The organism is Roseomonas sp. WA12, assembly GCF_054165765.1.
Genome location: NZ_JBSTUI010000002.1, coordinates 452,491 through 565,072, shown reverse-complemented (window position 1 = coordinate 565,072; position 112,582 = coordinate 452,491). Strand labels below are relative to the sequence as shown.

Genomic DNA, 112,582 nt, shown 5'->3' with positions numbered 1-112,582 from the left:
GATGCGGACGCCCCGATCGCCTGAAGACGCGTCAGTTCCTGGCGCGCCTCCGCAACGGGCAGGTCGTGCAGCATCGGCTTGCCGGAGAGTATGCAGTCGTCCAGGAAGGCCTGCATCTCTGGGTCGAGGAATGTCCGCCGACGGGACAGCTTTAGGGTCGTCGATCGCCCGCGCAAGTTCTGCACACCTTTTACGAGAAGCATCCAGGCAGGTAGCGCTTTTAACGCGCGCAGAGGGTGTTAAGCAGTGTTAAGCGTTGTCTGGCCGGCGCAGGGCGTTCAACAATGCGGACGCCTCGGCCAGGTCTGGCCTGTCGAAGCCTTCAGTGAAGCGGTCCACTACTCGCTCCAGAAGGTCGGTGGCGTCTCGACCCTGCTGCTGGGTTTGCAACAGCCGCGCCATGCTAGTAGCTGCTCGCAACTCCCAGGCCAGAGCCCCCTGCTGCCGAGCAATGTCGAGCGCGTGGGTGAAATCTTTCCGTGCTAGGACCGATGCCTCCGCGGTGCCGACTGCCAGCGCAAGCTCACCACGCAAGCGATGCAGCTCAGGAAGGTTCCAAGCCTCCCCAGTGCGAGTGCAGTTTCTCAGCGCCTCTGCCAAGGCAGCAGCGGCCGCGGCATGTTGGTTAGCCCGGCACTCGCCTTGGGCCACAATCATCAGGAAAGAGGTGAGGTAATGCCCGAAGCCCGTGCGCCGCAAGGCGGCAACGGCCTTACGCAGCGACACGAGGCCCGTCGCCAAGTCCCCCCGCCGGATCATCAGATCGCAGTCGAAGCACACAGCGTAGGTGCGCCAGACATCCAGCGCCATAGCTTCCGTTCGCTGTCGCAGCAAGGCTACATACTGCTCCGCTTGGCTAATGTCGCCCACCGCCAAAGTCAGCGGGCATGCAGCCTGAGTCAGCACATTGCACAGCGTCAGCGTGTGGTCGATTGAAAGACCGTATGCGATGGTCTCGGCAGCTTCGGCCAGCGCCGCGTCCGGCCGACCCTTTAGCCAGAGCAGCCTGGCGCGGATTATCCGCGCCGAGGCCCGCTGGTCGAACAGGTAGCGAACGGTGTGCGAACGCTGGGCCGGTGCCACATAGCCGGCCAGCATGCGGTCAATGTTCGCTTCCGCTGCCACCTGGTGGCCCAGGAAGTGTTGCGCCGTGCCAACCATGCGCTCTGCGACGTGCTGATCCGCTCTAGCATCAGTGTCGGCGATCAGGTCACGAAAGCGCTCGGCATAATCCAGCGCACGAAGGAACTCTCCTTGGTTGATGCTCCCCGCCCAGAGGGCGCGAATGGCGCGAAGCTGGTAGTCCTCATCACCGATGTTCTCGGCGATCCTGAGCGCCTCCGACCAGGCGCCGCTGGCCTGCTGCATGCGGTTCGTCGCATACATCTGCAGCCCGCCGAGCGCGGCATGGAGCTGCATCTGCCACCTCTGGCTCTGCACCGGCAGCACGGAGGAGGCTGCCAAGGCCCGCTCGACCCAGCCCAGACACTCATCAACAATCGAGAGCTCGGCCCAGAGCGGCACAGCCGAAATAGTGATCCCGACACCCAGTTCCGCGTCGCCGTTCTCGCTAAAGGCCCAGCCCAGCGCGCTGCGCAGGTCATCGATCTGGGGCGCGTAGCGGACCAGCCAGACGTCAGAGGGTTGCTCCTCCCACTCACGCGCCGCTGTCTCGAAGACTTGCCTCATCCAGCGGGCATGGCGGCGGGCGTAGGTCGCCCCTTCCCCACTCTCGGCCAGCTTGGTCGCGCCATAGGCGCGCATAGTGTCCAGCATCCGGTAATGCACCTCTGCCCCGCCGACCTCCGCCACCAGCAACGATTTGGCGGCCAGGTCGCTCAGCGCGTCCTGCATGTCGGCGGCGGGTAGCGGGTCGTCGCCGCAGAGGTGACCGGCCGCGGCCAAACTGAAGCGCGCCTGAAAAACGGCGAGGCGCAGCATCAGCGTCTGCTCCGGCGCTGAAAGAAGGGCGAAGCTCCAGTCCAGCGTCGCCAGCATCGTTTGATGCCGCGGCAGCGCCGTGCGCCGACCACGGGTGAGGACGCGGAACCGGTCGTCCAGCTGTTCCGCCAAAGCCCTGGCGCCGATGCTATCCATGCGGCCCGCAGCGAGTTCGATGGCCAGCGGGATGCCATCCAGCCGACTGCAGATCTGCGCCACATAGGGCGCGTCGCCATCCGTCAGGCGGTAGTCGTCCTGGCCCTCGGAGGCGCGCTCCACAAAGAGCTGCACCGCTGGAAAGCGCAGCGCCTCGGCCGAGCCGGCCTCTGGCAGGTGCTGTGGCGATGGCAGCGGCGGCAGGCGGTGCACCCACTCCCCCTCCGCCCGCAGCGCCTCGCGGCTCGTCGCCAGGATATTGAGACCGTCCAACCGCCGCAGCAGTGCGGCGGCGAGAGAAGCGCCCTGCTCGACCACGCGCTCACAGCTGTCCATGACCAGCAGCATTCGCTTGCCGCGCAGGGCGGCCACTAGCGAACCGATGGGATCATCCATCTGTAACGCGATGCCCAGCGCCGATGCGAGGGCGTGAGGCACGAAGCTGGGATCGGCGATCGGCGCGAGGTCGAGGAACAATACGCCATCGTTGTACTGACCGGCTATCGCACGGGCGACCGCGACGGCGACTGTGGTCTTTCCGATGCCGCCCGGTCCCACGAGGGTGACGAGGCGGCGATGCGACTGCTGCTCCGCCAGCCGTCGCAGAATCTCCTCGCGACCGAAGATGCGGGTCAGGGAAAGTGGCAGCTCATGGAACGCGGCGCGGGGCGGACCGTCCGGTCGCGCCTGTTCCGGGGATGCCCGCGCAGCTTGCTCCGTCGTGACCGGCGCCACGAATGCGTAGCCGCGCCCCGGCACGTTGGAGATAAAACGTGCGCCAGCACCTTCACCGAGCGCCTTGCGGATGGCGGCGATGTGGACCCGCAGGCTAACGTCGGTGACATGCAGACCGGGCCAGACGCTGGCGATCAGCTCGTCCTTGCTCAGCGTCTCGCCGGCCCTCTCCAGCAGCAAGGCAAGCAGGTCCAACGCACGGCTGCCCAATGCCACAGAGACCTCGCCATCCAGCAAGAGCCGTTGCTGGGGGAGAAGTCGGAATCTACTGAATACAAATAGTCGCTGGGTCAAGTCGCCTGCCCCTGCGCTGGACCACGATGCTTTCCGTGGCTGGCCAGTTCTTGCCCCTCGGAGGCTTGCCTCTGCTTCGACATAGGTTCTTCCGTACCTCGCCCTGCAGATCCGAAGGCGAGTCCACCTCGCGGAATTGCATACTTTAAAAGCTTGTAAACCGTCTGAGTGGGCGGAGGAAGCCATCTGTCCAAGGTGGGGCGCAGCTAACTGTGCTCTCGCACACCGCAGAACCGGCGTGAAGGCCGCAATCAGGCGATACCCGTCGCAATGCGGCGACGGCCCGCCAGCTCGACCGCCGGCAAGGTGCCGAACAGCGCAATTCGGGAATGCTGTTATGGAAAAGCCGTCTGATCAAGAGCCGCCCTACAGCGTAGTCAGCGTGCCGAGCAACCTGTCGCGCCGTGAAGTGCTGCAGCTTGGGGCCGTCATGGCTGCAGGGTCCATGCCGACGGCGACGGCGACGGCGCTGACCCCACCCCTTAGCAGTGCCAACAGCTATCCTGTGCGCCTCAAAGTGAACGGTCAGGTCCACCAGCTGGACATCGACCCACGTGAGTCCGTGCTGGATGTACTGCGGGAGCGGCTGGACCTGACTGGCACTAAGAAGGGCTGCAACCAGGGCGCCTGTGGCGCCTGCACCGTGCTACTCGACGGCGCGCGGGTAAATGCGTGCCTCTGCCTGGCCGCCATGCAGGACGGTGCAAGCATCACTACTATTGAGGGGATCGCCAACTCGGAGGGGCTGCACCCACTGCAAGCCGCCTTTATTGAGCACGACGCCTTCCAGTGCGGTTATTGCACGCCCGGTCAGGTTCTTTCCGGGATCGGCTGCATGGCCGAGGGGCATGCCGGCTCGCCCGAAGAGATCCGCTTCTGGATGAGCGGCAACATCTGCCGTTGTGGCGCCTACCCCGGCATCTGCGCCGCCATTGCCGCCGCCAACGAGAGGAGCTGACCGTGCAGTCCTTCACCCTCAACAAGGCGCGCAGCCTGCCGGACGCTCTGGCCGCCGCGCAATCAGGTGGCCGCTATATCGCTGGCGGCACGACGCTGGTGGACCTTATGCGCGAGGAGGTCGAGCTGCCGGAGCGCCTGGTTGACATCAACGCTCTACCGCTGCGCTTCCTACGCAGCGGCGACGAAGCTGCGGTGATCGGCGCGCTGTGCCGCATGAGTGAGGTGGCAGCGCATCCAGGCATGCAGCGGGAGCAACCGCTGGTGGTGGAGGCCCTGATCCAGGGCGCCTCGCCACAGCTCCGCAACATGGCTTCGGTCGGCGGTAATCTTCTCCAGCGAGTGCGCTGCCCCTATTTTCGAATGCGCGACGCCTCCTGCAACAAGCGGGCTCCCGGCAGCGGCTGCGCTGCCCTGACTGGAACAAACAATGGCCACGCGCTGTTGGGAACCAGCCCGTCCTGCATCGCGACGCACCCGTCGGACCTCGCAGTGGCGCTGGTAGCGCTGGAGGCAAGTATTACGCTGACCAGCTCGGCGGGGGAGCGCAGCTTGCTGGTGGAGCAGCTCTACCGCTTGCCTGGAGACACGCCGCATTTGGAGCACTGGTTGCGACCCGGGGAAATAATCACTGCGATCCACGTTCCCGGTGGGCTGCTGGCGCGGCAGGGACGCTACCTCAAGGTGCGCGACCGCGCGTCTTACGAGTTCGCCGTGGTGTCGGTCGCCGCATCGCTTGTGGTGGAGGACGGCCTGATCCGAGCGGCGCGGGTGGCCGCAGGGGGAGTCGGCACAATCCCGTGGCGGCTTCGAGCTTGCGAAGACGCCCTAGTCGGGCAGCCGCAAGGCCGCGCCGCCTTCGAGACGGCGGCACGCCTCGCGATCGAAGGTGCGCGGCCGATGTCTGGCAATCACTTCAAGCTCGACCTATTGCCGCGGACGCTGGTTCGCGCATTGGAAATGACGGGAGGGACGACATGACCGCCACACCAGGCCTGATCGGCCGACCAATCACCCGGGTTGACGGTCGCGCCAAAGTCACTGGTGCCGCTCGCTACGCCGCCGAGTTCAACCAGCCTGGGCAGTGCCATGCAGTACTAGTGACCGCAACGATCGGCCTGGGCCGCGTGCTACGCGTCCATGAACGCCCGGTGCTGGCAATGCCCGGCGTGCTGGCAGTAATCAGCCACCGCAACGCACCGCGCTTGGCATATGCGCCGAACAAGTCGCCTATCGATCCGGGCATCGGCGAGCGACTGCACGTCCTGCAGGATGATGCGGTGCGCTTCCACGGCCAGCCAGTTGCCGTCGTGGTAGCTGAGACCATCGAGCAGGCGGAACACGCCGGGCATGCCCTACGCATCGAGTACGAGGCAGCGCCTCCTATAGTCGCCTTCGAAGATCTCGCTGTAAAAACCATAGTGCCGGAGGCGTCCCGCGGTGCGGGCGCTCGCGTCATCGGCGATAGGTTTCGCGGCAACGCAGATACGGCGATCGCCGCGTCGGCCTTCAGGGTCGATGCGGTCTATGACGTTGCACGGGAGATCCATTACCCGATGGAGCCCCACGCAACGGTGGCGGCTTGGCAGGGCGACCGACTGAAGCTGTGGAGTAAGAGTCAGTTCGTGGTGGCCGAGCAGGCTGAGATCGCCGCCATCTTCGGACTGGAGCGCGAGAAAGTGGAAGTGAGTTGCCCTTTCATTGGCGGTGCGTTCGGTACCAGCTTGCGTACTTGGCCGCACGTTACCCTGGCAGCTCTTGCAGCAAGGGAAGTGGGCAGGCCGGTTAAGCTGGTGCTGAATCGGCGCCAGATGGGCAGCATCACCGGTCACCGCCCGCGTACCCGGCAACGCGTGAGCCTCGGGTGCGATAGCGAAGGCCACCTCACCGGCATTGTTCACGAAGGCACTGGGGAGACTAGCCGCTACGAAGAATTCGTTGAGGCCCTGACAACAGTGACCGACTACATGTATGCCGCACCCAGCGTCCGGCAGCGGTACCGCCTGCTTCCGACGGATACGTCGACGCCGACCTTCATGCGCGGCCCCGGCGAGTCTACCGGCATGTTCGCGCTGGAAAGCGCGATGGACGAAATGGCGCACCAGCTGGGTATGGACCCGGTCGAACTGCGCCGGCGCAATGAGCCCACTATGGATCAGGGCACGGGCCTGCCGTTCTCCAGCCGATCTCTGCTACAATGCTACGCCCTCGGGGCATCTAAGTTTGGTTGGGCTCGGCGGACGTCGCTCCCGGGCAGCATGCGAGACGGGCGGCTGCAGGTCGGCTGGGGCATGGCGTCGGCAACCTACCCCGTGTTCCACAGCCCGGCCAGCGCCCGCGCGCGAATGCTGAGTGGCGGCCTGGTGGAGATTGAGGCCGCGGCCAGCGACATGGGGCCCGGAACCTACACATCGATGACGCAGGTCGCGGCGGAAACTCTCGGTACCTCGCCCGACCGGGTCCGGTTCCAGCTGGGTCAATCCAGGTTTCCGCCCACACCTTCACATGGTGGATCGCAAACCATGGCCTCGGTGGGGTCCGCGATCCGCGCGGCGTGCCTGTTGCTTCAAGAGGAGATTGCTCGGCGCGCCTGTGCCTCGCCGGCGTCACCGTTCTTCGGTCTAGATGTCGGGTCACTATCCTGGCGCGAGGGTCAGTTAATCTCGGGTACAGGCCGAGGTTTGGCGCTGACTGCTGAGCGAATTGTCAGTGACCTTGGCGGACAGCCGGTTGAGGCGCAGGCATCCGCAGCCAGGCCGGAGGGGCTCTCCGGACGCTTCTCAACCCACGCGTTCGGTGCCGTCTTCGTGGAGGTAGCCGTAGACCCGGATGTGGGCACCGTGCAGGTACGCCGGGTGGTGGGGGCCTACGCGGCCGGACGCATCGTGAACCCTCTTCTTGCCGCCAGTCAGTGCACTGGTGGCATGGTTGGGGGGATCGGCATGGCGCTGATGGAACAGGCCGTTCTCGATGCCGACGATGGCCGGCCGGTTAACGCCCACATGGCCGACTACCTCGTGCCGGTGAACCTTGACATTGGGCATCTGGAGGCGTGCTTCGTCGACGAAGTAGATCCTCATGTGAATGCGCTCGGCGTCAAGGGGTTAGGGGAGATTGCACTGATCGGTGTCGCGCCAGCCATTGCCAATGCCATCTTTCACGCGACCGGCCGGCGCATTCGGCAGCTTCCAATTCGCCTCGAGCACACCCTGGCGTCCGGCCGAGCAGAGTGATGTCCCATCACGGCCGTAAATACAGAACCTCGCTGCCCGTCTGTAGAAAGCGATCTCCTCATCCGGTCCGCAAGAACGTGACATTGGCCAAATTCGCTAGACGTTCGTGCGCCGTAGCTGCCTCTTAAAACAATCAACGAGCCGCGAGCGAGCCTACTGATCATCAAAAGGAAAATTCATAAATGCCAATGCCCACCATTTTTCCCCCGCCCGGACAGAGAGCCCCTTCACCGGCTGGAAGGGTGACCACGTCGGCATCCGTGTCCCGGACTATGATGCAGCGATCGCTTGGTATACCGAGATACTCGATTTTCGGGTCATGCACACCTGGCTCTACGGCGACATGAGGCTCGCCTATCTGTCGCCCGCAGTGGATGACAGCTTCCGCATCGAGGTCCTGGCTGGACCGGGCGCCAGCGAGCGCCCATTGTATCGGGAACTCGGCGACAGCCTGGCCCTATCGGGCTGGCACCATCTCTGCATTCGCGTCGACAGCGCCGACGACGCGGTGGCCGAGTTGAAGCGTCGTTCGGTGAAAATTGTCGCTGAACCCTTTGATCTGCCAGAGATCAGCCGCCGGCTCGCATTCTTCGCCGATCCGTGGGGAAACCTGTTCGAGCTGACTCAGCCGATCAACGCCTAACCACCTGTACAGGGGTAGGCAAATCCTGACCCTGCGCTGTTCCTTGATAGCGAGACAAACAATGCGAAAATCACTATTCATTGTCGGTGCCGGGCCTGGCATTGGTGCGGCAACAGCAGACAGATTCGGGCGCGAAGGCTGGACGATCATCGCTGGTGCGCGCAACTCGACTAGGCTCGAGGCCTTCGTCTCCGCAATCTCCGCCAACGGCATTATCGCCCACGGCGTCGAAGTGGATGCTCGCAATCCAACCACCTTGCGCGCTGCAATGATTGAGGCGGACCGGCTCGCCGGCGGACTGGGCGCAGTAATGTTCAACGCTGCCATCGTCCGCCAGCAGAACCTCCTTGATATGACGGATGATGAGATCGATAGCGACATCGCGACCAACGTTGCCGGCGGCCTACACACGATCCGTACCGCGGTCGAGCTGTTTGGCGCCCACGGCGGCACGATCTTGGTCACCGGCGGCGGCCTAGCCCTCACGCCTCACCCGTCCTACACGGTGCTCGGTGCAAGCAAGGCGGCGTTGCGGAACGCTGTCCAGGCGCTCTCGCAGGATCTGGCCGCTCGTAAGATTCACATTGCTATAGCCACGGTCGCTACGTCTGTCGCTCCGAATTCCCCGGAGGCGAGAGGGGTCGCGGAGACGTTCTGGACACTCGCCACCAATCCTTCCGCCGGTTGGGAAGCAAGGTTCCCTGCATAACCCCGTGTACGCTGCCGCATTCCAGGTTTGAAGCGCTGCCGACCTTGCGGCACCGACGTTATTGATCCTCTCCGAAGCCAGCAGCAGAGCTGCTTAGTTCTACTCTTTCACTGCGAGACACGGTTCGGCGCTTCTCTCGCGTGCTGCCTCCGAGCAAGGCGGCAGGGAGTTGGGGCCAACTGCGTTGAACACGGCTTCATCAAGAGCCAAACATCTTATCGCGTTAGCGAGGTGCGCGGCGCGGGTGTCTTCTATGGCAGCAGCATTCCACCTTGTTGTGTTGAGCAGCCTGGAGACACCGCAGGTGCCTTCATTCGCCATCCATCAAAACAGCCGAGCGGATTCAGGGGCGAGACCATCACGGTCAATGTTGGGCACGACCTTAAGTGATCCTTCGAACTGTAAGTTCCACAGGGAGCTTACTACCAAAACATGGAGCCTTATGATGCAAGCTTCACCCAAGACTTGGCTGATCACCGGCTGCTCCTCCGGCTTAGGTGCTGCCATTGCCGAGGCGGCTCTGCAACGGGGCGACCAGGTCATGCTGACGGCCCGGGACGTGACAAAGCTGACGCCAACGCTCGATCGTTATCCCAGCCGGGCACAGTGCTGCGCCCTAGATGTGACTGTAACCGCGAGCGTAGAGCGTGCTCTTGCAGAGGCGGAAAGCCGGTTCGGGAATGTCGATGTTTTCGTTAACAATGCGGGGTTCGGCGTAATCGGTGCGGTAGAGGAAGTCTCAGGTGAGGAGTACAGGCGAATGTTTGAGACCAATGTCTTCGGCCTGATCGAGAGCACTAGGGTAGCACTTCCTGCCTTGCGTCGCAGCCAGGGTACCTTCGTAAATCTATCGTCAGGCTCAGGCATTGCTACGCGTGCTGGATTTGGCCTCTACAGTGCTAGCAAATTCGCCGTAGAGGCGGTTTCCGAAGCCCTCGCGCAGGAAGTGCAGCCTTTCGGCATCAAGGTACTCATTGTGGAGCCGGGCGCATTTCGCACTGATTTCCTCGGCCGCTCCATGACCCTCGCCAGGAATCGCATGGCGATCTACGACGGAACTGCAGGAGGGATGCGCAATGTGAGCGCATCCATGTCGGGCCACCAGTCTGGTGATCCAGCAAAGGCCGCGGCGCTGATCCTAGCGGCAGTGGATGTACCGGGCGGGCGGCTACGTTTGGCTCTCGGCGCCGATGCACATCGCAGTATCAAAGCCAAGCTAGCTGCTGTTGCCGCAGACCTAGACATGTGGAGCGAGCGCACGACGGCTACCGGTTTTGATGATGGTCACCTTTCCGTACAGCCTGATAGCCGTAGCTGCGATTGACGCTGCTTTAGTCTTCGAAGAGAGCTTGGCGGCAATGCTGAGAGGACAGCAAGGCATGGACCCGGTATTGATCTTCGAGTTGATCGTTGGCATGTGCCTTGCGGTGTTGGTGCTGCAATACGTGGCGCCTCGGTTGAGGCTTCCGCCGGCAGTCGCACTTCTCGCCGGAGGTGGCGCCCTGGCGTTCGTCCCGGGTCTGCCGGTTGTCAGCCTCGATCCAGATCTGCTGCTGGTTATTTTCCTGCCGCCACTACTGATGGATGGTGCGTGGTTCACGGCGCTGACGTCATTCCGGCGCCACGTCGGCGGTATCAGCTCCCTTGCGGTCGGGGCCGTACTGTTCACGACAGCGGCCGTTGCGATCGTCGCGAAAATGGTTCTACCGGACCTGCCCTGGGCAGCCTGCGCAGCTCTGGGCGCCATCGTGTCGCCACCCGATGCGGTTTCAGCGCGCGCCGTCTTGCAGAGGGTGAGACTGCCACGCCGGTTGGCCACCCTGTTGGAAGGCGAAAGCCTCCTCAACGATGCGACGGGTCTGGTGCTGTTTCGCTTCGCTGTTGCCTCAGTCATCACCGGAACGTTCAGCCTCAGCGAGGCCGTCGGCAGCTTCGCTTTCCTTGTCGGAGGCGGGATCGTCGTCGGCGGCGCAATCGGGACGATCTGGGTACTGCTGCTGCGGCGCCTCGCCGATGAACACCTGATGGTCGCAGCCTCGGTGTTGGTTTGCTGGTTGAGTTACATCGCGGGCGAGATGCTACACGTGTCCGGGGTTATCTCGACAGTGACGGCTGGTCTCGTCTGCGGTTGGTATCAGCATGTCATTCTGACTGCGAGCGTGCGCATCCGTGCCCTCTCGTTCTGGCAGGTAATGATTTTCTTGTTTGAGGCGGCGGTGTTCATCTTGATCGGCCTGTCGTTGCGCGGGGTTATCGACCGCGTTGGCGGGATCGACGTCGTCGTGGAGGACATGGCCTGGTCGGTTGCCGCAATCATCGCAGCCGTCACCGTTGCACGCTTCGCCTGGATCTTCGGCACGGACGCGGTTCTCGGACTTCTGCATCGCGCGGGCTGGCGCACGGTGGAGCCACTCGGGCCACGGGCGGCAACGGTGATGAGCTGGGCAGGCATGAGGGGCGTCGTGACCCTCGCCGTCGCCCTCACACTTCCCGAGACAATGCCGGGACGTGACCTGATGCTGGTCACTGCCTTTGCTGTCATTCTTGTGACGGTTCTTGTTCAGGGAACGACACTCGGCCTAGTGATTCGCCTAGCCGGGCTGCGAGAGGACGAGCGCGGCACCGCGCCGCTCGACCTCTTCGCTGCGGAGATCGCCATGTTCAAGGCGCAGCTTGAGGAGGTAGAGAAACTGGCCTACTCGCCCGACGGCTCCCTTCTCCATCCGCGCCTGCTCGAAAGCTACCGGCGTCGGGCAACGATGTCGAAGGAGTTCTTCGGGAGAGAGGAGGAACGCGCCCAGGGTATCGAAGCCCATTTTGGTGTCATTCTCGCCGCCGTCGCCGCTGGACGAGCCGAGCTGGTCCGCCTGCATCGGACGCGCCAGATCGACGACCAAACGTTGCACAATCTCGAGCGTGATCTCGACCTTGAAGAACTTGTTGCTCTCGCCGCAAAAGGCTGACACCTCCAGCGGGCGCTGGTGCATCAATCAGCAATAATGTGATCCCATGGTTGAGGACCCGACAGGATCTGGCCGACGGCGGAAGCGATACCAAATGCGGAATTGCAGGATGTACGGTCGCACCCTGATCACGTGAGTTGACCCAACGGTGTCAATCTCGCCTGACTTTGCTTGGTAAACGGCCGAGGGCACGGGTCAGCCTCGGGTCTCTACGGAGGTGGCAATCAATGCATGCTGATCCTGAAGGTGCCGTATCCGCTGCCGCTGCCAGCAGCGCAGGGTACCCCATTCGTCGGGTACCGCGGTTGACGATCACACGGCGGCTAAGATTGGCATCGCCTATGGATTCCAGTTCCACGGCAGGATCTGGTCGAGCTTGGCTGCAAGGTAGTCAGCGATGCGGGCGAGGACACCAACGAGCCACAGCCTGGGGTCGACGTCGTTCACAAGCAGCATGCCACCCTCAGGGATAGATCCTCGCCGCCGTGCGATGCTGCATCTGGCGGGAACAGGGTTCGTTCACGTTCCGGCATAGCGGACTATGTGCAAAAGCCTGCCCGGCCCGACAACGCGCTTCCATCTAGGCCGCTTGACCCGCTGCCCGATAGCCTAACTCGCCTTTTAGGCGCGCAGCACCTCAATGACGGCGCGAAGGCCGGCCGAGAGATATTTCTTATCAGGATAGTAGAGGTACAGCCAGTCCTCCGGTTCGCACCACGATGCAAGGCACTCGATCAACTCCCCGGTCGCAAGGCAAGGACGTGCCCGGGCCTCCCAAACATAGGCGAGCGCCACGCCGGATTTGGCGGCCTCAACCATCAACTCATGATCGTCCAAAGAGAGCGGACCCGTAGGCTCGAAAACGGTGATCTTGCCGGCACGGCGGAACTCCCACGGATACGCCGCGCCGCTGGGATAGATGTTCCGGATGCAAGTGTGACCCTTTAGGTCGGCCGGGACCCTCGGCGCCAGATGCCGCTCGAAGTAGGCTGGCGATCCGACCACGGCGAAACGCAGCCGCGGCTTGATCCGCACCGCCGTCATGCCCTCTCGCAGGCTCTCACCGAGGCGGATGCCCGCATCGAAACCCTCCGCGACGATGTCGATGAGGCGGTCTGTCGCGACGATCTCCAGTTCGAGCTTCGGGTTCTTCGCGATTAGCGGCCCCATGACGGACGCGAATATGAAGGTGGCGACCGAGCTCGGAGCGTTGATTCGCACCTTGCCAAAGGGTGTCTCGCGGAAGCGATTCAGCGCGTCGAGCGCCGAGGCGATCTCGCCGAAGGCCGGGGACAGCTGCGCCAGCAGCATCGCGCCGGCATCGGTCAAGGAGACACTGCGTGTAGTGCGGTTCAGGAGGCGGATGCCAACCCTTGCCTCCAAACTCGACACGGCATGGCTGATCGCCGAGGCCGTGACTCCTCGCTCCTCGCTGGCCCGGCGAAAGCTGCGGTTCCGCGCTACCGCGTCGAAGGCCGCCAACTCCGATAAATCCGTGGTCTGCATTACTGAACTGGGCTCACGATGAACAAGCTGATTATACCTCTAATCGTCTCGCCCGGAAGCGTCGATATCTGCACCACGGGCAGCGTCCATGCCGCCCCGACCAGGAGACAGATAATGGCCGACTTCAAGCCGCCCGCACCCAAGGGCACCTCCCCCTTCGCTGACATGCGCGGCCACCACGTCGCTGTGCGCACCCCCGACCTCGAGACCGCGAAGCGCTGGTACGTCGAGAAGCTCGACTTTCGCGTCGTCGCCGAGTGGGACTATGCCGACGAGAAGCTCGCCTATCTCGCGCCCGCGACAGATGACCACTTCTTTATCGAAGTCCTCGGCGGCGGCGAGCCCGCCCCGCAGGAGGTCCGTCCCTACACCGACCTGGGCGACAGCCTGAAATACGCTGGCTACCACCACTTTTGCCTCAACGTCGTAAGCGTGGACCGAACCGTAGAAATACTGCGCGCGCGCGGCGTGACCATCGTGACCGAGCCTTTCGAGCTGCCCGCCATCAGTCGCCGCCTGGCCTTCTTCTCCGACCCGTTCGGCAATTTGATCGAGCTGGCCGAGGTGCTCCCCTGATCCATCCATGATTCAGCCGTCCTGCGGCCGGCCGCCCACTCCGAGGATGCTTCCTATGCCACAGACTATCATGATCATCGGTGCCGGTCCCGGCATCGGCCAAGCGACGGCCGACCGCTTCGGCAAGGCCGGCTGGAACGTCGTGCTGACGGGTCGAAATCCGACCCGCCTGTCCACCCTAAAGGAGACGCTGAGGGCGCAAGGGATTGCGGCGCACGCCGTTCCAGCCGATGCCACCGATCCCGCCGCGCTCAGCGACGCCATGGCCGAGGCCGAGCGCCTGACCGGCTACCTGGATGTGGTGCACTACAACGTCGCAGTCGTCCGGCAGCAGGACCTATTTAGCATGACCGATGACGAGATCGCGCAGGACCTGGCGATCAACGTCGCCGGCGGTCTGCATGCGATCCGCGCCGCTGTCACCGCATTCGGCGACCGCCGCGGCACGATCCTCGTTACCGGCGGCGGCCTCGCCGGCAGCCCACATGCCGACTATGCAAGCCTGGGGCTTGGCAAGGCTGCGCTGCGCAACGTGGTGCAGGGGCTCGCCGCACCGTTAGCGGCGCGCGGCATCCGGATCGCGATCGCCACGGTTGCGACGACGGTCAGCCCCGGGTCGTCCGAGGCGCGGGATGTGGCCGGTCTCCTCTGGAGCCTCGCGACGGACCCGGGCTCAACCTGGGAAGCTACCTATCCCGTCGACGCAGCACGCTGAACCAGGAGATCCCAGATGTCCGAGCACCTGACCCTGATCGCGACACTTACGGCGAAGCCGGACCAGTCCGAAGCCCTGGGCGAGGGCCTGCGTCAGCTCGTCGTACCGACCCTCGCGGAGGCCGGAGCGATCGAGTACCGGCTGCACCGCGACATTGACGATCCCTGCACCTGGATCCTCTACGAGACCTGGCGCTCCCGTGCCGACCTCGAAGCGCATTTCGCCCAGCCCCACACGCGCGCCCTCATGGCGCAGTTTCCCGAGTTGCTAGCGGGGGAGATGGGGCTGACCTTCTGCCGCGCGGTCACGTCGCGGTCCTGAGAGGCGCGCACGCGTCGATTCTCTCTCAATCCTCACACGATCCTGAAGGAACATCGTCTTGAAGACTTGGTTCATCACCGGCGCCTCGCGCGGCTTCGGCGCCCTAGTCACTGAGCGCGCCCTGGCCCAGGGTGACGCCGTCGTCGCCACCGCCCGCAACCCGGCGGTCGTCGCGAGCCGGTTCGGCAACCATCCTAACCTCCTCCCCGTCGCACTCGACGTGACTGACGAGGCTCAGGCCGCCGCTTCCGTTCGGGCCGCGATTGATCGCTTCGGGCAGATCGATATCCTGCTCAACAACGCCGGTTTCGGCCTCATGGGCGCGGTCGAGGAAGCCACAGCCGCCGAGATCGAGGCTGTGTACCGCACCAACGTCTTCGGACTGCTCAACGTCACCCGTGCCGTCCTACCGTCCATGCGCGCAGCGCGGTCGGGCCGCATCCTCAACATCTCCTCGATCGGAGGCTACCGCGGTGCGGCCGGCTTCGGTGTTTACAGCTCAACCAAGTTCGCCGTGGAGGGCCTGTCCGAAGCGCTGCACGCCGAACTGGCGCCGCTCGGTATCCACGTCACCGTCGTGGAGCCCGGCTACTTCCGGACCGACTTCCTGGACGTTTCGTCGCTGTCGGTGAGCCCAGCCCGGATCGCGGACTACGAAGCAACGGCAGGTCACGTTCGGAACGTCGCGTCCGGGCTGAGCCACAATCAACCAGGCGATCCCGCGCGCCTCGCGGATGTCCTGGTCACCTTCGCGGAAGCGCCCGACCCACCGGTGCGCCTGCCGCTCGGGAGCGACACGGTTGCCGCGATCGAGGCGAAGCATGCGGCGGATCGGGCGATCCTCGTGGAGTGGGGCTCAGTGGCGTCGTCGACCGATTTCGCCAAAGACTGAGATGCGTGGAGAGACGAGCACCGGTGGGGAGCCACGTTTGCTTGGCTGCCCCGAGGCATCCTGGATTTGCCCCTCACAAGGAGCCGTGTGCATCAGGTGAACGCAATCCCGCGCTGCCGATAATGGCCGCGGGATAGCAGCATGGGGCATCTCCGCACTGGCTGTCAGTTCCCTGGGAGCCCACCGGTGCGGAGAAAGCTCCCCTGCGCGGTAGCGAGCAGCGTGCCATCCTCTTCGATGACTTCGCCGGACGCAAAATAGATCCTGCGGCCCGATCGCGTAACGCGTCCCGTGGCGGTGACCCGGCCCGTCTGCACGGTCGCGAGATAGCTGACAGCAAGCATCACCGTTACGGCCTGTATCGGTGGTTCCCCCAGCGGACGCCAGAGTCCGGCGTAACCGCACGCAACGTCCAGCAGGGTAGCCAGGACTCCGCCTTGCAGCTTTCCCTGCCGGTTGAGATGCTGCGGGCCGACTGTCAGCCCGAAGGTCGCCTGCCCTGTCTCCCAAGCCTGCTGCCCGATGCCAAGAAAGGCGAGGAGTGGGTTCTCCGACGCCTCCATCACTCAATCCTGATGCCAGTAGCCTCGCCGAGCCGCTTCCAGCGTTCGAGATCCGCGGCAAGCACGGAGCCGAGCTGAGCCGCCGGCATGTAGGCCGGCTCGAAGCCACGGGCCCGCATCAGCTCGACAAATTCTGGCTCTCTCATCATCTCGGCGACAGCAACTTCGACGATGTCAATGCTGGCCGGGGCCATGCCGTTAGGCCCGAGAAGCGCGTACCAAAGGTCGCATTCGTAGCCGCTGAGGACCTCGCCGATCGTCGGCAGGGCGGGCCAAGCAGAGGCGCGCCGATGGGAGGTCACCGCCAGAGCCCTAAGCCGGCCTTCCCGGATGAAACCCTCCACCGCGCTGATGCTCGCGAACATGACTTGCACCTCGCCGCCGAGCAGGCCTGTGACGGACGGCGCGGTGCCCCGATAGGGCACGTGGGTGATGCGCGTGCCGGCCATGTGATCGAACAGCTCGGCGGCCAGGTGCTGCGGCGTGCCGGGCCCAGGTGTGCCATGGTTGAGATCACTGGGTCGCGCTTTGGCATAGGCGATGAACTCGGGAAGCGTCCTCACCGGCAAGTCTGCACGGACGACCAGCGCGACGGTAGTGGATGCGACGCCCGCGATGGGGGTCAGGTCCCGCTGCACGTCGAAGCCCGGATTGGCAGATAGGGCCGCGTTGATTACCATGGAGTTGGCGGCGAAGAGCAGGGTGTGACCGTCCTTTGGACCGGCTCCGACCGCCTGCGTGCCGATGTTGCCGCCCGCGCCACCTCGGTTTTCCACCATCACTGACTGACCGAGCGCAACGGAAAGCCGCCGAGCCGTCAGTCGCCCGGCGATATCCGTGCCGCCGCCGGGCGCGTAAGGGACCACAAGCCTGATGGGCCGGCTCGGGTAGGACTGGGCCCGGGCAACGCGCCCGAGAAGCGCAAGGCCGCACGCACCGACCAGGGTGCGCCGATTGATAAGCATTGGTTATGTTTCCTCCGTGGATGTCGCTGGCGTGTCAGGATGCTCGTGCCGCCTCGAATGCCGGCCGCCCGGCTTCTGCGATGTCGTCGGACGCCTCCCCCAGAAGGGCGTCGTGCTCGCCCAGGAGTGGCGCCGGCAGGCGGACGGGCATGGGACGGCCGCCGATGGCAAAGCCCGGCATGGCCACGCGGCCTGCCCGAGGGTGAGCGGCCTCGACGAGGAGGCCCGCTGCCTGAAGTTGCGGCGACGTGGCCAGGCGAGCGTAGTCCGAGACGGGCGCGCAGATAATGTCTGCCGCTTCCAGGATGGCGAGCCACTCGGTCGTTGGTCGGTGGCGGAACACGGCGTTCAGCGCGTCCGTCAGGGCGCCGCGATGAGCCATTCGCTGCGGGAGGCTGACGAAACGGGGCTCCGTCGCCAACTCAGGCGTGTCGATCGCGTCGCAAAGCCGGCGCCATCGCCCGTCCTGGTAGGCGGCGACAAGGATGTGCCCGTCCGCCGTCTCGTAGGCCTCGTTTGGGGTGGCATAGGGCGCGCCGCTACCGCAACGCTGCGGTGTCTCACCGGAGGCGAGGTAACCCGCTAGCGGCACCTGCTGCAGCATCAGCGAACTAGCGAAAAGGTTCACGTCCAAGTGGCCGACCCGTTCACCGGTCTCGCGACGGCGCAGCGCGGCGAGCACGGCGATGGTGGCCTGGTAGCCCGTCGTCATGTCGGTGACAGGCGCCTGCACCTTGGAGGGCGGCTCCCCCTCGCAGCCCGTGATGCTCATTAGGCCGGAAACGGCCTGCACCACGCCGTCCACGCCCGGCCGCCCGGCCCAAGGACCGTCCTGGCCATAGGCGGAGATGGAACAGTAAACGAGGCGTGGGTTGAGAGCGATCGCGGCCTCGTAGCCGATGCCCAGGCGAGCGACGACACCCGGGCGGAAGCTCTCCACCAGCACGTCCGCCCCGGCGATCAGCCGCTGAGCCTGGCGCAGCCCGGCCTTTGTCTTCAGGTCGATCACCACGCCGCGCTTGTTGCGGTTCAGCGACATGAAGGCGGTGCTCTCGCCAGCTAGGAAGGGCGGGCCGAGCATGCGGCCGACGTCGCCGCCTGGCGGCTCCACCTTTACCACGTCAGCGCCCATGTCGGCGAGCAGCATGGTGCAGAGCGGGCCCGCTGCAATCTGCGAAAAGTCAATCACGCGGACACCGGAGAGGGCGCCCTCAAGCGGGTGGCGGGCCGGGTCTTCCATGGACGCGCTCACCGGCCGACGAAGCGCGGAGTGCGCTTCTCCGCGAAGGCTCGCCGCCCTTCGGCCCGATCCTCCGTGTCCTTCAGCATGCCAAACACCATCTCCGTCAGGTCGAAAAGGCCAGCGCGGGGTAGGACCTCCGTCTCCCGCGCCAAGCGCTTGGTGGCGGCGACCGAGAGCGGCGCGTTCTCCGCGATGCTGCGGGCCAGGGCCTGCGTCCGTTCCCCCAGCTCGGCCGCCGACCAGACATCGCTGACAAGGCCGATCCGCAGCGCCTCCGCGGCGTCGATCCGTGCTCCGGTCATAAGCAGCTTCATGGCGTGCGCGGCGGGAATGGTGCGCATCAGGAGCGGCCCGCAGACGCCGGCGACGCTGCCCACCCGCACTTCAGGCAGGCCAAAGCTTGCCATTTCGGATGCGACGCGCAGGTCGCACTGCAGTGCCAGCTCCATCCCGCCGCCGAGGCAGTGGCCGTTCACCGAAGCGATGAGCGGCTTCCAAATGGACAGTCGCTCCAGGTTGAGGAAGCGGACATACGCCCCCCTCTGCATCGCGACCTCATCGCCGGCCGTCCAGGCGGCCGCGTAAGGATCGCTGCCGGGCGGCGTGCGCTTGAGATCGGCGCCGACGCAGAAGGCTCTTTGCCCGGCGCCGGTCAGCACAATGACGCGCACGGCGGAGTCGTCCCGTGCGGCGATCAGGTGCCGGCGCAGTTCAGACTGGCCCTCCGGGTCCATAGCGTTCAGCGCTTCAGGCCGGTCGAGCGTGATCGTGGCGACTGCGCCATCTTGGGCGGTGTGGATGGCCATGTTAGACGCTCGGGCTCGAGAGGCTACGGCCGCCGCAGACGTAGAGGAGCTGGCCGGTCACGTAGGCGCTGGCCCGCGCGGCGAAGAACAGCACGGCCTGCGCCACGTCATCCGGCGTGCCGATGCGCTGCATGGGAACGCTCTTCTTTAGCCGATCCTTCACCTCTGCCCTGAAGCCGAGGAACATCGGCGTCTCGATGATCCCGGGGGCGATGGCGTTCACCGTCACGCCCTGGGAGGCGAACTCAATCGCCAGGCTGCGCGTCAGGCTGACGACGCCGCCCTTGGCTGCCGAGTAGTTGGCCTGCCCGAAGCCTCCGAGCCAGGCGCGTGAGGAGATGTTCACTACCCGCCCGTGACCCCGCTCCACCATGCCGGGGATCGCCGCCTTGCAGGTCAGGAACTGGGAGCGGAGATTCGTCGCGATCACGGCATCCCAGTCCTCCTCTTCCATCTTCCCCAGTCGCTTGTCCCGCACGATGCCGGCGTTATTGACCAGCACGTCCAGCCGCCCTAGCTCGCGGCTCACGGTCGCCACCGCACTCTCCACCTGGGTACGGTCAGTCACGTTGACCGTCACTGGCAGCACGCGACGGCCGGGATGAGCCTCGCGCAGTCGCTGCGCCGCCGTTTCAAGCGCCGCGGGGTCGAGATCGAGCAGCGCCACGTCGTAGCCAGCCTCCGCTAGGGCGCCAGCGATGCCAAAACCGATGCCGCGAGCCCCGCCGGTCACGGCGGCGATGTCTTCCTGCGCCATGGTCAGGCCGCCAGCACGTGGACAGAGGAGGCGGCGTGGTCCACGCCCGCGATGCCACCGCCGGTGCACTGGGTCAGGCCGACCGTCGCACCCTCGACCTGACGGCCCTCTGCGCGACCCTGGAGCTGCCAGGTCACCTCCACCATCTGCGCGACGCCGGTGGCGCCCAGCGGGTGGCCCTTGGCCAGCAGCCCGCCGCTCGGGTTGACGGGCACGCGTCCCCCCAGCGCCGTGTCGCCGCGCCGCAGTAGGGCCGCGCCTTCGCCCTGGGGCGCCAAGCCCAGCGCCTCGTAGTAGAGCAACTCCGCGATCGTGAAGGCGTCGTGCAGCTCCACAACGTCCACGTCCTCGGGCCCCAGCCCGGCCTGCTCGTAGGCCAGCCGTGCCGTGCGGGCGGTGATCTCCGCATCCAGGATGTCGTCGCAGCCCTCCTCCAGCCGCCCGGATTGCACGGCGGATCCGAGCACGCGGACAGCAGGCCGCCCTGAAGCCGGACGCTTCGTGGTCAGCACTACCGCCGCGGCGCCGTCCACCATGGAGGGGCAGCACTGCAGCAGGGTCAGCGGCTCGGCGACGGGGCGGGAGGCGAGCACTTCCTCCAGCGTGACCGTCCTGCGCTGCTGCGCCAGCGGGTTCAGCGCGCCGTGGGCACGGTTCTTTACCGCCACCCGCGCCAGGATCTCCGGGCTCTCGTCCCGCTCGTACAGGTACCGCGTGGCGCGCATTGCGTAGACGGTCGGCAGCGTCATCCCTTGGCTGGCATAGAGTTCCGTCTTGTAGTCGTTGCGCTGCATCGGGATGGCGCCGCCGCCGAGCTTCGTCAGCATCTCCACGCCCCAGACGAGCACGGTGTCATGGACGCCGAGTTGCAGGGCCTGGGAGGCGAGATGCACTGCGGTCGCCCCGCTCGCGCAGGCATTCTCAACGTTGTAAAGAGCCGGCCCGCCCATCCCGAGGTCGCGCATCAAGACCTGCCCCAGGATCATGCCGCCGTAGACGTTAGCGTTGTACATGGCCTGGACCTGCCCGGCCTGGATGCCGGCATCTGCCAGCGCGCCTAGCACCGCCTCCTGCGTCAAATCCTGCATAGACCGGCCGTCATGGCGGGCGAAGGCGGTCATAGCCGCGCCTGCAATGTAAACCTGGGTGCTCATGACTGGCCCTCCGGGGCGGGGATGAAGGCGTAGCCGACTGTGGCGTCGGCTACCGGGCGCAGGGCCATGCCGATGCGCGGGCGCTGCCCCTCGGGCAAGCGCAAGCGGCCGAAGACGCGCGCCTTCTCTGGGAAGTCAGCGTAGACCAGCGCGAAGGGGACTTGGCCGGTCTTCGGGTTGGGATGGATGACCGTGAAGCTGTAGAGCGCCGCCCGATCCGAGAGCGTCAGAGCTTCGTAGCGGGAGGAGCTGGGAGAGGTCGCGGGGATGGCCGGGAAGACGCCTTCGCCCGTTCTAAGGTCTCGTGAGGCCTGAAGATGAACGGCGGGCTCGCCCGTCCCCGATGGCGAGCGGATTGTGTCGAGTACTACCGACGTATGCTCCATGACGTTCCTCCTTGCCGGGCGTCGTTACCCAGCCGTTCCTAGGCTTGGATTAGCGTTGCGGCTGGGCCGACGCAGGACGAGAAACTCGCCAGCACCTGTTGATCAAAGGTCAACACTCGGCCGATGCTGCGGGGATGGACACTCTCCCGCCTCTCAATCCGTTGCGGGCTTTTGAGGCAGCCGGACGGCTGGGCAGCGTCCGCAGGGCGGCGCTGGAACTTCGTGTCACGCCCGGAGCCGTGAGCCGGCAAGTACAGGTGCTCGAGACGCATCTTGGGTTGGCACTGTTCCGTCGCGCGCCGAGTGCTATGGCGCTGACGGCCGAAGGTGAGCAGTACCTCGCGGCGATCGCCCCGCATTTTGAAGGCTTGCGAGAGGCGAGCAGGCGACTCACCGGCCGGAAGGAGCCCGGTATCCTGAAACTACGTGCCTACACTACCTTCGCGATGAAATGGCTGATCCCTAGGCTCTCCCGTTTTCAGGTTGACAACCCCGGCGCAGAGGTGCGGCTCACCACTTCCCTAGAGTGGGTGGATTTTGGGCGGGAAGACGTCGACTGCGCCATTCGACTGGGTGAAGGTGGCTGGCCCGGCCTGGAAAGTGACCGGCTTTTGCCGAACGTCTTGATACCGGTTTGCAGCCACACCTATCAAAGGCAACGTGGACTTGAGGCGGCACTGGATCTTCGCGACGCGCTTCTGCTTCATACCCTTGCTCGGCCGGACGACTGGCGGTTCTGGCTAGAGGCAGCGAACCTCCGACACATCGACCCTTATGCCGGTCCGAAGTTCGCCAGCTCAGCCCTGGCGCTCCAGGCTGCGCAGGAGGGGCAGGGTGTCATGATCGCGCAGCGGGCTCTCGTTTCGGATGACCTGTCTGCCGGACGGTTGATGCAGCCGTTCGGGCCAAGCTTTGATCGTGGCGCATTTACATACTATCTCGTTTACCCCGCTGGCAGCATGCGAAAGCCAACTTTTCGACTATTCCGGACATGGTTACTGGGCGAAGTTGAGTAAAAGACGCCGTCGATCACCCCTGCAAGGTGCTAGGTCCAAGGCAGGGATCCAATCCGTCGTGAACCTCTCAGCAAAACGCTATTCTCCCGGGCAGGCGGCTCCCGTCGCAATCCAAGCCTCGATCAAACCGCCGAACACGGCCTGCGTTCCCGGTGCCGGGGTTCGTCCCCTCCCGGGATTCCAAGCCCAACCAACAAGCGTGTCGTCCGCCATGTGCTCTCGCAGCGACGCGAGCGTCCGGTTCCCATTTCGCGCAGGGTCCTTGATCTGAGCGCAGATGGCGGCGGCCGTCCTGCCCTGCCAAGCCATCTCCGCAGGCGCAAGATGCCAGTGCGGATGCCCTGGGATCGAGGCCAAGCTGTCCGCATGGGTGCTGACGTTCTGCGACTGGTGGCAGGCATGGCAGGAAAGCCCGGCAGGGCCCTGGCCGCTCGCCTGCGCGTCGATCGGGGGCACATGGGCGCGAAGGTCGTCTCCCTGCGTCGGGACGCGGTTCACCGGATGACAGTTCAGGCAGCGCGGGTGGGCGATCACCTTCATCGCCTCCCCGAACAGGGCGACCGAGCGCTGTGCTGGATCCGGGATATCGAAAAAGCTCTCGGCGCTCTGGAGAGTGGGAGTCGGCTGGGGTGATGACGGAGACGCCGCGAGGATCATCGCGACCACCGCCACGGAAGCGAACAACAGCACGGTGCGCAAAGGTTTCATAGTCGGGCTTCCCGCCGCAACTTGGGTTGGAGGGGCAGTGCTGTCGGACGCTCGCCAGTTGCACGGGCAACCGCATTGGCTACGGCCGCGATCGCGGCGGCCGTGCCTGGCTCTCCAACGCCGCCCGGGTCTTCCGAACTGCTCATCACATGGACGTCGATTCGGGGTGCCTCGTTCATGCGCATGACGCGGTAAGTGTCGAAGTTACCCTGCACGATCCGGCCATTCTCCACCGTGATCTGTCCCCACAGAGCGGCCGAGAGGCCGAAGACGACGCCGCCCTCGATCTGAGCGCGCACGATGTCCGGGTGGACCGCGATGCCCGTGTCAATGACGCACCACATATGGTGCACACGCACCTCGCCGGATGATGTAACGCTGACCTCCGCAATGACGGCTAGATGACTCGCGAAGTCACTCATGGTCGCAACGCCCAGGGTAGTACGCCCGTCCCCACGATGCGCCCGCCCCCAGTCAGCCATCCGCGCCGCTTCGTCTAGGCAAGCAACCAGGCGGGGCTCACTGAGCAGCGCGCGGCGGTAGTCCACCGGATCTTGGCCCGCCCTGTCCGCCAAAGCGTCGATGACGCTCTCCACAATCACGACATTGCGCGTCGCTCCGACACCTCGCCAATTGCCGGTCGAAAGTCCCGCCGGTGCCTCCTGCCTCACGTACTCCACACGAACATTGGGTATGCGATACGGCCCATTTGCGCCCCCAATGATGTCGAGATCGACGCCGTCCCGCGTGTAAGCCGGCAGAAACCGCGCCATCACACTGGGCCCGACCACCTGATGCCGCCAGCTTACTGGCATCCCGTCAGCCCCGATGCCGACCGTCACTCGGCTGTGATTCAGGTAGCGGAAATAGTCCTGCCGCGTGTCTTCCTCGCGGCTCCAGACCACCTTCACGGGTGCATCGACGTGGCGGGCGATCTGCGCGGCCTGCGCCACATAGTCCACCTCGAGCCGCCGGCCGAAGCCGCCGCCAAGGAGCTGGTTGTGCACAACCACGCGCTCCGCTGGGATGCCGATCGCTTCGGCCACTGCCCTCTGCGCCCGCCCGACGACTTGACTACCTACCCACACATCACAGCCGTCGTCTCGGACATGGACGGTGCAGTTCAGTGGCTCCATCGCGGCATGCGCCAGTATCGGATGCCTGAACTCGAATGACAGTTGTGCAGCCGCTGCGGCTTCAGCCTGCCCTACGTCGCCGGCCACCACGGCGGGGACTCCCTCCCGCCCCATGGCCGCGTCTAGTTCGGCCACGAGTTCGGCGGTGCTAAGCTTTGCGTTGGGCCCCTCGTCCCACCGAACGTCCAAAAGTTCCAGCCCTTTGAGCGCCGCGAATGTATTCGTGGCGACGATCGCGACGGCGTTGTCGAGCTGCACCACCTGGAGTGCGCCCGGCACCGCGAGGGCAGCGGTCGAATCGACGGAGACAAGGCGCCCGCCGAAGGTCGGAGCCGCGGCAACAGAGGCAAACCGCATTCTGGGAAGGCGCACGTCGATGCCGAAGATTGCAGCGCCCGTCGTTTTACTCGGCGTGTCCACACGTGGAATCGATCGGCCCACCACCCGGAAGTCGCGTGGGTCCGTCAGCGCTGGCGAAGCTGGAACCGGCAGTGCCGCCGCGGCCGCGGCGAGCGAGCCATAGGGAAGCATACGACCGCTCGGAATATGCCGCACTACCCCCTCGGATGGCCGGCATTCAACGGCCAGCGCGCTCCATTCCCGCGCCGCCGCCTCCACCAACATCTCGCGCGCAGCGGCCCCCGCCGTTCTCAGCGTCGCCCAGGCACCGCGCAGCGACAGGGAACCGCCCGTGATCTGTCCGCCGAGGAGAGGACTGCCATAGATCGCCTCGTCCGCCGGCGCGGCTTGAACCGTGACGACCGCCGGATCGACTCGCAACTCCTCGGCGAGAATCTGTAGCTGGGAGGTGTAGGCGCCCTGGCCCATCTCCACGTAGGGCGCAATCAGCGTGATGGCTCCATCCGGACGAATGCGCACGAAGGCATTCAGTGCTGGTGCCGCCGCTGGCTGGGCCAACGCTGGGGTGCGGAGCGGTATCCGGACAAGGAGTCCACCGCCAATGGCAAGGCCTGCGGCGATAGCGCTGCGGCGTGACGTCGCGCCGCTCATCCGCGACCCCGCTTAAGGCTGACCGCTACCTGTCGGATGCCGGCTCGGATCCGCCCATAGGTCCCGCAACGGCAAATGTTCCCGGCCATCACCAGCTCAATCTCCTCGTCGCTCGGATCCGGATTGGCGTGCAGCAGCGCCGCTGCTGACATGAGCTGGCCGGACTGGCAGTACCCGCACTGCGGCACATCCAGCTCGATCCATGCCTTCTGCAGTGCCTCCCCGATCGGATTCGTTGCCAACCCCTCAACCGTCCACACCTCGGTTTCTGAGAGTTCCGAAATTGGCGTCACGCAGGACCGCCGCGCCTCTCCGTCGACGTGGATCGTGCATGCCCCGCACATGGCGATACCGCAGCCGAACTTCGTGCCCGTGAGGCCGATAATGTCTCGAAGAACCCAGAGTGCCGGGGTTTCTGCTTCGACATCGACCTCGGTTCTAACCCCGTTAATCGTAAGTCTTATAGGCATATCTCGTTAACTCCGCGACTACCGTACCGGTTGAAGGATTCCGCTGTTTTCAAGAGTGGAGCTCAGCGCAATTTCTGTCGTTTTGCCGGGAGATCGGCGCAGAACTGCGCAAGCATGTTGTTTACTTCCGCGCTTGCCTCGATCTGGGCGAAGTGCCCAATGCCAGGTAACGTTCTCACCTCTGCGGTCGGTACGGTTCGCATCACTAGTTCGAGCCACTCCGTGGTTTCTTCGTGTTCTAGCGGGATCCGCTCGAGTTCGAGTGTCCGGCGTGTGCTCTGGACGGCTAGAAGGGGCACACGGACGGCCGACAACGCGTCCTCAAGCGCGGCTGCGTCCCATCGCGCCATACGGGGCCACAAGGCGACGGCGATGTCGTCCGGCATGCTCAAAGCACGCGACAAAATTTTCTGTTGATCCGTCCCTCTGGCGACGAACATCTGCGCGAACATCATCCTAACGAAAGACGCCGGACCAACACGTCCGATCATGGCGGCCACGTTCGCTTCCGCCACCGCGGGGTCGCCTACGGCGATGCGGCTCCCGTCAATGAGAACCAGCCCTCTCACCCGCCGACGCTCCCGGCGTGCCGCATCAAGCACAACTCGGCATCCGAGGCTATGTCCCACCAAAACCACATCAGACAGGTTGAGATCGACTAGGAGGGTGGAGACGTCGCCTCCGAAGCGCTCGACTGAGCAATCCTCGACCGTCCCGGGCGTCGCGCCGTGCGCGGGAAGATCGCAAGCAATGACATCGTGGTGCTCCTGCAATACTTCCCATTGCAACCGCCAGTCCTCGCTGCTGCACAGGACGCCATGGACGAAAACGAGCGACGTGCCGCCCTGTCCGAACCGGCGAAAATGCAAAACTCCACGTCGCATGCCTAGTTAGCTTTTATGTTTTGAGCCCTGACGAGGGCTGCCCAGCGGTCCACTTCGTGACGCACGTAGTCCGCTAGGTCGCGGGCAGAACTGGGCGCTGGTTCGGCGCCGATTTCTGAGAAGCGGGCGCGGATGTCGGGCCGGCTCAGCGCGTCAGCGATCTCCTCATTCAAAGTGTTGACGATCGCTCGCGGAGTCCTGGCCGGCAGGAACACAGCGAACCAGGGAGAAACGTCGTAGTTCGCGATGCCGCCTTCGGACATCGTGGGTACAGCCGGGAGGACCAATGAGCGGCGAGTGCTCGACACGCCCAGAGCGCGCACGGCGCCGATCTGTATCTGCGGCATGGCGGACGTGACCGAGTCGAACATCATGTCGACCTGCCCGGCCAGAAGGTCGTTCAGCGCAGGACCGCTACCCCGGTATGGCACGTCAAGAACGTCGATACCTGTCAGCGACTTCAAGACCTCCATACACAGGTGTCCCGATGATCCTGTACCGGTGGATGCATGCGACAGCCTGCCGGGATTCGCCTTCGCAAAAGCCAGCAGCTCTGTCAGAGACTGCGCTCTGACGCCTGAGTGGACGACAAGCACGTTCGGTACGTGGGCAACTAGGCTTACCGGCTCGAAATCCCTAATCGGATCGAAGGGCAATTCCGGGTAAAGTGACACGTTCACCGCATGTCCCATCCCCATGATCATCATGACTTGTCCGTCTGCGGCCGCCCTGGCCACGATCTCCGAGCCGACATTGCCGCCGGCGCCAGGTCTGTTTTCAATGACGACCGGCTGTCTCAGGCGTTCGGCAATGCGTGACGCCAGTAGACGCGCCATCACGTCCATGGCGCCACCGGGCGGAAACGGTACAATCCACCGGAGTGGTCGCGTCGGGTAGGTTTGTGCCACGGCACGTGTGCTGATCAGCACAGCCGCCGCGCTGCCAAGTTTCAACTGATGCCTGCGCGACGTAAGCACCTGTGCCTCACCTCGGACCCATACTGCCTGAGCAAGCGCCCCAGGCTTGATGCTAGGCGAGGGCCTCCTTTCGAGGAAGACGGCGCACCGCGATTTCAGCTTTGCGCCCGGCGCTATATCTGCGGATCGTTCGCCAGTAGCTCCCCGGCAATTGCTACAAGCATGACCGCGACTTCGCGAGTAGCGAGCGTTGAAGGACGCCTTTGACTTCTGACAAGGGTGAGCGTCCGTTCAATGCCAGGAGACACGATCCGTGCGGCCTGAAGTTGGTCGCGGCGCAGTCCCTCAGCGACTGCGTAGTAGGACGCCACTCCATAGGTGCGGTTCATCGGCTCAGCTACGATGGCCAGCTGTATAGGAACGGAGCTAGCTTCAATAGCAATCATGAGGTCAACGCTTGCCCCTGCCGCGAAGTGGTCCAGTGCAAGCCGCAGACCATTGGGTAGCCGCGGAACGACTAGTGGAATGCGTGATAGGCGAGAGAACGCTACTGTAGGTCCCGATGTCAGCGCGTCACCACGCGGCCCAACCAAGTAAGAATGCAGAACGGCGATCGGCTGGTCGCCCGCGATCTGCTCGACCGCGTAGCGGAAGAGCAGGGCCATATCCAACTGGCCGTCCGCCACGGCAGCGTTCAGTTGCCCGCTGAAACCGTCGACTATCTGAAGACGAACCTTCGGGAACTGGCGTTGGATTGCGTGGTGGAGCCGCGCCGCTATCGTGGGGCCGACGGTTGAAAGCATTCCAATCGTGACTTCCCCTGTTGGAATGCCTGCTTCGGAGCTTGCTTCGATGCTGATCTGCTCAATTTGAGCGAGAATCTCATGAACGCGGGAAGCGATTCGTTGTCCAAAATCGGTCAGTATCACGCCCCGCCCGTTGCGATGAAACAGTGCACCTCCCAGCTCAGCCTCCAGGCTAGCAATTTGGCGGCTGACCGATGACTGGGTCGTGTTAAGCGCTCTCGCCGTTTTTGTGATACTGCCGGAGTCCGCAACGTTCGCGAATACTCGCATTCTGAGCAGCTCCAAGGCATCTCTCCGTGAGAACTGAAACGTATGATATCGGTCTCGTTATCAGCGATAAAGACTCCGATGAGCGCCTGAGTTTTCCTTGAGTTTGATGATGGCACGCTGGACCGACTGAGCAGCGGCTAAAGGAGGACGTGCCAAGCCCACGACGATTTACGGCGGCCTTAATATTGGACACAGTGGTGAAGATAACGACCCACAGCTTACTCCATATGAATGCCGCCACGACTAATAAGATCCCGATCACGGACGAAGTCGCGCCGGAGCATTTCCAAGAAGCCATCGGCCGACGCCTGAACCACCTCGCCGCCCTGACTCTCTACGCTGTTGCGGAACGCCGCCGTGGTGGTGACTGCGTTCACGGCGGCGTTCAGCGTCTCGATGACCGCCGCCGGCGTGCCGCGCGGAGCCATAAGCCCAATCCATCCGGTGTAGTCGTAGCCGACAACTCCGGCCTCAACCATGGTCGGCAGACTTGGAGCGGAGGCCGAACGTGCCTGGTCCGTGACTGCAAGGCCGATGAGCTTGCCTTCGGCGATGAATGACAAAGCGGAGGACAGTGACCCAGCCGCTAGCTGCACCTGGCCCGTGACCGCGTCGGTCATTGCCGCCGCGGCGCCGCGATACGGCACATGTTGCAACTTGATGCCTGACTTGAGCCTGAACAGTTCCACTGCCAGGTGGCCCGGGCTTCCATTACCGCCCGTTCCGTAGGTGATCGTACCCGGCGCCGATCCCGTAAGGCGGAGTAGATCCGCAATGGTGGCTGCTCTGAGCCCCGGATTAGCGGCGAGTACCAGAGCAAAGTTCACCACGTGTGCGACTGGCACGAGATCTCGCTCGGCATTGTAGGGCAGCCGGCGATAGAGGAACGGGTTCGTCGTGTGATTGTTGGACGTGACGAGCAGCGTGTCGCCGTCGGGCGTGGACTTTGCCACGTAGTCCGTTGCGATGTTGCCCCCAGCGCCTGTTCTGTTCTCGACGACCACAGGACGCCCAAGCCGCAAGCGTAGCCCCTCCGCGATGAGCCGCGCCGACGTGTCGGTGATGGCGCCGGGCGGGGTGATCACGATCAGCCGCACGGGCTTCTCCGCTTGGCTATAGGCCAGCCTGGGGACGCCTGTTACTACGGCGCCGCTGAGACCCAACACGGCACGGCGGGAGAGCGAGACCTTATCCATTTTTTGTTTCCTCCTCAGTAGCGGCGGCCAGGTCAGGTCAGCACGCCTCGGGCCGCGATTGCATCTGCGAGATCGACGAGCACCTTTGCCTGCTTCCAGGTCGCATCGTCCTGCATGCGGCCATCGATCATCACCGCGCCTGAGCCATCCGGCAGGGCGGCAAGTATTCGGCGCGCCATCGAGACCTCGCCCTCATCGGGCGTGAACACGCGGCGAGCGATGTCGATCTGAGAAGGATGCAAGGTCCAAGCCCCCGCGCATCCCATGATGAAGGCGTTTCGGAACTGCACCTCGCATGCTGCCGGATCGGAAAAGTCGCCAAATGGGCCATAGAAAGCCTTGAGCCCATTTGCGGCACAGGCATCGATCATCCGAGCCAAGGTGTAGTGCCAGAGGTCCTGCTGGAAGCTGGGTCGCGGACTGCGGCCTTCGGCATCGGCATCGGCATCCGCAAGGACACGATAGTCGGGGTGCCCGCCGCCCACCCTCGTGGTTTTCATGCCGCGCGATGCGGCCAGATCGGCGGGCCCGATGCTCATGCCGTGCAGCCGCGGCGAGCAGGCCGCGATCGCCTCGAGTTGGCCAATCCCCTCAGCAGTCTCAAGGATCGCGTGCAGCAGGATGGGACGCCGGACGCCGTGCTTTGCCTCAAGCTGCGCTAAGAGTTGGTCCGCAAAGTGAATGTCCCACGGGCCGTTGACCTTCGGCAGCATCACCACATCGACGACGTCGCCTGCCGCTCCGATTGCAAGCAGGTCGTCGAGGCCCCAAGGACTGTCGAGGGTGTTCACGCGAGCCCAGAACGGCGTGTTGCCGAGCCGGCCGCTGCGTCCGAGTTCGACTAGCGCTTGGCGCGCCGCCACCTTCTCCTCGACAGGAACGGCATCCTCGAGGTTGCCGAGTAGGACGTCGACCCTGGCCAGCAACTCCGGCAGGCGCGCCAGGATTCGCTGATTGTGCGGGGGGATGAAGTGGATCATCCGCTCCAACTGCGCCGGGACGCTACGGTGTGGCACGGGAGCGCCGATTGCGAGCGCATCGTGAAAGCGGCGGGCAGGTCGCATCTTCTTCTCCTCACATCAGGCGCCGCGAAAGATTGGGGAACGCTTGGCTGCAAAGGCGGCACGGCCCTCCGCCCGGTCCTGGCTGTCGCGGATGGTGCCCCAGACAAGCTCGGTCAGTTGGTGCGCGTCGGCGTCGCTAAGATGCGAGGTCTGCCGTGCTAGGCGCTTGATGGCCTGCACCGCGAGCGGGCCGTTTCCGGCAATTTGCCCTGCGATCTCAAGAGCGCGGTCTAGCAGCGCCTCCGGCGCGGTTACCTCTGACACCAACCCCCAGTTCAGTGCATCCCGCGCCGAGAGTGGCCTGCCTGTGAGGGCCATCTGCATCGCCTGAGCGGCGGGGATGGCCCGCATCAGCCGATGGACGCCGGACACGCCGGGAATAGAGCCGACGATCGGCTCCGGCAGGCCGAATGTAGCGTTCTCTGCGGCCAGTCGCAGGTCGCATTGGAGCGCCAGCTCGAGCCCGCCACCCAGGCAGTAGCCGTTCACGGCGGCGATCAGCGGCTTCCAGATCTCTAGGTCGGCAAGCTCCATCAGCCGGGTGTATAGCCCCATGGTGGCCGCGGCCTCGCGTGAGCGCGGCAGGGCCTCGGCGAAGCTTGCGGCGGAGGTCGTGGTCTTCTTCAGGTCAGCGCCTGCGCAGAATGCCTTTGGCCCGCGCCCTGTGATGACCGCAACGAGCAGGTCGTCCCGGTCGCGGAAGTCGACCAAGAGGCTGCGCAACATACGTATCGTGTCGAGGTCTAGCGCATTCTGCGCTTCCGGTCGCTCGACGGTGAGCAGGGCGACCCTGCCGCGGATCTCAAGGGATATGGTCATGTTGCGACGCCCCCGGTCAGACGCTTGCACTGGCGAGACTGCGGCCGCCGCACACGTATAAGGTCTGACCCGTGATGTAGGCGGATGACGGGTCAAGGAAGAAACCGACCGCGGCGGCCACGTCCTCGACGGTGCCGATGCGGCCGGTGGGCACCGTGGTGGCCAGCCTCTCCTGCAGCTCGGGCTTGAAGTTGCGAAACAGGGGCGTATCGATGACACCAGGCGCGACAGCGTTGACGGTGATGCCTCGGCCGGCGAACTCAATGGCTAGGCTGCGCGTGAGGCTGACGGTCCCGCCTTTTGCGGCGGAGTAGGCAGCCTGACCGGCGGCGCCGAGCCAAGCGCGAGCCGACATGTTGACAATCCGTCCCGATCCTCGATCCGACATGCCCGCCAACACGGCGCGGCAGCAGAGGAACTGGCTCCGTAGGTTGGTGGCGAGCACAAAGTCCCAGTCTTCCTCCTCCATACGGAGGAAGCGCTTGTCCCTGACCGCCCCAGCGTTGTTGACCAGAGCGCCTATGGGGCCGGTATTGCGCTGGATCGCGGCGAAGGCGGCATCAACTGCGGCGCCCTGGGTGAGGTCGGCCACGGCGCCGTGGACGTCCAGTCCCTCAGCGCGCAGGGACTGCACCGTGAGGTCGAGAGGCTCGGCATCACGATCGATCATGCCAACGACAAATCCCCTACGGGCCAGGTGCGCCGCAACGCCGGAGCCGATCCCGCGGGCAGCCCCCGTGACCACGGCCACCTGCCGCCCCATGCTCATGACAGGCTTCCTCCCGCTACGGCGCCGTCCAGGCGCAGGCGATCGATCTCGGCAAAGGTCCAGCCGTGGTCGCGCAGAACTGCCTCCGTGTGCTCGCCCAGCTCCGGCGCCCCCGATGGTGGGCCAACCGGAGCTGCAGCAAAACGGATGGGCGCGTTTAGCCCGCGGTAGGACTGGCCGCTGGTGTGGTGCATCGTCGCCATCAGGTCGTTCGCGAGGACTTGGGGATCGTCGAACATATCTTCGATGCAGCGCACCGCGGCGGATGGAACATGGCCGCGCATCAGCGCCTCCCACTCTAGCGCCGGGCGTTGCGCGAGCGCTGCCCGCAGCTTCGGCACGATCTCCTCGGCCAGCTCCGTGCGCTTCCTCATGGAGTCGTAGCGCGGATCGGCGGCCAGCTCCGGAGCTCCGATGATGTTGGAGAGCGCCCCCCAGAACCGCTCCGTGTGGGCGGAGACGAAGAGGTGTCCTTCCTTCGTCGGATGCACGCTGGACAGTCGTCCGAGTTGGAGGTCGCGGTTGACCTCGCGGGGCTCGCCCTCCACCCAGACGAACCGGCCGGCCTGCAGCGCGAGGGCTGAGGCCAGCAGCGAGGTTTCGGCGAACTGGCCCTCGCCAGTACGGCTGCGATGCTGCAGGGCGGCGGTCACGCCCAACGCCGCCAGGGCCGCAGCGTAGTAATCTAGGATCGAGCCACATACAGTTGACGGCTGGGAGCCTGTGGCAGCGCCCTGAAAGGCGGCTATCCCGGTGTAGGTCTGGAGCACCGTGTCGAAGCCGGGATTGCTCTTGCCCGGCCCCGCACTGCCGTAGCCGCTGATGGCGAAGTAGATGAGATCGGGCTTCTCGCGCCGGAGCGCCTCGTAGTCCAATCCTAACCGGGCCATTACGCCGGGCCGGAAGTTCTCGACGAGCACATCGGTGTTGCGCACTAGGCGGCGCAATACCTTCTTGCCCTGCTCATGCTTTAGATTGACGGCGATACCCTTTTTGCGACGGTTCAGTCCCAGGAAGGAGCGGGCCTCCCCGGGAGCCGTCGAGGGCAAGCGGCGCTGCATGTCGCCTTCCAAGGCTTCGACTTTGATAACCTCGGCGCCCAGATCCGCTAGCAGTCCGCAGGCAAACGGGCCAGCGATGTAGGACGTCAGGTCTAGAACTTTGATGCCGTCCAGGGGCCCACTCACTGGCGTCTCTCCTCCACCTTGTAAGGTTGGGAGGGGAGTAAGGCCGGTCAGTCCACGTGCATAACAGTCCCTCGAACTACCGGCATAAGTAAATGATGTGGGGCGCTGCGAGGTCAGCCCGGCGGCCGGACCCCCCGGATGCGCCTGGACTTCAGTAGCTCGGCCACTTGATCGCGGATCTGGTGCGCCAGCAACTCGGCCGCGGCAGTGGGCGGTAGGCCCGACGGCGTGCACAGGGAAACCATCCGCTGCAGCCCAATAGCCTCGACCGCGAGCGCGCTCAGGCGCGATTCAGCCAACTCCTGGTGCACCGCCGCCCAGGGAAGGAAAGTGTATCCTAGCCCCGCCTCTACAGCGCGCTTCAAGGTAGCGATGGAGTCAATCTCTGCGGCAATCTTCGGGGTTAAGGCGTGGCGCGCCAGCACCGCGTCGAGCACCGTTCGCGCGCCATTGCCAGTCGCTGGCATGATCAGGGGCAGTGATGCCGCCATTTCCAGGGAAATTGGATCTGGAAGGCTGCAATTCGCCGGAGCGATCAGCAGCAGTTCTTCGCACCAAAGTTGCTCGATCGTTAGACCCGGTGTCGGCAACGCCTCGAACAGCAGGGCAACGTCGAGCCGTGCCCGAATCAGAAGCTCCCGCAAATGCCCACTGAGCCCTTCGGTGATCTGCAGCTGGATGTTGGGATACCTGGACCGCATGGTCTGTAGTAGTGGCATGGACAGCAGCATTGCGGTGCTGATCGGGAGGCCGACGGAAGCGGGGCCGGACGGCGTTGCGCTGGCGAGCTTGACTGCATCACGTGCCCGCTCGATGTGGCGCAATACGATCCGAGCTGTCTGGTAGAGGACTGTTCCGGCCGCCGTTGGCTCGACCCCCTGCGGAGTACGGTCGACGAGCTTGGTCTTGAACTCCGCCTCCAGAATGGCAAGTTGCTGGCTCAACGCGGGCTGAGCGATCCCGATCTGCGCGGCGGCCTTCGTTATACTCCCTACATCTACGATGAACACAAAGTATTCGAGGCGACGCGTCTCCATGGCGATCTCGTGCTGTGCAATGCCACAATGGACTCGTTGCTATGCAGCGTCGACTCGATCCGCCGAGGAAGGAGATGAGGCCTGCGACCTCTTCTGGATGTTCGGGCGGCAACGCGGTATTGTAAACCGCGACCTGGTTCGCGGTATCCGCGAAGCGGTCCGCATGAGCGGCGGCCTTCGCGGTCAGTGCGTCCCACCATCAACTGCGAGTAGGACTGGAATTCACGCTGGCGACAAGGACATTGTGCTGGCGCCCTCCTGCTATAAGCTTCTTCGAGAGATTGGTTTTCATTACTCCTGACTCGCGTCCTTCCTGAATTTTCAGCGTGCGCCCTTGTAATTCAAAGAAGCAACGAGCGGCGTCTTTTCTCGCCGGTAAAGCGTTCTTTCTCCAAAGCTGGGACTTGGAGGATTTGAGCTACAAGGTTAGGACTAAGTCATTGCTCGATCTTCTCCGACCGCTGTCGTCCGGAATTGGTGCTCTGTCTTTTGGGAAATGGCGTTTGTTCGCCAACTCGGCGCCGTTACACCCGAATGCACAAGTCACCGGCCGCCGCCGTTGCGCATAATTACGTCGTCCGCCTCGCCGCTTCGTTCATTCTTGTATGCATCGCGACGCGCTGTCATGGCTAAGCTCCCCCCTCCAGCCTGCTCGTCGCGCCGCATAGGGCGGCAAGGTCTCACCGGCAGCACGGCACACCCAAAAACACCCGCTCCGATAGGTCGGCAAAAGCAACCAGAGTGACGTTAGCAAGGCTACTCAGAGCGACCGGAGCCAGGGCGATCGCTGAGCTGATGCTGCTTCAGCGATCTCCGCCTTTATCGAAAAGGGCTTTATCCATCGCTAAACGCCGCAAGCAGATGATCTCCAAAGTGTTCGAGTTCGCGGGCCTCCAGTGAGGACCCGGTGCTCATGCGCTCGGTGACTACGCATAAAGCCCAGTATGGTGGGAGTAATCGGATAACCAAGGGCGTGACAGGTCTTCAAATCTTGTTCAGCGAGGAGACAGACATGGCCTTCAGGAGCGCCCGCTTGGAGGCGGAAGCGAATGAGCGGAAGTCGCAGCTCCCTAAGAGCTGGAGGCGCTGCTCACCGATGATGGCCGAGGTACGAGCTGCAAAGGCAGAGCACCTTAACACATGCTCAACTGCGCACGAACGCACTAGCGCTGGCTTGCTTTGTCATGAACGGTGGAGGCTATAAGTCTTTGTAGCCGACTGCGGGAATGGTAACTGTCTTCCCTCGAAAATAGAGATTTACCTGCAGTTCGGCATGTAGAGCGAATTTATCTGGCGGTGGCCCGGCTCCTTCGTAAAGGATACTAAACGAAAACAACCTCGCAGCAGCAGACAACTTTCGTCTCTCATCACCCGAAACTAGATCCTGCATGTGAGAGATGAATTCGGATTTTCTAATTACGCCGTCGCCTCGTCTCTGCATCCAGTCCAGAAGATTGTAGACGCCCTGAAATCCCTGCAGGATGGTTACCTTATCAGCGTCCAAAGGGATGACGATGAAGTGGTGGTCCGGGCTGATGTTGATGTAAACCAATTTGGGCTGGTCCAGGAGTCGACCGATGATGTTGACTTTGTCTTTCGAGGGATAAGAGCCGAAAGCTCGGGGCGCAGTCATGGCACTTGTAGAAACAGCATCTCCCAACACCTGAGCAGTATAGTTGCAGGAGGTTGCATTTCCGCCTTGGTGGATATTTGAGATAAGCCTTACCAAATCTCCAAGCGTCCCGACTTTGTTCTTGATCAGGCCAAGCGCACCTGACCCTTTGATAAGTATACGATCAGGCATAATAGGAACCTCCCAAATTTGAACACAAGCTTACAGCCGCTTCGAAATCCAATTTCGGGCTACATTCAAGACCTCCTCGGAGGGAGAGGTCTAGACGGCTTACCAAGTTGGTTTCGACACATTGTCGGAGACTAAGCACAGGTCTCAGCGATCGGCAGGGTGACGTCACTTAAGCTGTCCAGGTTTTTTGCCATGCCGCCGAACGCCTTCGGAACAAAGTGCATGAAGTGTTCACTCTCCAGCAGCGCCCAGCACACTGGATCATTGATCCGGCGAAGGCTTCTCGTCTCGTCCGTATGCGCTGCGATGTTTGGCGCCAAGGCTGTCACCGGGCAAGTGAACTCACTAGGCTTCAGATCCGGCGAGGCGTGGTCAAGAGATCCAGGCCGCGCTGCAACAATGTGGTCGGCCCCTGGAAAGCTGTCGGTACGCATTGGTCGAGATAGCTTCCGTGGCTGACTCAGCGGCGTGCAGCGGCACGGCCCTGGGCGCTCTTCAAGTGTTTCTGGGACGACATCAAGCGTGGGCATTCGTCGGACGGTAAGTCGGGCGGTACGATCGAGCAGGTCACTCCGGAGACCCAGCATGGGCTATCGGCCTCAAACGCCGACCAGCGCGACGTGATCCGATGGCCAAGGGTGGCCTGCGGCTCCGGCTAACAACGGTCGTTGGCTTTGGTCATCTCTGTCTTCTTTCATTGCCCGGAATGAGCGGAAGATCGCGTGGCTCTGCTACGGCGCTATTGCCACAGGCCCCTAAACCGTTACAGCGGTAGCTTAAGGCTCCAGAAATGCCCATATGCGAGGCCGGAAGCACTACCGCGTGCTAAATCCAAGTCGCTTCTAACGCTTCCTCGACGCAGCCGCGTAATTGAGATGTCGCACACCAGAGCCGTGCCGGAGCGAGGCATATCTCGGCCTGCACGTCAGCTGCCACGGCTTCCATGTCATTGGTAACAGTATGGCGAACTGCTGAAATCGAATTGAGGCGCGTTGCATGGTATCGCGGGCGCGGATGAGGCGAACTGTTGGCGTCCAGGAACTACCGTCAGTGCAAAGGCTTCGCCAGCTCACTCTCCCTCTACGCCGGCCACGCGAAAAGGGAGGCATCCGCTGTGTCTGTCATGGCGAATGTCTGCACCCCTTATCCACCAACACCGGCTGGCTCAAGATCGCTCGCGCGTTTCTCGGAAAATCGCAACAGGGCCTAGTTCTCAGCTTGACCCGCGACCGCCGGGTTTAGGGGACTCCAACCGTACTCCTGGGCCGGCCACAAAAGGCCCAGACTGGTCTTAGACACGCCACTAGAGTGTCCACCATTATACAACGTATGGGAGTTTCGCAGAGCGCGATGGAACCGATGACGAAAGCCGATCCACGCAGCGCGGGCTGCCAACCTGCGCTAGCACATGGCCCGATCGAGCGCCCCCACGTCCTGGTGGTGGATGACGACCCGGCGATGCGGCGCATGATCGACACCTACCTCGTCGAGCACAACTTCCGCACCAGCGTCGCGGCCGACCGCGCGGCCCTTTCGCGTATCGTCGGCTCCGATCCCCCGGACCTCGTGGTGCTGGACATCCATCTCGGCGCCGACGACGGGCTCGATCTGCTGCGGGAGCTCCGGCGCAACAGCGTGGTCCCGGTTATCGTCATAACCGGCCACCGGCGCGACGAGGTTGACCGCGTAGTCGGACTGGAACTCGGTGCGGACGACTACATGACGAAGCCTTTTGGCCTGCGCGAGCTCCTCGCCCGGATCCGGGCGACGCTGCGGCGGCGGCGAATGGACCGCCTGCAGCCCGAACGGCAGGACGAGCGGCGTTACCTGTTCGGCCGCTGGATACTCGATCAGCGGCGGCGCGTGTTGAATGACGTTGCGGGAGAGGTCACACCCCTAACAAAGGCCGAGTACGCGCTCCTTTGCGCCTTCGTGGGTGCTCCGGGGCGGCCCTTGACGCGGGAGTACCTGCTTCAAGCGACGCGAGTACACGAGGACGTCTTCGACCGCAGCATCGACGTGCAGATTCTCCGGCTTCGCCGCAAGCTGGAGGATGACCACCGAGCACCCCGGCTGATCCGCACGGAGCGCGGCGTCGGATACCGGTTCGACGCCGAGGTGCGAGAGGCATGAGGCCGCACGTTCGCGCTCTTGCCGTTGCGGCGGCGTTCTTCCTAGGCGGGGCAGGCGACTCAGCGCCTGAGGAATTCAACCGGAATGGCCCTATCCTCCCGGTGCCGGCTGCATCCGGCGGAAGCTCGCCAGTGGAGCTATTGGGGGAGGCCTTGTTCTCCGACCCGCGCCTATCGGGCACAGGACGTACCAGCTGCGCGACCTGCCATGACCCAGCGAGCAACGGTGCGAGCGCCCGCGCTCGGGACGTCAGCGATAGAGGTGGAGTTCAATCGTTCAACACGCCGACCGTCTTCAACGTCTCCTACAGCTTCCGGCTGAACTGGGAGGGCAGGATTTCTACCCTCCGCGCCCTCGTCGAAGGCACCCTACGGAATCCCGACCTCATGGGTGGCTCGGAGAGCATCGCCGTCGCACGGTTGAGGGAGGACGGTGCGACGGTCGCGCGATTCAGGGGGGTTTACGGCCGGCCGCCCGATGCGGCCGCCCTGGTGGACGCGCTAAGCGCCTATGTCGCAACTTTGGTCACCCCGGACAGTCCCTTCGATCGTTGGCTCAACGGCGACGTGGATGCGATCGGGGCGCAGGAGAAGCGGGGCTACGTGCTGTTCCGCTCGGTCGGCTGCACCGCTTGTCATCAAGGGGTGAATGTCGGTGCAAACCTGCAGCAGCGCTATGGCATCTTTCGCCCGCTCACTGAGTCGGGGCCTCCGATTCTCCGCGTGCCGAGCCTTCGCAATGTCGGGGTGACCGCACCCTACTTCCATGACGGCAGTGCCACCTCGCTCGCTTACGCGGTCCGCGCCATGGGGCTCGCGCAGTTGGACCTGATGCTTGAGACCGCCGAAGTATCAGATATTGTGGCCTTTCTCTGCTCCCTCACAGGTCGCTATCGAGGCGAGCCCCTCCGGTCGCCCGCGGGATCCGAGGACGGCTGCGCCGCTGAACCACGATGAGGCCGGAGTGGCTGCTGCGGGGTGCGCTGGTGCTGTCAATCCATCTCGCGGTTGGACTCGGCGCAGCACTTCAGCACCGCGATGCCGATCGAGAGTGGAGCGGTCGCGCGACGCGAGCCCTCGATGCACACGCCATCTCTCACCAGTCGCTGCTGCGGGAGGTGCTTAGCGCACGAGTCGGGCTCTCACGCCACTACGACGGAATAAACCGATCCATGACGGCGAGCGACGACGCCATTCGCGAGTTGGCGGTACTGTCCACTGATCGGGCGGACCTCGCGGCTGCTACCCAGGCCTTGGCGGACGGTGCCTGGGCCCGCCACGCAGCCGTTGAGCGTTTTAAAAGCGACAACGCTCTTCTTCAGAACGCGCTCGCCCGCTTCGCTCTGCTGAGCAACACGCCCGCCGACGCCGGCGCCGACCTACCTGCCTTCATTCTCCGGCTTACCCTTGACACGAGCCCGGACGTGACCAGGGCGGCGCGTGACGAGCTTCAACGCTTCGGACCGACCGGTCCGGCCGCCGCCGCTGCTACCGCGCAGGCCGGACTTCTCATCTTTCTGCTGCCGAGGGTGGACGACATCCTGCGGGCGCTGGATGAACCCGGCGTCGAGGCCAATGTCGAGCGTGTGCGGCAGTCAATCTCTCAAGCAGATCGAGAGAGCAGTGCGGTACGAAAGAAGCTTGCCTTTTCGCTATCCGCAAGCGTCCTGGCCTGCTTCATTTGCGGAGGCACGCTATCGCTGCTGGCCTACGAGCGCCATCGGCGCCTCCGCTGGCAGGGCGCGAACGAGCATCTGCGAGCAACCGTGGCGGAGCTCTTACTGGCCCCCGGCGAAGGGGATGCGGATGCCCGGATCGTCCGGGTTCTGAAGCACTTGGCTGGTCATAGGGACGTCACTCGCGCACTGGTCGCGCGCCCCGATCGGTCACCCATGCACATCCTTGCATGGCCGGTGCTGCAGGATGATCAGGGGCAGCGGATCAAAGCACGGATCGAGGGCGCCGACGCGATGCCTGGTTGGAGCGGAAACGTCCTTGCACTGCCGACGGGCGAGGATGCTGAGTCGGAAATCATTCTACTACGCGATGGCAAGCGCGGCGGGGTGATGCTCGGCATTGAAGCCGACCCAGAGCTGCGGGAGCGCCGCCCGGAGCTATTTGCCGGCCTTGGGATGGCACTCGTGGCAATCGGACAGGCCATTGAACGAGAGGCTGCGGACGCTGGTCGAATCGCGCTCGAACGCCGGCTCGCCGATGCGGAGCGACTGGAGGCGATTGGCACGATCGCGAGCGGCTTGGCCCATAACTTCAACAACATCCTGGGTGCCATCGGCGGCTTCGGCGAGATGGCGCAGGCCCGTGCTCGGCGGGGAAGCGCTATCGCCGGTTACCTCGACGAGATCGGCTCCGCAGTGGAGCGTGCCAGGGCGCTGATCGACGACATCCTCGGCTTCGCTCGTCGTCGTTCCGTCCCTAGCCGGCGCGTCCGTCTCGCGGCATTGCTCGAGGAGACAGTAGCGCTCTTGCGCGCCGCCCACCCCGGGGAGGGCCGTATCGTCGTCGATGCGGACAGGGCGGAGGAGGTCGTCGGAGACGCTGCTCGTCTGCAGCAGGTGTTCATGAACCTCTGCAATAACGCCCGCGCTGCCTCTCCAGAGAACGCCCAGATCACTATGATTGCGTCTGAACGAGCCGCCGCGCATGTGGCGTACCTCAGTCATGGCACTCTGGAAGCAGGCAACTATGTCGTGGTCGCCGTGTCGGACAAGGGCGCCGGCGTCCCCCGAACCATTATGCCGCGCCTCTTCGAGCCGTTCTTTACAACCCGTCCCGGAGGCACCGGGCTGGGCCTATCGACCGCCTGGCAGATCGTCCGCGATCACGGAGGGACGATCAACGTCGTCATGCTACCCGAGGGCGGTAGCTGCTTCGAGGTATGGCTGCCCCGGGCGCTCGCAATGGAACTGGTCGATGGGCGCTGGTTCGGAAGCGGGGAGCGCATCCTGTTGCTGACAGAGGAGGAGCGGGCCGCCGATGTGGAGACAATGCTCGCGGATCTCGGCTGCGAGCCCGTGTTCCTCTCTTTCGCCGCGCTGCGACGCGCGTCCAGTAATGCGGAAACCTTGCTCACCGAGGTGGACGCTGTGCTCGCAATCGATCCGCCCGCTCTGGCGCTCGCCTGGTTACGGCGGAAAGGATCTGCTCCGCCGCTGATCGTGGCAGCCGCGGGTAACGGTGCTGAACAAGGCACCCCGTCTGCTCAGCTTCAGTTGCCGCTGCAGGAGAATGCGCTGGCTGCCGCGCTCGGCGCGGTTCTGTCGCACCGGCCGGCATAAGGAAAGAATTCGATCTCCGCACTTGTGATGCCTGCTGCGATTTCCGAAATCTAACCGGCACCCCTCTGCTGCTCTGCAGGACGGTGTCCGGCCGCCGGGATCGGCTTTGACCGTAAGCTCAACCCGATGTAGGCGACACACGGCGTCGGTGCTCTCTGACAAGTCTTTCCGCCGCGCGCGACTGACCGTCTTGAAACGGGCGCGCCATCGCGGTACGCCTGCCCCGCCGACGAGATCGTCCATTGCGTCAAGGGCAAGGCGGGGTGTCGGTTTCCTCGACGAGGATATTTGCGCCGATAAGCTTCAGGCTTTTCCTTGGTTCTAAAAGTGGCGCCTCGCACCGGGTCGGCGGATAGGCGATGCGAAATACACTGACGCCCAGCACGGGTTCGACCAATTGAACGGATAGGTGCTCACGAGATGGCAGGTCCGCGTCGGCCAGAAAGGCCCTCCAACACGACTTCATCGATCCTACTCTAGTCGTCAGGCTACGCGAAACATCAGAGAGAGATTGTTGGCAGGCATCGAAACGATGTCGGCAGCGCCGAACCCGCTTTGCTGGCATGCCTTAACCACGTCCTCCACCGCACGCAGCCCCCACTCTTGGTCCCGCTGACGAAGAGTCCGATCGAATGCGGCATTGCTGGGCGCTGTTACGGCATCTGCTTGCGTGAATGGCCCGTAAATTATCAGTGGCTCGCCAGTCGCCAATATGCGGCGAGCGCCCGCAATAAGACCTAAAGTAGCACTCCAGGGCGCTATATGGGACATGTTGATGCACAGGACCGCATCCACGGCTTCGACGTCCCATGCCGCCGCGGCTGCATCGATGAATCGCGGCGCGAGGAGATTTGGCGCGTCGCTACCTCGGCGCCACGCCTCAATCGAGGCCAATGCGTGCGGGTCAGGATCGCTGGGCTGCCAACGCAAGTTCGGAAACAGGGTGGCAAAGTGAGCAATATGCTCGCCGCTCCCACTCGCTATCTCGAGCACCAGCCCTTGCGGAGGCAGCCAATTCCTGAGAGCCGCAACGATCGCGTCGCGGTTGCGCAGCGTAGCGGGGGCGTGCTTGCGCACCCCGCCGCTGGCCTCGGCAGGAAGCCAAGGCTGAGCCGGATTTTCGCCCATCATCTAAGTTCCTTTCCCTCGTTCGCAGCAGGCGTCTCACGCTTAGCTATGCCATTAACGTCTTCTATCACCGCGCTCACAACGGATCTGAATATTGCTGCCGAGCCAGTACGCGCCGTGTCAGAGCGCCGCCCTGGCATTCACGAACCTGTATTTGACATTACCCGCTCGCATACGGGCGATTGCGGTGTCACTTGCCGTTCTCGCAACAGGCTCGATGTCAGCGCCGATGTTCTCGCGCACACAGAACTCGAACATTTCCGGGGCATCGGCGATGCCTGTAGTTAGGGGGGCGGCATTGCTGCGGCGGACCATCAGCATCGGAGATGTTCGCGGCGACGGATTCGGAGTTCCTGGTCTCCCGCTGAGCACCAGCGCCCTATAGACCTTGAACTGCACGACATCGGCGTCGAAGTCGTGCGTCGCGGCCACGGTGTTGAAGTTCACTTCGAGGCTGCACGAATGCCTCCACCACTGCCCGACTGCTGGAAGCCAGCACTTCGTCCGCCCCCCCAAGCGCGTAGGCCTCCTTGCACCTCGAAACGGACGTATTAAACGCCACGACATACGCGTCGCTCGCGGAGGCCAGCCCAACTCCTACGCGTCCATGCCCGCCTATGCCGACGATGTTCGCCTTCTTGCCCGGCCCGACATTCCAATACCGGAGCAAGACACACGTCATGATCCCCGCGCAAAGCACCAGCGGTGGCAGGAGGATGCGCTCGCTGCCGGGCGCGGCGCTGCTGCATTGGCCGGCATGAGGCATGCGGGTCTGATCTTTGAACTCACGATGCACAACTACCCGGCGAGGGGCACTCAAAGCCAGTCCGCCCAGGAGGCGCTTCGGTCGGAATGGCCATAGCGGACGGCGAGCTCAAAATTCGAGCGGTTCAAGCCAATGTCGTGCAGCAATCGATCGGGAAGATCCTTGAGCTGCGCAGCGTTGTGGCGGATCACGATCTCCCGCACGCACCTCGCCTTGGAGTTGCGCAGGAGACCCGCCCAACGTCGGATCCGGACTTGTATTTGGACCCGGCGCGGTCTTACCCGCGCGCTTCCGCGCAAACGGCAGAACCTGGTCAAGTAGCTGATCGTAATTTGCATTATCTATCCGTTCGCCATCGGCGTGACCTGCCGCTGGAATGCCGCCGGCAACTACCGAGACCTTGTGCAGTATGCCTTTTCCGTCCTACCGGCCTGTGTCGGGCCACCGGGATTACGGTTCGGCCGAAACCTCAGCCTGCATGCCGGCTGGACACGGTGTCGGTGCTCTCGCTGGGATGGCCGTCACGCCGCGCGCGACTGACCCCATGTGGCGCTCGCGCCATTGCGATACGCCTGCCCCTTGCCGACGAGGTCGTCCATCGCGTCGAGAATCAGGCGTGGCGTATCGAATGCGGCGAACTCACTGGCAAGCGCGCGTGCATGGGTGCGGTAGGCGCCCCAGGACAGGACACGGTTGATCGCCGAGCGCAGGGCCAAGGCATCGGGCGCCTGCGAGGGGATCTCGACGCCGGCCCCGGACCACGCCACGCGTGCGCCCACCTCCGCCTTATCCTCCGCGCAACCGGCAGCGACGACCGGCACGCCGGCGCGCAGCGCGAGCGAAACCGTTCCGTAGCCGCCATTCGTCACCAGCACGTCTACCTTCGGCAGCAGCGCGCCGAAGTCGAAGAATTTCGCGAGCCGAGCGTTTCGTGGAATAGGTCCCCGGATGCTTTCGATTGGGCGACCGCCTGTGGAGACGAGCACCAGGAAGTCGTCGTGATCGTGAAGGGCCTTCAGCGCCGGCTGAACGAGCTGCCCGAAATCGTGGTTAGCGACGGTGCCCTGTGTGACAAGCACGATCCGCCGTCCGTCTGCCCCGACCTCCTCCCACCAGCCCGGCCGAGGTAGCTCCACCCGAGGCACCGGAAGAGCGCCGACGAAGCGGATCTGAGGCGGAAGCGCCCCGTAGTCGTACTCGAACCCGGGTACGGTCAGCTGCAGGTAGATATCCGCCATCGTATGATGCGAGTGCAGGACTGAACACGGAAGCGGCGGAAGACCTGCACCCGCTAGGAGTGCGTTGGCATAGGACTGTACCGGCCTTAGGAACGTCGTTTTGACTTCTGCAGCAATGGCCGCATAGCGGGCGCGTTCCACCCTGTTACTGGTGGGTGGCAGGCCGAGCATGACGGGCGACCCGTCCGGTCGGTCGAGGGTCATTGGGGTGATGCCAAGAACTACAATCGGCGGACGGGATGCGTGCTCATTGAGCATCAGCGGCATCGCACCGAAGAACAGGTTGTCGACCACGATGAGGTCTGGACGTTCCTGCGCAATCGCCTGCTGTAGTGTGGCAGCCTGCGGAAGCATCATGTCCAGGAAAAGGTGCTCGAATTGACACCTCATCTTGCCCGGACCGGGTGGGAGGAGGCCGCATTCTGGAACGATTTCGTGAAGGCGCGTGTAGTCTAGGTCAGCGGCCTCGGCCAGCGGCAGAAAGCGCGCTCCCGCAGCATGTACCGGCGCTCTGAGGACCGTCGCCGTGACCACGACGACCTCGTCACCACGCGCAAGGCAATGGCGCGCAACGGCGAGTAGCGGGTTGAGGCAGCCAAGTATGGGCGTGGATGCGAACAGGATCCTCATGAAGGTCCGGAACTCCTCGTGGGCTGTCCGCTTGTTTCAGACAGCGATGAACGAGTACCGTCTGCTCGCGCCCGGTTGCAGCGCGATGAGCACCGCGCGGAATTGCGTTAGCGTTGAAATTTAAGTGGTGTCTGCCCAACGATCGACGAGACATCCGTTGATGTGGTGCCCTTACCGCACCAGAAGCTCAGGCTCCCAGAGCCAGACATTGAACGCCAGGAAACTCGAGGCATTCGGCACGGCGAGGCTCGCAGAGCCGCTCAGGGCGGACAGCAATTACAATGCTGCCGCCCGGCGTCAGCTCCGCTCGGCTCTGGCCGGGCGTAGCGGGGCAGGCGAAACGGCGCGTGCCATTACCAAGCAGGGGGCCGGATCAAGGAAGCGGAAACGTGGCTCGATCGGGCGCCGAACTCCGCGCCAGGCTTGACGTGGTTGCTCCGTCCAATCTCGTAAACGCCTTCGAACTACTCTGGCGCCTGTTCGGCTATGCCGGAGGCGTGCTCACGCGCGCCGACGATGGCAGCGGTTGTCTGTCCGAAGCACTCCGAGCCGCAGCCCAGGATTTTGGCCCGCTGGCCGAACGAGTTAACCTATCGTCCGTGGTCCTTGTCGGCGACGATCACGGCCAGCTTCATCCTGCCGCAAGTCGTGGACGCACTTGGCGACATCGATAGATTCTTAGGCAGTTCGACGCCCCTGCGCGCAAGATGCCGACGGTCGCCGCAGGCATTGCGAGTTGACCCCTAGGTGCCCGATGCGTGCCCGGGGCCTTGACGGCGCTTGAACACTTTGCCGCCACGCAGACGCTTCTCTGCGACAAACAACGCCATTCGGCTTTGCGCTTACCTCCGTATATTGGCGGACGCCGGCGATTTGATGGCGGAGCACGGCCCGCGACTCATGCCGGGGGGAAGACGACACAGTCGCGGGACGTCATTACTCAGCGACCTTGGTCCAGCGGTCAGACCAGGATTGCGCGCAGTGGGATTCCTGTCGTCGGCCTTGATTCTGACTGCCGACTTTGCGCAATCGGCTGCCCTCTCATTTGGTGGCGAGGGAGGTCAGCGCGGCCGCGGCTACCTGCCGGTCCTGCGTTACCGCTCCGCCAGAGACACCGATGCCACCGATGACCTCACCGTTCAGGGCGTGCATTGGTAGGCCACCGGCGAATACCACCAGCCCGCCATTGGTCTGTTCCAGCCCCGGAGATGAACCACCCGGTCTGGAGAAATCGCCCACCGACTCCGTCGACAGGCCGAAGAGCACCGCCGTTTTTGCTTTGCCGATTGCTATGTCGACGGAGCCAAGTAACGCACCGTCCATACGCATGAAGGCTTTTAGATTAGCGCCTGCGTCCAGCACGGCAATGCTCATCGGCACACCAAGGACTTCAGCCTCAGCGGAGGCTGCGACAAGTGCGGCCTCCGCCTGTTGTCGAGTGATGCTCATGGATTTCTGTCCGCTCCTTGCAGCTCAGATCACATTGTCCCACGCCGCGTGCTGATGATTCTTCAGCATGTCCTCAATCGCCTTCGGCATAACGTTGCGGAACTTGCCTTCGTCGGAAGGAATGATCTCGATCATTCGGTCAATCATTTCCTTCGGGTCCATGCGTCCCTCGGGGGTCGCGAAGAAGTCGTCGAAGCTACGGCGGAGGTCGGCACGCTTAGTGACATGGATACTGTCATCCAACCAGCGGAACGGATTGTCTGCCATCGTCTCGTTGTAACCGGTGTAGTAGGCGCCGGGATTGATCGTCTGTACTTTGATGCCGTGCGTCGACAGCTCCTGCTGCAGCGCCTCGGCAATCGACTCTAGCGCGTGCTTGGTCGAGACGTAGGTCCCCCAGTTCGCCGGGGTGAAGAGCCCGCCCATTGAGGAGGTGAAGACTACCTTGCCCTTCTTGCCTGCTTTGACCCAGCGCCGCACCACGCCCTGCGTCAGCAGGAGTGGCAAGAACACATTGATCTCGTAGTTCTTGCGCACTAGGTCGAGCGGGATTTCCCATACAGGCCCAGCTTCGCCCATTCCCGCGTTGCTCCACAGTACATCGAAATCCAAGCCAACCGCCTGGCTGATGTCATATGCGTCCGTTAAGTCCAGACGCTCAACGCGGAAGCGCTCGCTGAGGCCGAGCGCCTGGACTTCCTCGCGCAAGGGCGTCACTTGGGAAGATACGTGGACGGTTGCGATGATGTCGTGCCCATTGCGGGCCATGCCGATGGCGGCTCCCTTCCCAAAGCCCGAGCCAGCGCCGGTGATCAGGATAGTCTTACGGTCGCTCATCTACTTTCCCCAGTGTTGGACAGTGCCCGATGCACTGACGACAGGGCAGTTAGGGAAGATGCCTCGTCGCTGCCTTTCACCGGTTGCGGCTACTGTCTCGCGAGTTCGTTCGTGTCGATATCGCTGGCGCGAGCAGCACACCACTGGGCTCCATCCGCGGCGACGACAAGAGCGAGGATCTGCTTGGGCAAGGCGAGAAGAGCAGGACCGGTCATGGTGCCGGCGAGCACGAGGGGCGCTACAAGGCCTGTTGTGAGTTTTCCCTGAAATGTGGAGTTCGTGGACCGTGATCATTGTGATCCGAAAAGAGTGGAACTATCCATCCGCCGAGTACCGCGGTTGGCGGTCAGGCGGCGGCCAAGAATGGCGTGACTTCGAGCTTCCATTTCCACGTGAAAAGCTGGCCGAGCCTGGAGTCAGGGTGGTCGGCGATTCGGGCGAGGACGTCAGGGAGCCATGCCCTGGGGTCGACGTCGTTCAGCTTCGCCGTGCTGATGAGGGAGAGCATGACCGCGGCCCGCTCGCCCCCGCGGTCGCTTCCGGCGAACGGCCATGCCTTTCGGCCAAGGGCGATGCCACGGAGCGCGCGTCCGGCTGCGTTGTTGCTGAGGCAGATCCGGCCGTCGTGGAGGACCCGGTGGATGCCTCCCAGCGCTTGAGGGCGTAGTCTAGCGCCTTGGCGAGGTCATTGTGGCGTGACAGCCTGCCCCTGGTCTCCAGCATCCAGGCATGGAGGTCAGTGTCGAGCGGGGCCACGACAGCTTGGCGGCGCTGCAGGCGTGCGTCCACGCTTCTCAGGGAACTCGCACAGGAAAGCCGCCTGTTGTCAGCTAACGAGCGGCACTGCACCCCGGCAGCGGGTCGACTGAATTTGCCTTGGTCGTGTCCGCCAGTGCTAGCAAGGCGAAGGCCGTTGAACGAACGATCTGGCGCATCTCCGACCTTGTGACGATGTGATTGAGCAAACTGTCGATGCTTGCAGTAAAGTGAAACAAGGAAGCAACGTCAGCGATAGGCTCTTCCCGAGGACGCGTCCAGGTCTTCGCGGCGTGAACTTTCAAGCCGCGTCAAAGACGCTGGCTCCATACTAGTAAGCTAACGGTTAGTCGCCTGTGCCGGACCCACCCAGTGCGCGCTTACCTTCTTGTTCGCTCGGCAATGGCATCGGAAGAGTTGCTTTCCGATGCAGCAGCGCCTGTTTGGTCGTCGCGGTCAGGTGCGACTGCTATACCCCCACACACGACTTGAACCCGTCATTGGTGTTGCCCGACATGGAAACATCGTGCCCTAAGTCGCTATAAGCACGCACCCATTCGTCAAGAAATTCAAGAGATCTGTGAACCTTGTAGATGCCGACATTCGGATCGAAAAAATACAGGTGTCCGCCTCGACTCTTGTAGGCACCCACTGCGTGCCCGGATAGCCCAGTCGTGGTACTAACCTTCAGCCCAATGTACAGACCGGTTCCCTGGCGGAACTGGGTGGATCGACAAATGGCCGAAAACGACGGTGCGATCTGGATTATCGGGCTGAAGCCCGCGTCCGGTCGCACCTCTACCAATCCGGTGAAATCGGTGCTGTCGTCGAACCGCAAACCATTAGCGTCCAGGACGGACTTTTCGTTGCCCGTCGAAGTATACGCAATCTGAATAGGAGCGGCACTCCGCATGATGCCGGGCACCTGATCGGTTTTACCCTGGCGGAAGGTTTTCTGCCGCCGGGAGAATAGTGAGTTGCTGGAGTGGATTTTCTCTCCGAGCCACTGACCGACCAGGGCAGCGCAAATTCCACCGTTGATTTTTTTGAAGTCGTCGTGGGTCCACGAAACGTGGTTTATGACGTTGCCGGCAAGCAGGTGACCTGGTTCCAGATGGCCCATATGTTTGGCCTGATTGAGCTTCATTTCCTTCGTCGCCCAATGGCGGAGCGCCTGAAAGTTCTTCCGTCTCTGCGTCATGCGTGTGTCTCATTGTCGATGCAATCGTCGGTTAGCTGATTTTACTCCGAGAGGAAGCTCAGTAGGGCCTGGTTGACGAAGTCGGGGTTTTCCAGGCTGGAGATGTGGCCCGCCTCCGGAATCGCCACGAAGGGACACCCGATCCGTTTCGCCATTGCCTGGCCTCGTGCGATAGGCTGCGCAAGGTCGTCCTCGCCCGTCATCACCAAGCTCGGCATCGACAAACCGGCGAGTGCCGGCAGGTGATCACGACGACCGAAGATGATGCGGCCAAGCGGCGCAATGCTGTCCTTCAGCCGCTGAGGCGGCCAGTCGCGCAGCGTCTGGCGGAAGGCATTGGGTAGTCGGGGATGCCGGGTCCTGACCGTGGGCGAGAAGAAAAGCGGCACCACGGCATCGAGGATCGGCTCCGGCACCGTGCCGTGAGTACCGATGGCGTCGAGCATGGCAAAATAGCTGTCCCGAGCCTGTTCCGGCTCAGCCGCCAGCGAGGTGTTCATCAGCACGAGACCCGCTACCCGTTCAGGCGCCATCAGGGCCAACTCGGTCCCCCACATGCCCCCGACCGAGAGGCCGATGATCGTGCAGCGGTCGACGTTGAGCCGGTCAAGCAGCGTAAGGTACTGCCGCGCGAGGTCACGCATTGTCGCCGTCCCGGTCGGTAGGGCGCCGGATGTGCCATGGCCCCAGAGATCGGGCACGATGACGCGGTAGCGGCCGGCAAGCGCCTCGATTTGGGGTGCCCACATCGCCGTGTCCCAAAGGAAGCTCGGCCCGAGTAAAACCGGTGCGCCGGAGCCGATCGCCATCATGCCAAGAGATGAGCCATCGATGTCATGTGTCTGACGGGTCGGTTCGGTGCTGGTCATGTCTCGTCGTCCTAGAAAGCATCAAGAGCGAAGGCAGCGTTCTTGCCCTCACCTTCTCGCGGCACCGCCGAAGGCGCCCAGACTGCGCGTGCCCGATCGCAACTCGATGACCGCTGCGAGTATTCGCGTTACTGTTGAAACATGGTTCGTCTGTTTTGCTGGCTTGACCTGCCCCTTGAGAGTCCTGTGTGGACGGCCCCTGCGACGCGAGAGCGATGTGACGTCGTGGCGCCGCGGTCGGGTGCGGTCATGTATCCTGCCTACCGATGCGGCCCTCATGACCGCTGGCGGCATTGTCAGGTTGGCGGCCAGTCGGGCGGTTCTGTCAGCTCTCGCGCGAAATTTGCTATCGCAAGCCGGCTGACGCTGCCGGCCTACCCTGCCGCGAGAATGGAAAGCGCGGTTGCCGCGCGACGGAGATGAAGCGTGCGGCGGCGGTTGGCGGGGATATGCTGGTTGTGCCGGAGGCGAGGGCGGAGGTGGTTGCGGAGTTCGTCGTAACTGCGACAGAACCGATCAGCTGCGGTGAAGCTCTTGAACCCACGTATGCATCGTATCCGGCCTTTGATGCCCCGGTGATCCTGCTCAAGCCGATTATTCTTGAAGACGCTGGTGCGGTGGGTCACCCGCTTGCCCAGCGATGAGCGGATCGCCCGCGGGTAGGAGCCATGCCCGTCCGTGGTGACTTGGTCGGGGATGATGCCTGTGGCGGACCTGGCTGAGCGGAAGAACGCCTTCGCGGCCGTCATGTCGCGGTGCTCGCTCAGCAGGGTGTCGACGAGGTCACCGTTCCGGTCGATTGCCCGATACAAGTAGCACCAGCGTCCCCGGACCCTCAGATAGGTTTCGTCAACGTGCCAGGAGCGGCGGCCGGCGCCGCTCTTCCCGCGCCGGCGCTGCCGAAGGTCACAGGTCAGCAACGATGCGAGCTTCGCTTGCCAGGCGCGGACCGTCTCGTGGCTGAACACAATGCCGCGGATGAGGAACATCTCGGTCAGGTCGCGGAGGGTCAGGCGGTAGCGCTGGCGCCACAGCACCACCAGCGCGATGACGTCGCTCGGGTACTGCGCCCTGTTCAGCACCCCCGAGCTGCGCGCGTTGAACCCTCGCCCGCAACTGCGACACCGGAAGCGTCGGTAACCCTGGGCTGTACGGCCCCGCCGCTCCGTCACCTCGGCCGAGCCGCAGTCCACGCACTCCATCTCAGGCTCCCGGCCGACCCTCACCCTGTCTGAAGCCTATCCACGCCTACCCCAGTTCGCCAATCCGCCCTTCTCTGGCGCGAGAGCTGACAGATCCGGCTGGCGGATGCCATCCCGACACTGCGTGACGTGTCCTGGTGGGTTGAGAACCAAAGCCGTTTCACGCCGGATCAGGCCTACGATGTCATCGTCAAGGCCGGTGAGGAACGGAGGGGAGCGTAGGCCCTTCGAACCTCAACGACGGAAGACCAAGCGTTTCCACACAGCCTCGGTGGGAAGCGTTCATTCCGAGCAGACAACACTGATCAGGAGAGCTTCATGACCTTCTCAAATTGAAATGCATCGTTATCACCGGGCAAATCATTTTGCCCGTCTGGATGGTTCGGGTCCGAGTGGTGTGTGTTGAAAAACTCGATGATCTTGAAGCCACACTTGTTGACATAGAAATGGATGTTGCGTTTCTCGAAATATGGGGTGTGTGTCTGCCAGCTAATCGTCTCGGGATACCGTTGCTCAATCGCCTGCCAAGCCTCGATCCCGAGCCCACGACCTTCCTCGCCAACTTTGAGAAAGAACAGGTCCAACGAGTTGCGACGGGTCTCAGCGTTGATCGTCAGCACGGCACCGCCCACCTTCCGACCGTCGCAAAGAATGTGCAGGACTTCGGCATTGCGAGCATCGAGTGCGCTGTCGAGGACTTCATTGGACGGAATCGGGCCATCTGGCAGCTTTCCGAATTCATCGACGACTGCGACGGCGAACGCAGTCTGAAGCTCTTCCTTTAAAGATGTATGGTCGCTGGGCTCAGCTTCGACGAGGGTGATCTGATAGGTCTTCATGCGGCGCTTCTACATGCTTTAGGCGTGAGGCGAGAGGAACTGGATGTCCGTAACGAGTCGGGAACAGCCGGGGATGACGCATCGTCGGACGGCCGCTTCCCCGAATGCTCCACCCGGAAGCGGCAATGCCGCTCTCGGCCAGTGTCTGTAATCGTGTGGTGAGGCTCGACGTACCGCCGGCGCCAGCAGTTCTGGCGTACCGGCGCCTTCTCGCAGACATGTTGGGCCAGGCTCGCCCTGTCCGCCGGCTTCCGCGCGGCTGGACTGCCGACCCGGGTCTGGCTACTGCGTCAGCGTCGCCCTCTTTACCGACATCGGCTCCACGTTCTCGCTTACCGGCAGTCTCCGGCGCGGCTCAACCACCCAGACAGGCGATCAGCGCGGCACGCATGCTCCGCCCATGCTCGGTGACGGTGAAGGACCCGGCCCCGCACTCGAATGTCTCGTCGTGGAAGGTGAAGATGCGGTGGAGCACACTGCGCTCTCAACTACCTAGACCAGATCAGGCGGTTCTGCTGGGTGTTCTTGACTCGGGATCTCAACCTGGGCGGATATCTCGCTCCCGGATGACCTTCGTCCAGGTGGCGATCTCGCTCTTTACCCAACTGCCCAGCACGGCCGAGGTGCTGGGGGCAAGATCGGTTCCCTCCTTCGCCATGCGCTCGACCAGGGCTGCGTCCTGTAGAGCGAGTCCGGCAGCCTCGTGGAGCCGGGACAGGGCGACGCTCGGCGTCTGGGCAGGAGCGAAGAGGGCGTACCAATTCAGGCTGGTGAAGCCGGCCTGCCCCTGCTCAATCATGGTGGGCACCTCCGGGGCGGCTTGGCTGCGCTCCGGCCCCGTGAAGGCGACCGCGCGGAGAGCTCCGTCGCGCACGAAGGGCAGCGCGGTCGATGGGTTGTCGAACATACCGTCGATCTGGCCACCGATCAGGTCCGTCAGGGCCGCGGCCGAAGAGCGGTAGGAGACGTGGCTGAGTGGCGCGCCGGTGCGCGACGCCAGCAGTTCCATCGACAGGTGTCCCATGCTGCCGGGCGCGGCGGACCCGAAGTTCAGGCCGCCGGGCTTGGCACGCGCCGCGGCCAGCAGGCCGTTCACGTCCGACACCGGGCTGTTCTTCGAGACCACCAGCAGCTGCGGGTTGGTCATCACCATGGTGAGGGGAGCGAAGTCGGTCACGGGATCATAGGGGAGCTGGGAGAACAGGCCGGCGTTGATGGCGAAGGCCGCCGTGGTCAGCAGGATGGTGTGCCCGTCCGGTCGGGCGCGCGCGACGTATGCCGTGCCGATCTGGGTTGCCGCGCCGCTGCGGTTCTCGACGATTACCGGTACGCCCAGGGTCGCCGACAGGTGGGGCGCCAGGAGGCGCGAGATGAGGTCTGACGCGCCGCCCGGCGCGAAGGGTGTGACGAGCTGGATCGGACGGGACGGCTGCCAGCCTGTTGCCGCGCGGGCGATACCCGGCGCGGCGAGGGCCGCGGAGATGACGGAACGACGCATCATGGTCTGATATCCTCCAGAGGCAGGCTGTCGCTGGTGCTTCCGTCCCGTTGGTGGAGCTGCGGCTTGAGGCGCCGTTCTTGCTTATCGGGGGTCGCCGGTCGGCATCAGCCGTCCACCGCGTCATAGGCGGCGACCGCCGGGGCGTCGTCCGGGATGTGGGCCAGCCACTTCTCCGCATCCAGCGCCGCCATGCAGCCGCTGCCTGCCGCGGTGACGGCCTGGCGGTAGATGCGGTCCTGCACGTCGCCGGCCGCGAAAACGCCGGGGATGCTGGTGCGGGCGGACCCGGGCTCGGTGACGATGTAGCCATCGGCGTCGGTCTCGAGCTGGCCGCGGAACAGGGCGGTCGCCGGGTCATGCCCGATGGCAACGAACATGCCGTGCACGGGCAGCTCGTAGCTTCCGCCGCCCTCCAGTCTGCGTAGCTTCAGGGCCCGCAGCGCCGGAAACCTGTCCTCCGTCGCCAGCGCCTCCTCCACCACCGTGTTCCAGATCACGGAGACCCTGGGGTGGTTGAACAGCCGTTCCTGCATGATCCGCTCGGCCCGCAGGCTGTCGCGGCGGTGGATCAGTGTCACCTTGCTGGCCAGCCCGGCGAGGTACAGCGCCTCCTCTACAGCGGAATTGCCGCCGCCGATCACGGCGACCTCCTTCCCGCGGAAGAAGAAGCCGTCGCAGGTCGCGCAGGCGGAGACGCCGAAGCCGGACAGCTCCTTCTCCCCGGGAATGCCGAGCCAGCGGGCCTGGGCGCCGGTGGCGATCACGATGGAGGAGGACTCGTAGGTGTCCCCGGAGTCGCCGACCGCGCGGAGCGGCCGTGCCCCGAGGTCGACCGAGGTGATGACGTCCCCGATGATGCGCGTGCTGACATGCTCGGCCTGGGCACGCATCTGGTCCATCAGCCAGGGCCCCTGCACCGCAGCGGCAAAGCCAGGATAGTTCTCCACGTCGGTGGTGATGGTCAGCTGCCCGCCGGGCTGCAGCCCCGCGACCAGGATCGGCTCCAGTCCGGCCCGCGCCGCATAGATGGCGGCGGTGTAGCCGGCCGGCCCGGCCCCGAGGATGAGCAGTCGCGTGCGGTGGATCATGGCACCTTCACCAACTCGACGGTCCGGCCCTGCACGTTGCGCACATGCGCGGCAAGCTCCGCCTCGGCATCGCGCGGCGTGCCTGCCAGGGCGAGGTCGAGGATGCGGCGGTGCTGCGCCAGGGCAGCGGCCATGCGCGCCCGGTCGTGCGGGATGCGGTGCCGCAGGGCTGTCACCTTGTCCGAGATGCTGCGGTAGGCGTCGATCAGCAGCTCGTTGCCCGAGCAGCCGACCAGGGCCTCGTGGAAGCGCGTGTCCATCGCCTCGGCCCGGCCGGTGTCACCGGCCTCCAGGGCTAGCGTCCCCCCGGCCAGCGGGACGGCCAGCGCGGCGGCGAGCCGTTCCGGGTCGCGCCCCACCGCCAAGCGCAGCGCCCCGCATTCCAGGATCGCGCGCATCTCGCAGAGCTCCCGCACCGCCGTCACGTCGGGAGACCAGACGAAGCTGCCGCTCTTGGCGCGGACGCTGACCAGCCCCGCCTGCTCCAGCCGCGCGATCGCCTCGCGGACCGGCGTCCGGCCGATGCCGAGCATCGCGCCGAGGCTGCGGTCCGAGAGGCGCGCGCCGAAGGCGAGCTCGCCCTGTAGGATGCGCTGTCGGATGGCGTCTTCGGCCAGCAGCCGGAGATCGTCTGGGGCATCGTTCATGAATCTACCATACCAGATAAGAAATTGACGCGGTCAACCGAAATCTGGCATGCCAGATGACGGAGGTACCCATGCCGCTTGATGTTCCCGTCAGTCGCCTGCCGGAGGACGGCCTTGTCGTCTTCCTCAAGGCGGAATGCCCGACCTGCCAGCTCGTGGCGCCGCTTCTCCCGGCTCTCGGCGCCACGGTGATCCTCCAGGATGACCCGTCCGCGGTCGCGGGAGCGGTCGACGACACCGCGCTCGCCCTGTCCTTCGCGGCCGACATCGAGATCGTGCCGACCATCATCCGCCGCGCGGCGGGGGCGGAGGCGGAGCGCAGCTGCGGCTGGGATCAGAAAGAGTGGCGGCGGATCACCGGCGCTCCGGACCTCGGCGACGGCCTGCCCGTCTTCCGCCCGGGCTGCGGCTCCAAGTCGCGCGAGCCGAACGTGCACGAGAACCTCGTGGCCCGCTTCGGGGAGCCCGGCATCGTCGCCCGGCAGCACGGGATCGGGGAGTGGGACGACCCGATCGAGGCCTGCTTCGAGCGCGGCTGGACCGACGGCCTTCCCGTCGTGCCGCCGACCGACGCGCGCATCCTCCGCATGCTGCAGGGCACGACACGCCGGCCCGAGGAGGTGATCGGCCGGGTGCCGCCCGACCTTCTGCCCATCACGGTCGAGAAGGTCGCCATCAACGCCGTCATGGCGGGCTGCCGGCCGGAATACATGCCGGTCCTCCTCGCGGCGCTGGAGGCCGCGCTGGAGCCGGTCTTCACCCTGCACGGCGTCGTCTGCACCACCTGCTTCTCGTCGCCGATCATCGTCGTCAACGGACCGATCGCGAGGCGGATCGGGATGAATGCTGGCATCAACGCGCTGGGCCAGGGCAACCGCGCCAACGCCACCATCGGGCGTGCGCTGAACCTCATCATCCGCAACGTCGGCGGCGGGCGGCCGGGCGAGCTCGACCGCTCCACGCTCGGCGGGCCGGGCAAGTACACCTTCTGCTTCGCCGAGAACGAGGACGATCGCCGCTGGCAGCCCCTGGCGCAGTCGCGCGGCATCGCCCCCGGCCGGTCGGCCGTGACGCTGTTCCAGGGCGACGGCATCCAGGGCTTCATCGACTGGAAGAGCCGCACGCCCGAGGAGCTCTCGAAAAGTCTCGCCATGGCGCTGCTGAACGTCGGGCACCCCAAGCTCTGCGAGTTCTTCAATGCCATCCTCGTCCTCAGCCCCGAGCACCACGCGATCTTCGCCGATGCTGGCTGGAGCCGGGCGGAGATCGAGGCAAGCCTTCGCGAGAACCTGCGCCGCCCCGGCAGCGACGTGGTCGTCGGCGCCCACGGCGTGGCGGAGGGCATGCCGCAGAAGCGGGCAGGGGAGCTGATCGATAAGTTCTGGCCGGACGGCCTCCTGGTCGTGCGCGCCGGGGGTGCGGCAGGGCTCTACTCGGCCATCTGCTGCGGCTGGACCGGCGGCCGCTTCCGCGAGGAGAGCCAGCCCGTGACGAAGGAGATCTTGGAATGAGGATGGACGACACGCTGCTGCGCGATCCGACGGGTGAGGTCGCCGCGCTGCGGCGTCCGCCCGTCGCGGTGGGCGCGGACCTGCGGACTGGCACGCTGGCGCTGCTCGACATCGGCAAGATGCGCGGCGACGAGTTCGTGGACCGCCTGGCCGAACTGCTGGAAGCCCGCGGCTTCCGGCTGCGGCGCTGGAAGAAGCCGACCAACACGCGCACGGCACCGTTGCCGATCCTGCAGGAGATCAGCGAGGGGGCGGACGCCGTGATCATCGCCCTGTCAGACTGCGGCTCCTGCACCTCCTGCTCGACGCACGACCTGAACGACCTCGACCATCGGGGTATTCCCGGAGTGAACGTGCTGACGGAGGAGTTCCGGGACGCGTTCGACCGGCAGTGCGGCAGCCTCGGGTTCGACGGACGCAGCGTCTTCGTGCCGCACCCGATCCTGAATCGAACCACTGAGGAGATCCACGGAATTGCCGAAGCGTACTTGGACCAGATCCTCGACAAGCTAAGCAGCGCCTGAGTCGCGTCTGGATTGAAAACGGCGGCAGGCAGGCCCCCCACCATTCCCGTCGGACGGCATGGCCTGCCGCCATCGCAACGCAGAACTTCAAGGCTGGAGGGAGATCATGCCGCTAATCCGAATCACACTGCTCAAGGGGCGTTCGCCGGCCGAGCTCCGCGCCATCGCCGATGGCGTGCACGAGGCGCTGGTCGAGACCTATGCCGTGCCTCCGGAGGATCGCTTCCAGATCATCGAGCAAAAGGATCCTGGGGAGATCATTTTCAGCCCGAGATACCTTGGCATCGCGCGAACGGAACGCCTCGTCATCATCCATGTCGTCGCGGGCCACTGGCGCGACACAGCCGCGAAGCAGACGCTGTACCATGCAGTAGCGGACAGGCTCGCCGCGAATCCTGGTCTAAGGCGCGAGGACGTCCAGGTGATTCTCACGTCCAACGACCGCCCCGACTGGTCCTTCGGGAACGGCGTGGCGTCCTATGTGCCGGCCGAGGCAGAAGGATGATTGCCTTTGTCCGACACGGACCGCCATTCGTCGACGTGGTCCTGACCACATCTTCGCGGAACTGTTCATAGTTGCGGAAGGTTCCAGCCTTCCGGCCAGGGAGATCTTGAAGCGCGGCGTCCGGGCAAAGCAGGCCCCATGGCGAGAACCGGAAGCATCTCTTGTGACGCGGAAGTAGTGGACCGGCTCAAGGCTGCGGAGCGTCGCAAGGCAAAGTCGGGTTATCCCGGGAGGACTTCGTAAACGCCCCCGGTGTTCTCGGCGCTGTCGCCGCGACGGCGGTCAGTCGTTTCCACGGCCTGGACTTCGGGACTGTCGGCATCGATTGCCAAGTGGATCCTGCGCCAGAACAGGTGCATGTCTGTGCAACAACGCCAGTCCAGATTTTCAGTTGATTCTGACGGGGGTTCCGCGCCCGTGGGTCACATGACTGCTCGACCATCCCTACGCGGGTAGGCCGGATGATCGGCATTGATCCGAGGGCGCGGCGCCAGGGCTGTCGGCGATCCTCCGTCACAGCCATCTCGGATCAGCGGTGAATTCGACCGTGAGCCAGCAGCTATGTGCCAAGCCGTCGATCTCGCTGGCCACCTCGACGCGCACGAGGTCCAGTGCATCGAACGTCGTAGCGGTCGTGGAAGACGGTGCCAGGAAGCCCACGTCCACGAACTGTGCCCTTCCCACGCGTGTAACGTAAGAGCGGTGGCCGGTGAAGCCGTGCCGCTACGCCACCTCGCGCACGAGGGCGGCCACGTGCGAATCCAGGTCAGGCGGGGCGATCTGCAGGATCTCGTGTCCTGAGGCGATATCTTGCGGATCGGGTTCGGCAACAGGGCAAGAAAAAGGACGAGCAGGGCCACGGGATCGGCATAGGCCGCCAAGTCGCCTTGCCCAGCACTCTCCAGGGCCATCGCGATTCCGAAGGCAACGCTCAATGCGGCGCTCATGATGGCGTTGTGCAGCCGGTCGCGTGCCTCCATCGAGAGAAGCAACGAGTCCAGCCCCCTGCCCCTGCGCTGCAGGTAGAGGAAGGCCACGAAACTCACAGGCGCGATGCCGAGGGTGAAGGCAACGCTGATCCGGTGGGGACCACCCTGCCGCCGGCAAGGAGGCCGCTCACTGCGTCGACCACGCCATAGACCGATGCAAAAAGCCCGAGCGCCCCGCTGACGAAGCCGAGCGTGGGCTCGAAATGCCAATAGCCGACTGGAACCGGCGGTCCTCACCGCGCCCGATCAGGCCGGCGGCGAACCAAGCCGCCAAGGGCATGCCGGCATCGATCAGGGCGTACATGCCGTTGAAGACGATGGCCTTCGAACCCGCGAACAGACCGATACCGATGCCCACCGCGGCGGTTGCCAGGGTGATGATGGCCAATGCAAGGAGCAACGAGCGCTCCCTGGCCGCATCGCCGGGCTTCGGCCTGACGGCGCTCCCCGATCCCGACGCATCGCCAGGCGAACGCCCGCTGCTGCTTCCGCCATGGGGCACGGCTCAGCCCGCCGTACTGCGATTCCCGCCAGCACGTAGGCGGGCGAGGCCCTCGCAGAGCACCACGAGGCTGATCCCCAGCATGGCAATGTCCTTGATCAGAAATCCGCCGAGCGCGTCGAGAAAAGGAAAGCCGCCCGAGCCCATCTCCCAGATCGGCAGAGCCAGCAAGATCGAGCTCGTCACGGTGAAGGTCCCGGCGCCGAGGACGCCGCCGATCACGCCGGCCCGGGGCGACCATGGGGAGACGAGCAGGAGCGCCACGGTGACCAATTCGATGACGCCCAAAAGGTAGGAAGTGCCGGCCTCTCCGAAGACAGCATAGAGCCAGGCAAGCCAGGGCGTGCCGCTGATGAGCGGCTTCAGCACCTCGACCTCGATGGCGGTGAATTTGAGGATGCCGATCAGTAAGAGGGGAAGGATGACGCCAGACAGGGCGACGACACGGCCTAGGGAGGCAAAGCGTTCGGCAGGGATGAATTTGTCGATCCCGATGATGGCACGGTCGACCGTGGTCAGGAGACTGCGCAACATGTTCGTTCTCCGATTGTGTGCTTGAGACACACATCTCCTCGCAGGCTTGATATGTGTGCGTCAAGCATATATTCTGGCGGTATGTCTATCGCGAAGCTTGAGAACATTATCGGGGCACTCGCTCTGTCTTTGTCGGACGATCTCTTGCAGAAGGTGCAGGATCAGGCGCCCGAGCCAGGGCCGGCAGCGGCGGCGATCGCGCTGCTGCGGCACGAGCCGGGCATGGCGATTGAGCGGCTCCGGCGAGCCCTCGGTCTGTCCCATTCCGGCGCTGTACGCTTGGTGGACCGGCTGGTCGCGGACGCCCTGGTGGTCCGGCACCCCGGGGCCGCTGATCGGCGGGCGGTTGCCCTGCACCTGACTCGGGACGGGGAGCGGCGGTGCGATGCGATCTTGCTGGCTCGCCGGGGAAGCATGACACGCGCCCTCGGGACCTTAAACGAGGCGGAGCGGACGGCGCTCGGCGGCCTCGCCGAGAAGCTACTGGCGGGGCTGGTCCGCTGTCCCGACGACGCCTACACGGTCTGCCGCCTCTGTGACACGGCGGCCTGCCCTAACTGTCCCGTCGAGCGGGCCCTGAGCGCAGCAGCCGGGTAGTTGTCGATGCGATCCGGCTGCGCTTGCCTGCCCCTGGTGCCGAGCAGGTCGCTTCCGGTGGCAGCCCGCTGCGCTACCGATCCGATCAAACGGGAAGCGATCGACGGACCCCTGGCAGCTGAGCGGCGGCGCCCGGACCGGATCGATCCCGAGCCCGAAGGCCGGGCCCATCGTGTTGTCAGAAGGTCCTTCCGATCACAGCGATCCCGCGCGGTCGAATTGCGGTCAGGAAGCGGAACGAGCGGAAACGGCCTTTCGCCACGCCTTCGGTCGGGAGCAGCTAGGGATATTGCATTGTCGGACAGCTGCTTTCCCGGATGGTCCACCTGGAAGCGGAACTGCCGCTCCCGGCCATAATGCGACAATGCAAAAGAGATGGAAAAAGGGCCGCCGTCTGGCGGCGGCCCCGGGACATCAGCCCAAGAGACGTACTCGGTATCCGGCTCAGGCGGCCCAGATGTCGCTGGCCGAGAGTTCGGTCCCGGTAACCAAGGTACCGACGCGGATCGCGGCGACCCCACCCGCACCATCCGCATCGTAGAGCAGGTTGCCGGCACGGCGTTGGCCGCTCAAGATGTCTGGGGGGTCTAACAGCCTCGTCAGTTCGCAAACGGATCCACATGCACGGAGATGGTAGTCCGTGAGGTGGCGCGGCCAGGCTTTCATCCTTGGAAGCGCCTGGCCGCCAACTCAGCGAATGTTCCAGAGAGGTGGCCTAGTAGGGTAAGGGGTGTTCAACACCGACCAACGACCGTTGGTCGGTGTTGAACATGTGCTGAGGCAAGCGCCCTCCCTAATGAATGACCTGAGTGGTGGTTTATCGGACACTGGACGGCAGTCGCCGTTCCATGTCTCATCCGGCTTGGTCAAAAGGACCAGGGGAGATGAAGCCTGGTCCAGAGCACACCAGCCGCGCGGTGTGAGGCGTGCTGGACCGGCGGAAGCACCCTATTGCTTGGAGGCGCGTCACTCGCCTTCACCGGGTTTGAGGACCTTAGCTCCGTTTCCCTCCTCGTGCGGCTGGCTATCTCCGCCCTGATCGGGTTCGTGCTCTCTTGGATTTTTTGTCCGGCCCGAGTGGGACAGGTCGATGGCGATGGTACCGGCTCAGATGGGTGCTGGAACTCGGGAGACGGGACAGCGGATGGTGGTGATGGAGGAGGGGGTGATGGCGGTGGTGAGTGAAGTTCTAGCTCCGCCAAGCTCCTCATCCCTGTCGGTAGCGCCCCCTGCCCTCTCAGCTGCGGCGCTGGCCTACGCCCACCAGGCTTCAGCCTGAACACCCGAAGGGCCTACTGGGCCACCTAGGAGGACTTCACCGCCTGGTGCGCGCAGGCCGGGCAGGATCCCTTGCCCGCTTCTCCCGAGACGGTGGGCAGCTTCCTCGCCGCACGAGCCAGCACGCACAAGGCGGCCTCCCTCTCCATGCGCCTTGTCGCCATCGGGCAGGCGCACCGGCTCGCCGGTCATCGCTTGGACATGGGTCACCCCGCCATCCGTGAGACGATGAATGAGATTCGGCGCATCCACGGGACACCGCCGACTAAGAAGGACGCCGCGGTGTCCGATGTGAACCGTGACGCTATGAGCGTGCTGGTGAAGCGCCCCGGCCTGCGTGCCCTACGCGATCGCGCTCTGTTGCTGATTGGCTTCGCCGCCGCGCTGCGCCGGTCGGAACTGGTGGCGCTGGCCATGGGGACGTGACTTTCGTGGCCAAGGGGCTGATCCTCACCCTTCGCCGCGGCAAGACGGATCAGGACCGCCGCGGGGCAGAAATCGCCATTCCCTTCGGCCGATCGGAACGGACATGCCCTGTGCTGGCCTTGCGATCCTGGCTTGAGACAGCCGGGCTTGAGACGGGCGCGGTTCTCCGGTCTGTCACGCGGCATAACAACTCGGGGGCGTCTCGCCCTCTCGGATCGGGACGTGGCCCGGGTAGTGAAAGCCACGCTCGAGGCGGCCGGCTACGATCCCCTCACCTACGCGGGGCACTCTCTCCGCTCAGGGTTCATCACCACAACGGCGCGCGAGGGCGTGGCGGAGCGGCACATCCAGAACCAAAGCCGGCATAGGTCGCCCCCTGTGTTGCGGGGCTACATCCGGCGCGGCAGCCTGTTCGTGGACAATGCGGCGGCGTGGGTGGGGCTGTAGAGATGAGCAGGACACCGGACGGCCTTACCCTGATCCCTGCGCCCGATGAGCCTCCCGGTTCCCGCCAGCACATCCCGTTCCCTGGGCGCAGCATGCAGCGCGGGGCGGCGTCCCTGCGGCTGGTCCCCCGCTCCGTCCCGTGACGCTCCCCCTAAGCAGCAACAACTCCGAAGCCGCCCTAGCGGGGTTTCGAGCAGGTAAGGACCGCTCGAAGACACTTACCGATTGCCCTTTCCTCGACGTGAAAGGGGAACATCGGCGAGCTGCATGGTTAGAGGGCTTTGCCACAGGCCGTAAGAGCTTGGGCGAGCCTTCGGCATCTCCCCAGCTTCCCGGCTCTGTCACTCCCTAGTCCTCCACTGGCCTCCAGGAACGGTCTGTAGGGGTCAGTGCTTCGAGGATGGTCAGGAACCGATAGGCGAGGTTCAGGTTCTCGCGCCCTGCATGTTCTGCGAGGTCTGAAAGGAAGGCACGCTCAACATCGACTGTTGAGCATGCCGCCGGTTCTTGTTCTCTTGAGACTTCCGGCACTCAATTCCTCGTACTTTGCCTTAACTCCGATGTCCCAACGTGATTCCAGCGCGCAATGCGGGACATGAGGGTAAGGGCGTCCGGCTCATGCATTGACTATAGATAACAAACGTAACGAACATCCACACAGGAAATGCTCTGGAGCTTCGCCGGCGCCCTCTGGTTGCGCGTCTCTAAGCCGGACAAGCTGCCCCTACAGGCCGGACATCTGGCCATCCATCCGGACGGTGACCGGATTAGACGTAGTTCGGTCACCGGATCGGACACGTCCGGACAGATGAGCTGGCCGAAGCTTGCCTCCAGCTTGCGGTTCTACAGTTAAGCGGTAAGCCGAACGTCGCCGGGCGAAGACCGCCGAGGCTCGTGTGACCGCCCTGGAGGGAGACGTAAGCGGCCTGAAAGAGGACGTGCGACAAGCTCGTGCCCTGGCAGACCAGCGGGTGGTGGAGGTGGCAGCAGCGCGCGAACAGGTAGGTCGGGCCGAGGCGGGCAAGGACGCCGCTGTTGAGGCTGCAGAGACCCGCCAAGCAGCGGTAGAGGCCTAACTGAGTGCCTGGATTGAAGGGATACCCCTGGCTCGTGCCCTCCGCGCCCTGTTATGGCGCCGCGGATGACCTTCGATGGGGACCCTGCCGGAGCCGCCTTCGCGGAGCTGATCCGCATAGCTTGGCCAACCAACACCGCCAAGCATGCCGCCCGGTGTGCTGGGCAATCCGTCCGCACGACCGAGAGCTGGGTAAGGGGCGCCAGTTCTCCATCTGCCACCACCGCCCTTCGCATGGCGTTCCGCGATAAAGCATTCCGGGCGGTGTTCTTGGCCGCAATTGAGCGAACCATCGAGCAGGCCCCAGAGGATCAGTCCTTGGTGGGAGCTATCCAGGCCATAGCCTCCGGGGCGGACTGAAAGCCGATCCCGGAACTATCGGCGGAAGGGATCGTAGGGCTTTGCCGATCCCTTGTCTGGAAGCGTAGGACGTTGGCCCGACCAATATCCAGTGGCCATGGTCACACCCGCCACCAGCACTAGCGCGACGACAATGACGAGGGCGCGGATCACGAAGCCTCATGGCAACAGGTTGGAGTGAGTTGCATCATCGCCCTTTGCAGCTTGTGAGCCATCCGCCAGCACTGTTCCGATCATTCGGGAACCGCACCATACCTCTGCCCGTCCTACCCCGCCCAGCATCCCCCTTGCCGCAAGCAGCGCGGCCTCATCATCGGGGCATTCCACATCCTGCCCGACCCTGACTTTGCCGTTAGGTCCGAGAACGTAAATGCGAAAGAAGGTAGGGAGCGACATACACCGCCCAGGTAAGTCTACGAGCCCGTGAGGCAAGAACGCCTTCCAGACGGATCGTTTTATTCCAGGGCGAGGGACGCGCGCCGGCTGATCCATGTTGGGGCAGGGCTAAAGCTCCAGTGCCAACCTGCCGACTCCCGCTGGCCCGGAATGACGATACAGCAGGATCGCCGTTGCTGGACGAAAGCAGACAGATTTCCGAGCAGCACGAGGCGAGTTTCGTCACGCGGATAGCTGCCGGTATACCGATCACGGCCGAGGACTATCTCAGCCCCAACCCAGACATCGCCCTGGTCGCCCAGGCCTGCAAGATGCCGGCACGCACGCCCGAAGGTGTCCGCGCTAAAGCAGAAGCGGCGCGCTGGTGGGTCATGCGGAACAGCGTTGACGCTGACGACCGATTCCGACCTCCACAGGAATGGCTGGCCATCTCTCGCGCTAGCGATCTGACAGGAAGGAACGGCGCATGAGCCGCGCCAGCCGTCGCAGGATCCAGGGTGACGCCGCTGCATTTGTAAGAGCCGCGCTAGATCACAAAGCCCGCGTCGCGAAGCATTCTCCGCAACACTACGACCAGGACAGCCAGCAGTATTGCGATGACAGATACCAGGACAGGAACCGCAGCAGCCCATTCCACGCGCTCGGGATCGCCGGGGTGGTATCGGATATGAAGCCTTGCGCCAAGCCGCGGCGGATCGCCCCGGCTGTAGTTGCGGAGCGCCGTGCGTACCTCGCCCCCGTCCGGCAGCGGGAAGGAGATAAGCAACGCCTGCCCCATATAGGAGCCGCCGAAAATGGGTTTCTCCATACCAAGAAATGTTGCCTCGCACCGCTCCCATCCCAGCATTTGGCGCAGTCGGAACAGCGCCAGTGCATTGACGCCGGCTATGCCTGCTACCAACCACAAGCTTTCCATAGCCTGCGACGCTACATCGGGCGGCACAGACCCTCAATCTGTATGAAGTTGCAACGGCCCGCATTGGCCCTGGTCGAGGACATGACCGGGCGTGCGCTGGAGGCCTCCGCATGAGTCGCCCTAGCCGTCGCGGCGTTCTTCGGGGCATCGCCACCCTTAGCGCGGCCGGTGCCCTGCCGACCGTGGCTGCCACCTCGACGGGATCCGGCTTGATCCAGGCCTGCGTTCGGTATCTGGAACTTGAGCAGCTAGTGAACGATCCGGCGCGTGACGGCCCCTTCGTTGACTGTTCTGCGATACCCGAATGCCGCGAATACGTTGCGCTGGTTGGGGTGCTAGAGACGGCTATTCCCCGCTCCATCGCCGAGGTTGCTGCCATGGCTCGCGTGGCGCTGTATTCGGCAGACAGCGACACATGGGACGATACCACCGCCCTCCGCGTCGCCTACTCACGCTGGCACGGCTTTGCGGTGAGGTGGCGCCATGAGCCGCAGGAAGATCCTAGCAGGGCTTTGTCAGGTTGGGGACGTAGGGGCCAAATCGCACCGAGGCTGGCGCAGCCCTCATCTCGTCGGTGCAGTCCCGGTCACATCGCGCCAAGCGCTGAACGCGGCGCTGCGGGCCTCGCGGTGTTGGTCGGCGGTCAGGCGGTGACGACGGAGTTGGAAGTGGTTGTGGATCCGGCAATGGGTGGAGAGGAATCGCTGTGCATGACGCGGTGACTTGAACCGCTGCATCCGCCGTTCTCGTCGTCGTGTCGGCTGGTGTGACACCTCGGCGCGGTTGTTGAGATAGCGGCTTTGCCGATGCTCCGCGCCCGGCAGGATCTCGCGCTTCGCTGCGCCATAGCTGCGCAGCTTGTCCGTCACGATCACGCGGGGCACGTACTGCAGCCCCTTCAGAAGATTGCGGAAGAACCGCTTGGCTGCCGTGGTATTGCGTCGGCTCTGGACCAGGATGTCGAGTACGTGACCGTTCTGATCCACCGCGCGCCAGAGGAGATGCTGCTTCCCGCGGATGCGGATGAACACCTCGTCCATGTACCACTTGTCGCCCGGCCGTGGCCGGCGTCGCTTCAGCTCGTTCGCGAACAACCGGCCGAAGCGCAGGCCCCAGTCCCGAATGGTCTCGTAGCTGACCACGACCCCTCGTGCGGCCAGGATCAGTTCGACGTCACGCAGGCTGAGGCTGAAGCAGTGGTACAACCACACCGCGTGCTGGATTACCTCGGCCGGATAGCGGAAGCCTCGGTAAGGGCTGGGGGGCGTCATGCAACCGAGACTGCCACCGTCCTGCCGGACCCGCTAACCTGACAAGGCCACCAGAGCAGCTACCGCAACCTTCGTCACCACGATTTTTGAGCCGTTGCCGAGAAGTTTCCGACAGCTCCGGCTACTTCGAGCACTCTAGCCGCACGCAAGGCCAAGTCCTCTCGCCAGGGCGCGGCGATTACCTGAACGCCTAACGGAAGCCCGCTATCGAGCCAGACCGGCACGGCACAAACAGGCAGCCCGATGAAGGAGATGGGCTGGGTGAATACACCGATATTTGGGCGGAGCGGAACCGTCGCGCCCTCCATCACCATCGTCGTCTGGCGAAGAGCTGGCGCGCGACAAGGGGTGCAGGGGGCGAGCACGATGTCCACGGTCCCGAACAAATCAAGCACGCGTGCGCGGTACCAGCGGCGGAAGCGCTGCGCCCGCTCCACCCAGGCGGCGGGGATGGCCGCGCCGGCAATCAGGCGGTCGCGCGTCGCGGGGTCGAAATCGGCGGGGCGGGTGCGCAGGCGTTCCAGGTGAAGCGCGGCGCCCTCGGCGGCGGTGATGACGAAGGCGGCAGCGCGGGCGCGGTGAGCCTCTGGAATTTCCACCGTGGCGGTCGCACCCAGGGCTTCCGCCACCCGGGCCACGGCGGCGAAGCATTCGGGTTCGCCGTTGCGCGCAAAATGCCCGCCCGCGACCGCAATCCGCAACCCGCCCGTGCCGCCCTCCAGCCCTGGCAACGTGAGCTCCGGCGGGCGCGAGGCCTGAACCGGGTCGTCCGGGTCCTCGCCCTGCATGACATCATAGGCGAGGGCGAGATCGGCCACCGAGCGGCCGAGCGGCCCGAGATGGTCGAAGGATGACACGAAGGGAAAGCTCCCGGCCCGGCTCAGCCGCCCATAGGTGGGCTTGAGCCCAAACAGTCCGCAGAAGGCGGCGGGCACCCGGATGGAGCCGTTGGTGTCAGAGCCCAGGGCCAGCGGCACCATCCCAGCCGCCACCGCCGCACCCGACCCGCCGGAGGAGCCTCCTGTCATCCGTGAGGGGTCGTGGGGGTTGCGGGAGGGCCCGTCATGCACGTTCTCGCCGGTAAAGTCATAGGCGTACTCGCCCATGTTCAGCCCGCCGATCAGCACAGCCCCGGCCCCTTCGAGTCGTCGAACCAGGGCGGCGTCGCGCGAGGCGGGGGCACGCTCACGGTTAATCAGGGAGCCGGCGCGTGTGGGCAGGCCCGCGATGTCGAACAGATTCTTCACCGCGAAGGGCACGCCGGCCATCGGACCGAGCGGCTGCCCCACCGCCCGGCGAGCATCAATGGAGTTCGCGGTTGCCAGGGCGCGCTCCGCCATCACATCGGTGAAGGCGTTGACGGCAGGATCCAGCGCGCCGATCCGCGCCAACGCCGCCTCCGTCACGGCGCGTGCTGTTATCAGGCCGGCTGCGACATCAGCCGCGATCCGCGTCGCGTCGCTCATGCCCGGAACACCGGGGCGGGCTCGGCCTCGTCGCCCAGAGGAGCCGAGAGCACGAGGCGCGCGGCATTCGCCACCGCCTTCAAATTCACCAGCACCTCAGTGCGCCAAGCCGGGTCCACGGGGATGCCGTGCAGCGCGGCGGCGCCATCGAGGTAGGCGAGCAGCGCTGCATCGTCCGGCAGGGAGGGATGATCATCGGGCATGGGTCGGCCTCAAACAGGCGGATGGGGAATGGCGGCGAGAAGTTCGCGCGTGTAGGCGGCCCGCGGATTGCCCAGCACGGCCTCCACGGCTCCCTCCTCCACCACGCGGCCGGCGCGCATGACGATCACGCGGTCGCATAGTAGCCGCACGACATTGAGGTCGTGGCTGACGAAGAGGTAGCTCATGCCGAGCCGCAGCTTGAGGTCGTGCAGCAGGTTCAGCACCACCGCCTGCACGGAGACGTCAAGCGCCGCCGTCGGCTCGTCGAGGATGACGAGATCGGGGTCGAGCGCGATGGCGCGGGCGATGCCGACGCGCGCCTTCTGCCCGCCGGAGAGCTGGTGCGGGAAGCGGTCCAGCAGCGCCGTTGGCAGGCCGACCAGCTTGGCCAGCTCCCCCACCCGCTCCCGCAGCCCGGCGCCGCGCAGGCAGCCCAGGCGCCGAATCGGATCGGAAATGGCGCGTGCGGCGCTGTGACGGGGGTTCAGGCTGTCGGTGGGGTCCTGGAATACCATCTGGATGCGGCGCCGCAGCGGCGAGGCCGCGAAGCGCCGCGCGGGGATGGCGCTGATCTCCTCCCCGTCGAAGGTCACGCGCCCAGCCGTGGGGTCCAGAAGCCGCATGACCATCATCGAGGTGGTAGATTTGCCGCAGCCGGATTCGCCGACGAGGCCGACACTCTCGCCGCGCCGCACCTCGAAATCGATCGCGTCCACAGCACGGAACGGGTCGGGAGGAGCATGGCCGATTAGGCGCGTTAGGAAGCCGCCGGTGCCCTGGCGCGGATACTCCTTCACCAGACCCTCAACCCGCAGCAGCGGTGCGCCAGGAGCCGCGCTTGCAGGCGCGAAGGGCGCGGCGCCCTCCGAGAGCAGGTCACGCAGCCCGGCACCGGGCCGCGGCGTCGCGCGCATGAGGCGGCGCGTGTAGGGATGCGCGGGGGCACGGAAGATGACCTGGGCATCCGCAGTCTCCACCACCTTCCCCTTCTCCATCACCACCACGCGGTCGCAATAGGCGGCGGCAAGGCCGAGATCGTGGGTGATGAGCAGCGTGGACATGCCGCGCGCCCGCGTCAGCTCCGTCACCAGCTCCATCACCGCCTTCTGGGTGGTGACGTCGAGGCCTGTGGTCGGCTCGTCTGCGATCAGCAACTGCGGGCGGCAGGCGAGGGCGAGCGCGATGACGACGCGCTGGCACATGCCGCCGGAGAGCTCGTAGGGATAGGCATGATAGCGCTCCTCGGGCCGCGCGATCCGCACCGTTTCCAGCACCGCGATGGCACGCGCCTTCGCGTCCCCGCGGGTCGCCTGGCCGTGGCGGAGCAGCACGTCCTCGATCTGATGCCCCACGCGGCGGATCGGGTTCAGCGCCGCGCGCGGGTTCTGAAAGATCATGGAGATCTCCCGCCCGCGCAGGTCCTGCATCTCCCTTTCCGGCAAGTCGCGCAGCGCCATGCCGGAGAAGGTAACCTGCCCCTCCGCGATCTTCCCGGCGCGATCAAGGATGCGCATCACGGCGTAGGAGGTGACGGACTTGCCCGAACCAGACTCCCCGACGATGGCGAGAGTCTCGCCCTTGGCGATGGAGAGGTTTACCCGCTCCAACGCGCGCACGGCGCCGCGGCGGGTGGCAAACTCCACCGTGAGGTCGCGAATTTCAAGAAGCGGGATGCTGCTCATGTGCGGCGCTGCGGATCGACGATGTCGCGCAATCCATCACCCAGCAGGTTGAAGCAGAACACCGCGAGCATAAGCGCGAGGCCGGGGAACAGCGCCACCCACCACTCGCCTGAGACGATGAAGCTCGCGCCCTCCGCCACCATGATCCCCCATTCCGGCATCGGCGGCCGGACGCCGAGGCCGATGAAGGAGAGGCCGGCAGCGTTGAGGATGGCATAGCCCATGGTCAGCGACATCTGCACTGCCATGATCGGCAGGATGTTCGGCAGGATGGTGGTCAGCAGGATGCGCAGTTCGCCGTTCCCCGTCAGCCGCGCCGCCTGCACGTAGCCGGCGTCGCGCCGGACAAGCGCCTCCCCGCGCGCGATGCGGGCGTAGAGGGGGAAGTTCACGATGGCCGTCGCCAAGACGATGTTGGTGACGGTGTTGCCGAGCGCGGCGACCACTCCCATCGCCAGCACGAAAAGTGGAAAGGCCATGATGGTGTCTGCCAGCCGGCCCACGATACGGTCCGTCCAGCCGCCGAAGAACCCCGCCGCCACCCCGGCCAACCCGCCCACCGCGAAGACCAGCATGACCGAGAACAGCGCGATCCCCATGTCGAGCCGCGTCGCCACCACGACGCGGCTGAGGATGTCCCGCCCGAGCTGGTCCGTGCCGAAGATGTGCCGGGCGGAGGGCGGCTTCAGCGCCTGCATCGCGTCGCTCGCCAGCGGGTCGTAGGGCACCAGAGAGGGGCCGAGCAGGGCGCAGGCCAGCAGGAAGAGGAACAGCCCGAAGGAAAAGGCGGTGACGGGGTTTCCGGCCAGCACATAGCGGGAGTGCCGGAGAAGGTTGCCCATGGCGGAGCCGCGCGACACCTCGATGACCTCGGCGCCCGCTGCCGTCTGAACGGGAATGTCGGCCATCACGCCGCCTTCGCGCGCGGGTCGATCAGGCCATAGAGCAGGTCGATCGTCAGGTTCAGCGCGATGTAGAGAACGGCCATGGTCAACACGAAGCCCTGCACCGGCGCGTAGTCCGACGCGATCAGCGCCTCCACCGCGTAGGAGCCGATGCCCGGCCAGGCGAAGACCTTCTCCACCAGCACGTTGGCCCCGAGCAGGAAGGAGAACACCATGCCGAGCGTGGTGACGACCGGGAGCATCGCGTTGCGGAAGGCATAGGCGAACACCACCGTGCGGCCCGACAGACCGCTGGCGCGCGTGGTGCGGATGAAGTCGGAATCCAGCGCCGAGAGCATGGAAGCGCGGGTGATGCGTGCCAGCGGCGCGAGGGCGAAGAGGGCGAGGGTAAGTGCCGGCAGCGCGAGCTGGGAGAGCGTCGCGAGGAAGGTCTCGGTGTCACCGGCGATTAGGCTGTCGATCAGATAGAAGTTCGTCACCGCCGGCGGGGCCGAGGCGAAGGCGTCCAGCCGCCCGAGGGGCGAGGGTGCCCAGCCCAGCACGAAGTAGAAGACGTACACCGCCAGCAACCCCGTGAAGAACACCGGCAGCGACACCCCGGCCGTGGTCAGCACCCGGCACAGATGGTCGATCCAGGAGCCCTGCCGCAGCGCCGCAAGAATGCCGAGCGGCACTGCCACCAGCACCGCGAGCAGCAGCCCGCACAGCGTCAGCTCGGCGGAGGCCGGCAGCCGCGCCGCGATCTCGGCCAGCACCGGCTGCCCCGTGCCGAGCGAGGTGCCGAGATTGCCCCGTGCGAGGTCCGAGACATATTGCCCGAACTGCACCGGCAAGGATTGGTCCAGCCCCAGTTGGGCGCGGATCTGTGCGATCGCCTCAGGCGTCGCTACCGGCCCGGCGAAATAGGTGGCGGTATCGCCCGGCAGCACCCGCGTGAGCAGGAAGGTGACGATCACCACCCCGATCAGGCTCGGGATCGCGGTGCCGAGGCGCCCGAGCGCGACGCGCAGCACGTGCCCTCAGCCCTTGGTGAGGAAGCGGAAATCGGGCTCGCGGCTCGGCCAGAACTGGTAGCCGCCGATGCTCCGCTGCATCGCCACGTCGTGCAGCGGCTGCGCGATCGGGATCACCGGCACCTCGGTCTCCGACAGCCCGATGAAGCCCTTCACCGCGGCGTCGTAGGACGCATTGTCCGGCGCGAAGCGGGCGGTGTCGATGAGCCGGTCCATCGCCGGGTTCTGGTAGGAGGAGATGTTGAAGATCGAATTGCTGCCGTGATAGTTCCAAAAAAAGTAGTAGTCCGGGAAGTCCAGCCAGCCGCCGAAGCGGTTGATGACCATCGGCGCCGTCTTCTTGTTCAGCTCGCCCCGGAAGTTGGCGCCGGGGATCTTGTTCAGCTCCACGCTGATGCCGATCGGTGCCAGCGCTTCCTTGATGAGCACGGCCATCGGCTCGGAGATGGTGGCGGCGCCCGCATCGAACAGCAGGCTCGTGGTTACGCCGCCGGGCGCGGCCTGCTGCACCAGCGCGCGGGCACGGGCGGCGTTGGTGGAATAGGGGAACGGCTGCGGCCATGCGGTGGTCGGCTCGGCCGGACCGCCGAACATCGGTACGCCGCGCCCGAACAGCGAGGCCTGCATGATGGCCTCGTAGGGGATGGCCCAGGCCACCGCCTGGCGCAGCCGCACATCGGTGAAGGGGCCGGTCGCCGCATTGAGCGAGAGTGACCACAGCGCGTTCGGCACGGGCACGCCGACCACCCGCACGCGGCCGGCCTCGGCAAGGTCCTTGAAGTCCTTCGGCGGCAGCCCGTAGGAGATGTCTGCATCCCCGCGCTCGATCAGCGCCCGCCGCGTGGAGGGCGAGGGGATATCGCGCGCGATTACGCGGCGCAGCTGCGGCCGCGGGCCTGATGCCCAGTCGTCGTTGCGGGCATAGATGGTCTCGGTGCCCGGCCGGAAGGCTTCCACCCGGAAGCCGCCGGACCCCGCGGCGTTGTTCTTCAGCCAGTCCTTGGCCCAGGGATCGCCGCCGCCGTTCCGCACCGCCATTTCGCTATCGATCACGAAGGGGATGGTGACGCCGAGATTCGGCAGGGTCAGCTTGTCGCGCCGGAGATAGTCGATGCGAAAGGTGCGCTCATCCACCGCCACGAATTGCTCTGCCTTCTCCAGGCTGCCCGCCGCCATCTGCGTGGTGGCGAAGCCGCCAATCGAGACGGCACGGTCGAGCGACCACTTCACGTCCCTTGCCGTCACCGCCCGGCCGGAATGGAACCTTGCCTCCCGCAGGCGGAAGGTGCAGCTCATTCCGTCGCTCGCCTCCTGCCAGCTCTCGGCCAGCTCCGGCTCCAGCGCGTTGATGTCGAAGGTGCTGCCGTTGCCCTCGCCCGGCAGGGGCACGCGCTTGAAGCGGACGAGACGGTCGTAGCAGTTCAGAGCCACGCCGTTGACGGGCTGGGATGAACCGAGCCCCTGCATGTCCAGGCTGTTCGGGCCATATTCCTGCACGAGAAGCAGTGTCTCGGCCCGGCTGGGGGCCGTCTGGGCGGTGACTGGCCGGACGCTCGGGGCCGCCAGGGCGGCGGTAGCGGCAAGGAGGTGGCGGCGGCGCATCAGGGATTCCCGATCGAGGACAAGGGCCGGATTCCGGTGCCGGACGATTGCATGGGAGTACCCTCGCCGATCCAGTGCTTGTTTGAGACCGGCCCGTTGCACAAAATGCAACAGGAGCCCAGAGGAGCCACATGCGTCACCTGCGCACACTAGATCTGATCAGCGACGTCGCCCGCAGTGGTTCGATCCGGCGCACGGCGGAGCGGATGAACATCTCCCCTTCCGCCCTCACCCGCCAAATCCAGGATTTCGAGCAAGAACTGGGAACGCCCATCTTCGAGCGCCTACCCCACGGCATGCGAGCGAACGCAGCGGGCGAGATGGTGATTCGCCACTCCCGGGATCAGCTTTCCGGCTTCGAGCGGGTCCGCTCCCAAATCGCCGACCTCTTGGGCGAGCGGCGGGGCCATGTGGCCCTGGCCTGCAGCCAAGCCTTTTCGGATAGCGTGATCCCGGACGAGATCCAAACCTACCGCGCTCGCCACCCGCTCGTCTCCTTCGCGGTGCTGGTCCGAGACCGGTCGCAGGCCGTCGCCGCCCTTCTCGGCTACGAGGTCGACCTGGCTTTGATCCTCCAACCCCCACCCGTGCCGGACCTTCGCGTCCTGTTCGAATGGAGGCAGCCCCTCTACGTGCTCATGCGCAAGGATCACCCGCTCGCGGGAACCGGCCCGGTGCGCCTGCGCGACTGCCTGGTGCACCCGCTCGCCATGCCGGGCACGGCGCTGTCCATCCGGCACCTGCTGGATGCGGCCGTGCTGCGCGCCGGCCTTCCGGCGCGGGCGGCGGTGGAATCCGACAACTTCGAGTTTCTGCGGGGCTACGTCCGGCGGGAGGCGCTGATCTCCTTCCAGGTGCCCGGGATCGCAACACCAGACTGGGAGGGGATCTGCGCGCGCCCGGTCGACGAACGCGACATGCCGGCGGTGCAGGTTGTACTTGGACAGCTCCGCGGTCGCAGCCTCTCCGTCGCGGCCGCGAAGTTCGCCGACCAGGTCGCGCGCAGCCTACACAGCCGACAGGGGACGTCCGGTGGAGAGTAGCGGTACGCCAGGAGTGACCCCGGCCTGTGCCGATTCATACCGTATCGACGCGCACCTCGCAGGACAGGGGACCGATCAGCACGGTGATCTGGCAAGACGTCTCCGGATTCTTGATCCAAAAGCGCAGGTCCACGCCCTCCAGCCAAGCTCTGGTGCCGCGCGTGGACACGAGCAGATCAGAGGCCGAGTTCAGCCCATAAGCTCCGATCCGCAGCGCGCCGCCGGCTAGCAAAGGCTCCGCCGTGGTGCCCGCGGCATCCGTGATCCATTCGCCAATTGGCTGCCCTTCCTCCGTCAGCCGCAGTCTGACCCCCGCAGCGGGACCGCCGTCCACGGCGTTCCGCACCCGGATGCCCAGCACGCCGGGTGTGGGCAGCGTACCGTCCTCAACCAAGCGGGCCGCCAGCCGGAGCCGGCTGACATGGCCGACCTCGTCGAGCGCGGCCTCCCTCTCTGCATCCACGCTGCAATCCAACCGGCGGCGCAGACTGCGGATGACGTCGGCAGGAGTGTGACGGCGGAGGCAGACGATGAAGGGAATGCCGAACCGTTCGCGGTAGCAACGCTGCAACTCCGACAATTCCTCCGCGCCGGGAACCAGCGCCAGCGCCGAACCGCCCTGCTCGGCACGGGATGCCGCAGTGAGACCGGCCGCCAATGGTCCGGCCGTCAGCTCCGGGTGGCCGTTGAGGAAGCGCAGCCGTTCCTCCTCCGGCGCTTGGCGTACAACTCCCAGCAGCGCTCGGTGAAGGGCCGCGACCGATGCGAAGGGGCGCTGTCCCGCAGCCTGAGTGGCTACCCAGGGACCATGCTCGAACACCCCATCCAATAGCGCCGCAAACTCCGCCACGCTGGTGTCGTTCAGGGACGCCAGTGTCGTCTTACCGGCCATGTGGCAGATCCCCTCGGTCCATCGGCGTCATGCATCCATGGCAGGCAGGGCCACTGTTTAACAAGGCTTTCACAACGACGTGGATGTTCCCCGCCTTGGTGTTCAGGGTAGAGGAGCGAAGTGTTTGCACGCAGCTCCTGCTTCGCTCTGTTCGGCAGAGTCAGCAAGCGCGATCTGCCTGGCTAGGCCTTGCGGGCTGTCAGTCGCCTTCCTGCTTCAGCAAACAAAGCATAGTGCGCCGCCAGCGCGCCGAGCGTCTGTCCGGCCCTCCGGTCCTGTCAGGCGCGCAACTTTGCACCACTCTCAGGTAAGCGGCCCAGCGGTAGGGGAGCGCTTACCGATCGCAGGTTGCCGCCCACCTTCCAGACGCCGCGGAAGACGGACACCGCACCGGCTCCCAGCCCCTCCACCCGCATTGAAGCTCGCATGCTCTCGGGCGTCTCCGGTGTGTTTAGGTCCACCAGCAGATCGAGCGGGATCCTGTTCGCCGACTGCTTCGCCTCGGCCGCGGCGGCTGCAAGTTGGTTGAGGACGAGGGCCCCCACAATTCGCGCAGCCTCGCGCTCCACAAGCGGCATAGGCCAGCTCGGATGATGGGCGCCGAAGTCGGCTACCGCCTGCGCCCAGGCTTCCCACTTCGGACAGCCGCGCCCGACGGCTAGTCGGTAGACGAGTTCCGCGCGCCGGGCGGCCAGCACGTCCAGGTCAGCGGGAGGGGCGTGGGTGTCGTGGAGGTGGCTCATGCGGCGGACGCTAAACCGCTCGAGAACGATTCGGGAACAACGATTTGGCGCTAGCGGCGATCACAGAAGGTTTCTGCCTCATCTGGCTGGCCGTCCCTTGCAGCGGTCCTACCTGCACAGCGTCTCGCACGGCACCCCATCACCGTCCCCGTCCAGCCGAGAGAGCCCGCACTGGCTGAGGTAGAACCGCGCCTCCGCGCAGCTCGTCATCTCCCGGCAGTACCGCTTGGCGCCGCAGGTGAAGCCGCTGGCGGCCGACGGCGTGGGCCGCTGGGGAGGGGTAATGGTGGGAGCCGTAGAGGCCTGCCCGTTGCTTCCGCCGCGCTGCGCAGCGCGCCACTCCCATGGTGGCGTGCGCTCCGCCTCTGGCAATGCCCAGAGCCCCCGACGGGCCGTCTTCGCTTCGGCCTCGAGCTGCAGCAACGCCGCGTCCCGGCTGTACTGCCGATAGACCCAGGCCGCTCCTTGACGGACCATCTCAGCGTTGGCGTCCACCGTGCCAGCGTAGACCCGCCCCACGATCCGACCATAGCGATCGGTGTCCTGCACCACCACCCGAACATCCTTGCCGAAGACGAGCTCGGAGAGGGCCTGCTGTGCTCGCGCACCATAAGGCTGTCGGCTCTCCGGCGTGTCGATCTCGCCGAGGCGGATCCGCACCTGGCGGCGCTCCGCGGTCAGAACAGTGATGGTGTCGCCGTCCGAGAGGCCGACGACCCGGCCGGTGAGTTCGGCGGCCCAAGACGGCAAGGTGAGGCTGAGGAGTGCAAGTAGGGAAAGGGCGGCGAGCCGCAGCAGATGGATGTGCATGCATCATGCTGCCACGTCATCGCGGCTGGCTGTAGCCGCTGGGCAAGCGGCAGATGACTTGGCAACCTGGGCGGCATGCCCGTGCCTCCCATTCCCCCTCCTCCGCCCATGGACATTGATCCGGGCCGCCGATTCTCGCTCTGCGGCGAGGCCATAGCGCCTGCTCTCAGCGCACTTAACCTCGAGGCTCAGGACGCTGGTTGGCACGAACGCGAAGTGGTCGTGGCGGTGATGACCTGGGCTGCGACGCGGGCGGCGATGATCGATGGCGGGGAGGCTGTCACCGACGCACTCATGCTGGCCTTGGACGCGGCACGGGGTCAGGGCGGGTGACCCTTGGGATGATCGCAAGAGCCGTGGCCGCCATGCTCCTGCTCGCGGCCTGTCCGTCGCCGGCCACGGCACAGTCCTACCCTCTCCTGCCGCCGGACCTACCGCTGACCGAAGATGGCGTTCCCACGAAGCCGTTGAACGACGATGAGCTCTATCGGCTACTCCTGGCTCTTTCAGCCCGCAACGATGCCGCAGCAGGGCTGCTGGCCGGCTGCCATTCCGAGGGCGCGCCTTATGGCAGCACCGGGTGGAGAGCTTGCGTGGAACGGCGGCGCTCCTGACCCCCACCCGGCTCCGCGAATGCCTTGCGCTGCTGCGTTGGTCGCAGCGAGGCTTGGCCGATGCCCTCGGGATGGATAAGGCGCGGGTGCGCAAGATGGCTCGCGGAACGTTGGAAGTGCCAGCCGACTTGGCAGCATGGTTGGAGCGTCCTGCAGCGGCAATGGAGGCCGATCCGCCACCGTCGATACCACACGGGAGTCACCGCGCAGAACCGGACTGAATACCAGAATGGGCGGCCAGCAGGTTTTGCCGCTGACCGCCTCTGGCCCGGCAGACTACAGACGGAAGTCTCATCCGCAAAAAGGGCAATGCTGCAGCCTAGTCCACTCTGGTCTACGGCGGTAAGCGCCGAGCATGTCGGACCATCATCCATCCTACCGCCCTGTAGCTGCGACGCCACACAAACAGCCTGACAAGGCACGGCGCGCCGTATCGCGCATCACGCCCTGCTTCGAGCATCTCTGCGCCGTGTGCGGTGCCGGCGCCGACTTTGGGTTCGGTGGGGATTTCATGCGCAGCGAAGCAGGGCTTTGAGCTTGTCGCGAGCACCAAGCCGAGGTGGAGGGGAGTTGGAGGCGCGCTTAACTGGAGAACTCACAAGTGCTTCATCTGCCCTTTTAGTGAGCCACCTGACCGAGCTTTGGCTATCGCTGCTCGCCTATGCAGCATGGCGGCAGCTAGTCGACCCACTTTCCAACGAAGACGATGCAATTAAAGGTGTCGAGCCGCGCTTAGTGCCGGCACGATTCGTCTTGAGGAAGGGGATTTCCCCCTTCTGCCGTGTGACTGACGTTTCCTCCCTAAACTCGGCCGCTCTTTCGGGAGCGGCTTTTTTTTGTCCTACGTGACGGCACCGTCTGGGCAGACGGGACAAGGCAACAGGAGTGCGGCTCGCGTGTTCCGCCGGACACGCAAGATGGTGGAACTCGATGCCCTGCGATCTCCTCGTTGTCGATGATGACGAGCTAGTTCTGGACGTGACAGTAGAGGCTCTTCAGGACGCCGACTATGAGGTCCGAATGGCAGACGATGTTGCTGTGGCTGTGGCTTACCTTGATAGTAGAGACGCTTGGCAGCTGGTGCTTACCGACATCAATCTTGGCGCTCCGATCAATGGCTTTGCAGTTGTCGAACGAGCGCGACTGACGCGCCCAAGCCTCAAAGCGATCTACTACTCGGGTCTACCATCTAACTGGCATAATCATGTTTTTCGGGGTACCCATCCGCCGAGGGCCGCCTGTTTTGAGGGGTGATGTTCGCTGACCTTAGTGACGCTCGTAAGGGCGACGCAAAGGACGGGGGCGGGATGGAGATCATCACCGGGGTGGAGCGGCGGCGGCGCTGGCGTGCCGAGGACAAGCTGCGCGTGCTGGCGGAGGCGGAGGAGCCGGGAGCGCGAACGTCTCAGGTGGCCCGGCGGTACGACATCAGCCGCGGCCTGCTGTGGTACTGGCGACGTCAGCTGCGGCAGGGGCGTCTTGCGGTGGCCGATCCTAGGGAGCCGGTGTTTCTGCCCCTGCAGGTGGGCGACGCGGTGCCGTCCGCGCCTGTGGCGCCCGCAGGGGCGGCGGACACGCGGATTGAGATCGCGCTGCCGGATGGCACCCTTGTTCGGGTGGGCGCCGACGTGGACGCGGCGGCGCTGCGACGCGTGCTGTCGGTATTGCGGCGGTGATCCCGGTCCCCTCCGGCGTTCGGGTCTGGCTGGCTGTGGGCCACACCGACATGCGCCGCGGCATGAACGGGCTGGCGCTGCAGGTGCAGGAGGCGCTCGGGCGCGACCCGCACGCGGGTGATCTCTACGTGATTCGGGGCAGACGCGGCGACCTGGTCAAAATCGTATGGCATGATGGGCTCGGCATGTCGCTCTACGCCAAGCGGCTGGAACGGGGACGCTTTCTGTGGCCCGCGCCCGCGGATGGCGCCGTTTCCATCTCGTCGGCGCAGTTGGCCTACATGCTGGACGGGATCGACTGGCGGAACCCGCAGCACAGCTACAGGCCGCAGGTGGCGGGATAGGTCACGACGGACTTGCCGACGATTTCGGTGGCAACGCGGGACATCGTCCGATTCACTTCCCCCGTGATGCCCGTGCCGGAGCGGACCGACGACATCGAGGCGCTCCGCGCGGCGCTGACCGCGGAGCGGGAGGCGCGCATCGCCGCCGAGGCCCGGGCAACCGGCGCGGAGGCGATGATCGCGCATCTCAAGCTCGTCATCGCCAAGCTACGCCATAACAGGTTCGGCGCCTCCTCCGAGCGCGGCCGCAAGCTGCTGGATCAGCTGGAGCTGGAGCTCGGCGAACTCGTCGCCGCGGTGGCCGAGGACACGACCCGGGCCGAGGACCAGGGCGGGGATCGCGCCGGGGCGCCACCGCCCCGCAGACCAGTCCGGGGCCCTCTGCCCGCCCACCTGCCGCGTGAGCGCGTGGTGGTCCCGTCGCCCTCCACCTGCCCCTGCTGCGGGGGCAAGCTGTCCAGGCTCGGCGAGGACGTCACGGAGACCCTGGAGGTGGTGCCCCGGTCGTGGAAGGTGATCCAGACCGCGCGGGCTTGGGCCGCAGAGCGGACCAAGGTGATCTGCCGCGCCTGCGAGACCATCACCCAGCCACCCGCGCCGTTCCACCCCATCGCTCGCGGGCGTGCCGGGCCGAACCTGCTGGCCATGATCCTGGAGGCCAAGTACGGCCAGCACCTGCCGCTCAACCGCCAGAGCGAGACCTACGCCCGGGAGGGGCTGGAGCTGAGCGTCTCCACCCTGGCCGACTGGGTCGGCACGGCAGCCGCGGTCCTATCGCCCATCCACGCCCTCATCCGGGCCCATGTCTTCGCCGCCGAGCGCCTGCATGGGGACGACACCACCGTCCCGCTGCTCGCTCGGGACAAGACCGTCACGGCCCGGCTCTGGACCTATGTCCGCGACGACCGGCCCTTTGCCGGACCAGCCCCACCGGCTGCCCTGTTCCACTTCTCGCGCGACCACACAGCTGAGCACCCCAGGCGTCACCTGGCCTCCTACTCAGGGATCTTGCAGGCCGACGCTTATGCCGGGTTCGGAGAGCTCTACCGGCCCGACCGCAAGCTGGGGCCGATCGCGGAGGCGGCGTGCTGGGCACACTTCCGCAGGAAGGTATTCGATCTGGCCGAGGCCGCCCGCGCGCCGCTCGCCGCCGAGGCTGTGCGACGCATCGACCGCGTGTTCGACGCCGAGCGGACAGTGAACGGGTGTTCGGCCGCCAACCGGCTCCTGCACCGCCAGGGCGTCGTGGCCCCGCTCGTGGCCGACCTCCACGCCTGGATGCTGGAGACCAGGGGCAGGCTATCCCGCCACAACGACCTGGCGAAGGCGCTGGACTACGCCCTCAAGCGCTGGGACGCGTTCACCGAGTTCCTTGGCGACGGGCGAATCTGCCTCAGCAACAACGCCGCCGAACGCGCGCTTCGTGCCATCGCTCTCGGCCGGAGGGCCTGGTTGTTCGCGGGCAGTGACCGCGGCGGCGAGCGGGCCGCGATCATGATCGCGCTCATCACTACGGCGAAGCTGAACGACGTCGGCCCCAGGGCATGGCTCGCTGACGTCCTCGCCCGCATCGCCAATCATCCCGCCTCCAAGCTTGGCGACCTCCTGCCGTGGAACTGGAAGCCGCAGGCGATGCCAATCTCAGCCGCCGCCTGATCGTCAACCGCGGTACTCGCCGGATGGGTACTTTTCGGGAGGATGAGCGGCGGCTCAACAAGCCTTTTATCCTCGGCGATCTGATCACTGCGCTGCAGGAGTTGGGGGTTCACCCGAGCAATCCACCATCACTGAACAGGAACCGGTCACGGTTCTAGCCTTACAGGGTGACAGACTTCGCCTTCGCCGTCCTACGCATCACTCGATCGGGCAGAGCATCTCTGCACCCCGACTAGCAGGGCGAGGTACTCCTCCCCCTACCCGGCCCGACCACTTTCCCGAAGCAGGGAGTAGCGGGACACGAGACTGCAGGTAGCTCACCGACCACGATGGTGGTGCGATCAGCCCTTCCGAAGCCGCCGCGCGAAGCTAGCCGCCAACTGTGCGCGTATCAGGACCGCAGACACAGGATCATCGACGACTGGAGCCGCGCAGAGAACCTGCTCCAGTTCGGATCGGAGCTGGCGCATCACGCTGTCTCGCATCTCCTCAGGGACCCGCGCGAGGAAAGTGTCGCACGCCAACTCTACTGCGCGGTCTAAATCTGCGGCCCAGGCCGGCTGAGCCTCATTGGCGCTGTCCAAAGTTCCAATCCCTCTTATGGGGGCTCAGACGTCGTGCTGGAACGAATTGCCGCGCTACCACGAGCGATGTCGGGCTAAGGGCATTAGTGCCTGTTTACTGGGCATTCTGCAACAACCAGTGCAAGCGGCATTCTTAGTACACCCTAATCACCCCATCCATTAAGCCTCATTTCCTAGAAAATTCCAGAATAACTCGAATTTCCAGGGATTTTTGAAAAGGCGCTGGAAGTATTGGCGATCGTTGCGACCCTGTTAATCGTCTCAGTTTCAGCATATCTATTCGAGACTGCCGTATGGGTCGGCCTCTCGTTCCGTAGCGTTCGAGGGTCCGCGGGAGGAGCTACATCGTGGCGATCGAGCAAGGGCCTATCCGTGACAGACTAGCCGTGGAGAGCCCGATCCTTTCTCAACTGGAGGAGCTGGCGCGAGACGCTGAGGCAAGGGGCTATTCCCGCAGCCTTGAGCTGCTCCGTGAGGTCGTAAGGTGTCTTAGCGCCGAACGACCTGTTGACTAGCTTCCTACTGACTGTCCTTTTGTTCCGAAGTCGGCGGCGCGCACGGTCCCAGCTCATACAGGGCTCGGCTCAGCCGCCCGCTCACCTGTCATCAACCTTTGCGGCCGGCCAGCGTCGTCCTCAGTGGAGGCCAGGCACTCACCCAGCCATTCGCCGGCGCTGAACCGCTGCGCAGCGGTAGAGCGGCAGAAGGCGCCCGTGCCGAAGTTGGGGGCGAAGAACACTGAGGCCGCGAGCTGGTTGTCTGACCCACCACCGCTGGAACGCAGATATCACGGCTGCCGATATACTGGATTTGCTAGATCAGGCTGTTCGCTATGACCCGGATTGGCGGCTGTAGCGTCTCCGGCCAAGCCAACACTTGGCTGCTAGCCGGCGCGACCTGGTAGGTCTGACCGCCCGCGTTGGTCCAAACTTGAGTAGAAACCCACCGAGCCGTGGTCTCGATAGCCTGAGGGCTCGATCAGAGCGTCCGCTACTTGCCATCTCACCTCAGCGCGGCACGCGAAAGCGCGGGTTGAGGACTGAAGGAATACCCTATTCTGGCGCTCTAACCAGCCGGATGCGAAGACCCTGCCCGCAAAGAAGTTGGAGTTGCTTACTGTGATCCAGCGCTCGGCGTCATCGCTCGGAAACAACGCTGCTTGGATGCTGACCTTACCCCAGCTGATCTCCCGAACAGCGCCGATCCCTTCCACATCGCCCGGGAAGATGAAGCGGAAAATGGTGCACGTTTGCTGACGATTCTGCCGGAGCGGAGGATCTCTAATAGGCAGGTCATCGAGAGTGAAAATCTCTTGGTCGAGTGCCGCGTTCGTGGCCGCCACCATGAGATTGCGCCAACCCCGATTACGGATAGTCGGGTAGATTTTCTTCGTCACCGACATGAGCGACCCCCTTAACAAAGGATAATCGTAGGTGTCCGTCGCGTTACAACGTTTTCACGCAAGATCCTCAGCGGGAGCGTTTTGGCTAAGGCAATCCCGTCTCGCACAGCATCCGCTCCGCTGACCGGCGCCTCACCAGTCTCGGGAGCACCCGCCCGCCGACTGTGTCCTACTGCGGCCGTCGAACGTCGTCCTCGCTAAAGGCCCAGCGGTGACTCCCCAGTTAGTGGCGACCGCCGCCTTCCTGACGGCCGGGCGGGGCTCTCCTCCGCCCCTACCCGGCCTGACCGCCTTCCCGAAGTAAGGAGCAGCGGGGCGCGCGGCTGCTGACAGTTTGGCCGAGCCGCGGTCGACCTGCCTAGGCAGGGGCGCCGCTCATCAGCAGCTCCACACGCCGTGCGCCGTCACCGTCTCCGGCACCGCCTCTGAAGGTGACATCTCGTCAGGTTCTCGAGCGCCAGATGAAACGCCCGCTATGGCGACAATAGAACCAAGCCCAGCGCAACTTGCCGCGGCACATGGGTTTGGTTTCCGGCGGGGCGTCTCGCAAGAAGGCACGGTGGCAGACTGCGGATACGGGCACGATGCCCCTACCTTGAGGGATGCGTGGCTCGTCGGGTTAAGCCAGGGGCGGTTAGAGGCGGCTCGGACAGGCTGGTGGACCGACTAGAATCGATCCGGTTGTGGGTGGCGTCGGCTCGCCAGCCTTACTTCACACAGCGCTCGCTCCGCTGGACGTCGCCTCGCCAGCCTGGGCAAGAGCTGCCCGGCCGGGCGGGGCGCTCCAACACCCTGACCCGGCCTGACTGCCTCCCCGAAGTAAGGAGCAGCAGGGCGCGCGGCTACGGGCAATGTGCCCGAGCCGCGGCCGACTTTCCAAGCCAGCGGCGCCGCTTATCAGCAGCTCTCCACGCCGCACGCCGTCACCGTCCTTGGCACCACCGTGTAGCTTGCGGTCACCTCTTCGCGCACCCAGCCGGCGAAGGTCTTCCGCATTTCGGCCACGTTGGGCAACGGTAGGCTCATCTGCCCTCTCGGCTCGCCGCGACCGCTACTCGCGACGACTAGGCGCGACCGTCGACGACATCCGCTGCGGCGCACTTGCGAACGTGGAGGATGCAAAGCAGCTCAGCTAACAGGGCATCTGCAGCAAGTAGGTTATTGCGTTCTGCGTAGAGGGAGAGGTCGGATATCGCCGCAACAGCCTCCGTCATCGAGCTGAAGGCAGTCGTCGGCACGCTAAATCCATCTCGAACTAGCATCACACCCTCCGCCGCCGCACGAAGATCGTCACGAGGATCATTACGGATATTAATCATAGTCAGTAACGATTCGACGTTACTGTAACGGGTTAGACCGCCATATCGTGACTACCACATTGTAAAGAAAGAACCATTTTTCAATTGATGACCAAAGTTGATTTGATGTAGTTATGATAATTCCAAGGAGGCCGACCGCGACGGATGTGGTTGCGTTCCACCCCAAAACCGCTTTTCCCGCCTACGCTTCTCCACACCGGCAGCACTCGCTGCGAGCCGCTAGAGCTTTTCAAGTTCACTCGAACGCATAACCTGAGTTGCCGAGGTAGGTTCCGCACTCGGCTGGGCTGAAGGTGTCGAGCAGGCGTCCAATGGTGGTCCAGAGCGCCTCTCTGGTGTGTGCCGCGACTTTGCGGAGCAACGCCTTCAGCTTGGCAAAGGCCTGCTCGATGGGCTGCGAGGCACTGCCTCGGAGGGTCGGGCGGAGTAAGGCGGCAGGTAGAGGAGGCTGGCGCCGGTGGCCCTGATCGCCTCGCGGACACCGGCGACTTTGTGGGCGGCGAGGTTGTCGAGGACGACCACATCGCCCTTCGACAGGACAGGCGCGAGGAACTGCCCGACATAGGCGAGAAAGGCCTCGCCCGTCATGGGCCCGTCGAGCACGAGAGGGGCGACGAGGCCGGTGCTGCGCAGGCCTGCGATGAAGGTGGTGGTGCGCCAGTGGCCCTGTGGTGCGGCATCGACCAAGCGCTCGCACTTCGGACCCCAGCCGTAGCGCCGGATCATGTTGGTGGCGGCGCCGGTCTCGTCGAGGAAGACGAAGCGCTCGGGGTCCATGTATCGCTGCCAGACGCGCCAGTGACGGCGATGCTCGGCCACATCCGGCCGGTCCTGCTCGGCCGCCCTCAGGCTCTTTTTTTGTGTGACAGGTCGAGCCGCTTCAACATCGTCCAGATGGTCATCAACGAGACCGGCGCCGCGCCACGCTCGATCAGCGCCGCCCGGATCTCGGCCAAGGTGATCCCCTTCCGCCCTGCCGTCAGCTCCCGCAGGAACGCCTCCTGCCCGGCGAGCAGCGGCTTGCGGTAACCACCGATCTTGGCCGGAGCCGTGCTGCCGGTCAGGCGCACCCGCCGCACCAGCTTGATTGCCGCCGATGCGCTCACCGCAAACCGGGTCGCTGCCTCCCGCGCCGAAGCGCCCTCCTCAACAGCCCGGACCAGGCGCCTCCGTAGGTCCTGTGACAGGGGTGCCGTCATGACTATCCTCGCTGCTCAACAGCAGCGTCGAATCAGAACCCGCGAGGGTATTGGCAAGTTGTTTGACGAGAAGGCAAGTTCGGCCGCGTGACTGAGGGCGCGGCAGGATCATAGTGACGTTTGGAGCCAGGTTTCCTGCCGCCAGGTCCGGAAGGCCTTGGTGCGGGCGCGCCGGTACTCGCCGGCCGTCATCAGGTGCCGGCTAGGACGAAAGTGGCCGTAGATCATGCCGTGCGCCGAGAGGAACCGCTGGGCCTGCCCGGCCGACTTGAACCGCTGCATCTGCCGCTCTCGTCGCCGGGTGGGCCGATGCGAGTTCTCGGCGCGGTTGTTCAGGTAGCGGCTGCGCCAGTGTCGGACCTCGGGCAGGAGTTCGCGCAGGGCCACGCCGTAGCTCTTCAGCCCGTCAGTGACCAGCCGGCGCGGCTCGTCCTTGAGGCCCGCGAGAAGGCGCCTGAAGAACCGCTTGGCTGCGCTCCCGTTCCGCCGATCTTGAACGAGGATGTCCAGCACCACGCCGTGCTGGTCCACCGCTCGCCAGAGATAGTGAAGCTGACCATTGATGCGCAGGAACACCTCATCGAGGTGCCAGGTGTCGCCCGGCTTCGGACGGCGCCGCCGCAGCTTGGCTGCAAACTCCGAACCGAACTTCCGGCACCAGCACCGAATGCTCTCGTGCGTAACGGTGATCCCCCGCTCCGCCAGAACCAGCTCCACATCCCGTAGGCTCAGGCTGAACACATGGTAGAGCCAGACCGCATGGCTGATGATCTCTGCTGGAAACCGGTATCCAGGGTAGGTGGCACGGTCTGAGGTCATCCCGTCAGACTGCCCCGGCCTGGTCGTTCCGACCACCGCCCATCAACTTGCCAATGCCCTCCAGCCCCATCCTCCCCTACCTCGGACTCACGCCCAATCCATGCACCACGGTCATCAAACGAGCCAAAAACATCAAATCCCACCAGCGCAGGCCATCAGCGCACGCGCAAGTGCCGTCGTCCGACCACGCGGCGTCGCGAGCCAGACTGCGGTGGTGGCCTGGTCTTCAGACAGTCCGCGGCTCGTCACCCCGTCCATGCGGATCCTCGCTAGCGAGGTCGGAACAACAGCGACGCCAAAGCCAGCGGCCACAAGCCCGATCAGCGTCGAATTTTCCCGTGCTGTCTGAGTGATATTAGGCGTAAAGCCAGCGAAGCGGCAAAGCGCGACCAGCTGCGCGTGCAATGTGGTGCCGACTGACGATGCGAAGAAGACCATCGGCTCCCCGGCTAGCGAGGCGACCGGCAGCGGGTCTGTACCCCGCGTTAAAGCGTGCCCCTCGCGCATCAAGACGATCAACGGCTCCCGGACCAGCTCAACCGCCTGAATATCCGGCGGGATGTCGGCGGCCGAGTGGCAACGGATAAAGCCTGCGTCGATCTGGCCACGCCGCAGTGCCTCCATCTGCTCCATCGTCGGGCTCTCGGTCAGGGCGAGGTGTACATCCGGCAGACGGGTGCGGAAGGCGAGCACGGCCCGAGTGAACTCTGGCAGCAGCGGCGCCGTTGCGAAGATCCCAATCCGCAGCTCGCCGATCTCGCCGCGCCCGGCTCGCAGCGCGACAGTCTCTACCCGCGCCACCTGCGCCAGGGCGGCACGCGCCTCCGGCAAAAGAATGCGACCGGCATCAGTAAGGGCAACTCGCCGGGTACCCCGCTCGAACAGAGGTGTCGCCAACTCGGTTTCCAACTGTCGGATCTGCTGACTGAGGGGTGGCTGAGCCATGCCAAGGCGTCGCGCCGCACGGGTGAAGTGCAACTCCTCAGCCAAAATGACGAAGTAGCGTAGATGCCTCAATTCCATACCGGCAGCCTATAAAAGCATAGGTGATTCATATTGGACCAGTCCGATTGCTCTGGATACGGTTCCCGTTCCGTCGACCAGGAAGGGCACTGCCTTGGACGCCTTCGACCCCATAACCCTCGAAGTCTACTGGAGCAGACTGATCTCCATAGCCGACGAGGCCGCGACGGGGCTTCTGCGCACGGCATTCTCGACCATCGTGCGCGAGTCAAACGACTTCGCGACCGTGCTGATGGATCGTAACGGCGACTCCATCTCGGAGAATACGGGTGGCATTGCCTCCTTCTCCTGCATCCTGCCGAAGACGACGAAGCACTTCCTTCAGCGCTTCCCCATCGAGACCTGGCAGCCCGGCGACTGCGTCATCACCAACGACCCCTTCCTTGCCACCGGACACCTGCCGGATTTCACGGCAGTTTCGCCCATCTTCCACCGTGGCGAGATAGTCGGTTTCGCAGGCTCCATCGCACACTCCCCGGATGTCGGTGGCGCCCTCTGGTCGGCAGATTGCCGGGAGCTGTTCGAGGAGGGAATCCGTATCCCGCCGAGCCGACTCTTCCGCGCCGGGCAGCGGAACGAGGATCTGGTCGAATTGCTCAGCGCCAATGTCCGCATCCCCGGCCCCGTCATGGGGGACCTGGAGGCACAAGTGGTGGCGAACGAGGTGGCGGTTCGGCGCCTGGTCGAGTTCCTGGAGGATACGGGGCTCGAGGACCTGCAGGCGCTGTCCGACTCGCTGCAAACCCGCGCCGATCTTGCCATGCGCCGCGCCATCGCCGAGGTGCCGGACGGTGTCTATGATGCGACCATTGAGGCGGATGGTTTTGACGAGCACATCACCCGCATCGTCTGCCGCGTGAGCGTGACCGGGGAGACGATGCATATCGATTTCGCCGGCACTTCCCCGCAGATCGACCGCGGTATCAACTGCGTGCTGAACTACACCCACGCCTACTCCGTCTATCCCATAAAATGCGCGCTCGATCCCTTCACGCCACGCAACGAGGGCAGCTACCGCGCCATAACCGTCTCGGCGCCCGAGGGCAGCATCCTCAACCCGCGCTTTCCTGCGCCCTGCAGCGCGCGCCAGCTCACCGGCCATCTTCTGGCAGGCGCCATCTACAAGGCGCTCGCGGATATCCTGCCGGACAAGGTGATGGCGGAATCCGGCGGCGCGCCCACCATGCGCGCGCTGTTCAGCGGGCTGGACGCGAATGGAGACCGCTTCTCCCAGGTGCTGTTCGCCAGCGGCGGCATGGGCGCCCTGCCCCATCGCGACGGCCTGCCCACCACCGCCTTTCCCACCAATGTCGGCGCCGGCTCCATCGAGGCTTATGAAAGCGTGGCGCCCCTGCTGGTGTGGCGGAAGCAGCTGCGGCCGGATTCCGGCGGGGCCGGGCGGTTCCGTGGCGGGCTGGGCCAGGAGGCGGAAATTGAGGTTCGCACTCCCGCCGCCGTTCGCCTCTCCCTTCTCTCCGACCGGCGCGACCACCCGGCGCAGGGCTTCCGCGGCGGCGGGCCGGGCGCGCCCGCGGTGATCACGATCGACGACGGCACCAGCCCCCACCCGAAATCCCGTACCAGCGTGGACACCGGACGGCGCGTCACCCTGCTCTATCCGGGAGGCGGCGGGTATGGGGACGCGAAGGCGCGCGATCGCGCCGCGATCGAGGAGGATATCCGCAACGGCTATGTCACGGCCGAAGCGGCAGCGCGCGACTACGGGGTGATGCCATGAGCACCCCCACCGCGCGGATCGGTGTCGATGTCGGCGGCACCTTCACCGACTTCGTCCTGCACGATCCCGTCCGCAACATCGTGGCGACCGGCAAACGGCTGACCACGCCGGACGACCCGAGCGAGGCGATCATCGCCGGCGTGATGCGGCTGCTGGAGGAGACCGGGCTGGCCCCGGAAGCCCTGCACAGCATCGTCCATGGCACTACCCTGGTGACCAACACAATTATTGAGCGCACCGGTGTCAAGGTCGGCCTGCTAACCACCGCCGGCTTCCGCGACACGATCGAGATCGGGCGCGAGACCCGCTACGATCTCTACGATCTGTTCCTGGAGGCGCCGCCCACGCTGGTGCCGCGTCACCGCCGCGTGGAGATCCCGGAGCGGATCGATGTGCATGGCGACACCCTCCTGGCGCTGGACGAGGAGGCGGTGCGCCTCGCCGTCACGCGGCTCGTGGAGGAGGAGGGGATCGAGGCGCTCGCCATCGCCTTCCTGCACGCCTATCACGACGACCGGCACGAGGTCGCCGCGGGCGCCATCGTGGCGGGGCTGTACCCCGACCTGCCGCTCTCACTCTCCTCCCGCGTCGCGCCCGAGATCCGCGAGTTCGAGCGCACCAGCACAGCCTGCGCCAATGCCTATGTGCAGCCGCTGATGCGCCGTTACCTCGACAAGCTGGAGGCCTCGCTAGCGGCCCTCGGCTTCCGCGGCCGACTGCATGTGATGCTCTCGGGCGGTGGGATCGCGGCGGTGCGGGACGCCAAGGAATTCCCCATCCGCCTGATCGAATCCGGCCCGGCGGCGGGAGCCATGGCCGCCTCCTTCCTCGCGCGGCTGACGGGGGAGAACCACGTCGTCTCCTTCGATATGGGCGGCACCACGGCAAAGATGTGCCTGGTGGAGAATGCCGCGCCGGACCGCAAGTTCGACTTCGAGGCCGGGCGCGTCCGCCGCTTTCAGAAGGGCTCCGGCCTGCCGCTGAAGGTCTCGGTGGTGGACATGATCGAGATCGGCGCGGGTGGCGGCAGCATCTCCCGCGTCGATCCCGCATCAGGCCTGATGAAGGTGGGGCCGCGCAGCGCGGGCGCGAAACCAGGGCCGATCTGCTACGGGCGCGGCGGCACGGAGCCGACGGTGACGGATTCCGACCTCGTGCTCGGTCGACTGGACCCCAGCTACTTCCTCGGTGGCGAGATGGCGCTCGACCCTGGCGCGGTGCAGCGCGCCATTGAATCCGGAATCGCCAAGGGGCTGGATGTCACGCATGACGCCGCGGCGCTGGGCATCCGCCGTATCGTGGACGAGACCATGGCGGCCGCCACCCGGATGCATCTGGCGGAAAAGGGCCGCGATCCCCGCCGCTACACGCTGATCGCCTTCGGCGGCGCCGGCCCGGTGCATTCCTACGACCTCGCGCGGCTGCTGAAGATGAAGCGGATGCTGGTGCCGCTCGGCGCCGGTGTCGCCTCCGCCCTCGGCTTTCTCGTCGCGCCGCCGGCCACCGACCTCGTCCGCAGCCATGTGGGGCGGCTAGAGCGGATGGACTGGGCGCATGTGAACGGGCTGCTCTCGCAGATGGCCGAGGAAGGGCGCGCGCTGCTGCTAGAGGCCGGCGCGCTGCCGGAGGAGATTACCACCCTGCCTGCAGCCGATATGCGCCATGTCGGCCAAGGCTTCGAAATCCCGGTGAAGCTGCCCTCCATGCAGATCGATTCGGAGCACCTGCCAGCGATCCGGGAGAGCTTCTTCGAAAGCTACCGCGAGCGCTTCGGCCGCGCGCTGACCGACCTGCCGATCGAGGCGCTGAGCTGGCGCGTGGCCTGCCTGGCCCCTGGCCGCGATATCCAGCTCGCCGAGGTCGCGGGTACCGCCACTGGCGCCTCCACCGATTCGTCCCAGGCCCGGCGCGGCGTGCGTGAGGTGCTGTTCGAGGGCGCGGGATGGTTGCCCTGCCAGGTCTATGACCGCTACGCCTTGGCCCCCGGTGCCAGCTTTACGGGCCCCGCGCTGGTTGAGGAGCGCGAGTCCACCTGCGTCATCGGGCCGGGCGCCCAGGTTTCGGTGGACCAGTTCAGGAATCTAGTCGTCGAATTGCCCTGAAGCGGCAAGACTGCGCCGCTGCGCCACGAAGAGCGCGGCGGGTAAGGGAAGATGCGCTGATGTCCTGCCGGTCTGTCCCGTCCCACGGGAGGAGAGGCAGGGCATCGCACACGGCAGCGGCACGAACCCGTCGTCAAAGCGCGACGGCGGGCAACGGAGATGGACAGATGATCCAGCCGACACGTCGTTCCCTGCTCGCCACCGGCCTTGCGCTGCCAGCACTGCGCCCTGCTCTAGCGCAGGAGGCCTTCCCGATCCGCCCGATTACGCTGGTGATTCCCTGGGCGGCGGGCGGTTCCACCGACACGCTGGGCCGCGTGCTGGCTCAGACGATCTCCGCCGATCTCGGCCAACCTGTGATCGTGGAGAACCGCGGCGGCGCCTCTGGCACGGTCGGCCACGCCTATGTCGCGCGGGCACGGCCGGATGGGTACACGGTGCTGCTCGCCACCAACAGCACCTATGCCATCGCCCCGCATCTCATGCGCGGCCTGCCCTATGACAACCGCACGGCTTTCACCGGCGTCAGCCTGGTCGCCCGCAGCGCGCAGGCAATGTGCGTGCATCCCTCCGTGCCGGTCAGCACGGTGGCAGAGTTCATCGCCTATGCGCGCTCTAAGCCGGGGGCGGTCACCTTTTCCTCCGCCGGGATCGGCGCAAGCAGCCATCTGGCGACCGAGCTTCTGCAGGCCAAGGCGGGCATCCAGCTGCTGCATGTGCCCTATCGCGGCGGCGGTCCTTCCGCCCAAGGCCTGCTGGCCGGCGAGGTGGCCATGTCTCTAGTGGATCTCGTCACCGCCCTGCCCTTCCGCCCGACCGGCCAGCTGAAGTTGCTTGGCGTCAGCACGCTCGCGCGTTCCGAACTCGCGCCCGACGTGCCGACGCTGTCGGAGGCGGGCGTGCCCGGCTTCGATTCCTCGACCGATGTCATCATGCTGCTGCCCGCGGGCACGCCGGCGCCGGTGGCAGGCCGCCTTTCGGCCTCGCTGCGCAAGGCGCTGGCGGATCCGGAGACGCGGCGGCGCATCGTCGAGCTCGGCATCGAGCCGATCGGCAGTAGCGCAGCGGAACTTGACACCTACTGGACCAGGGAGCTCGCCAAATGGGGCGAGATCATCCGGACGCAGAACATCACCCTCGGCTGATGCGGGCCGGGGAAAGGGAGCACTGCATGATCACCCGCCGCCTCGGTCTCGCGGCCGCGATGGCCGGGCTCTCCTCCAGCCGGGCCCGCGCACAGGGCGGCGCATGGCCGGACCGCGCCATCACCTTCACCATTCCCTTCCCGCCGGGCGGATCGGCGGACCTGCTGGCGCGGCTGGTTGCGGACCGGATGGCGCCGTTGCTGGCCGCGGGCGCGCGGATGGTGGTGGAGAACCGCGCGGGCGCCGGCGGCGTTATCGGCAGCGACTATGCCCGGCGCCAGCCGGCGGACGGGTACGCGCTGCTTCTCGCCACGCCGTCCACCCACGGCACCATCCCGGCCCTGCAGCCGGAGACCACGCCCTATGATCCGACCGCCGACTTCGCGCCGGTGGCGATCCTGGGCCGCTCCCCGATCGCGCTCGCGGTACCCAACGCCTCGCCCTCCCGCGATCCGGGCGCGCTGATCGCGGCGCTGCGGGCCAGGCCAGGGGCGGCGAGTTGGGGCAGTTCCGGCTCCGGCAGCGTCGGGCAACTGGCGGGGGAGCTGATGAACCTCTCGGCCGGCGGGCTGCAGGCCGAGCACATCCCCTATCGCGGCGGCGCGCCGCTGGTGGAGGCGCTGACCAAGGGGGAGGTGCAGTACGCCTGGGAACCGCTCGGATCGCTGGCGGCCGGGGCGCGGGACGGACTGTTCCGCCTCATTGGCATGGGAAGCGCCGCGCGGCACCCGCTCTTCCCCGATGTGCCCACGATGCAGGAGGCCGGGCTGGCAGGGTTCGAGGCCTCCACCTGGAACGTCATGCTGGCGCCGCGTGGCGTGCCGCCCGCGATCGTGGCGCGGCTGAACGCGGCCGCGAACGCCGTGCTCGCCATGCCGGAGGTGCAGGCTCGGCTGAGCACCGCCGGCATCGATGCCGTGAGCGAAAGCACCCCCGCCTCCACCGGCACCTTCCTGGCCGGCGAGTTGGCCAAGTTCAAGGATATCGTCGCCCGTGCCAGACTGAGCCCGGCGCGCTGAGGAAACCCATGACCGACACTTCACTGATCGCGGACCGCCTGAACCGCATCTCCCCGTCTCAGACCACGGCCATGCGCCAGCGCGCGCTGGCGCTGAAGGCGGAGGGCCGGGACGTGCTGGCCATCTCCTCCGGCGAGCCGGATTTCGACACGCCCGAGCACATCAAGGAGGCGGCGATCGCCGCCATCCGCGCCAACCAGACGCGCTACACCGACACCTCGGGAACGCTGGCGCTGCGCCGCGCCGTGGCCGCGAAGTTCAAGCGGGACAACGGGCTGGACTACGCGCCGGAGGAGATCATCGTGGCTACCGGCGGCAAGCAGGTGATCTACGACGCGCTGATCGCCACCATCAACCCAGGGGACGAGGTGATCATCCCCGCACCCTGCTGGGTGTCCTATCCCGATATCGTCGGCCTGGCCGAGGGCACGCCGGTGCTGCTGCCCTGCGGCCCGAACCAGGGCTTCAAGCTGCTGCCCGAGCAGCTGGAGGCGGCGATCACGCCGCGCACCAAGTGGCTGGTGGTGAACACGCCTTCCAACCCCACCGGCGCCACCTACAGCGCGGAGGAGCTGCGCGGGCTGACGGAGGTGCTGCTGCGCCATCCGCAGGTGCATGTCTTCAGCGACGACATCTACGAGAAGCTGCTCTTCGACGGCCGCCGCTTCGCCACCTTCGCCCAGGTGGAGCCCCGCTTGCGCGAGCGCACGGTGACGATGAACGGCTGCTCCAAGGCCTATGCGATGACGGGCTGGCGCATCGGCTTCGGCGGCGCCCCGCGCCACATCATCAAGGCGATGGAGAAGCTGCAGGGGCAGAGCACCTCCAACACCTGCTCGATCGCCCAGGCCGCCGCCGTCGCGGCGCTGGACGGTCCGCAGGAGCCGACCGAGGCGATGCGCCAGGCCTATGAGGTCCGGCGCGATCGCGTGGTGGCGGCGCTGAACGCCACGCCCGGCCTGCGCTGCCACCTGCCCGAGGGCGCGTTCTACGCCTTCCCTGACATGACGGAGTGCCTCGGCCGCACCACCGCGGCCGGCACGCGGATCGGCAGCGACCTGGACTTCGTCCTCGCGCTGCTGTCGGAGGGCGGGCTGGCGACGGTGCACGGATCCGCCTTCATGTTCCCCGGCCATTTCCGCATCAGCTTCGCTGCCGCCGATGATGCGCTGGATGAGGCGTGCCGGCGCATCCGCAAGTTCTGCGAAAAACTGCACTAATGAGCGAAGATCACGCCTAGTCGGTGGCTCGTCTACGCCCCAAGCCGCCCCTCAACCCGCGCCACCGTCGTGTGAGTCCAGTTAGAGCCACCTCTCGGCGTCGACACGCCACGCTCGGTTAGCGCTCGCGCGAGCCCTGCACGGGTGTTGACCCCGGCGCTCCGGAGCGCTGCTAGCTCCAGCCCGAGCCGGTGTGCCGTCCGGGTGGCCTGCTCTGCCCGAGCGCTGGCTGCAGCAGCCGCGCACGGTGGCGTCGGCGGCCTCCAGCCCCGGTCTCCTCCCAGCACCGCCCCTCTCGCCCGCGCTGCCGCCAGCGCAGCCCGGGTCCGCTCCGAGATCAGCTCCCGCTCCTTCTGCGCCATGGCCGCATCATCAGGTCGTCCGCGCCGGGAAGGTCAGCTGCCCGGATCGAGATCCCCTCCTCGAGCAGGCCGGAAAGCGTGTGAGCGCGCCGGGTGATGCGATCGAGGCGCGCCGCCACCAGCACCGCCCCAAGTTGGCGGCAGCGGGTGAGTGCTGCCTGGAACCCGGGCCGGCGATCATCCTTGCCCGATGCGATGTCCTGGTGCTCGCCAGCCAGCGTCCAGCCCTCGCGCTCGACGAAGGCCCGAACGCCCGCCTGCTGTGCCTCGAGCACTAGACCGGAGTGCCCCTGCTCGGCGGTAGACACGCGGTTGAGGGCGACGGCGTAGCGGGGCTGGTTGGAGACGCGGAAAGGTCGAGCGCCCATCAGCCCTGCTCCCCTGCACCGATGCGGAAGATCGAGTAGCTTCCCTTAGCGCCCCGAACCCCATGTCCAACCTGGCGCACCCGCTCCAGCACCTTGACCGCAAGGCCCTTCGTCTTGAGTCCTGCCGGGAAGCCGCGGACCGTGTGCTGGGCCCAGCCGGTGGCCTCGATCACCTGGGCGATGGTGGCCCCCTCCTCCCGGCGCAACAGAGTGAGTACCAACTGCTGCTTGGTTCCCTCGCGTGGGGTGTATGATGCGGAGGGGTCACGAAGAGGACGGGTTCCCCTACCGCGGCTCAGGGCTGCCCTGAGCGCCTCAATCGAGGTGGGCAGGGCTTTGGGCGCTCCAGGCCGGCGTCCCAGGCCACCAGCAAGGCTGTAGCGGTGTCACGGAGCGATATGCGGGACTGTGGCATCCCAGGCTCCACGGCCGCCTCTCGACCTGGCGGTGCGGCTCTGCCGTCCGGCTGCCCTTCATCGGCCTGCTGCGCCTCTACAACGGCCTCTCTGCCCGCCTCCGCGGCGCCCGCCGCAGCCACTGCAGCCAGCCCGGTTTCGGTGATCCGCAGGACGGTACCCCCGTCGCCGGACACCTCCTCCGGCAGCCCGGCTCTCAGCATGCTCTGGAAGATCGCGTTGCGGGCCGCCGCGGGTAGGTTTGGTGGCGCCTCGACCAGTCGGGCTGGATGCTGGGCGGCTGAGGTGAGGATCTGCGCCTGAGTGGGGGAGAGCAGCTTCGTCATGGTCAAGTCCCTGGTCGGACCCGGCCATCGGGTCCTACGACCCGGAGCCCTGCCGAGGGACGGTCAGGGTGGTGCGGAGGGAAGCGCCCCGCGCTGCTGTGCTTCGCTCTGTTCGACGGACAAGCCAAGTCGCAAGTCGCCAAACTGGCATTCCAGCCCAAAACCCCGCCACTTCGCAGTGCCGCGTTGAATCCGAACTCAATCGCTTCACCTAGACGGCGCGCTACACCGTCAGTCTACCGGTTGACAAAAAAACGCGACACAGCACTCCTCTTGAGCGGGATCGCGGCCCGGAACGCTCGGCGTGACGTTGCCTTGCGCCCGGCCCAGCGTGGGCTGCTGTGGTGCCGTGAATCAATGCGGTCAGTCGGATCAAGCCATCACGCGAGACGCAGGCTCGATCACCAGAAGCTTGGTAGCGCGCCGTCGCCATGCAGCATGCCCCGCCAGACCGACGCACGCTCGCGCCCTGACCAGCTCCAGCATTCTGTCCGAGCTCGGTCACGGTCTCGCATAAGGCGATTGCAAAGCGCCCCGCCCGCTGAGCCCTCAGCACCAAAGATCGACCACTGCCTCAAAACTCCATCAGATTGTCGCGGAACGTCTTGTGCGTGTACCCCCGCTTTGTAAGGCCGCGCTTCTGCAATTCTGGCACCAGACCATCACAGATTTCAGCAATATAGCGGCGGCTGAAATCTCCAAACGTGAGAAGAAAGCCGTCGCCCCCTACCTCCTGCATCACCTCTTCCATCATCCCTGCGACGTGATCCGGCGTGCCGGTGTAATCGAGGCCGGAGCGATTAGCCCGCTGCATCGTAATTTCGCGCGGCGTGCGTCCGGCCCATTTCGCTGCCGCTGACTGGTGACCGTTTGAGGTCAGAGCCGGCAGCGGCTCGTCGATCGGAAACTGCGAAAAATCGACGCCGGTGAGGGTCGACATCATCGCCAGCGCGAACTCGATATGATCGTTGGCGAGCGCTACCTCCGCCTGACGTCGCTCCCGCGCCTCGGTCATCGACCGATCCACGATAGGATCTGCGAGAAAGAGAACCTTGATCTTGTCAGGGTCGCGCCCTTGAGCGACTGCATTACGCCTGACAATCTCCCGCTGCTTCTTCATGTCGGCGACGGACTCCGCCGTGGCGATAATCGTATCGGCCCATCGGGAGGCGAAGAGCTGGCCGCGCGGCGAGCCACCCGCTTGGCACAGCACGGGCCGCCCCTGCGGTGAGCGCGGAGCGGTGAGCGGGCCGCGGCAGCTGAAGTATTTCCCCTGATAGTTGATTGCGTGCACCTTGTTCCCGTCCGCAAAGATCGCGTTCTCGCGATCGAGAACTACCGCATCGGGCTCCCAGCTCTCCCAAAGCTGGGTGACGATCTCCGCAACCTCGTCGGCTCGATCGTAGCGCTCATCGTGCGGGAAGTGCTTCTCCCGGCCATAATTCTGCGCGCCGCCATCGTTACTGCCGGTCACCATATTCCAGCCCACTCGACCTTCGGTAAGGTGGTCCAGCGAGTTGACGAGGCGCGCTAGGAGATAGGGCGGATATTCGCTTGCCGAAAGCGTAGGTACGATGCCGAGGTGCTTTGTCGCTTGGGCAAGGTAGGGAACCAGCGTCGCGGGATCCAGCTTCGGCGTCGCCGCAGCGTATTTCAGATACATGTTGTGCGACCCCTGGTAGGTGTAGGGGACGTTGCAGCTGTCCTCGATGATCAGGTAGTCGAAGCACGCGCGCTCCATTGACCGTGCAAGGTCGACGAAGAGATCCGGCATCATCCATCGCGCTTGGCTTGCATCCGTGCCGCCCCATTCATGGCGCCAGGCCTTGGGGCCGAACCCACGGGACAGGAACCAAGCGAGGTGGAACATGGGGCTGCTCATGCTGCCTTCCTTTCGAAGTCTTTGATTTGCGGGGAATGCGATGTCACCGCATCGCCGTCTCAGACCGGGGGTCGACGTGCTCGCGCAGGCCGTTGCCGAGCATGTTGATCCCCCAGACCAAAAGAATGATTGCCAGGCCGGCCAAATCGGCGATCCAGGGCGCCACAAAGAGGCGGCTGCTACCCTCGGAGAGGATGTTGCCCCAGGTTGCGGTGGGTGCAGGAAGACCCAGACCGAGATAGGAGAGTGCGGTTTCCTGCAGCACCATCTGAGCCACCTGGAGCGTGGAGACGACCGTCAGGACCGGGAAAATCTGCGGCAGGATATGGCGTCGAATGACGTAAAGGTCTGGTGCACCGAAGAGTGTCGCGGCTTCCACGAAGGGACGCTGCTTCAAGGAACGCGTGAGGCCGAAGGTCACGCGTGCATAGATCATCCAGCGCGAGATCCCGAGGACAATAACCAGATTGATCGCACTGCCGCCGATCGCAGCCACCACCAGGATCGCCAGCAGGATATCGGGAAACGCCATCTGCGCATCCGCCACGCGCATGATGACCTGCTCAATCCGCCCTCCCTTGTAGCCGGCAATCAACCCCGCCGCGCTGCCCAGCACGCAGGAGAAGAGCATCGCGCTGACGCCGACGAGGATGGACAGCCGCGCCCCGTACATCAGCCGTGACAAGAGGTCGCGCCCATAGGTGTCGGTACCGAGTAGGTGTTTTACCGAGCCGCCGGCCATCCAGGCCGGCGGCTTCAGCCGCATGGATAGGCTTTGCAGATAGGGATCGTGCGGCGCGATCAGAGGTGCGAAGACAGCCATCAGGATCATGCCGAGCACGATCACGGTACCCAGCCCGATCTTGAAGGTCTTCCCCAAAAGGCGCCGGCGCGGCTTGACCTGCGCGGTCATTGCCGACGGACCCTCGGGTCGACGAGCATTTGCAGCACATCAACGACAAGGTTGGTGACCGCGATACCCACCGCGATGATCAGGACCCCTGCCTCCACCACCGGCACGTCTCGATTCGAGATGCTGCTGAGCAGGAGCCGCCCGACCCCAGGCCAGGCAAAGATTGTCTCAGTGATGATCGAGCCGCCGATAAGCGTGCCGATTTGAATGCCTAGAAAGCTGAGCAGGGGGTTGAGGGCATTCGGGAGAATGTGTGTCAGCAGCACGCGAAGGCGTGAGAGTCCCTTTGCGCGCGCGGCGACCACGAACGGCTCGCCCATCAGATCAAGGACACTGGCGCGGGTAATCAGGACGATATTGGGCAGCAGAAATGCAGCCAGCGTCAGGGCCGGCAGGACAAGATGCGCGAGGTCGCCGGAGCCGGACGTGGGCAGCCAGCCCAGTTGCAAGGCGAAGAATTGGATGAGCAGGAGGCCCAGCCAGAAGCTCGGCATCGACTGTCCGGCCACCGCTAGCGAGGTGACGATGAAATCGGCCGGCCTATCCTTCCGCACAGCGCAGAGTAGGCCGAGCGCGGTCCCCGATATCACTGCAAGGCCGAGGCCCGCGGCAGCGAGTTGCAAGGTGGCGCCGAGCCGCTGTAACACTACCTCGACCGCGCCGGTGCTGAACTGGAGCGATTGACCGAAATCACCGCTGGCAAGGTCTCGCAGGAAGATGAGGAACTGCACCGGTATCGGCTCGTCCAGGTGCAGTTTGGCGGTGAGTTCCGCCACCTGCTCGGGCGTCGATGAGACGTCGAGGAAGATATCCACAGGGTTCCCCGTCATTCGCATCACCACGAAGGTTACAAGCGCGACGAGGAACAGCGAGAGCGGCAGGACTACCAGCCGCCGTGCGACATATCGGAGCACCGGGTGTCGCTCCCGAGCTAGCCGATGTCCGCCTGGGCGAGACGGAGGATCTTGTCCGAGGCGGCGCCGAAGCCGGTCACCCTCCGATTAACCGCGTAGAGGCTCGGCAGGCCGAAGAGGAACATGGCGGGGTTCTCCTCGTGCATGATTGCCATCATCCGATGATAGTCCCGCTCCCGCGCTGCCTGGTCGTTGGTGGAGCGCGCGGCAAGAAAGAGGCGTTCGTACTCCTCGTTCGTCCACATTGACCGGCGACCAGCCTGAGTGAACCAGACAGTCGCGAAATCCGCGTCGCCCAGGCTGTACCAACCGATCATGTGCATCGGCCCGGCCCGCATCGAGCGCTGCATCTGCGACCAAACGCCGCCTTCGACCACGTTCACGGTCGCGTTAACGCCAATGTTGGACAACATGCCTGCCACGGCGTTGCAGATGTCGACGTCTGAAACGTATTTGCCCGACTGCGTCGTGAGAGGAACAGGGGTCCGGAAGTTGAACCCAGCTTCCCGCAGCAATGCCTTCGCGCGGTCGGGGTCGAAGGCGCGCGCCCTAACGCCGGGGTTGAAGCCGAAGCTCGTGGAGGTCAGGAGCTGCCCCTGCAAAACCTCGCCCCGCCCTTTGAGGATCTCGCGCCGGATCGCTTCCTTGTCGATCGCAAGGTCGAAGGCAAGCCGCACCTTCGGGTTGTTGAAGGGTGGCATGCGCACGTCGTAGGTCAGGATCAGGCCGACGCTGGAGACGATCTCGTCCATTCGGGTGGCCGAGGAACGTTCGACCTGGGGGATGAGGTCGATCGGCACCTCCTCGATGATCTGTGTCTCGCCAGCAACGAGAGAGGCGATGCGCGTGCCGGGATCGGGGATCTCCCGAATGACCAGACGGTCGATTTTCGGCGCCCCGCCCCAATAGGCCTTGTTTGCGGTCAGCTCGTAGCGGTCGCCTGGGGCCCAGCGCCGATAGACAAAGGGACCGGTGCCCACCGGGCGGGACTGCACGCCCTCGAAGCCAACCTTTGCGACATATGCCTTGCTTTGAATCAAGATGTGCGAGAGGCCTTGAAGCAGGGTCGGGAAGATCTCGTTGGTCGTCAGGTTTACCGTATAGGGATCGACGACCGTTACTGCATTGACGGGGGCGATCCTTGCCAGCAGGCCATAGCCGTTCTTGACGTCGAGGACGTAGTTGAGGGTGAAGGCGACATCCTCGGCCGTGAAGTCGCTGCCATCATGGAACTTGACCCCGCGACGCAGCCTGAACTGCGTCGTCCGGTCATCAAGCTGGATGTGCTCCGTGGCCAGGGCCGGCACGGTCCGGCCTGCATTGTCTCGCGCAAAGAGCGGCTCGTTCGTCTGTTCCAGAAGGCTGGCCGAGGCGAAGGACGAAATGCCTGGGCGCAGCGAGTCAGGGAAGACCGAGGCGCCACAGGTCAGGACCCGATCGGCGGCGCGGGCCGGGCGGATCCCGCTAGCCGCTGCACCGGCAAGGGCCGCTAGGCCGAGCTCGCGGCGGCCCAGGCCACCGGGGACGAACTTGGGGAGATGGTCCGACATTGGGACATCCTTTCCGGTGGAGGTGGTTGGGCTAGGCGGTGCTCTCAGGCGGCGCGGAGTCACGGCGGGATGCTCTCCAGCCTGTGGCAGGCGGCGCGGTGGTCTTCGGCGATCTGGCTCATCGGCGGGTCGATCTCGCGGCAGAGCGGGACCGCATAGGGGCACCGCGTGTGGAAGCGGCACCCGGAGGGGATGGCGTCGGCGCTCGCGATCTCGCCGAGATCGGCCAGGGTGCGGCGCGCCATGCCTGGCCGATGGGATGGCACGGCGGAGAGAAGCGCGCGGGTATAAGGATGGCGCGGGCTGCGGTAGAGCGACGCCTTCGACGCGTGCTCGACGATGCGGCCGAGATACATCACCGCGACCTCGTTCGCGACATGTCGGACCACCCGAAGATCATGCGAAATGAAGAGGTACGTAAGGCCGAATCGATGCTGCACATCCGTCAGCAGATTGACGACCTGTGCCTGTACGGAGACGTCCAGCGCCGAGACGGGCTCGTCGCAGACGATGAAGTCGGGACGCAGCGCGAGCGCACGTGCTATTCCGATCCGCTGGCGCTGGCCACCGGAGAATTCATGTGGGTAGCGGCCGGCATAGTCAGCAGCCAGCCCGACCAGCGGCAGCAGCTCAGCCAACCGAGCACGCTGTTCTGACTCCGGCAGCCCGGCCAGCTGCATCGGTTCCGTGACCAGGGAGGCCACCTTCATTCGTGGGTTGAAGGAACTGCCAGGGTCCTGGAAGATCATCTGCATGCGCCGCCGCGCGGCTCGCAGGCCGGCGCCGGACGCCGCCGCCATATCGACGCCGTCGAAAGTGATGCGGCCACTCTCGGGATCAACCAGGCGGACCAGCAGCCGCCCGGTGGTCGTCTTGCCGCAGCCGCTCTCCCCAACTAGGGCGAGGGTCTCGCCCCGGCCAATTTTGAAGCTTACCCCATCAACCGCCCGCACGGTCCGGCCTCCGAGGTGGAAGGAGCGCGTGAGGCCTTCGACCTCTACCAGGGGCTGCTCCGCCATGTCAGGCGCGTCCGTCGGGCAGAGCGTGGATGCAGGCAGCGGCGTGATTGGGCGCCACCTGGGCAAGCGGTGGAAGGCCCCGGCTGCAGTCGATATCCGCACGGTGGCAACGGGGGTGGAAGGCGCAGCCCTCGGGCAGGTCGAAGGGGCTTGCCGCCATCCCGGGGATCGCCGGAAGCAGGGCAGGATCCTCCTCCTCGAGCGCCGGCATGCTGTGCAAAAGCCCACCCGTGTAGGGATGGGCGGGTTGCTCGAAGATGCCAGCGACCGACGCCCGCTCGACGATACGGCCGGCATACATGACCTGCACTTCATCGGCGAACTCGGCGACCACTCCGAGATCATGGGTAATGAGCATGATGGCCATGCCGAGCTCACGTTGAAGGTTCCGCAGCAACTCCAGGATCTGTGCCTGGGTGGTAACGTCGAGCGCCGTTGTGGGCTCGTCAGCAATCAGAAGCTTCGGGCCGCAGCTGAGAGCGATGGCGATCATCACGCGTTGCCGCATCCCGCCTGACAGCTCGTGCGGGTACTTGTCCAGGCAGGCGCGCGGGGACGGAATGCGCACCAGGGCCAGCAGTTCCTCCGCCCGCCGCTGAGCTGAGGCGCGGCCCAGATCCAAGTGGAGCGAAAGGGATTCGCGGAGTTGGTGCCCGATGCTGAGGATCGGGTTCAGCGAGGTCATGGGATCCTGGAAGATCATGGCGATCTCCCGCCCGCGCAGGCCGCGCATGCGGCGCTCTTTGCATTGAGCAAGGTCATGACCGCCGAACAGGATTTGCCCCGCCGCGATCCGTGCCGACCCATCGGGCAGCAGCCGCATGAGCGACAGGGCGGTAACACTCTTGCCGCTGCCGGATTCTCCGACGATCCCGAGCACCCGGCCCGGCATGACGTCGAAGCTGAGATCGTGGAGCGCGGTGAAGCGGCCCCGGGCCGTGTGAAAGTCCACGGTCAGGTTGCGCACGGAGAGGAGCGCGTCCGTCACCGCCATCCCTCAGAAGGCCCGGACCCGCGGCGGGTCGAGGTAACGCTGCACCACGGCCTGGAGAAGCGTAGCCATGGCCGCGTTCGCCTTGGCGGGGATGCCGTCGCAGGACGGGATTATGCCGCCGCCCCCGCCATCCGCCAGGCCCAGCCCAACGCCGACATAGTGCAGCCCTTCCTCCACCTCGCCTGGATGGCAGAGGGTGATGTCGCCGCGCCGCATCGCGAGGGCTGCCACGACTCCATAGGCACCGATATTGGAGGTGGTGCCGACGACGAGGATGTCCGTTGCGGTGGCCGCGAAAATGCCGCCCCCGCAGGGCGTCTTGTCTGCCTGGTTGTGCTCCGGCGCGCGCGCGATTAGGGCGTCCCGGATCTTGCCGAACCCCACCTCGTTGCCGCCATCACCGATGCCGATTGTAGTACAGCCCAGCTCGGCCGCACGGTGGAACATCGTGTCCACCCGGGTGCGGAAGGCATTGCGGACGCGGCCGTTGATGCCGTGAATATTGCCGTGCACGTTACCGCCCAGTCGCTCGATCGCAACGAGGACATCGTTCTCCTCAGCAATCCCGCGTTGCTGGACATCGTCGTTCATGCCGAGGACGCGCACGGGCACGGCCACCTTCAGGTGGCGCAGCACACCCTCGATAGGGGTGGCGCAGACGGGATCGGTCCAGATCTCCACCTGGTGCCCGATGGCGACCAACGCCTGGGCCAGGACTGCAGCACCGAAAGGGCCGTCATTCTCCCCGACGGGCATGTGCTCCGGCACCGCAGCCCCTGTTACGATTGCGATGCGGGCGGGCGGGATGTCCAGCGCCTCGGCAGCTGCCATCACAAGCGGCTTGTCCGAAGCGGCGCGGGCGGTCTCATAGAGCGTCCACTTAAAGCCCCGGTTCCCGGCGCGTTGGCGGATCTCGACCATCATCAGCCGATCGATGCTGTCGGCAGCGATCTGCATCTCAGAAGCTCCGCTTCACGGTGCGCAGACTGCTGGCAACGATGTCGTGCAGCATGGTGATCATGGCGAACTGCGTCTCCTCGCTCGTGCCGTCCGCCATCGGGACGGGGCGGCAGAACACGCCGTCCACAGCGCCTGCCTCTACGCAACGGTTCAGCATGCGGCGCTCGTCGGCGACTGAATGCAGGATCTCCGGGCGCCCTTCCAGGGCAGCCAGGGCCGCAGCCACACCGTAGCCGCCCCAATTGGACACAGCCGCCGCGAGGAGCACATCCGTTTCCGTCACCGTTACGATCCCGACGCCGGGGCTGCCGTCAGGGCGGCGGCTCCTGCGACCCCATGGCTGAATGTCGCGGATCGCCTCGGCCGCCTTGCCGAAGCCGATCTCGTTGCCGCCATCCCCGATACCGAGGGTGAAGACGCCAGCGGCCTTGGCCTCTGCGGCCAGCAGCTCGGCATTCGCCATCATGTCCTTCGTGCGGCCGGTGCCGAGCAGGCTGTTGTAGTAGCCCTCGCTGTTTGGCCCGGCCTTCTCCACGAAAACCGCCGCTTTGGGCGCGAAGCGAGCGAAGATGTCCCTGGCGAAGGCTGCCCCGGGCTCCGCGCCGAGAGGCATGGGGATCACCAGGGCACAGCCGTCGCGCTGGGCGAACTGGGCCTCATCATTCACCACGAGGCCGATCCCCTCGAGGGAGGCAATGATGGGACCGATATTGCGCTCCTCTCCGACTACGATTGGCTTGGCACCGAGGCCGATATCCAGCGCACGGGCGATGGCGGCCGCGCCGGGCGGCCCGTCCGTCTCGCCTTTCGGCAGCCAGGGCGGAGTACCGGCGCCGGTCGCGATCAGCACATGGTCCCCGCGGGTGAGCGCCTTGCGCAGGCCGTCGGCCGCAAGAAAGGTCAAGGCGCGATCGTCCTGGGCGGCACGCGCGGCCTCATAGAGCCTGTGGGTCACGCCGCGGGGGATCTCCCCGCGGCCGGCGCGCATCTCGATCGTGACGAGGCGATCGATGTAGTGGCAGGTGATCTCGTCCAAGACGGCGTCTTCCTCTTCAATCGGCCAGCAGTGCGGCCTGGTCTGCCGACCAGGTTGCGCGAGCCCGTTCGCCCTTGTTCAACCGCCACCCCGACGGCGCGGCGTAGGCGCGGAGGGTCTGGCCTCCATCCGCGTGAAAAAGCACGATGAGCCGGTGCCCTTGAAACAGGACGTCGCCGATCGTGCCGGGCAGTCCTCCCCCATGCCCTTCCGGGACCAGCGTCACTGCCTCCGGTCTGACGGCGATGCGCGCGGATGCACCCGGCGCGGGCGGAGCTGTGCCGGCGCGGACCGCCATCTCCGCACCACCAGCTAGGCCCAGACGCGCAAGGCCGCCCTCGGTCCCGATCAGCCGCCCGTCCAACAGGTTGGTCGTGCCCAGGAAGGTAGCGACGAAGCGCGACGTCGGGTGGTCGTACACGGCCTGCGGCGCACCGATCTGCCTGATTCGGCCCTCCTGCATGACCGCGATTCGGTCGGAGAGGGTCATTGCCTCCTCCTGGTCATGCGTGACGAAGACGGTGGTCACCCCGATGCGTTGCTGCAGCAGGCGGAGCTCCACCTGCATCTCCTCCCGCAGGTTCTTGTCGAGGGCGGAGAGCGGCTCGTCGAGCAAGAGAATGGCTGGCTCAATCACCAGGGCGCGGGCGAGTGCCACGCGCTGCTGCATGCCCCCAGAAAGTTGGCCCGGCAAACGGCCCTCTGCATGGGCAAGGCCTACACGGCCGAGCGCGTCTCGCACGCGCCCTTCGGCATCCGCTCGCCCTATGCCACGCACCCGCAGCCCGTAACCGACATTCTCCGCCGCTGTCATGTGCGGGAACAGGGCGTAGTTCTGAAAGACCACGCCCAGGCCGCGCCGATAGGGCGGCAGGCGGGTAATGTCCCGCCCATCGCAGAGGATCCGGCCAGAGTCTGGGCGGATGAAGCCGGCAATCATGCGCAGCAGGGTTGTCTTGCCGCAGCCACTCGGCCCAAGCAGGCCGAGGAACTCGCCCGGTGCCACCTCAAGCCCCACGCCGTCCACGGCCGTGGTGCCGCCGAAACGCCGCGTCACCGCCTCGACAGTTAAGGAGGCCGCCTTCTGTCCGCTCATCAGCGGCTTCCCGCCACAGTGCCGGTCGCGAAGCGCTCCAGCCCAAGCACGCGCTCCACCACCAGCATGAGGGCAAGCATGAACAGGACGAGCATGGCGCAGACGGCAGCCAGGGTCGTACTCAGCCCAGACTCTGCGGCTTGGTTGAACAGCAGAGCCGGCAGCGTCGTCGCACCCGGTGCGGAGAGAAAGAGGGATATGGTGACGTTGTCGAAGGAGATAACGAAGGCCATGATTCCGCCGCTGAGAAGCCCCGGGCGCAGCAGGGGCAGGGTGATGTCCCGCAGCACGCGCCAGGGCGCCGCGCCGAGGCTGAGGGCGCTGTCCTCGAGATCCCGATCCAGCCGGATGGTCGTCGCGTAGAGGGTCCGGATGACATAAGGCGTGCAGACCACCGAATGCGCGAGCAGGGTCGGCACCAGTCCCTTAAACACGCCGAGCTGGCTGAAGTACTGGAGCAGGCCGAGCGCGAGCGCGAGTTCCGGGATGATGATCGGCGAGAGGAAAAAGGCCATCAGCCCCGCTTTTCCTGGAAATTCGTACCGCGCCATAGCCAGCGCCACCCAGAGACCGAGAGCCAGTGAAAGTGCAGTTGCAAGCACCGCCACTAGCAGGCTGAAGCGGAAGGCCGCGATGTAGTCACGCAGCTCCACGATGTCGGTGAACCAGCGCGTGGTGAAGCCGGCAGGTGGGAAGGTGAGATACGGGGTGGTGGAAATGCTGGCGACCAGCACCACCAGGATCGGTGCCAGCACGAAGACGGCGATGGCTCCCACCAGCGTCCCGAAGGCCGCGCGTCCAAAGGTCAGGTCTCTCATCGGGCCGAAAGCCTGGCCATGCGGCGCTTCAGCACGCCGTCGAAGATCAACGTCGTGCCGAGGACCGTTACCAGCAGTACGCCGACGAGTGCCGAGCCGAAGGCCCAGTTGAACGTGCTATTGAATTGCTGCAGCGCGGCCACTGGGAGCGTGAGGACTAGGCCGCCGCCGAGTAGGACGGGTGTAACGAAAGAGGTGACTGCGAGGACGAACACGAGCACCGTTCCAGCCGCGATTCCGGGGAGCGCCAGGGGGAGCACAATGTCTCGCATCGTGCGCCAGGGGGAGGCTCCTAGGCTGGATGCGGCATCGTCTAGCACGCCGTCGATGGTCTGAAGGCTGCCCAGCACCGCCAACACCATGAAAGGCAGTAGAACATGGGCGGTGCCAATCACGATGCCGGTCTCGTTGAAGATGAGGCGGAGCGGACGATCAATCAGCCCAACCTTCATAAGCAGCGAGTTGACCAGTCCGCGATTGGCGAGAAGCACCATCCAGCCATAGGCGCGCACGACAACGCTGATCAGGATCGGGGCAATCGTGACGAAGATGAGGAGGCTGCGCGTCACGGGGCGCGCGCGGCGGATGAACAGCGCCAGCGGGAAGCCGAGCAGCAGGGCGAGCAGGGAGGAGAGGATGCCAATCCGAAGGGTAGTGCCCAGGGTCTCCAAGTAGAGCCCGTCCGTCAGGGCCTGAATGTAGTTGTCGAGCGAGAACCCCTCTCCGAACACGCGGCCACGCGCCGGGCGGGAGAAGCCCATGCGGACGAGGCTGGCTAGGGGCCAGGCAACGATGGCGAGGAAGTAGGCGGTGGGCAGGGCGAGCAGGATCCAGCCCACCCAGCCGCGCTGGCCGGCGCGCATGCTGCGCCTACGCCCGGATCAGCGGGAGAATCTCGCGGTTCCAGCGCGTAAGCCAGGCATCCTGGTCCCGATTGATTAGTTCCCAGTCCCAGTTGCGGCAACGGAGAACTTCGTCGATCGTCGGCAGTTCGCGCTGCACAGCTGCATCCAGCACAGTCTTCCGGTTGGACGGGATGAACCCGTCCTCCCTCGCCAGACCCGGCTGCAGCGTGGGATCGAAGAAGGTGCCTATCAGCTTCTCGACCAGGTCGATCTTCTGCGTGCCCTTCACGGCGTGATAGGCCGAGGGATAGATAAAACCGCCCTCCTCCGGCATCTGGAAGGATACGGGAACGCCGAGCTGCCGCACACGCTGTGCGTTGTAGGAGTACCAGGGCGCGATATCTCCCACACCCTGCTGCAGCTTGGATTGCGCGTCGGAGGAGAGCCCGTACAGCCCGGCGAGACGGGGCGCGAGCTCCTTCATCTTGTCGAAAGCAACATCGATCTTCGACTGGTCGCCAGCCCAGGCTTGCGCGAAGGCCGCCAGGTGAATTTGCCAATGATACGGCCCGCCAACCATGACCTTGCGGTCATAGGCGCGGTCCCAGAGCGCCTTGAAGGAGCGCGGCGGGGTCGCCACGGCATCCCGATTGTAGACGATGCCCCAGGCACCGAAGTTCACGAAAGGCGCGTAGCCCTCTGGGTCGCGAAGGAAGTCGTAGATATCCTCCATGTGCGGGATGCGGCTCGTATCGACTTTCTCCAGCGCATCTTCTGCCTTACCGACGAGCCATGTGCCCTGGAAAGTTACGACGCAGTCGAGGCTGGGACGGTTCCGCTCGGCAAGAACGCGGTTCATCAGCTCCGACGCACCGCCGAACACCGGCACGACCTTTGCGCTGTGCCGCTGCTCGAAATGCTGAAGGACGCTCTTGTACAGGTTGCGATAGGCAGCACCGCCGTTGCAGCCAAGCACGAACTCGATCGGTGCGGCACGTGCGATCCGCGGAGCTGCAAGGGTCGACAGCGTGACGCCTGAGCCGATCAGAAGGGTTCGACGAGATGCGAGAGAGGTTTCAGTCATCTGCGATCCCAGCCAGCACGCCCAATGTTGCGGCGCGGTATCGGAGCTTGACGGCTTGGCTCGACGCCAGGCAAGTCTAAAATACCGGTAGGCATGATGCCATTTCGGCATCACGGGAAACGGTCCAGATGCTCTCCACGGGTCTTCGCTACTTCGTAGCCGTCGCGCGTTTCGGCTCGATGCGGGAGGCAGCCACCCAGCTCCGCATTGCTCAATCTGCAGTTAGTCGGCAGGTGCTTAAGCTTGAGGAGGAGATGCGCGTGAAGCTGGTCGAGAGAACCACGCGCGGCATCCACCTGACCTCAGCCGGTGAGGTACTGCTCCACCACGCGCAAGAGGTCATGCTGCAGTCTGGGCGCCTTGACGCGGATATCGATGCGGTACGCGGCGTGAGGCGCGGGCACGTTATTGTGCGGACGATCGAGAGCTTCGCCACGTCGCTGCTTCCTGCGGTGCTGGCTGGGTACTGTGCACGGTATCCGGCAGTGACACTGGACATCAGCGTGTCCCGATCAACGAATATTCTCGAGGCCGTTCGTAGCGGCACCTGTCAAATCGGCATCACCTTTTGCCCAGCACCCGATCCTAGAGTGGCTTCACTCGGGAGCATGGTTGAGCCTCAGCAGGTCATCATGGCTCCGGGGCATCCACTCGCCAGCTCTGAGAGGCTGAGACTAGCGGAGTTACGCGACTACCCCATTGTTGCGCCCGCTATGCACGGAAGCAGTCGCGTTCTGTTTGATGCCGCCTGGCAGGCCGAAAAGTTGACCTGCCGGCCAACAATCGAGACGAATTCGATGCATGTGGCCGCGGGATTTCTTCGAGCCGGTCAGGCGGTTGCAATCGCTTCTGCGAGCCGAGCACAGCCCTATTTGGCGATGGGACAACTCGTGGCCGTTCCCGTGACCAGCTCAGTGCTGGCACGGGGTAAGATCGACATTCTCGTGCGTAGAGGTCAGCGCTTGCCTCCTGCCGCCGAGGCGCTGGCACGGGCTCTGGCAAGATGCCTCGCGCTCGCGAGTTGATCAGCCAGTTGCTCGGCCACACCGCTGGAAGTCGCAGTAGAGGGCTTAAGCTGGAGGCTAGAGGCGATCCCGGCCCATTCCACAAGGGAAACAGAGATGCTAGAGCGAGAACATTGCGCGGAGGACCTGTCTCTTCGATGGATGATGTTCGTCGGTCGCTGCTGGGATGGATTGACGCGGATCGCGACCGTATCGTCGCGTTCCTGAGCGGCTTCCTCCAGGCGAAGTCACCTAACCCGCCCGGCGATACGCGAGAGGCCTGCGCCTTCATCACCCGCTTCCTTGCGGACGAGGTCCTGCCTCACCGGATCGTCGCGGCCCGCCCGGATCTGCCCAACATCGTCGGCACGCTGGATAGCGGTCTGGCTGGACGCCATCTCGTCCTCAACGGCCATATGGACGTCTTTCCTGCCGTCGAGGACCGCCCAGGCGAGCGCGGTCAATGGAGCGGTGCGGTCGAGGATGGACGGATCTACGGTCGCGGTGCCGCGGACATGAAGTGCGGCACGACGGCCTCGATCTTTACCTATCTCTATCTCTCCCGATTAAAGGGGCAGCTGCGCGGGCGGCTGACCCTGACGGTTGTTTCCGACGAGGAGACGGGGGGCCGTTGGGGCACGAAGCACCTGATGGAGACCCTCCCGGATGAAGTTATCGGCGACTGCTGCCTGAATGGGGAGCCTAGCGGCGCCGCGACCATTCGCTTCGCTGAGAAGGGCACGCTTCGTCTCGTTATCACGATCCGCACCACTGGGGCGCATGGCGCCTACCCGCATCTGAGCGCGAGCGCGGTGAAGATTGCCGGCCGGCTGATGGCAGAGTTGGAGGAGATTGGCGCGTTGCGGCCGGAGCTGCCGGCGCGGGTTGCCGCCCTGCTGGAATCCCCCGCGGCCCGCGCCGCTATGGAGGAGAGCCTGGGCGCCGGCGCGCCCGCGATCGTGGGCGTGCCCACCGTGAACATCGGGACCATCCATGGCGGTCTGAAGATCAACATCCTGCCGGATGAGTGCGTGATGGAGGTGGAGATCCGCGTCCCGCCAGGTCTCGACCGGGACCGCGTCATGGAGACCTTCGGCGAAATCCTCGCCCGCCACCCCGAGGCATCCTTCGTCGATCGGCCAGACCACAGCTACGACCCGAGCTGGTGCGATCCGGATGGCGAGATGGCCGTCATCCTCCAGGACAATGTTGAGGCCCTGCGCGGCGTGCGGCCCCCTGTCATCGTCAGCCTCGGT

Annotated in this window: 110 protein-coding genes and 2 pseudogenes (2 of these 112 running past the window's edge); 37 read left to right on the top strand and 75 right to left on the bottom strand. The window is 65.1% G+C overall.

Going from position 1 to position 112,582, the window contains the following annotated elements:
- Positions 1-116 carry the beginning of an alpha/beta hydrolase gene (locus ACVBD7_RS25155; protein ID WP_458098220.1) on the bottom strand. It extends 808 nt beyond the left edge of the window, so only the first 116 of its 924 coding nucleotides appear in the window; it begins with the start codon at positions 114-116; the stop codon falls past the left edge of the window.
- A 133-nt stretch (positions 117-249) separates the two neighbouring features.
- Positions 250-3,069, bottom strand: a complete 2,820-nt coding sequence (locus ACVBD7_RS25150; RefSeq protein WP_458098219.1) for an ATP-binding protein — start codon at positions 3,067-3,069, stop codon at positions 250-252.
- A 394-nt stretch (positions 3,070-3,463) separates the two neighbouring features.
- Between ACVBD7_RS25150 and ACVBD7_RS25145 the strand changes: the two genes are divergently transcribed.
- The 7 genes from ACVBD7_RS25145 to ACVBD7_RS25115 all read left to right on the top strand — a co-directional run bounded on the left by ACVBD7_RS25145 (position 3,464) and on the right by ACVBD7_RS25115 (position 11,631).
- Entirely contained in the window at positions 3,464-4,084 is a 621-nt protein-coding gene (locus ACVBD7_RS25145; protein ID WP_458098218.1) for a (2Fe-2S)-binding protein, read from the top strand.
- Positions 4,085-4,086: 2 nt separating this feature from the next.
- Entirely contained in the window at positions 4,087-5,064 is a 978-nt protein-coding gene (locus ACVBD7_RS25140) for an FAD binding domain-containing protein (protein ID WP_458098217.1), read from the top strand.
- Positions 5,061-7,316 (top strand): xanthine dehydrogenase family protein molybdopterin-binding subunit, encoded by a 2,256-nt coding sequence (locus ACVBD7_RS25135; protein WP_458098216.1) that lies wholly within the window; start codon positions 5,061-5,063, stop codon positions 7,314-7,316. The genes ACVBD7_RS25140 and ACVBD7_RS25135 overlap by 4 nt, the downstream gene beginning before the upstream one ends.
- A gap of 178 nt (positions 7,317-7,494) precedes the next feature.
- Positions 7,495-7,959 carry a VOC family protein gene (locus tag ACVBD7_RS25130; RefSeq protein WP_458098385.1) on the top strand — a complete coding sequence of 155 codons (465 nt, stop codon included), beginning with the start codon at positions 7,495-7,497 and terminating at the stop codon, positions 7,957-7,959.
- Positions 7,960-8,020: 61 nt separating this feature from the next.
- Positions 8,021-8,668, top strand: coding sequence for an SDR family oxidoreductase (locus tag ACVBD7_RS25125; RefSeq protein WP_458098215.1), 648 nt, complete (start codon positions 8,021-8,023; stop codon positions 8,666-8,668).
- A gap of 445 nt (positions 8,669-9,113) precedes the next feature.
- On the top strand, positions 9,114-9,992 hold the full coding sequence (locus tag ACVBD7_RS25120) for an oxidoreductase (RefSeq protein ID WP_458098214.1): 879 nt from the start codon (positions 9,114-9,116) through the stop codon (positions 9,990-9,992).
- Positions 9,993-10,047: 55 nt separating this feature from the next.
- A complete protein-coding gene (locus ACVBD7_RS25115) occupies positions 10,048-11,631 on the top strand; it encodes a Na+/H+ antiporter (protein ID WP_458098384.1) in 1,584 nt (527 codons plus the stop codon).
- Between the two features lie 339 nt (positions 11,632-11,970).
- Here the strand turns inward: ACVBD7_RS25115 and ACVBD7_RS25110 are convergent, their stop codons facing one another.
- A complete protein-coding gene (locus ACVBD7_RS25110) occupies positions 11,971-12,087 on the bottom strand; it encodes a transposase domain-containing protein (protein WP_458098398.1) in 117 nt (38 codons plus the stop codon).
- A 165-nt stretch (positions 12,088-12,252) separates the two neighbouring features.
- The gene (locus tag ACVBD7_RS25105) at positions 12,253-13,137 is read right to left on the bottom strand and encodes a LysR family transcriptional regulator (RefSeq protein ID WP_458098213.1); all 885 of its coding nucleotides are present in this window, start codon (positions 13,135-13,137) and stop codon (positions 12,253-12,255) included.
- Positions 13,138-13,251: 114 nt separating this feature from the next.
- Between ACVBD7_RS25105 and ACVBD7_RS25100 the strand changes: the two genes are divergently transcribed.
- The 4 genes from ACVBD7_RS25100 to ACVBD7_RS25085 all read left to right on the top strand — a co-directional run bounded on the left by ACVBD7_RS25100 (position 13,252) and on the right by ACVBD7_RS25085 (position 15,641).
- On the top strand, positions 13,252-13,713 hold the full coding sequence (locus ACVBD7_RS25100) for a VOC family protein (protein WP_458098212.1): 462 nt from the start codon (positions 13,252-13,254) through the stop codon (positions 13,711-13,713).
- A 70-nt stretch (positions 13,714-13,783) separates the two neighbouring features.
- Positions 13,784-14,428, top strand: coding sequence for an SDR family oxidoreductase (locus ACVBD7_RS25095; RefSeq protein ID WP_458098211.1), 645 nt, complete (start codon positions 13,784-13,786; stop codon positions 14,426-14,428).
- Between the two features lie 15 nt (positions 14,429-14,443).
- Positions 14,444-14,749, top strand: a complete 306-nt coding sequence (locus ACVBD7_RS25090) for a putative quinol monooxygenase (protein ID WP_458098210.1) — start codon at positions 14,444-14,446, stop codon at positions 14,747-14,749.
- A 58-nt stretch (positions 14,750-14,807) separates the two neighbouring features.
- Entirely contained in the window at positions 14,808-15,641 is an 834-nt protein-coding gene (locus ACVBD7_RS25085) for an oxidoreductase (RefSeq protein ID WP_458098209.1), read from the top strand.
- A 164-nt stretch (positions 15,642-15,805) separates the two neighbouring features.
- On the opposite strand, the gene ACVBD7_RS25080 is transcribed toward ACVBD7_RS25085, so the two are convergent.
- The 7 genes from ACVBD7_RS25080 to ACVBD7_RS25050 are packed head-to-tail and all read right to left on the bottom strand — an operon-like array spanning position 15,806 to position 21,515.
- Positions 15,806-16,204, bottom strand: coding sequence for a PaaI family thioesterase (locus ACVBD7_RS25080; protein ID WP_458098208.1), 399 nt, complete (start codon positions 16,202-16,204; stop codon positions 15,806-15,808).
- Positions 16,204-17,169 carry a Bug family tripartite tricarboxylate transporter substrate binding protein gene (locus ACVBD7_RS25075; protein ID WP_458098207.1) on the bottom strand — a complete coding sequence of 322 codons (966 nt, stop codon included), beginning with the start codon at positions 17,167-17,169 and terminating at the stop codon, positions 16,204-16,206. The genes ACVBD7_RS25080 and ACVBD7_RS25075 overlap by 1 nt, the downstream gene beginning before the upstream one ends.
- 34 nt (positions 17,170-17,203) lie before the next feature.
- Positions 17,204-18,409 (bottom strand): CaiB/BaiF CoA transferase family protein, encoded by a 1,206-nt coding sequence (locus ACVBD7_RS25070; protein WP_458098206.1) that lies wholly within the window; start codon positions 18,407-18,409, stop codon positions 17,204-17,206.
- Between the two features lie 8 nt (positions 18,410-18,417).
- Positions 18,418-19,218 carry an enoyl-CoA hydratase/isomerase family protein gene (locus ACVBD7_RS25065; RefSeq protein ID WP_458098205.1) on the bottom strand — a complete coding sequence of 267 codons (801 nt, stop codon included), beginning with the start codon at positions 19,216-19,218 and terminating at the stop codon, positions 18,418-18,420.
- Between the two features lies 1 nt (position 19,219).
- Entirely contained in the window at positions 19,220-19,975 is a 756-nt protein-coding gene (locus ACVBD7_RS25060) for an SDR family oxidoreductase (protein ID WP_458098204.1), read from the bottom strand.
- 2 nt (positions 19,976-19,977) lie between these two features.
- Positions 19,978-21,129, bottom strand: coding sequence for a thiolase family protein (locus ACVBD7_RS25055; RefSeq protein ID WP_458098203.1), 1,152 nt, complete (start codon positions 21,127-21,129; stop codon positions 19,978-19,980).
- A complete protein-coding gene (locus ACVBD7_RS25050; RefSeq protein WP_458098202.1) occupies positions 21,126-21,515 on the bottom strand; it encodes a Zn-ribbon domain-containing OB-fold protein in 390 nt (129 codons plus the stop codon). The genes ACVBD7_RS25055 and ACVBD7_RS25050 overlap by 4 nt, the downstream gene beginning before the upstream one ends.
- Before the next feature lie 134 nt (positions 21,516-21,649).
- On the opposite strand from ACVBD7_RS25050, the gene gcvA reads away from it, so the two are divergent.
- The gene (gene gcvA / locus ACVBD7_RS25045) at positions 21,650-22,531 is read left to right on the top strand and encodes a transcriptional regulator GcvA (RefSeq protein ID WP_458098201.1); all 882 of its coding nucleotides are present in this window, start codon (positions 21,650-21,652) and stop codon (positions 22,529-22,531) included.
- 78 nt (positions 22,532-22,609) lie between these two features.
- On the opposite strand, the gene ACVBD7_RS25040 is transcribed toward gcvA, so the two are convergent.
- The 14 genes from ACVBD7_RS25040 to ACVBD7_RS24975 all read right to left on the bottom strand — a co-directional run bounded on the left by ACVBD7_RS25040 (position 22,610) and on the right by ACVBD7_RS24975 (position 37,043).
- Positions 22,610-23,239: a hypothetical protein gene (locus ACVBD7_RS25040; RefSeq protein ID WP_458098200.1), complete on the bottom strand. Its 630-nt coding sequence runs from the start codon at positions 23,237-23,239 to the stop codon at positions 22,610-22,612.
- Positions 23,236-25,386, bottom strand: coding sequence for a molybdopterin cofactor-binding domain-containing protein (locus tag ACVBD7_RS25035; RefSeq protein ID WP_458098199.1), 2,151 nt, complete (start codon positions 25,384-25,386; stop codon positions 23,236-23,238). The genes ACVBD7_RS25040 and ACVBD7_RS25035 overlap by 4 nt, the downstream gene beginning before the upstream one ends.
- Positions 25,383-25,856, bottom strand: coding sequence for a (2Fe-2S)-binding protein (locus ACVBD7_RS25030; RefSeq protein WP_458098198.1), 474 nt, complete (start codon positions 25,854-25,856; stop codon positions 25,383-25,385). Before ACVBD7_RS25030 ends, ACVBD7_RS25035 begins: the two co-directional genes overlap by 4 nt.
- A gap of 62 nt (positions 25,857-25,918) precedes the next feature.
- Positions 25,919-26,740 carry an alpha/beta fold hydrolase gene (locus ACVBD7_RS25025; protein ID WP_458098197.1) on the bottom strand — a complete coding sequence of 274 codons (822 nt, stop codon included), beginning with the start codon at positions 26,738-26,740 and terminating at the stop codon, positions 25,919-25,921.
- A gap of 2 nt (positions 26,741-26,742) precedes the next feature.
- Entirely contained in the window at positions 26,743-27,585 is an 843-nt protein-coding gene (locus ACVBD7_RS25020) for a tripartite tricarboxylate transporter substrate binding protein (protein ID WP_458098196.1), read from the bottom strand.
- Between the two features lie 245 nt (positions 27,586-27,830).
- Positions 27,831-28,748: a LysR substrate-binding domain-containing protein gene (locus ACVBD7_RS25015; protein WP_458098195.1), complete on the bottom strand. Its 918-nt coding sequence runs from the start codon at positions 28,746-28,748 to the stop codon at positions 27,831-27,833.
- 203 nt (positions 28,749-28,951) lie between these two features.
- A complete protein-coding gene (locus ACVBD7_RS25010; RefSeq protein WP_458098194.1) occupies positions 28,952-29,929 on the bottom strand; it encodes a Bug family tripartite tricarboxylate transporter substrate binding protein in 978 nt (325 codons plus the stop codon).
- A 32-nt stretch (positions 29,930-29,961) separates the two neighbouring features.
- On the bottom strand, positions 29,962-30,993 hold the full coding sequence (locus ACVBD7_RS25005; protein ID WP_458098193.1) for an HpcH/HpaI aldolase/citrate lyase family protein: 1,032 nt from the start codon (positions 30,991-30,993) through the stop codon (positions 29,962-29,964).
- A gap of 15 nt (positions 30,994-31,008) precedes the next feature.
- Complete coding sequence (locus ACVBD7_RS25000; protein WP_458098192.1) at positions 31,009-31,812, bottom strand: enoyl-CoA hydratase/isomerase family protein; 804 nt, start codon at positions 31,810-31,812, stop codon at positions 31,009-31,011.
- Positions 31,813-31,828: 16 nt separating this feature from the next.
- Positions 31,829-32,581 (bottom strand): SDR family NAD(P)-dependent oxidoreductase, encoded by a 753-nt coding sequence (locus tag ACVBD7_RS24995; RefSeq protein WP_458098191.1) that lies wholly within the window; start codon positions 32,579-32,581, stop codon positions 31,829-31,831.
- Positions 32,578-33,768: a CaiB/BaiF CoA transferase family protein gene (locus ACVBD7_RS24990; protein ID WP_458098190.1), complete on the bottom strand. Its 1,191-nt coding sequence runs from the start codon at positions 33,766-33,768 to the stop codon at positions 32,578-32,580. The genes ACVBD7_RS24995 and ACVBD7_RS24990 overlap by 4 nt, the downstream gene beginning before the upstream one ends.
- Positions 33,769-33,881: 113 nt before the next feature.
- Entirely contained in the window at positions 33,882-34,805 is a 924-nt protein-coding gene (locus tag ACVBD7_RS24985) for a LysR substrate-binding domain-containing protein (protein ID WP_458098189.1), read from the bottom strand.
- Positions 34,806-36,003: 1,198 nt separating this feature from the next.
- On the bottom strand, positions 36,004-36,609 hold the full coding sequence (locus ACVBD7_RS24980; protein ID WP_458098188.1) for a hypothetical protein: 606 nt from the start codon (positions 36,607-36,609) through the stop codon (positions 36,004-36,006).
- A 131-nt stretch (positions 36,610-36,740) separates the two neighbouring features.
- Entirely contained in the window at positions 36,741-37,043 is a 303-nt protein-coding gene (locus ACVBD7_RS24975) for a hypothetical protein (RefSeq protein WP_458098187.1), read from the bottom strand.
- A gap of 1,024 nt (positions 37,044-38,067) precedes the next feature.
- Here ACVBD7_RS24975 and ACVBD7_RS24970 point away from each other — a divergent pair.
- The 3 genes from ACVBD7_RS24970 to ACVBD7_RS24960 all read left to right on the top strand — a co-directional run bounded on the left by ACVBD7_RS24970 (position 38,068) and on the right by ACVBD7_RS24960 (position 42,037).
- Positions 38,068-38,742, top strand: coding sequence for a winged helix-turn-helix domain-containing protein (locus ACVBD7_RS24970; RefSeq protein WP_458098383.1), 675 nt, complete (start codon positions 38,068-38,070; stop codon positions 38,740-38,742).
- A complete protein-coding gene (locus tag ACVBD7_RS24965; protein WP_458098186.1) occupies positions 38,739-39,698 on the top strand; it encodes a cytochrome-c peroxidase in 960 nt (319 codons plus the stop codon). Before ACVBD7_RS24970 ends, ACVBD7_RS24965 begins: the two co-directional genes overlap by 4 nt.
- A 134-nt stretch (positions 39,699-39,832) precedes the next feature.
- Positions 39,833-42,037: an ATP-binding protein gene (locus tag ACVBD7_RS24960; RefSeq protein ID WP_458098382.1), complete on the top strand. Its 2,205-nt coding sequence runs from the start codon at positions 39,833-39,835 to the stop codon at positions 42,035-42,037.
- 483 nt (positions 42,038-42,520) lie between these two features.
- Here the strand turns inward: ACVBD7_RS24960 and ACVBD7_RS24955 are convergent, their stop codons facing one another.
- The 4 genes from ACVBD7_RS24955 to ACVBD7_RS24940 form a co-directional block, all read right to left on the bottom strand.
- A complete protein-coding gene (locus ACVBD7_RS24955; RefSeq protein WP_458098381.1) occupies positions 42,521-43,165 on the bottom strand; it encodes a DUF938 domain-containing protein in 645 nt (214 codons plus the stop codon).
- Positions 43,166-43,285: 120 nt separating this feature from the next.
- The gene (locus tag ACVBD7_RS24950) at positions 43,286-43,612 is read right to left on the bottom strand and encodes a hypothetical protein (protein ID WP_458098185.1); all 327 of its coding nucleotides are present in this window, start codon (positions 43,610-43,612) and stop codon (positions 43,286-43,288) included.
- A gap of 369 nt (positions 43,613-43,981) precedes the next feature.
- Positions 43,982-44,134, bottom strand: coding sequence for a DUF1127 domain-containing protein (locus ACVBD7_RS24945; protein ID WP_458098184.1), 153 nt, complete (start codon positions 44,132-44,134; stop codon positions 43,982-43,984).
- A gap of 318 nt (positions 44,135-44,452) precedes the next feature.
- Positions 44,453-45,799 carry a glycosyltransferase gene (locus ACVBD7_RS24940; protein WP_458098183.1) on the bottom strand — a complete coding sequence of 449 codons (1,347 nt, stop codon included), beginning with the start codon at positions 45,797-45,799 and terminating at the stop codon, positions 44,453-44,455.
- 160 nt (positions 45,800-45,959) lie between these two features.
- Between ACVBD7_RS24940 and ACVBD7_RS24935 the strand changes: the two genes are divergently transcribed.
- Both ACVBD7_RS24935 and ACVBD7_RS24930 read left to right on the top strand, forming a co-directional pair.
- Positions 45,960-46,226 (top strand): DUF6880 family protein, encoded by a 267-nt coding sequence (locus tag ACVBD7_RS24935; protein WP_458098380.1) that lies wholly within the window; start codon positions 45,960-45,962, stop codon positions 46,224-46,226.
- A complete protein-coding gene (locus tag ACVBD7_RS24930) occupies positions 46,147-46,473 on the top strand; it encodes a DUF6880 family protein (protein WP_458098182.1) in 327 nt (108 codons plus the stop codon). The genes ACVBD7_RS24935 and ACVBD7_RS24930 overlap by 80 nt, the downstream gene beginning before the upstream one ends.
- A 367-nt stretch (positions 46,474-46,840) precedes the next feature.
- Here the strand turns inward: ACVBD7_RS24930 and ACVBD7_RS24925 are convergent, their stop codons facing one another.
- The 10 genes and pseudogenes from ACVBD7_RS24925 to ACVBD7_RS24880 all read right to left on the bottom strand — a co-directional run bounded on the left by ACVBD7_RS24925 (position 46,841) and on the right by ACVBD7_RS24880 (position 56,188).
- Positions 46,841-47,248 (bottom strand): GlcG/HbpS family heme-binding protein, encoded by a 408-nt coding sequence (locus ACVBD7_RS24925; RefSeq protein ID WP_458098181.1) that lies wholly within the window; start codon positions 47,246-47,248, stop codon positions 46,841-46,843.
- Between the two features lie 24 nt (positions 47,249-47,272).
- Positions 47,273-48,085: an SDR family oxidoreductase gene (locus tag ACVBD7_RS24920; protein ID WP_458098180.1), complete on the bottom strand. Its 813-nt coding sequence runs from the start codon at positions 48,083-48,085 to the stop codon at positions 47,273-47,275.
- A 346-nt stretch (positions 48,086-48,431) separates the two neighbouring features.
- A pseudogene (locus tag ACVBD7_RS24915) lies at positions 48,432-48,868 on the bottom strand (IS66 family transposase); the annotation flags it as partial.
- Positions 48,869-49,310: 442 nt separating this feature from the next.
- Entirely contained in the window at positions 49,311-50,042 is a 732-nt protein-coding gene (locus tag ACVBD7_RS24910; RefSeq protein WP_458098179.1) for a hypothetical protein, read from the bottom strand.
- 41 nt (positions 50,043-50,083) lie between these two features.
- Entirely contained in the window at positions 50,084-50,911 is an 828-nt protein-coding gene (locus tag ACVBD7_RS24905; RefSeq protein WP_458098178.1) for an alpha/beta fold hydrolase, read from the bottom strand.
- 374 nt (positions 50,912-51,285) lie between these two features.
- Positions 51,286-52,113: an IS6 family transposase gene (locus tag ACVBD7_RS24900; protein ID WP_458098177.1), complete on the bottom strand. Its 828-nt coding sequence runs from the start codon at positions 52,111-52,113 to the stop codon at positions 51,286-51,288.
- Between the two features lie 305 nt (positions 52,114-52,418).
- Positions 52,419-52,952, bottom strand: a complete 534-nt coding sequence (locus ACVBD7_RS24895) for a GNAT family N-acetyltransferase (protein ID WP_458098176.1) — start codon at positions 52,950-52,952, stop codon at positions 52,419-52,421.
- A 538-nt stretch (positions 52,953-53,490) separates the two neighbouring features.
- Positions 53,491-54,453, bottom strand: coding sequence for a Bug family tripartite tricarboxylate transporter substrate binding protein (locus ACVBD7_RS24890; RefSeq protein ID WP_458098175.1), 963 nt, complete (start codon positions 54,451-54,453; stop codon positions 53,491-53,493).
- Positions 54,454-54,557: 104 nt separating this feature from the next.
- The gene (gene trxB, locus ACVBD7_RS24885; protein WP_458098174.1) at positions 54,558-55,541 is read right to left on the bottom strand and encodes a thioredoxin-disulfide reductase; all 984 of its coding nucleotides are present in this window, start codon (positions 55,539-55,541) and stop codon (positions 54,558-54,560) included.
- A complete protein-coding gene (locus ACVBD7_RS24880) occupies positions 55,538-56,188 on the bottom strand; it encodes a GntR family transcriptional regulator (RefSeq protein WP_458098173.1) in 651 nt (216 codons plus the stop codon). Before ACVBD7_RS24880 ends, trxB begins: the two co-directional genes overlap by 4 nt.
- 71 nt (positions 56,189-56,259) lie before the next feature.
- Between ACVBD7_RS24880 and ACVBD7_RS24875 the strand changes: the two genes are divergently transcribed.
- From ACVBD7_RS24875 to ACVBD7_RS24865, 3 genes are all read left to right on the top strand, one after another.
- Entirely contained in the window at positions 56,260-57,699 is a 1,440-nt protein-coding gene (locus ACVBD7_RS24875; RefSeq protein WP_458098172.1) for a hypothetical protein, read from the top strand.
- A 2-nt stretch (positions 57,700-57,701) separates the two neighbouring features.
- The gene (locus tag ACVBD7_RS24870; protein WP_458098171.1) at positions 57,702-58,223 is read left to right on the top strand and encodes a UGSC family (seleno)protein; all 522 of its coding nucleotides are present in this window, start codon (positions 57,702-57,704) and stop codon (positions 58,221-58,223) included.
- 106 nt (positions 58,224-58,329) lie between these two features.
- Positions 58,330-58,728: a tautomerase family protein gene (locus ACVBD7_RS24865; RefSeq protein WP_458098170.1), complete on the top strand. Its 399-nt coding sequence runs from the start codon at positions 58,330-58,332 to the stop codon at positions 58,726-58,728.
- A 513-nt stretch (positions 58,729-59,241) separates the two neighbouring features.
- Here ACVBD7_RS24865 and ACVBD7_RS24860 read toward each other — a convergent pair.
- The 3 genes from ACVBD7_RS24860 to ACVBD7_RS24850 form a co-directional block, all read right to left on the bottom strand.
- Positions 59,242-59,394 carry a hypothetical protein gene (locus ACVBD7_RS24860; protein WP_458098169.1) on the bottom strand — a complete coding sequence of 51 codons (153 nt, stop codon included), beginning with the start codon at positions 59,392-59,394 and terminating at the stop codon, positions 59,242-59,244.
- A gap of 450 nt (positions 59,395-59,844) precedes the next feature.
- A complete protein-coding gene (locus ACVBD7_RS24855; protein ID WP_458098168.1) occupies positions 59,845-60,117 on the bottom strand; it encodes a hypothetical protein in 273 nt (90 codons plus the stop codon).
- Positions 60,118-60,222: 105 nt separating this feature from the next.
- Positions 60,223-60,753: a DUF417 family protein gene (locus tag ACVBD7_RS24850; RefSeq protein WP_458098167.1), complete on the bottom strand. Its 531-nt coding sequence runs from the start codon at positions 60,751-60,753 to the stop codon at positions 60,223-60,225.
- Between the two features lie 81 nt (positions 60,754-60,834).
- Here ACVBD7_RS24850 and ACVBD7_RS24845 point away from each other — a divergent pair, with 81 nt between their 5' ends.
- On the top strand, positions 60,835-61,350 hold the full coding sequence (locus tag ACVBD7_RS24845; RefSeq protein WP_458098166.1) for a MarR family winged helix-turn-helix transcriptional regulator: 516 nt from the start codon (positions 60,835-60,837) through the stop codon (positions 61,348-61,350).
- 444 nt (positions 61,351-61,794) lie between these two features.
- On the opposite strand, the gene ACVBD7_RS24840 is transcribed toward ACVBD7_RS24845, so the two are convergent.
- Positions 61,795-61,923: a hypothetical protein gene (locus ACVBD7_RS24840; RefSeq protein WP_458098165.1), complete on the bottom strand. Its 129-nt coding sequence runs from the start codon at positions 61,921-61,923 to the stop codon at positions 61,795-61,797.
- Between the two features lie 777 nt (positions 61,924-62,700).
- Here ACVBD7_RS24840 and ACVBD7_RS24835 point away from each other — a divergent pair.
- The 3 genes from ACVBD7_RS24835 (at position 62,701) to ACVBD7_RS24825 (ending at position 65,802) form a co-directional block, all read left to right on the top strand.
- On the top strand, positions 62,701-63,054 hold the full coding sequence (locus ACVBD7_RS24835) for a hypothetical protein (protein ID WP_458098164.1): 354 nt from the start codon (positions 62,701-62,703) through the stop codon (positions 63,052-63,054).
- 234 nt (positions 63,055-63,288) lie between these two features.
- Entirely contained in the window at positions 63,289-63,501 is a 213-nt protein-coding gene (locus ACVBD7_RS24830) for a hypothetical protein (RefSeq protein ID WP_458098163.1), read from the top strand.
- Positions 63,502-65,505: 2,004 nt separating this feature from the next.
- Positions 65,506-65,802, top strand: a complete 297-nt coding sequence (locus ACVBD7_RS24825; protein ID WP_458098162.1) for a hypothetical protein — start codon at positions 65,506-65,508, stop codon at positions 65,800-65,802.
- Between the two features lie 56 nt (positions 65,803-65,858).
- Here ACVBD7_RS24825 and ACVBD7_RS24820 read toward each other — a convergent pair whose 3' ends face one another.
- The 8 genes from ACVBD7_RS24820 to ACVBD7_RS24785 all read right to left on the bottom strand — a co-directional run bounded on the left by ACVBD7_RS24820 (position 65,859) and on the right by ACVBD7_RS24785 (position 74,391).
- The gene (locus ACVBD7_RS24820) at positions 65,859-66,248 is read right to left on the bottom strand and encodes a hypothetical protein (protein ID WP_458098161.1); all 390 of its coding nucleotides are present in this window, start codon (positions 66,246-66,248) and stop codon (positions 65,859-65,861) included.
- Between the two features lie 563 nt (positions 66,249-66,811).
- Complete coding sequence (locus tag ACVBD7_RS24815) at positions 66,812-67,519, bottom strand: IS6 family transposase (protein ID WP_458098160.1); 708 nt, start codon at positions 67,517-67,519, stop codon at positions 66,812-66,814.
- 74 nt (positions 67,520-67,593) lie between these two features.
- Positions 67,594-68,985: an AtzE family amidohydrolase gene (locus ACVBD7_RS24810; protein WP_458098159.1), complete on the bottom strand. Its 1,392-nt coding sequence runs from the start codon at positions 68,983-68,985 to the stop codon at positions 67,594-67,596.
- Positions 68,982-69,188, bottom strand: a complete 207-nt coding sequence (locus tag ACVBD7_RS24805; protein WP_458098158.1) for a DUF4089 domain-containing protein — start codon at positions 69,186-69,188, stop codon at positions 68,982-68,984. The genes ACVBD7_RS24810 and ACVBD7_RS24805 overlap by 4 nt, the downstream gene beginning before the upstream one ends.
- Positions 69,189-69,197: 9 nt before the next feature.
- On the bottom strand, positions 69,198-70,871 hold the full coding sequence (locus tag ACVBD7_RS24800; protein WP_458098157.1) for a dipeptide ABC transporter ATP-binding protein: 1,674 nt from the start codon (positions 70,869-70,871) through the stop codon (positions 69,198-69,200).
- On the bottom strand, positions 70,868-71,713 hold the full coding sequence (locus ACVBD7_RS24795; protein WP_458098379.1) for an ABC transporter permease: 846 nt from the start codon (positions 71,711-71,713) through the stop codon (positions 70,868-70,870). Before ACVBD7_RS24795 ends, ACVBD7_RS24800 begins: the two co-directional genes overlap by 4 nt.
- A gap of 65 nt (positions 71,714-71,778) precedes the next feature.
- Complete coding sequence (locus ACVBD7_RS24790) at positions 71,779-72,789, bottom strand: ABC transporter permease (RefSeq protein ID WP_458098156.1); 1,011 nt, start codon at positions 72,787-72,789, stop codon at positions 71,779-71,781.
- 6 nt (positions 72,790-72,795) lie between these two features.
- On the bottom strand, positions 72,796-74,391 hold the full coding sequence (locus ACVBD7_RS24785) for an ABC transporter substrate-binding protein (protein ID WP_458098155.1): 1,596 nt from the start codon (positions 74,389-74,391) through the stop codon (positions 72,796-72,798).
- A gap of 131 nt (positions 74,392-74,522) precedes the next feature.
- Between ACVBD7_RS24785 and ACVBD7_RS24780 the strand changes: the two genes are divergently transcribed.
- Positions 74,523-75,434, top strand: coding sequence for a LysR family transcriptional regulator (locus ACVBD7_RS24780; protein WP_458098154.1), 912 nt, complete (start codon positions 74,523-74,525; stop codon positions 75,432-75,434).
- A gap of 34 nt (positions 75,435-75,468) precedes the next feature.
- Here ACVBD7_RS24780 and uraD read toward each other — a convergent pair whose 3' ends face one another.
- From uraD to ACVBD7_RS24765, 3 genes are all read right to left on the bottom strand, one after another.
- The gene (uraD, locus tag ACVBD7_RS24775; protein ID WP_458098153.1) at positions 75,469-76,326 is read right to left on the bottom strand and encodes a 2-oxo-4-hydroxy-4-carboxy-5-ureidoimidazoline decarboxylase; all 858 of its coding nucleotides are present in this window, start codon (positions 76,324-76,326) and stop codon (positions 75,469-75,471) included.
- A 278-nt stretch (positions 76,327-76,604) separates the two neighbouring features.
- Positions 76,605-77,069 (bottom strand): hypothetical protein, encoded by a 465-nt coding sequence (locus ACVBD7_RS24770; RefSeq protein ID WP_458098152.1) that lies wholly within the window; start codon positions 77,067-77,069, stop codon positions 76,605-76,607.
- 108 nt (positions 77,070-77,177) lie between these two features.
- On the bottom strand, positions 77,178-77,879 hold the full coding sequence (locus ACVBD7_RS24765; protein WP_458098151.1) for a thermonuclease family protein: 702 nt from the start codon (positions 77,877-77,879) through the stop codon (positions 77,178-77,180).
- Positions 77,880-77,987: 108 nt separating this feature from the next.
- Here ACVBD7_RS24765 and ACVBD7_RS24760 point away from each other — a divergent pair, with 108 nt between their 5' ends.
- From ACVBD7_RS24760 to tnpC, 5 genes are all read left to right on the top strand, one after another.
- A complete protein-coding gene (locus ACVBD7_RS24760; RefSeq protein ID WP_458098150.1) occupies positions 77,988-78,212 on the top strand; it encodes a hypothetical protein in 225 nt (74 codons plus the stop codon).
- Positions 78,213-79,423: 1,211 nt separating this feature from the next.
- The gene (locus ACVBD7_RS24755) at positions 79,424-79,747 is read left to right on the top strand and encodes a response regulator (protein ID WP_458098149.1); all 324 of its coding nucleotides are present in this window, start codon (positions 79,424-79,426) and stop codon (positions 79,745-79,747) included.
- A 53-nt stretch (positions 79,748-79,800) separates the two neighbouring features.
- A complete protein-coding gene (gene tnpA / locus ACVBD7_RS24750) occupies positions 79,801-80,169 on the top strand; it encodes an IS66-like element accessory protein TnpA (protein ID WP_458098148.1) in 369 nt (122 codons plus the stop codon).
- Positions 80,166-80,513 carry an IS66 family insertion sequence element accessory protein TnpB gene (gene tnpB / locus ACVBD7_RS24745; RefSeq protein ID WP_458098147.1) on the top strand — a complete coding sequence of 116 codons (348 nt, stop codon included), beginning with the start codon at positions 80,166-80,168 and terminating at the stop codon, positions 80,511-80,513. The genes tnpA and tnpB overlap by 4 nt, the downstream gene beginning before the upstream one ends.
- Before the next feature lie 66 nt (positions 80,514-80,579).
- On the top strand, positions 80,580-82,169 hold the full coding sequence (gene tnpC, locus ACVBD7_RS24740) for an IS66 family transposase (protein ID WP_458098378.1): 1,590 nt from the start codon (positions 80,580-80,582) through the stop codon (positions 82,167-82,169).
- A gap of 1,152 nt (positions 82,170-83,321) precedes the next feature.
- Here the strand turns inward: tnpC and ACVBD7_RS24735 are convergent.
- The 6 genes and pseudogenes from ACVBD7_RS24735 to ACVBD7_RS24710 form a co-directional block, all read right to left on the bottom strand.
- Positions 83,322-83,537, bottom strand: a complete 216-nt coding sequence (locus ACVBD7_RS24735; RefSeq protein WP_458098377.1) for a glycoside hydrolase family protein — start codon at positions 83,535-83,537, stop codon at positions 83,322-83,324.
- Between the two features lie 99 nt (positions 83,538-83,636).
- The gene (locus tag ACVBD7_RS24730; RefSeq protein WP_458098146.1) at positions 83,637-84,155 is read right to left on the bottom strand and encodes a hypothetical protein; all 519 of its coding nucleotides are present in this window, start codon (positions 84,153-84,155) and stop codon (positions 83,637-83,639) included.
- A gap of 897 nt (positions 84,156-85,052) precedes the next feature.
- Positions 85,053-85,181 (bottom strand): hypothetical protein, encoded by a 129-nt coding sequence (locus ACVBD7_RS24725; RefSeq protein ID WP_458098145.1) that lies wholly within the window; start codon positions 85,179-85,181, stop codon positions 85,053-85,055.
- Between the two features lie 528 nt (positions 85,182-85,709).
- A pseudogene (locus ACVBD7_RS24720) lies at positions 85,710-86,673 on the bottom strand (IS630 family transposase).
- Between the two features lie 108 nt (positions 86,674-86,781).
- Positions 86,782-87,492: an IS6 family transposase gene (locus tag ACVBD7_RS24715; RefSeq protein WP_458098144.1), complete on the bottom strand. Its 711-nt coding sequence runs from the start codon at positions 87,490-87,492 to the stop codon at positions 86,782-86,784.
- A gap of 132 nt (positions 87,493-87,624) precedes the next feature.
- Positions 87,625-88,515 carry a LysR substrate-binding domain-containing protein gene (locus ACVBD7_RS24710; protein WP_458098143.1) on the bottom strand — a complete coding sequence of 297 codons (891 nt, stop codon included), beginning with the start codon at positions 88,513-88,515 and terminating at the stop codon, positions 87,625-87,627.
- A 94-nt stretch (positions 88,516-88,609) separates the two neighbouring features.
- Here ACVBD7_RS24710 and ACVBD7_RS24705 point away from each other — a divergent pair, with 94 nt between their 5' ends.
- The 5 genes from ACVBD7_RS24705 to ACVBD7_RS24685 all read left to right on the top strand — a co-directional run bounded on the left by ACVBD7_RS24705 (position 88,610) and on the right by ACVBD7_RS24685 (position 95,739).
- Positions 88,610-90,253, top strand: coding sequence for a hydantoinase B/oxoprolinase family protein (locus ACVBD7_RS24705; protein ID WP_458098142.1), 1,644 nt, complete (start codon positions 88,610-88,612; stop codon positions 90,251-90,253).
- The gene (locus ACVBD7_RS24700) at positions 90,250-92,355 is read left to right on the top strand and encodes a hydantoinase/oxoprolinase family protein (protein ID WP_458098141.1); all 2,106 of its coding nucleotides are present in this window, start codon (positions 90,250-90,252) and stop codon (positions 92,353-92,355) included. Before ACVBD7_RS24705 ends, ACVBD7_RS24700 begins: the two co-directional genes overlap by 4 nt.
- A gap of 167 nt (positions 92,356-92,522) precedes the next feature.
- Positions 92,523-93,500 (top strand): Bug family tripartite tricarboxylate transporter substrate binding protein, encoded by a 978-nt coding sequence (locus tag ACVBD7_RS24695; protein WP_458098140.1) that lies wholly within the window; start codon positions 92,523-92,525, stop codon positions 93,498-93,500.
- 26 nt (positions 93,501-93,526) lie between these two features.
- Positions 93,527-94,519, top strand: a complete 993-nt coding sequence (locus ACVBD7_RS24690) for a Bug family tripartite tricarboxylate transporter substrate binding protein (RefSeq protein WP_458098139.1) — start codon at positions 93,527-93,529, stop codon at positions 94,517-94,519.
- A gap of 8 nt (positions 94,520-94,527) precedes the next feature.
- Positions 94,528-95,739, top strand: coding sequence for a pyridoxal phosphate-dependent aminotransferase (locus tag ACVBD7_RS24685; protein ID WP_458098138.1), 1,212 nt, complete (start codon positions 94,528-94,530; stop codon positions 95,737-95,739).
- A 337-nt stretch (positions 95,740-96,076) separates the two neighbouring features.
- Here the strand turns inward: ACVBD7_RS24685 and ACVBD7_RS24680 are convergent, their stop codons facing one another.
- The 15 genes from ACVBD7_RS24680 to ACVBD7_RS24610 all read right to left on the bottom strand — a co-directional run bounded on the left by ACVBD7_RS24680 (position 96,077) and on the right by ACVBD7_RS24610 (position 110,433).
- A complete protein-coding gene (locus ACVBD7_RS24680; protein ID WP_458098137.1) occupies positions 96,077-96,469 on the bottom strand; it encodes a recombinase family protein in 393 nt (130 codons plus the stop codon).
- Positions 96,469-96,768 (bottom strand): DUF3489 domain-containing protein, encoded by a 300-nt coding sequence (locus ACVBD7_RS24675; RefSeq protein WP_458098376.1) that lies wholly within the window; start codon positions 96,766-96,768, stop codon positions 96,469-96,471. Before ACVBD7_RS24675 ends, ACVBD7_RS24680 begins: the two co-directional genes overlap by 1 nt.
- Positions 96,765-97,211, bottom strand: a complete 447-nt coding sequence (locus tag ACVBD7_RS24670) for a hypothetical protein (RefSeq protein WP_458098136.1) — start codon at positions 97,209-97,211, stop codon at positions 96,765-96,767. The genes ACVBD7_RS24675 and ACVBD7_RS24670 overlap by 4 nt, the downstream gene beginning before the upstream one ends.
- Before the next feature lie 574 nt (positions 97,212-97,785).
- Positions 97,786-99,093: an NtaA/DmoA family FMN-dependent monooxygenase gene (locus ACVBD7_RS24665; protein ID WP_458098135.1), complete on the bottom strand. Its 1,308-nt coding sequence runs from the start codon at positions 99,091-99,093 to the stop codon at positions 97,786-97,788.
- A 43-nt stretch (positions 99,094-99,136) separates the two neighbouring features.
- Positions 99,137-100,006: an ABC transporter permease gene (locus tag ACVBD7_RS24660; RefSeq protein WP_458098134.1), complete on the bottom strand. Its 870-nt coding sequence runs from the start codon at positions 100,004-100,006 to the stop codon at positions 99,137-99,139.
- Positions 100,003-100,920 carry an ABC transporter permease gene (locus ACVBD7_RS24655; RefSeq protein WP_458098133.1) on the bottom strand — a complete coding sequence of 306 codons (918 nt, stop codon included), beginning with the start codon at positions 100,918-100,920 and terminating at the stop codon, positions 100,003-100,005. The genes ACVBD7_RS24660 and ACVBD7_RS24655 overlap by 4 nt, the downstream gene beginning before the upstream one ends.
- A gap of 17 nt (positions 100,921-100,937) precedes the next feature.
- On the bottom strand, positions 100,938-102,533 hold the full coding sequence (locus ACVBD7_RS24650) for an ABC transporter substrate-binding protein (protein ID WP_458098132.1): 1,596 nt from the start codon (positions 102,531-102,533) through the stop codon (positions 100,938-100,940).
- Positions 102,530-103,489: an ABC transporter ATP-binding protein gene (locus ACVBD7_RS24645; protein WP_458098131.1), complete on the bottom strand. Its 960-nt coding sequence runs from the start codon at positions 103,487-103,489 to the stop codon at positions 102,530-102,532. Before ACVBD7_RS24645 ends, ACVBD7_RS24650 begins: the two co-directional genes overlap by 4 nt.
- Position 103,490: 1 nt before the next feature.
- The gene (locus ACVBD7_RS24640; protein ID WP_458098130.1) at positions 103,491-104,483 is read right to left on the bottom strand and encodes an ABC transporter ATP-binding protein; all 993 of its coding nucleotides are present in this window, start codon (positions 104,481-104,483) and stop codon (positions 103,491-103,493) included.
- 3 nt (positions 104,484-104,486) lie between these two features.
- A complete protein-coding gene (locus ACVBD7_RS24635) occupies positions 104,487-105,440 on the bottom strand; it encodes a glutamate cyclase domain-containing protein (protein WP_458098129.1) in 954 nt (317 codons plus the stop codon).
- A 1-nt stretch (position 105,441) separates the two neighbouring features.
- Positions 105,442-106,479, bottom strand: a complete 1,038-nt coding sequence (locus ACVBD7_RS24630; RefSeq protein WP_458098128.1) for a glutamate cyclase domain-containing protein — start codon at positions 106,477-106,479, stop codon at positions 105,442-105,444.
- Between the two features lie 16 nt (positions 106,480-106,495).
- Positions 106,496-107,575: an ABC transporter ATP-binding protein gene (locus ACVBD7_RS24625; RefSeq protein ID WP_458098127.1), complete on the bottom strand. Its 1,080-nt coding sequence runs from the start codon at positions 107,573-107,575 to the stop codon at positions 106,496-106,498.
- On the bottom strand, positions 107,575-108,393 hold the full coding sequence (locus tag ACVBD7_RS24620) for an ABC transporter permease (protein WP_458098126.1): 819 nt from the start codon (positions 108,391-108,393) through the stop codon (positions 107,575-107,577). Before ACVBD7_RS24620 ends, ACVBD7_RS24625 begins: the two co-directional genes overlap by 1 nt.
- Complete coding sequence (locus tag ACVBD7_RS24615) at positions 108,390-109,256, bottom strand: ABC transporter permease (RefSeq protein WP_458098125.1); 867 nt, start codon at positions 109,254-109,256, stop codon at positions 108,390-108,392. The genes ACVBD7_RS24620 and ACVBD7_RS24615 overlap by 4 nt, the downstream gene beginning before the upstream one ends.
- Before the next feature lie 7 nt (positions 109,257-109,263).
- On the bottom strand, positions 109,264-110,433 hold the full coding sequence (locus tag ACVBD7_RS24610) for an ABC transporter substrate-binding protein (RefSeq protein ID WP_458098124.1): 1,170 nt from the start codon (positions 110,431-110,433) through the stop codon (positions 109,264-109,266).
- Positions 110,434-110,450: 17 nt separating this feature from the next.
- Between ACVBD7_RS24610 and ACVBD7_RS24605 the strand changes: the two genes are divergently transcribed.
- Both ACVBD7_RS24605 and ACVBD7_RS24600 read left to right on the top strand, forming a co-directional pair.
- The gene (locus ACVBD7_RS24605; protein WP_458098123.1) at positions 110,451-111,347 is read left to right on the top strand and encodes a LysR family transcriptional regulator; all 897 of its coding nucleotides are present in this window, start codon (positions 110,451-110,453) and stop codon (positions 111,345-111,347) included.
- A gap of 137 nt (positions 111,348-111,484) precedes the next feature.
- On the top strand, positions 111,485-112,582 hold the 5' portion of the coding sequence (locus ACVBD7_RS24600; protein ID WP_458098122.1) for a M20/M25/M40 family metallo-hydrolase. Its footprint extends 189 nt past the window's final position; the window shows 1,098 of its 1,287 coding nt (coding positions 1-1,098); its start codon is at positions 111,485-111,487; its stop codon lies off the right edge, out of view.

Bases quoted from the DNA above. Each gene is read 5' to 3' on its own strand.
- ACVBD7_RS25000 (WP_458098192.1), bottom strand. From the start codon at position 31,812: ATGACCATATCCCTTGAGATCCGCGGCAGGGTCGCCCTGCTCACCGTC.
- ACVBD7_RS24615 (WP_458098125.1), bottom strand. From the start codon at position 109,256: ATGCGCGCCGGCCAGCGCGGCTGGGTGGGCTGGATCCTGCTCGCCCTG.
- ACVBD7_RS24870 (WP_458098171.1), top strand. From the start codon at position 57,702: ATGGACGACACGCTGCTGCGCGATCCGACGGGTGAGGTCGCCGCGCTG.
- ACVBD7_RS24995 (WP_458098191.1), bottom strand. From the start codon at position 32,581: ATGAGCATGGGGCGGCAGGTGGCCGTGGTCACGGGGGCTGCCCGCGGG.
- ACVBD7_RS24845 (WP_458098166.1), top strand. From the start codon at position 60,835: ATGTCTATCGCGAAGCTTGAGAACATTATCGGGGCACTCGCTCTGTCT.
- ACVBD7_RS24680 (WP_458098137.1), bottom strand. From the start codon at position 96,469: ATGGGCGCTCGACCTTTCCGCGTCTCCAACCAGCCCCGCTACGCCGTC.
- ACVBD7_RS24985 (WP_458098189.1), bottom strand. From the start codon at position 34,805: ATGGAGACGCGTCGCCTCGAATACTTTGTGTTCATCGTAGATGTAGGG.
- ACVBD7_RS25080 (WP_458098208.1), bottom strand. From the start codon at position 16,204: ATGGAGGCGTCGGAGAACCCACTCCTCGCCTTTCTTGGCATCGGGCAG.
- ACVBD7_RS24785 (WP_458098155.1), bottom strand. From the start codon at position 74,391: ATGCGCCGCCGCCACCTCCTTGCCGCTACCGCCGCCCTGGCGGCCCCG.
- ACVBD7_RS24780 (WP_458098154.1), top strand. From the start codon at position 74,523: ATGCGTCACCTGCGCACACTAGATCTGATCAGCGACGTCGCCCGCAGT.
- ACVBD7_RS24725 (WP_458098145.1), bottom strand. From the start codon at position 85,181: ATGAGCCTACCGTTGCCCAACGTGGCCGAAATGCGGAAGACCTTCGCC.
- ACVBD7_RS25100 (WP_458098212.1), top strand. From the start codon at position 13,252: ATGGCCGACTTCAAGCCGCCCGCACCCAAGGGCACCTCCCCCTTCGCT.
- ACVBD7_RS24935 (WP_458098380.1), top strand. From the start codon at position 45,960: ATGTGGTGCCCTTACCGCACCAGAAGCTCAGGCTCCCAGAGCCAGACA.
- ACVBD7_RS24815 (WP_458098160.1), bottom strand. From the start codon at position 67,519: ATGACGCCCCCCAGCCCTTACCGAGGCTTCCGCTATCCGGCCGAGGTA.
- ACVBD7_RS24625 (WP_458098127.1), bottom strand. From the start codon at position 107,575: ATGAGCGGACAGAAGGCGGCCTCCTTAACTGTCGAGGCGGTGACGCGG.
- ACVBD7_RS25125 (WP_458098215.1), top strand. From the start codon at position 8,021: ATGCGAAAATCACTATTCATTGTCGGTGCCGGGCCTGGCATTGGTGCG.
- ACVBD7_RS24980 (WP_458098188.1), bottom strand. From the start codon at position 36,609: ATGCCTGATCGTATACTTATCAAAGGGTCAGGTGCGCTTGGCCTGATC.
- ACVBD7_RS24875 (WP_458098172.1), top strand. From the start codon at position 56,260: ATGCCGCTTGATGTTCCCGTCAGTCGCCTGCCGGAGGACGGCCTTGTC.
- ACVBD7_RS25095 (WP_458098211.1), top strand. From the start codon at position 13,784: ATGATCATCGGTGCCGGTCCCGGCATCGGCCAAGCGACGGCCGACCGC.
- ACVBD7_RS24895 (WP_458098176.1), bottom strand. From the start codon at position 52,952: ATGAAGACCTATCAGATCACCCTCGTCGAAGCTGAGCCCAGCGACCAT.
- ACVBD7_RS24970 (WP_458098383.1), top strand. From the start codon at position 38,068: ATGCGGCGCATGATCGACACCTACCTCGTCGAGCACAACTTCCGCACC.
- ACVBD7_RS25065 (WP_458098205.1), bottom strand. From the start codon at position 19,218: ATGGCCATCCACACCGCCCAAGATGGCGCAGTCGCCACGATCACGCTC.
- ACVBD7_RS25005 (WP_458098193.1), bottom strand. From the start codon at position 30,993: ATGCGACCTGCCCGCCGCTTTCACGATGCGCTCGCAATCGGCGCTCCC.
- ACVBD7_RS25055 (WP_458098203.1), bottom strand. From the start codon at position 21,129: ATGAGCACCCAGGTTTACATTGCAGGCGCGGCTATGACCGCCTTCGCC.
- ACVBD7_RS24965 (WP_458098186.1), top strand. From the start codon at position 38,739: ATGAGGCCGCACGTTCGCGCTCTTGCCGTTGCGGCGGCGTTCTTCCTA.
- ACVBD7_RS25035 (WP_458098199.1), bottom strand. From the start codon at position 25,386: ATGAGCGGCGCGACGTCACGCCGCAGCGCTATCGCCGCAGGCCTTGCC.
- ACVBD7_RS24925 (WP_458098181.1), bottom strand. From the start codon at position 47,248: ATGAGCATCACTCGACAACAGGCGGAGGCCGCACTTGTCGCAGCCTCC.
- ACVBD7_RS24635 (WP_458098129.1), bottom strand. From the start codon at position 105,440: ATGCAGATCGCTGCCGACAGCATCGATCGGCTGATGATGGTCGAGATC.
- ACVBD7_RS25040 (WP_458098200.1), bottom strand. From the start codon at position 23,239: ATGAAACCTTTGCGCACCGTGCTGTTGTTCGCTTCCGTGGCGGTGGTC.
- ACVBD7_RS24770 (WP_458098152.1), bottom strand. From the start codon at position 77,069: ATGAGCCACCTCCACGACACCCACGCCCCTCCCGCTGACCTGGACGTG.
- ACVBD7_RS25135 (WP_458098216.1), top strand. From the start codon at position 5,061: ATGACCGCCACACCAGGCCTGATCGGCCGACCAATCACCCGGGTTGAC.
- ACVBD7_RS24975 (WP_458098187.1), bottom strand. From the start codon at position 37,043: ATGCGTACCGACAGCTTTCCAGGGGCCGACCACATTGTTGCAGCGCGG.
- ACVBD7_RS24800 (WP_458098157.1), bottom strand. From the start codon at position 70,871: ATGAGCAGCATCCCGCTTCTTGAAATTCGCGACCTCACGGTGGAGTTT.
- ACVBD7_RS24695 (WP_458098140.1), top strand. From the start codon at position 92,523: ATGATCCAGCCGACACGTCGTTCCCTGCTCGCCACCGGCCTTGCGCTG.
- ACVBD7_RS24890 (WP_458098175.1), bottom strand. From the start codon at position 54,453: ATGATGCGTCGTTCCGTCATCTCCGCGGCCCTCGCCGCGCCGGGTATC.
- ACVBD7_RS25115 (WP_458098384.1), top strand. From the start codon at position 10,048: ATGGACCCGGTATTGATCTTCGAGTTGATCGTTGGCATGTGCCTTGCG.
- uraD (WP_458098153.1), bottom strand. From the start codon at position 76,326: ATGGCCGGTAAGACGACACTGGCGTCCCTGAACGACACCAGCGTGGCG.
- ACVBD7_RS25070 (WP_458098206.1), bottom strand. From the start codon at position 18,409: ATGGAAGACCCGGCCCGCCACCCGCTTGAGGGCGCCCTCTCCGGTGTC.
- tnpA (WP_458098148.1), top strand. From the start codon at position 79,801: ATGGAGATCATCACCGGGGTGGAGCGGCGGCGGCGCTGGCGTGCCGAG.
- gcvA (WP_458098201.1), top strand. From the start codon at position 21,650: ATGGACACTCTCCCGCCTCTCAATCCGTTGCGGGCTTTTGAGGCAGCC.
- ACVBD7_RS24640 (WP_458098130.1), bottom strand. From the start codon at position 104,483: ATGGCGGTGACGGACGCGCTCCTCTCCGTGCGCAACCTGACCGTGGAC.
- ACVBD7_RS24715 (WP_458098144.1), bottom strand. From the start codon at position 87,492: ATGACCTCAGACCGTGCCACCTACCCTGGATACCGGTTTCCAGCAGAG.
- ACVBD7_RS24700 (WP_458098141.1), top strand. From the start codon at position 90,250: ATGAGCACCCCCACCGCGCGGATCGGTGTCGATGTCGGCGGCACCTTC.
- ACVBD7_RS24760 (WP_458098150.1), top strand. From the start codon at position 77,988: ATGGACATTGATCCGGGCCGCCGATTCTCGCTCTGCGGCGAGGCCATA.
- ACVBD7_RS24670 (WP_458098136.1), bottom strand. From the start codon at position 97,211: ATGACGAAGCTGCTCTCCCCCACTCAGGCGCAGATCCTCACCTCAGCC.
- ACVBD7_RS24645 (WP_458098131.1), bottom strand. From the start codon at position 103,489: ATGGCGGAGCAGCCCCTGGTAGAGGTCGAAGGCCTCACGCGCTCCTTC.
- ACVBD7_RS25050 (WP_458098202.1), bottom strand. From the start codon at position 21,515: ATGGAGCATACGTCGGTAGTACTCGACACAATCCGCTCGCCATCGGGG.
- ACVBD7_RS24610 (WP_458098124.1), bottom strand. From the start codon at position 110,433: ATGCCGAAATGGCATCATGCCTACCGGTATTTTAGACTTGCCTGGCGT.
- ACVBD7_RS25010 (WP_458098194.1), bottom strand. From the start codon at position 29,929: ATGGATAAGGTCTCGCTCTCCCGCCGTGCCGTGTTGGGTCTCAGCGGC.
- ACVBD7_RS24805 (WP_458098158.1), bottom strand. From the start codon at position 69,188: ATGCCCGATGATCATCCCTCCCTGCCGGACGATGCAGCGCTGCTCGCC.
- ACVBD7_RS25120 (WP_458098214.1), top strand. From the start codon at position 9,114: ATGCAAGCTTCACCCAAGACTTGGCTGATCACCGGCTGCTCCTCCGGC.
- ACVBD7_RS25030 (WP_458098198.1), bottom strand. From the start codon at position 25,856: ATGCCTATAAGACTTACGATTAACGGGGTTAGAACCGAGGTCGATGTC.
- ACVBD7_RS24755 (WP_458098149.1), top strand. From the start codon at position 79,424: ATGCCCTGCGATCTCCTCGTTGTCGATGATGACGAGCTAGTTCTGGAC.
- ACVBD7_RS24850 (WP_458098167.1), bottom strand. From the start codon at position 60,753: ATGTTGCGCAGTCTCCTGACCACGGTCGACCGTGCCATCATCGGGATC.
- ACVBD7_RS25020 (WP_458098196.1), bottom strand. From the start codon at position 27,585: ATGGACGTGATGGCGCGTCTACTGGCGTCACGCATTGCCGAACGCCTG.
- ACVBD7_RS24660 (WP_458098134.1), bottom strand. From the start codon at position 100,006: ATGACCGCGCAGGTCAAGCCGCGCCGGCGCCTTTTGGGGAAGACCTTC.
- ACVBD7_RS24905 (WP_458098178.1), bottom strand. From the start codon at position 50,911: ATGACCAGCACCGAACCGACCCGTCAGACACATGACATCGATGGCTCA.
- ACVBD7_RS24880 (WP_458098173.1), bottom strand. From the start codon at position 56,188: ATGAACGATGCCCCAGACGATCTCCGGCTGCTGGCCGAAGACGCCATC.
- ACVBD7_RS24665 (WP_458098135.1), bottom strand. From the start codon at position 99,093: ATGAGCAGCCCCATGTTCCACCTCGCTTGGTTCCTGTCCCGTGGGTTC.
- ACVBD7_RS24940 (WP_458098183.1), bottom strand. From the start codon at position 45,799: ATGAGGATCCTGTTCGCATCCACGCCCATACTTGGCTGCCTCAACCCG.
- ACVBD7_RS25110 (WP_458098398.1), bottom strand. From the start codon at position 12,087: ATGCTGCTTGTGAACGACGTCGACCCCAGGCTGTGGCTCGTTGGTGTC.
- ACVBD7_RS24620 (WP_458098126.1), bottom strand. From the start codon at position 108,393: ATGAGAGACCTGACCTTTGGACGCGCGGCCTTCGGGACGCTGGTGGGA.
- ACVBD7_RS24690 (WP_458098139.1), top strand. From the start codon at position 93,527: ATGATCACCCGCCGCCTCGGTCTCGCGGCCGCGATGGCCGGGCTCTCC.
- ACVBD7_RS25025 (WP_458098197.1), bottom strand. From the start codon at position 26,740: ATGCGACGTGGAGTTTTGCATTTTCGCCGGTTCGGACAGGGCGGCACG.
- ACVBD7_RS24900 (WP_458098177.1), bottom strand. From the start codon at position 52,113: ATGGAGTGCGTGGACTGCGGCTCGGCCGAGGTGACGGAGCGGCGGGGC.
- ACVBD7_RS24955 (WP_458098381.1), bottom strand. From the start codon at position 43,165: ATGGGCGAAAATCCGGCTCAGCCTTGGCTTCCTGCCGAGGCCAGCGGC.
- ACVBD7_RS24710 (WP_458098143.1), bottom strand. From the start codon at position 88,515: ATGGAATTGAGGCATCTACGCTACTTCGTCATTTTGGCTGAGGAGTTG.
- ACVBD7_RS25090 (WP_458098210.1), top strand. From the start codon at position 14,444: ATGTCCGAGCACCTGACCCTGATCGCGACACTTACGGCGAAGCCGGAC.
- ACVBD7_RS25075 (WP_458098207.1), bottom strand. From the start codon at position 17,169: ATGCTTATCAATCGGCGCACCCTGGTCGGTGCGTGCGGCCTTGCGCTT.
- ACVBD7_RS25060 (WP_458098204.1), bottom strand. From the start codon at position 19,975: ATGGCGCAGGAAGACATCGCCGCCGTGACCGGCGGGGCTCGCGGCATC.
- ACVBD7_RS25145 (WP_458098218.1), top strand. From the start codon at position 3,464: ATGGAAAAGCCGTCTGATCAAGAGCCGCCCTACAGCGTAGTCAGCGTG.
- ACVBD7_RS24795 (WP_458098379.1), bottom strand. From the start codon at position 71,713: ATGGGCAACCTTCTCCGGCACTCCCGCTATGTGCTGGCCGGAAACCCC.
- ACVBD7_RS25105 (WP_458098213.1), bottom strand. From the start codon at position 13,137: ATGCAGACCACGGATTTATCGGAGTTGGCGGCCTTCGACGCGGTAGCG.
- ACVBD7_RS24920 (WP_458098180.1), bottom strand. From the start codon at position 48,085: ATGAGCGACCGTAAGACTATCCTGATCACCGGCGCTGGCTCGGGCTTT.
- ACVBD7_RS24605 (WP_458098123.1), top strand. From the start codon at position 110,451: ATGCTCTCCACGGGTCTTCGCTACTTCGTAGCCGTCGCGCGTTTCGGC.
- ACVBD7_RS24765 (WP_458098151.1), bottom strand. From the start codon at position 77,879: ATGCACATCCATCTGCTGCGGCTCGCCGCCCTTTCCCTACTTGCACTC.
- trxB (WP_458098174.1), bottom strand. From the start codon at position 55,541: ATGATCCACCGCACGCGACTGCTCATCCTCGGGGCCGGGCCGGCCGGC.
- tnpC (WP_458098378.1), top strand. From the start codon at position 80,580: ATGCCCGTGCCGGAGCGGACCGACGACATCGAGGCGCTCCGCGCGGCG.
- ACVBD7_RS24685 (WP_458098138.1), top strand. From the start codon at position 94,528: ATGACCGACACTTCACTGATCGCGGACCGCCTGAACCGCATCTCCCCG.
- ACVBD7_RS24910 (WP_458098179.1), bottom strand. From the start codon at position 50,042: ATGACGCAGAGACGGAAGAACTTTCAGGCGCTCCGCCATTGGGCGACG.
- ACVBD7_RS24820 (WP_458098161.1), bottom strand. From the start codon at position 66,248: ATGGAAAGCTTGTGGTTGGTAGCAGGCATAGCCGGCGTCAATGCACTG.
- ACVBD7_RS24810 (WP_458098159.1), bottom strand. From the start codon at position 68,985: ATGAGCGACGCGACGCGGATCGCGGCTGATGTCGCAGCCGGCCTGATA.
- ACVBD7_RS24730 (WP_458098146.1), bottom strand. From the start codon at position 84,155: ATGTCGGTGACGAAGAAAATCTACCCGACTATCCGTAATCGGGGTTGG.
- ACVBD7_RS24865 (WP_458098170.1), top strand. From the start codon at position 58,330: ATGCCGCTAATCCGAATCACACTGCTCAAGGGGCGTTCGCCGGCCGAG.